This is a genomic window from Desertimonas flava, from assembly GCF_003426815.1.
GTDB lineage: Bacteria > Actinomycetota > Acidimicrobiia > Acidimicrobiales > Ilumatobacteraceae > Desertimonas > Desertimonas flava.
Genome location: NZ_QKYK01000009.1, coordinates 57,672 through 173,014, shown reverse-complemented (window position 1 = coordinate 173,014; position 115,343 = coordinate 57,672). Strand labels below are relative to the sequence as shown.

General features: G+C 70.0%; 102 protein-coding genes and 2 tRNA genes (2 of these 104 cut by a window edge). 62 read left to right on the top strand and 42 right to left on the bottom strand.

Going from position 1 to position 115,343, the window contains the following annotated elements:
- Positions 1-170: the 3' portion of a phosphoglycerate kinase gene (locus tag DN771_RS13210; protein ID WP_116998003.1), read on the top strand. Its footprint begins 964 nt before the window's first position; the window shows 170 of its 1,134 coding nt (coding positions 965-1,134); its start codon lies off the left edge, out of view; it ends in the stop codon at positions 168-170.
- 103 nt (positions 171-273) lie between these two features.
- Positions 274-1,044 (top strand): triose-phosphate isomerase, encoded by a 771-nt coding sequence (gene tpiA, locus DN771_RS13205; RefSeq protein ID WP_116998002.1) that lies wholly within the window; start codon positions 274-276, stop codon positions 1,042-1,044.
- Positions 1,045-1,248: 204 nt separating this feature from the next.
- Here tpiA and DN771_RS13200 read toward each other — a convergent pair whose 3' ends face one another.
- From DN771_RS13200 to DN771_RS13175, 6 genes are read right to left on the bottom strand one after another with little or no spacing between them, the layout of a single operon-like run.
- Positions 1,249-1,998 (bottom strand): tetratricopeptide repeat protein, encoded by a 750-nt coding sequence (locus DN771_RS13200; protein ID WP_162941897.1) that lies wholly within the window; start codon positions 1,996-1,998, stop codon positions 1,249-1,251.
- Entirely contained in the window at positions 1,995-3,104 is a 1,110-nt protein-coding gene (locus tag DN771_RS13195; protein ID WP_116998000.1) for a vWA domain-containing protein, read from the bottom strand. The genes DN771_RS13200 and DN771_RS13195 overlap by 4 nt, the downstream gene beginning before the upstream one ends.
- Positions 3,101-4,096: a VWA domain-containing protein gene (locus tag DN771_RS13190; RefSeq protein ID WP_116997999.1), complete on the bottom strand. Its 996-nt coding sequence runs from the start codon at positions 4,094-4,096 to the stop codon at positions 3,101-3,103. The genes DN771_RS13195 and DN771_RS13190 overlap by 4 nt, the downstream gene beginning before the upstream one ends.
- Positions 4,093-4,668: a hypothetical protein gene (locus DN771_RS13185; RefSeq protein WP_116997998.1), complete on the bottom strand. Its 576-nt coding sequence runs from the start codon at positions 4,666-4,668 to the stop codon at positions 4,093-4,095. Before DN771_RS13185 ends, DN771_RS13190 begins: the two co-directional genes overlap by 4 nt.
- The gene (locus DN771_RS13180) at positions 4,665-5,600 is read right to left on the bottom strand and encodes a DUF58 domain-containing protein (RefSeq protein ID WP_162941896.1); all 936 of its coding nucleotides are present in this window, start codon (positions 5,598-5,600) and stop codon (positions 4,665-4,667) included. The genes DN771_RS13185 and DN771_RS13180 overlap by 4 nt, the downstream gene beginning before the upstream one ends.
- Before the next feature lie 40 nt (positions 5,601-5,640).
- Complete coding sequence (locus tag DN771_RS13175; RefSeq protein WP_116997996.1) at positions 5,641-6,708, bottom strand: AAA family ATPase; 1,068 nt, start codon at positions 6,706-6,708, stop codon at positions 5,641-5,643.
- Positions 6,709-7,116: 408 nt separating this feature from the next.
- Here DN771_RS13175 and DN771_RS13170 point away from each other — a divergent pair, with 408 nt between their 5' ends.
- The 3 genes from DN771_RS13170 (at position 7,117) to DN771_RS13160 (ending at position 11,925) form a co-directional block, all read left to right on the top strand.
- Positions 7,117-9,153 carry an ABC transporter substrate-binding protein gene (locus DN771_RS13170; RefSeq protein ID WP_116997995.1) on the top strand — a complete coding sequence of 679 codons (2,037 nt, stop codon included), beginning with the start codon at positions 7,117-7,119 and terminating at the stop codon, positions 9,151-9,153.
- Positions 9,154-9,275: 122 nt separating this feature from the next.
- Positions 9,276-10,802 carry an ABC transporter permease gene (locus tag DN771_RS13165; protein ID WP_116997994.1) on the top strand — a complete coding sequence of 509 codons (1,527 nt, stop codon included), beginning with the start codon at positions 9,276-9,278 and terminating at the stop codon, positions 10,800-10,802.
- 34 nt (positions 10,803-10,836) lie between these two features.
- Positions 10,837-11,925 (top strand): ABC transporter permease, encoded by a 1,089-nt coding sequence (locus DN771_RS13160; RefSeq protein ID WP_162941895.1) that lies wholly within the window; start codon positions 10,837-10,839, stop codon positions 11,923-11,925.
- Here DN771_RS13160 and DN771_RS13155 read toward each other — a convergent pair.
- Positions 11,922-12,521 (bottom strand): PH domain-containing protein, encoded by a 600-nt coding sequence (locus DN771_RS13155; RefSeq protein ID WP_162941894.1) that lies wholly within the window; start codon positions 12,519-12,521, stop codon positions 11,922-11,924. The two genes, DN771_RS13160 and DN771_RS13155, sit on opposite strands and share 4 nt — an antisense overlap.
- A gap of 34 nt (positions 12,522-12,555) precedes the next feature.
- Here DN771_RS13155 and DN771_RS13150 point away from each other — a divergent pair, with 34 nt between their 5' ends.
- The 13 genes from DN771_RS13150 to DN771_RS13085 all read left to right on the top strand — a co-directional run bounded on the left by DN771_RS13150 (position 12,556) and on the right by DN771_RS13085 (position 26,618).
- Entirely contained in the window at positions 12,556-14,292 is a 1,737-nt protein-coding gene (locus DN771_RS13150; protein ID WP_116997991.1) for an ABC transporter ATP-binding protein, read from the top strand.
- 222 nt (positions 14,293-14,514) lie between these two features.
- Positions 14,515-16,218 (top strand): peptide ABC transporter substrate-binding protein, encoded by a 1,704-nt coding sequence (locus DN771_RS13145; protein WP_162941893.1) that lies wholly within the window; start codon positions 14,515-14,517, stop codon positions 16,216-16,218.
- Positions 16,219-16,300: 82 nt separating this feature from the next.
- The gene (locus DN771_RS13140) at positions 16,301-17,302 is read left to right on the top strand and encodes an ABC transporter permease (protein ID WP_116997989.1); all 1,002 of its coding nucleotides are present in this window, start codon (positions 16,301-16,303) and stop codon (positions 17,300-17,302) included.
- On the top strand, positions 17,299-18,201 hold the full coding sequence (locus DN771_RS13135; RefSeq protein WP_116997988.1) for an ABC transporter permease: 903 nt from the start codon (positions 17,299-17,301) through the stop codon (positions 18,199-18,201). Before DN771_RS13140 ends, DN771_RS13135 begins: the two co-directional genes overlap by 4 nt.
- Entirely contained in the window at positions 18,198-19,268 is a 1,071-nt protein-coding gene (locus tag DN771_RS13130; RefSeq protein ID WP_116997987.1) for an ABC transporter ATP-binding protein, read from the top strand. The genes DN771_RS13135 and DN771_RS13130 overlap by 4 nt, the downstream gene beginning before the upstream one ends.
- Entirely contained in the window at positions 19,262-20,296 is a 1,035-nt protein-coding gene (locus tag DN771_RS13125) for an ABC transporter ATP-binding protein (RefSeq protein WP_420810927.1), read from the top strand. Before DN771_RS13130 ends, DN771_RS13125 begins: the two co-directional genes overlap by 7 nt.
- Before the next feature lie 42 nt (positions 20,297-20,338).
- Positions 20,339-20,581 (top strand): preprotein translocase subunit SecG, encoded by a 243-nt coding sequence (gene secG, locus DN771_RS13120; protein WP_227462342.1) that lies wholly within the window; start codon positions 20,339-20,341, stop codon positions 20,579-20,581.
- A 25-nt stretch (positions 20,582-20,606) separates the two neighbouring features.
- Positions 20,607-20,693: transfer RNA gene (locus DN771_RS13115), tRNA-Leu, on the top strand.
- Positions 20,694-20,870: 177 nt separating this feature from the next.
- Entirely contained in the window at positions 20,871-21,473 is a 603-nt protein-coding gene (locus DN771_RS13110) for a type IV toxin-antitoxin system AbiEi family antitoxin domain-containing protein (RefSeq protein ID WP_116997985.1), read from the top strand.
- 101 nt (positions 21,474-21,574) lie between these two features.
- A complete protein-coding gene (locus DN771_RS30985; protein WP_162941892.1) occupies positions 21,575-22,543 on the top strand; it encodes a nucleotidyl transferase AbiEii/AbiGii toxin family protein in 969 nt (322 codons plus the stop codon).
- Between the two features lie 73 nt (positions 22,544-22,616).
- Positions 22,617-24,509: a hypothetical protein gene (locus DN771_RS13100; protein ID WP_162941891.1), complete on the top strand. Its 1,893-nt coding sequence runs from the start codon at positions 22,617-22,619 to the stop codon at positions 24,507-24,509.
- 88 nt (positions 24,510-24,597) lie between these two features.
- Positions 24,598-25,698: a LysM peptidoglycan-binding domain-containing protein gene (locus tag DN771_RS13095; protein WP_162941890.1), complete on the top strand. Its 1,101-nt coding sequence runs from the start codon at positions 24,598-24,600 to the stop codon at positions 25,696-25,698.
- Positions 25,699-25,796: 98 nt separating this feature from the next.
- Positions 25,797-26,618: a hypothetical protein gene (locus DN771_RS13085; RefSeq protein WP_162941889.1), complete on the top strand. Its 822-nt coding sequence runs from the start codon at positions 25,797-25,799 to the stop codon at positions 26,616-26,618.
- 25 nt (positions 26,619-26,643) lie between these two features.
- Here DN771_RS13085 and DN771_RS13080 read toward each other — a convergent pair whose 3' ends face one another.
- The 3 genes from DN771_RS13080 to DN771_RS13070 form a co-directional block, all read right to left on the bottom strand.
- Positions 26,644-27,501, bottom strand: a complete 858-nt coding sequence (locus DN771_RS13080) for a M15 family metallopeptidase (RefSeq protein ID WP_116997979.1) — start codon at positions 27,499-27,501, stop codon at positions 26,644-26,646.
- Positions 27,502-27,637: 136 nt separating this feature from the next.
- Entirely contained in the window at positions 27,638-28,009 is a 372-nt protein-coding gene (locus DN771_RS13075; RefSeq protein ID WP_162941888.1) for a hypothetical protein, read from the bottom strand.
- Positions 28,010-28,013: 4 nt separating this feature from the next.
- Positions 28,014-28,460: a ferritin-like domain-containing protein gene (locus tag DN771_RS13070; RefSeq protein ID WP_116997977.1), complete on the bottom strand. Its 447-nt coding sequence runs from the start codon at positions 28,458-28,460 to the stop codon at positions 28,014-28,016.
- 226 nt (positions 28,461-28,686) lie between these two features.
- Here DN771_RS13070 and DN771_RS13065 point away from each other — a divergent pair, with 226 nt between their 5' ends.
- The 4 genes from DN771_RS13065 to DN771_RS13050 all read left to right on the top strand — a co-directional run bounded on the left by DN771_RS13065 (position 28,687) and on the right by DN771_RS13050 (position 33,446).
- Positions 28,687-30,597: a DNA polymerase gene (locus DN771_RS13065; RefSeq protein ID WP_205528567.1), complete on the top strand. Its 1,911-nt coding sequence runs from the start codon at positions 28,687-28,689 to the stop codon at positions 30,595-30,597.
- Between the two features lie 30 nt (positions 30,598-30,627).
- Positions 30,628-32,475, top strand: coding sequence for a beta-ketoacyl-[acyl-carrier-protein] synthase family protein (locus DN771_RS13060; protein WP_116997976.1), 1,848 nt, complete (start codon positions 30,628-30,630; stop codon positions 32,473-32,475).
- A gap of 39 nt (positions 32,476-32,514) precedes the next feature.
- Positions 32,515-32,892, top strand: a complete 378-nt coding sequence (locus tag DN771_RS13055; RefSeq protein ID WP_116997975.1) for an FKBP-type peptidyl-prolyl cis-trans isomerase — start codon at positions 32,515-32,517, stop codon at positions 32,890-32,892.
- 80 nt (positions 32,893-32,972) lie between these two features.
- Positions 32,973-33,446, top strand: a complete 474-nt coding sequence (locus DN771_RS13050; protein WP_116997974.1) for an NUDIX domain-containing protein — start codon at positions 32,973-32,975, stop codon at positions 33,444-33,446.
- Between the two features lie 144 nt (positions 33,447-33,590).
- Here DN771_RS13050 and DN771_RS13045 read toward each other — a convergent pair whose 3' ends face one another.
- Positions 33,591-34,121 (bottom strand): HNH endonuclease, encoded by a 531-nt coding sequence (locus DN771_RS13045; protein ID WP_162941887.1) that lies wholly within the window; start codon positions 34,119-34,121, stop codon positions 33,591-33,593.
- Between the two features lie 264 nt (positions 34,122-34,385).
- Between DN771_RS13045 and DN771_RS13040 the strand changes: the two genes are divergently transcribed.
- Complete coding sequence (locus DN771_RS13040; protein WP_116997972.1) at positions 34,386-34,772, top strand: RidA family protein; 387 nt, start codon at positions 34,386-34,388, stop codon at positions 34,770-34,772.
- 15 nt (positions 34,773-34,787) lie between these two features.
- Here DN771_RS13040 and DN771_RS13035 read toward each other — a convergent pair whose 3' ends face one another.
- On the bottom strand, positions 34,788-35,513 hold the full coding sequence (locus DN771_RS13035) for a TetR/AcrR family transcriptional regulator (protein ID WP_116997971.1): 726 nt from the start codon (positions 35,511-35,513) through the stop codon (positions 34,788-34,790).
- A 134-nt stretch (positions 35,514-35,647) separates the two neighbouring features.
- Between DN771_RS13035 and DN771_RS13030 the strand changes: the two genes are divergently transcribed.
- Complete coding sequence (locus DN771_RS13030) at positions 35,648-36,118, top strand: nitroreductase family deazaflavin-dependent oxidoreductase (RefSeq protein ID WP_116997970.1); 471 nt, start codon at positions 35,648-35,650, stop codon at positions 36,116-36,118.
- A 58-nt stretch (positions 36,119-36,176) separates the two neighbouring features.
- Here the strand turns inward: DN771_RS13030 and DN771_RS13025 are convergent, their stop codons facing one another.
- The 7 genes from DN771_RS13025 to DN771_RS12995 all read right to left on the bottom strand — a co-directional run bounded on the left by DN771_RS13025 (position 36,177) and on the right by DN771_RS12995 (position 42,242).
- Entirely contained in the window at positions 36,177-37,061 is an 885-nt protein-coding gene (locus DN771_RS13025) for an isopenicillin N synthase family dioxygenase (protein ID WP_116997969.1), read from the bottom strand.
- Positions 37,061-37,456 (bottom strand): 6-pyruvoyl trahydropterin synthase family protein, encoded by a 396-nt coding sequence (locus tag DN771_RS13020; protein WP_116997968.1) that lies wholly within the window; start codon positions 37,454-37,456, stop codon positions 37,061-37,063. The genes DN771_RS13025 and DN771_RS13020 overlap by 1 nt, the downstream gene beginning before the upstream one ends.
- A 111-nt stretch (positions 37,457-37,567) precedes the next feature.
- Positions 37,568-38,749, bottom strand: coding sequence for an ABC transporter substrate-binding protein (locus DN771_RS13015; RefSeq protein ID WP_116997967.1), 1,182 nt, complete (start codon positions 38,747-38,749; stop codon positions 37,568-37,570).
- Between the two features lie 70 nt (positions 38,750-38,819).
- Complete coding sequence (locus DN771_RS13010; RefSeq protein ID WP_116997966.1) at positions 38,820-39,725, bottom strand: ABC transporter permease; 906 nt, start codon at positions 39,723-39,725, stop codon at positions 38,820-38,822.
- Positions 39,722-40,423, bottom strand: a complete 702-nt coding sequence (locus DN771_RS13005; RefSeq protein ID WP_116998022.1) for an ABC transporter ATP-binding protein — start codon at positions 40,421-40,423, stop codon at positions 39,722-39,724. Before DN771_RS13005 ends, DN771_RS13010 begins: the two co-directional genes overlap by 4 nt.
- A 188-nt stretch (positions 40,424-40,611) precedes the next feature.
- Positions 40,612-41,658: a hypothetical protein gene (locus DN771_RS13000; RefSeq protein WP_116997964.1), complete on the bottom strand. Its 1,047-nt coding sequence runs from the start codon at positions 41,656-41,658 to the stop codon at positions 40,612-40,614.
- Entirely contained in the window at positions 41,655-42,242 is a 588-nt protein-coding gene (locus DN771_RS12995) for an RNA polymerase sigma factor (protein ID WP_116997962.1), read from the bottom strand. The genes DN771_RS13000 and DN771_RS12995 overlap by 4 nt, the downstream gene beginning before the upstream one ends.
- A gap of 56 nt (positions 42,243-42,298) precedes the next feature.
- Here DN771_RS12995 and DN771_RS12990 point away from each other — a divergent pair, with 56 nt between their 5' ends.
- Positions 42,299-43,897, top strand: coding sequence for a serine/threonine-protein kinase (locus tag DN771_RS12990; RefSeq protein ID WP_162941886.1), 1,599 nt, complete (start codon positions 42,299-42,301; stop codon positions 43,895-43,897).
- A gap of 363 nt (positions 43,898-44,260) precedes the next feature.
- Positions 44,261-44,947 (top strand): lytic transglycosylase, encoded by a 687-nt coding sequence (locus DN771_RS12985; RefSeq protein WP_162941885.1) that lies wholly within the window; start codon positions 44,261-44,263, stop codon positions 44,945-44,947.
- A 427-nt stretch (positions 44,948-45,374) separates the two neighbouring features.
- Here DN771_RS12985 and DN771_RS12980 read toward each other — a convergent pair whose 3' ends face one another.
- Positions 45,375-47,651, bottom strand: coding sequence for an aconitate hydratase (locus DN771_RS12980; RefSeq protein ID WP_116997956.1), 2,277 nt, complete (start codon positions 47,649-47,651; stop codon positions 45,375-45,377).
- A gap of 89 nt (positions 47,652-47,740) precedes the next feature.
- Here DN771_RS12980 and DN771_RS12975 point away from each other — a divergent pair, with 89 nt between their 5' ends.
- Positions 47,741-48,121 (top strand): VOC family protein, encoded by a 381-nt coding sequence (locus tag DN771_RS12975; RefSeq protein WP_162941884.1) that lies wholly within the window; start codon positions 47,741-47,743, stop codon positions 48,119-48,121.
- A 3-nt stretch (positions 48,122-48,124) separates the two neighbouring features.
- On the opposite strand, the gene DN771_RS12970 is transcribed toward DN771_RS12975, so the two are convergent.
- A complete protein-coding gene (locus DN771_RS12970; RefSeq protein WP_205528566.1) occupies positions 48,125-49,735 on the bottom strand; it encodes an alkaline phosphatase D family protein in 1,611 nt (536 codons plus the stop codon).
- Positions 49,736-49,891: 156 nt separating this feature from the next.
- Between DN771_RS12970 and DN771_RS12965 the strand changes: the two genes are divergently transcribed.
- On the top strand, positions 49,892-50,620 hold the full coding sequence (locus tag DN771_RS12965) for a GntR family transcriptional regulator (protein ID WP_116997951.1): 729 nt from the start codon (positions 49,892-49,894) through the stop codon (positions 50,618-50,620).
- 22 nt (positions 50,621-50,642) lie between these two features.
- On the opposite strand, the gene DN771_RS12960 is transcribed toward DN771_RS12965, so the two are convergent.
- Positions 50,643-51,290 (bottom strand): nitroreductase family protein, encoded by a 648-nt coding sequence (locus DN771_RS12960; protein WP_116998020.1) that lies wholly within the window; start codon positions 51,288-51,290, stop codon positions 50,643-50,645.
- A 94-nt stretch (positions 51,291-51,384) separates the two neighbouring features.
- Between DN771_RS12960 and DN771_RS12955 the strand changes: the two genes are divergently transcribed.
- The 9 genes from DN771_RS12955 (at position 51,385) to DN771_RS12915 (ending at position 66,120) form a co-directional block, all read left to right on the top strand.
- A complete protein-coding gene (locus tag DN771_RS12955) occupies positions 51,385-52,254 on the top strand; it encodes a crotonase/enoyl-CoA hydratase family protein (RefSeq protein ID WP_116997948.1) in 870 nt (289 codons plus the stop codon).
- A 211-nt stretch (positions 52,255-52,465) separates the two neighbouring features.
- Positions 52,466-57,100 (top strand): glutamate synthase large subunit, encoded by a 4,635-nt coding sequence (gene gltB, locus DN771_RS12950; protein WP_116997946.1) that lies wholly within the window; start codon positions 52,466-52,468, stop codon positions 57,098-57,100.
- A 132-nt stretch (positions 57,101-57,232) separates the two neighbouring features.
- Positions 57,233-58,684: a glutamate synthase subunit beta gene (locus DN771_RS12945; protein ID WP_116997944.1), complete on the top strand. Its 1,452-nt coding sequence runs from the start codon at positions 57,233-57,235 to the stop codon at positions 58,682-58,684.
- A 90-nt stretch (positions 58,685-58,774) separates the two neighbouring features.
- Positions 58,775-60,637 carry a hypothetical protein gene (locus tag DN771_RS12940; RefSeq protein ID WP_116997941.1) on the top strand — a complete coding sequence of 621 codons (1,863 nt, stop codon included), beginning with the start codon at positions 58,775-58,777 and terminating at the stop codon, positions 60,635-60,637.
- Between the two features lie 79 nt (positions 60,638-60,716).
- Positions 60,717-61,433 (top strand): LysM peptidoglycan-binding domain-containing protein, encoded by a 717-nt coding sequence (locus tag DN771_RS12935; protein WP_116997940.1) that lies wholly within the window; start codon positions 60,717-60,719, stop codon positions 61,431-61,433.
- A 122-nt stretch (positions 61,434-61,555) separates the two neighbouring features.
- A complete protein-coding gene (locus tag DN771_RS12930; protein WP_205528565.1) occupies positions 61,556-62,800 on the top strand; it encodes an ABC transporter substrate-binding protein in 1,245 nt (414 codons plus the stop codon).
- 21 nt (positions 62,801-62,821) lie between these two features.
- Complete coding sequence (locus DN771_RS12925; RefSeq protein WP_116997937.1) at positions 62,822-63,697, top strand: branched-chain amino acid ABC transporter permease; 876 nt, start codon at positions 62,822-62,824, stop codon at positions 63,695-63,697.
- A 3-nt stretch (positions 63,698-63,700) separates the two neighbouring features.
- A complete protein-coding gene (locus DN771_RS12920; RefSeq protein ID WP_116997935.1) occupies positions 63,701-65,410 on the top strand; it encodes a branched-chain amino acid ABC transporter ATP-binding protein/permease in 1,710 nt (569 codons plus the stop codon).
- Positions 65,407-66,120 carry an ABC transporter ATP-binding protein gene (locus tag DN771_RS12915; protein WP_116997933.1) on the top strand — a complete coding sequence of 238 codons (714 nt, stop codon included), beginning with the start codon at positions 65,407-65,409 and terminating at the stop codon, positions 66,118-66,120. The genes DN771_RS12920 and DN771_RS12915 overlap by 4 nt, the downstream gene beginning before the upstream one ends.
- A 168-nt stretch (positions 66,121-66,288) precedes the next feature.
- Here DN771_RS12915 and DN771_RS12910 read toward each other — a convergent pair whose 3' ends face one another.
- The 4 genes from DN771_RS12910 to DN771_RS12895 form a co-directional block, all read right to left on the bottom strand.
- Entirely contained in the window at positions 66,289-67,299 is a 1,011-nt protein-coding gene (locus DN771_RS12910) for a lysophospholipid acyltransferase family protein (RefSeq protein ID WP_116997931.1), read from the bottom strand.
- 39 nt (positions 67,300-67,338) lie between these two features.
- On the bottom strand, positions 67,339-68,925 hold the full coding sequence (larAH, locus tag DN771_RS12905; RefSeq protein WP_193615367.1) for an NPN-dependent hydroxyacid isomerase, LarAH14/15/16 family: 1,587 nt from the start codon (positions 68,923-68,925) through the stop codon (positions 67,339-67,341).
- A 124-nt stretch (positions 68,926-69,049) separates the two neighbouring features.
- A complete protein-coding gene (locus DN771_RS12900; RefSeq protein WP_162941883.1) occupies positions 69,050-70,243 on the bottom strand; it encodes a zinc-dependent alcohol dehydrogenase in 1,194 nt (397 codons plus the stop codon).
- Positions 70,244-70,388: 145 nt separating this feature from the next.
- Complete coding sequence (locus DN771_RS12895; protein WP_116997926.1) at positions 70,389-72,791, bottom strand: HAD-IB family phosphatase; 2,403 nt, start codon at positions 72,789-72,791, stop codon at positions 70,389-70,391.
- A 227-nt stretch (positions 72,792-73,018) separates the two neighbouring features.
- Between DN771_RS12895 and DN771_RS12890 the strand changes: the two genes are divergently transcribed.
- Positions 73,019-73,624 carry a TetR/AcrR family transcriptional regulator gene (locus DN771_RS12890; protein WP_116997924.1) on the top strand — a complete coding sequence of 202 codons (606 nt, stop codon included), beginning with the start codon at positions 73,019-73,021 and terminating at the stop codon, positions 73,622-73,624.
- A 141-nt stretch (positions 73,625-73,765) separates the two neighbouring features.
- On the opposite strand, the gene DN771_RS12885 is transcribed toward DN771_RS12890, so the two are convergent.
- The gene (locus DN771_RS12885) at positions 73,766-74,890 is read right to left on the bottom strand and encodes a D-alanine--D-alanine ligase family protein (RefSeq protein WP_116997922.1); all 1,125 of its coding nucleotides are present in this window, start codon (positions 74,888-74,890) and stop codon (positions 73,766-73,768) included.
- 391 nt (positions 74,891-75,281) lie between these two features.
- On the opposite strand from DN771_RS12885, the gene DN771_RS12880 reads away from it, so the two are divergent.
- Together DN771_RS12880 and DN771_RS12875 are read left to right on the top strand one after the other, a co-directional pair.
- The gene (locus DN771_RS12880) at positions 75,282-76,604 is read left to right on the top strand and encodes a UDP-N-acetylmuramoyl-tripeptide--D-alanyl-D-alanine ligase (RefSeq protein ID WP_116997920.1); all 1,323 of its coding nucleotides are present in this window, start codon (positions 75,282-75,284) and stop codon (positions 76,602-76,604) included.
- A gap of 36 nt (positions 76,605-76,640) precedes the next feature.
- Entirely contained in the window at positions 76,641-78,425 is a 1,785-nt protein-coding gene (locus tag DN771_RS12875) for an AMP-dependent synthetase/ligase (protein ID WP_116997919.1), read from the top strand.
- Between the two features lie 48 nt (positions 78,426-78,473).
- Here DN771_RS12875 and ald read toward each other — a convergent pair whose 3' ends face one another.
- Positions 78,474-79,625, bottom strand: coding sequence for an alanine dehydrogenase (gene ald / locus DN771_RS12870; RefSeq protein WP_116997917.1), 1,152 nt, complete (start codon positions 79,623-79,625; stop codon positions 78,474-78,476).
- 191 nt (positions 79,626-79,816) lie between these two features.
- Here ald and DN771_RS12865 point away from each other — a divergent pair, with 191 nt between their 5' ends.
- The 9 genes from DN771_RS12865 (at position 79,817) to DN771_RS12820 (ending at position 90,360) form a co-directional block, all read left to right on the top strand.
- A complete protein-coding gene (locus DN771_RS12865) occupies positions 79,817-81,013 on the top strand; it encodes a peptidoglycan-binding domain-containing protein (RefSeq protein ID WP_116997916.1) in 1,197 nt (398 codons plus the stop codon).
- A gap of 3 nt (positions 81,014-81,016) precedes the next feature.
- Positions 81,017-82,732: a fasciclin domain-containing protein gene (locus DN771_RS30055; RefSeq protein ID WP_193615366.1), complete on the top strand. Its 1,716-nt coding sequence runs from the start codon at positions 81,017-81,019 to the stop codon at positions 82,730-82,732.
- Positions 82,733-82,786: 54 nt separating this feature from the next.
- Positions 82,787-84,214 carry a gamma-aminobutyraldehyde dehydrogenase gene (locus tag DN771_RS12850; protein ID WP_116997912.1) on the top strand — a complete coding sequence of 476 codons (1,428 nt, stop codon included), beginning with the start codon at positions 82,787-82,789 and terminating at the stop codon, positions 84,212-84,214.
- Positions 84,215-84,375: 161 nt separating this feature from the next.
- On the top strand, positions 84,376-85,569 hold the full coding sequence (locus DN771_RS12845) for an ABC transporter ATP-binding protein (RefSeq protein WP_116997910.1): 1,194 nt from the start codon (positions 84,376-84,378) through the stop codon (positions 85,567-85,569).
- A gap of 103 nt (positions 85,570-85,672) precedes the next feature.
- Positions 85,673-86,821 (top strand): ABC transporter substrate-binding protein, encoded by a 1,149-nt coding sequence (locus tag DN771_RS12840; protein ID WP_205528564.1) that lies wholly within the window; start codon positions 85,673-85,675, stop codon positions 86,819-86,821.
- A 34-nt stretch (positions 86,822-86,855) separates the two neighbouring features.
- On the top strand, positions 86,856-87,938 hold the full coding sequence (locus tag DN771_RS12835) for an ABC transporter permease (protein WP_227462340.1): 1,083 nt from the start codon (positions 86,856-86,858) through the stop codon (positions 87,936-87,938).
- A gap of 40 nt (positions 87,939-87,978) precedes the next feature.
- Positions 87,979-88,773 (top strand): ABC transporter permease, encoded by a 795-nt coding sequence (locus DN771_RS12830; protein ID WP_227462339.1) that lies wholly within the window; start codon positions 87,979-87,981, stop codon positions 88,771-88,773.
- Between the two features lie 14 nt (positions 88,774-88,787).
- Complete coding sequence (locus tag DN771_RS12825; protein WP_116997907.1) at positions 88,788-89,711, top strand: D-isomer specific 2-hydroxyacid dehydrogenase family protein; 924 nt, start codon at positions 88,788-88,790, stop codon at positions 89,709-89,711.
- Between the two features lie 40 nt (positions 89,712-89,751).
- The gene (locus DN771_RS12820; RefSeq protein WP_116997904.1) at positions 89,752-90,360 is read left to right on the top strand and encodes a J domain-containing protein; all 609 of its coding nucleotides are present in this window, start codon (positions 89,752-89,754) and stop codon (positions 90,358-90,360) included.
- A gap of 13 nt (positions 90,361-90,373) precedes the next feature.
- Here the strand turns inward: DN771_RS12820 and DN771_RS12815 are convergent, their stop codons facing one another.
- The 4 genes from DN771_RS12815 to thrH form a co-directional block, all read right to left on the bottom strand.
- Complete coding sequence (locus tag DN771_RS12815) at positions 90,374-91,255, bottom strand: aldo/keto reductase (protein ID WP_116997902.1); 882 nt, start codon at positions 91,253-91,255, stop codon at positions 90,374-90,376.
- Between the two features lie 272 nt (positions 91,256-91,527).
- Positions 91,528-91,601: transfer RNA gene (locus DN771_RS12810), tRNA-Val, on the bottom strand.
- Between the two features lie 57 nt (positions 91,602-91,658).
- Positions 91,659-92,789, bottom strand: a complete 1,131-nt coding sequence (locus DN771_RS12805; protein WP_227462338.1) for an MFS transporter — start codon at positions 92,787-92,789, stop codon at positions 91,659-91,661.
- 126 nt (positions 92,790-92,915) lie between these two features.
- Complete coding sequence (gene thrH / locus DN771_RS12800) at positions 92,916-93,542, bottom strand: bifunctional phosphoserine phosphatase/homoserine phosphotransferase ThrH (RefSeq protein ID WP_227462337.1); 627 nt, start codon at positions 93,540-93,542, stop codon at positions 92,916-92,918.
- Positions 93,543-93,638: 96 nt separating this feature from the next.
- On the opposite strand from thrH, the gene DN771_RS12795 reads away from it, so the two are divergent.
- A complete protein-coding gene (locus DN771_RS12795; protein WP_116997898.1) occupies positions 93,639-94,277 on the top strand; it encodes a hypothetical protein in 639 nt (212 codons plus the stop codon).
- A 10-nt stretch (positions 94,278-94,287) separates the two neighbouring features.
- Positions 94,288-94,809, top strand: a complete 522-nt coding sequence (locus DN771_RS12790; protein WP_116997895.1) for an SRPBCC family protein — start codon at positions 94,288-94,290, stop codon at positions 94,807-94,809.
- On the opposite strand, the gene DN771_RS12785 is transcribed toward DN771_RS12790, so the two are convergent.
- Positions 94,742-95,602, bottom strand: coding sequence for an ABC transporter ATP-binding protein (locus DN771_RS12785; protein ID WP_116997893.1), 861 nt, complete (start codon positions 95,600-95,602; stop codon positions 94,742-94,744). The genes DN771_RS12790 and DN771_RS12785 overlap by 68 nt on opposite strands.
- A gap of 152 nt (positions 95,603-95,754) precedes the next feature.
- Here DN771_RS12785 and DN771_RS12780 point away from each other — a divergent pair, with 152 nt between their 5' ends.
- The gene (locus DN771_RS12780; RefSeq protein ID WP_162941881.1) at positions 95,755-97,068 is read left to right on the top strand and encodes a M23 family metallopeptidase; all 1,314 of its coding nucleotides are present in this window, start codon (positions 95,755-95,757) and stop codon (positions 97,066-97,068) included.
- Here the strand turns inward: DN771_RS12780 and rlmN are convergent.
- From rlmN to DN771_RS12760, 4 genes are all read right to left on the bottom strand, one after another.
- Positions 97,044-98,228, bottom strand: a complete 1,185-nt coding sequence (gene rlmN / locus DN771_RS12775; protein WP_227462336.1) for a dual-specificity RNA methyltransferase RlmN — start codon at positions 98,226-98,228, stop codon at positions 97,044-97,046. The two genes, DN771_RS12780 and rlmN, sit on opposite strands and share 25 nt — an antisense overlap.
- Positions 98,225-100,084, bottom strand: coding sequence for a M3 family oligoendopeptidase (locus DN771_RS12770; protein ID WP_116997888.1), 1,860 nt, complete (start codon positions 100,082-100,084; stop codon positions 98,225-98,227). The genes rlmN and DN771_RS12770 overlap by 4 nt, the downstream gene beginning before the upstream one ends.
- The gene (gene mshD, locus DN771_RS12765) at positions 100,081-100,941 is read right to left on the bottom strand and encodes a mycothiol synthase (protein WP_162941880.1); all 861 of its coding nucleotides are present in this window, start codon (positions 100,939-100,941) and stop codon (positions 100,081-100,083) included. The genes DN771_RS12770 and mshD overlap by 4 nt, the downstream gene beginning before the upstream one ends.
- 316 nt (positions 100,942-101,257) lie before the next feature.
- The gene (locus DN771_RS12760) at positions 101,258-101,455 is read right to left on the bottom strand and encodes a hypothetical protein (protein ID WP_116997885.1); all 198 of its coding nucleotides are present in this window, start codon (positions 101,453-101,455) and stop codon (positions 101,258-101,260) included.
- A gap of 52 nt (positions 101,456-101,507) precedes the next feature.
- Here DN771_RS12760 and hisC point away from each other — a divergent pair, with 52 nt between their 5' ends.
- The 5 genes from hisC to hisF all read left to right on the top strand — a co-directional run bounded on the left by hisC (position 101,508) and on the right by hisF (position 105,415).
- Positions 101,508-102,623, top strand: a complete 1,116-nt coding sequence (gene hisC / locus DN771_RS12755) for a histidinol-phosphate transaminase (RefSeq protein ID WP_227462335.1) — start codon at positions 101,508-101,510, stop codon at positions 102,621-102,623.
- Entirely contained in the window at positions 102,620-103,213 is a 594-nt protein-coding gene (gene hisB, locus DN771_RS12750; RefSeq protein WP_116997884.1) for an imidazoleglycerol-phosphate dehydratase HisB, read from the top strand. The genes hisC and hisB overlap by 4 nt, the downstream gene beginning before the upstream one ends.
- Positions 103,214-103,290: 77 nt before the next feature.
- Positions 103,291-103,926 carry an imidazole glycerol phosphate synthase subunit HisH gene (gene hisH, locus DN771_RS12745; protein WP_116997882.1) on the top strand — a complete coding sequence of 212 codons (636 nt, stop codon included), beginning with the start codon at positions 103,291-103,293 and terminating at the stop codon, positions 103,924-103,926.
- Positions 103,923-104,654, top strand: a complete 732-nt coding sequence (locus DN771_RS12740) for a 1-(5-phosphoribosyl)-5-[(5-phosphoribosylamino)methylideneamino]imidazole-4-carboxamide isomerase (RefSeq protein ID WP_116997880.1) — start codon at positions 103,923-103,925, stop codon at positions 104,652-104,654. The genes hisH and DN771_RS12740 overlap by 4 nt, the downstream gene beginning before the upstream one ends.
- Positions 104,651-105,415, top strand: a complete 765-nt coding sequence (gene hisF / locus DN771_RS12735) for an imidazole glycerol phosphate synthase subunit HisF (protein WP_116997878.1) — start codon at positions 104,651-104,653, stop codon at positions 105,413-105,415. Before DN771_RS12740 ends, hisF begins: the two co-directional genes overlap by 4 nt.
- 715 nt (positions 105,416-106,130) lie before the next feature.
- Here the strand turns inward: hisF and DN771_RS12730 are convergent.
- Entirely contained in the window at positions 106,131-107,111 is a 981-nt protein-coding gene (locus DN771_RS12730; RefSeq protein WP_116997876.1) for a ribose-phosphate diphosphokinase, read from the bottom strand.
- Positions 107,112-107,195: 84 nt separating this feature from the next.
- Here DN771_RS12730 and DN771_RS12725 point away from each other — a divergent pair, with 84 nt between their 5' ends.
- The gene (locus DN771_RS12725) at positions 107,196-108,170 is read left to right on the top strand and encodes a potassium channel beta subunit family protein (protein ID WP_116998014.1); all 975 of its coding nucleotides are present in this window, start codon (positions 107,196-107,198) and stop codon (positions 108,168-108,170) included.
- A 49-nt stretch (positions 108,171-108,219) separates the two neighbouring features.
- Here the strand turns inward: DN771_RS12725 and DN771_RS12720 are convergent, their stop codons facing one another.
- Genes DN771_RS12720 through DN771_RS12710 form a run of 3 tightly spaced genes read right to left on the bottom strand, consistent with a single transcriptional unit; the run spans position 108,220 to position 112,187 of the window.
- On the bottom strand, positions 108,220-109,386 hold the full coding sequence (locus tag DN771_RS12720; RefSeq protein WP_162941879.1) for an aminotransferase class V-fold PLP-dependent enzyme: 1,167 nt from the start codon (positions 109,384-109,386) through the stop codon (positions 108,220-108,222).
- Between the two features lie 12 nt (positions 109,387-109,398).
- Entirely contained in the window at positions 109,399-110,754 is a 1,356-nt protein-coding gene (locus tag DN771_RS12715) for a metallopeptidase TldD-related protein (RefSeq protein ID WP_116997873.1), read from the bottom strand.
- Entirely contained in the window at positions 110,751-112,187 is a 1,437-nt protein-coding gene (locus tag DN771_RS12710; protein ID WP_116997872.1) for a TldD/PmbA family protein, read from the bottom strand. The genes DN771_RS12715 and DN771_RS12710 overlap by 4 nt, the downstream gene beginning before the upstream one ends.
- 188 nt (positions 112,188-112,375) lie before the next feature.
- Between DN771_RS12710 and DN771_RS12705 the strand changes: the two genes are divergently transcribed.
- The 4 genes from DN771_RS12705 (at position 112,376) to trpE (ending at position 115,243) form a co-directional block, all read left to right on the top strand.
- On the top strand, positions 112,376-112,978 hold the full coding sequence (locus DN771_RS12705) for an RNA polymerase sigma factor (protein ID WP_162941878.1): 603 nt from the start codon (positions 112,376-112,378) through the stop codon (positions 112,976-112,978).
- A gap of 86 nt (positions 112,979-113,064) precedes the next feature.
- Positions 113,065-113,358 carry a GroES family chaperonin gene (locus tag DN771_RS12700; protein ID WP_116998013.1) on the top strand — a complete coding sequence of 98 codons (294 nt, stop codon included), beginning with the start codon at positions 113,065-113,067 and terminating at the stop codon, positions 113,356-113,358.
- A gap of 8 nt (positions 113,359-113,366) precedes the next feature.
- Complete coding sequence (gene hisI, locus DN771_RS12695; RefSeq protein WP_205528563.1) at positions 113,367-113,735, top strand: phosphoribosyl-AMP cyclohydrolase; 369 nt, start codon at positions 113,367-113,369, stop codon at positions 113,733-113,735.
- A complete protein-coding gene (trpE, locus tag DN771_RS12690; protein ID WP_116997866.1) occupies positions 113,732-115,243 on the top strand; it encodes an anthranilate synthase component I in 1,512 nt (503 codons plus the stop codon). Before hisI ends, trpE begins: the two co-directional genes overlap by 4 nt.
- Before the next feature lie 49 nt (positions 115,244-115,292).
- Here trpE and leuS read toward each other — a convergent pair whose 3' ends face one another.
- Positions 115,293-115,343: the 3' end of a leucine--tRNA ligase gene (gene leuS, locus DN771_RS12685; protein ID WP_116997864.1), read on the bottom strand. It continues 2,856 nt past the right edge of the window; 51 of the gene's 2,907 nt are visible here — the last part of the coding sequence; its start codon lies beyond the right edge, outside the window; it ends in the stop codon at positions 115,293-115,295.

Sequence of the window (115,343 nt, the reverse complement as noted above, 5' to 3'; positions counted from 1 at the left end):
CCAAGGCCTTCACCGTCGTGGGGGGTGGCGACTCGGCCGCGGCGCTCGCCCAGTTCCGTCTCGACGACGACGTCGATCACGTGTCGACGGGCGGGGGTGCGTCACTCGAACTGCTCGAGCTCGGCGACCTTCCCGGCCTCGCCGCGCTGCGGGAAGGAAGCACAACGTGATGAGTTCAGCGAGCGCAGCAAGCGTCCCGAGGCTCGAGCGGGTAGGTCGGCGGAGCGCTAGCGGAGCCGGCCGGCGCGCCGGCCTGCGTGGCCGGGGAACGCAATGACGCGGACGCCGCTCATCTCGGGCAACTGGAAGATGCATCACAACCACTTCGAGGCGATCCAGACCGTGCAGAAGCTGCACTACCTCGTCGACAAGGAGACGACCGAGTCGGTCGACGTGAGCATCCACCCGCCGTTCACCGACCTGCGCAGCATCCAGACGCTCATCGATGCCGACGATCTGCCGTTCGCCCTCGGCGCCCAGCACTGTCACTGGGAGGACAAGGGGGCGTTCACCGGTGAGGTGTCGCCGGTGTTCCTCGCCAAGCTCGACGTGAAGTACGTCATCGTCGGCCACAGCGAGCGGCGCGAGCTGTTCGGCGAGACCGACGAGATGGTCGCCGCCAAGGTGTCGGCCATCCAGAAGCACGGCATGACACCGATCGTCTGTGTCGGTGAGACGCTCGACGAGCGCGAAGCGGGCGACACCGAGGACAAGGTGCTCGGCCAGATCGACACCGCAGTGGCCGGTCGGGCGAAGGCCCAGATCGCCTCGCTCGTGATCGCCTACGAGCCGATCTGGGCGATCGGCACGGGCAAGACGGCGACGTCGGATGACGCCCAGACGGTGTGCCATTCGATCCGCGAGCGGATCCGCCATCTCACGGACGCGGCAACGGCCGACGCCGTGCGGATCCAGTACGGCGGATCGGTGAAGGCGGCCAACATCGCCGAGTTGATGGCCCAGCCCGACATCGACGGCGCCCTCGTCGGCGGAGCCAGTCTCGACCCCGACGAGTTCGCCAAGATCATCGCCTACCAGGGCTGACGTTCGACCGCCGTTCGCCGTCCGGAGGGTATTTGCCCACCTCGCGGTGCGACCGGAGGGTAAATACCTGACGGTTCCGTGGGGTAAATACCCTCCGGTCGGTGACGGTGGGTAAATACCCTCCCGTCGTTCAGGCGCACTCCGCGCGGTGGGCGTTGCGTGGTGTACGGCGCGGCGTTCACTTGGCCGTTCATTGTCACGGGGCTACCAGTTGGGGTCTTGGCCGGGGGAGCGGCCGCTGGTGTCGAGGTCTCGGGTCGCCTCGCGTTGGGCGGCGCCGGCGCGGTTGCGCGCGTCCAGCTCGTTGACCTGTTCGGTGTCGACGCCCTCGTTGTCGATCGACTCGTTCTCCTCCTGGGCGAGCTCGGTGTCGCTCTGTGGATCCCGGTCGCGGCCGAGCTTCTTGGAGAGACGCTCCCGGGTTTCGGCGAGCCGCGCGCCGGCGTCGTCGGGAACGATCGAGCGGCAGGTGCGGCCGTCCACGATGTTCATCGCGTCCTGATATGCCGCCCGCGGATCGTCGGGGCCGGGACCGACGGCCGTACGTCGATCGAACGGATCGGCGTCGGTGTCGTCGGCGAGCGAGTCGCCCGCCGCCAGCAGGTCGCCCTGGGCCTCGAGGGTGACGGCGAGGTTGAAGCGGATCTCGCAGTCATCCGGTGCCGCGGCGAGGGCGCGGCGGAAGGCATCCTCGGCGCCGAGCAGGTCACCCTGGCGATACAGGGCGTCGCCGAGACCGAGGTCGTCGAGCGAGGGATCGACGATGTCGAGGACGCCGAGTCTGCGGAAGTTCGTCTCTGCCCGTTCCCAGTGGCCGTCGGCGTAGGCGGAGGTGCCGGCCGCGGCGAACCAGTACATCGTCAGGGACTTCAGCCCGACGGCGAGCAACGCCGCAACGAGCGGCAGGGCGAGCAGGCGCCGGCGCCGGCGGGTCGGGCGAAGCCGGCCGGTCATGCCGTCCTCCGGCGTGACGCCGGTCCGAACGCCCGGCGGGCCGCGGCCACTTCCTCGGCACTCGCCGCCGCCTGCCACAGCACCAGGGCGACGAGGGCCCCGGCCGGGATCCAGTAGAGGCGGTTGCGGGCCGGGCGATCACCGGCGCCGGCCGTCGCCGCGGCGTCGCGGATGTCGCTCGCCAGGTCGTCGAGACCGCCCGGCGACTGGCGATGGAGGTAGGGCACGCCGATGTCGGTCGCGATGCGACGCAACGCCCCCTCGTCAGCACGGGAGACCGCGTGCTCACCGGTGGCCGCGTCGATCAGGTACGGGTCCTCGCTGACGGTGGCGCGCCGCTCGCGGCCGACGAACTCCTGCATCCTCGCGCCCTCGGCGGTGCCGTAGCCGAACACGGCACCGGCGTCGACGAGGTCGGCGAGATCGGCGAACGACTCCAACCCGCTCGATCCTTCGTCGGCGTCGATCGTGTTCGGGCCGAGCAGCTGCCCGGCCTGTTGGCTCAGCGACGGGCCAGACGTCGTCGCCGCGGTGCGTTCGCCGTCGGAGAAGTAGAAGACGACGCTGAACCCTTCGTCGCCGGTGGCCGTCGGGCGGGGGAGCTGTTCACCGACGGCCGCCAGGGCGAGCTCGAGCTGACTGCCGCGGCTGTAGGCGGCGCGCTCCTGGCGCAGGACGGCGACGGCGGTCTCGAGCGCGGCGGCGTCGGTGGTCCACGGCAGGTCGATCCGCGCTTGGGTGTCGAAGCGGACGAGCGAGAAGTGGGCGCCCGGGAAGTAGCTCGCCAGCTCGGTGATGTCGGCGCGGACACCGTCGAGGCGGGGACGATCGGTCGCGCCCGTGGCCGTCGGGCCGTAGTCCTCGGCGGCCATGCTCGCCGTGGTGTCGACGACGAAGAGCACGTCGGCGGCGGTCTGGCGCGCTTCGCTCCGGCCGGCGGTGGTGGCGGGGTCGACGGCGATCGCCAGGGCCGCCGCGCAGATCCCGCCGGAGCGCAGCAGGGCCCCGACCCCGGGCCGGCGCCGGATCCGCACCACGAACACGACGACGACGAGCGCCGCCACACCGGCGATCACCGGCCACGGCAACAACGGGTCGAATCTCATCGCCGGAGGACGAGCGTGAGGAGGGACAGGAGGGCGGCGCCGGCGGTGACGCCGGCGGCCAGCGTGGTGGGGCGATCGTCGCGCACCAGCTCGGGTGGTTGCTCGAGCTTCGTCGCCTCCATCTCGATGATCTGGCTGACGACGGTGTCGACCACGTCGTCGTCCGCGGTCGTGAGGTACGCCCCGCCCGTCAGCGCCGTGGCGGCCGCCAGTTCCCTGGCGTCGTAGTCGGTGATGTGCCCGTCGACGGCGATGCCGTACACGCGGATGCCTCGTTGGGCGGCCAACGTCGCCGCCTCGTCGAGCGACACGATCGGGTCGCCGGCGAGCGCGTTGTCGGTGGCCAGCACGATCGAGCGGGCCCGCTCCTCGTCGGGACGGTCGAAGCGCATGATGCACGACGCCAGTCCGTCGCCGATCAGCGAGCTGCCGCCTTCCTCGGTCCCGAGCACGAACGACCGCGCCCCTCGGTTGAGCTGGTCGACTGCGTACTCGAGCATCGCCGTGACGTACTCGCCGTCATCCGTCAGCGGGAACACGGTGATGGCCGCCCCGTTCCAGATCGTCAGCCCGATCCGATCGCCGGGCAGTCCCGACGAGATGTCGACGAAGCGACGCAGCAGCGACTCGTCGAGCTCCTTCATCGAGCCCGACACGTCCAGGCAGAGCATGACGTCGCGGCTGAGACTCGTTCGTTCCCGCGACTGCTCGGTCAGCGGTCGCATCATCAGCACCACACCTGCGAGCCCGGTGATGGAGAGCATCGCCAGCTCGGCGCCGGCGAGCGACCGGTATCGGCGCAGCGCCTTGCGGAACGGTCCGGAGGCGAGGGCATGGTCGACGTTGGCGACGGCGAGCTCGTCGCCCCAGTCGCCGCGCCCGGAACGGCCGGCGCGGCGTGAGCGCCGGACGAGAACCACAGCGACGACGATGCCGACGGCGAGGGCCACCGCGCCCAGCCACGCGCTGCGGAAGACGAGGGCAGCGATCATGCCGACGGCTCCTCGCCGGTCGGCGGTACGCCGTCACGGTTGGTGCCTGGCACCATCCGTGACGCGTCGGCGTCGTCCTCGGTGATCACGTCGCGTGCGACGCGGAGCGACTGTGCGGTGTCCGCCGACGCCGACTCGGCGAACTGCGGCTGCTCGAACGACCGCACGGCGGCGGCGGCGCGGCGGCGCCCGGCCGAGTCGAGGGCACTCGCCGACATCGCGTCGGCGCCCGTCGTGCCGGTGTCGCCGGCGTACGAGCGAAGGGTGCGAGCCAGTTCGTGATGGAGGTGGCGCTCGTCGAGATCCCCGCCGGCCAGGCGGGCGCCGAGCTCGTCGATGCGATGGAGGTAGACGTCGTGGATCGTCGCCGGCGGGGCGATCTCGACGCTGCGGTGGCGTCTCGGCCTGATGATCCAGACGGCCAGGGCAGCGCCGGCGAGCAGCGCCCCGATGCCGATCGCCAGCCAGAGCCCGCTCAGCGGATGCGGGGCGTACAGCCGGTCGTCGGCGGGTGGCGCCGTGTCGGCGGACGCCGCCGCCAGGAGCGCCGACCACCCCGTCGCGAGGATCATCGTCGGGCCTCGGCGACGGCGAGCCGTTGGCGCTCCAAGAGCTCGAAGACCGACGAGACGGTGGTGTCGGCGCCGCTGAGCCCCGTCGATGCGGCGCCGCACTCGGTCAGCGCGGCCCGGAGACGGCGCCGTCGTTCGGCGGCCACCTGCTGGAGGTCGGCGTGGAGGCGGGGGCGGTCCCGGAAGAACGCCGGGATGCGATGTCCCTCGACATGTCGGAGCGGCTGCGACGCCAGCGCCGGTTCGGTGATCGCCATGTCGCCGACGGCGCAGTACAGCACCTCGTGCTGGGCGCATAGCCGGCGGATGCGGCGGAGATGCCCGCTGTCGAGGTCGATGTCGTCGGCGAGCACGACCACGATCAGGCGGCGCCGGAACTGGCGGGCCACGTGGTCCAGCAGGCCGTCGAGGTCGGACATCGACCCGTCGAGATCGATCGTCGAGTGGATGGTCCGCAGGATCTGCTCGAGGTGTGCCTCCCCGCGACCGAACGGTACGTGGGCGATTCCCGTCGACCCGCCCAGGGGGCCGCTCGTCGGACCGACGACCAGCCCGATCGAGTCCCCGTGGCGCATCGCCAGCTGGCCGATCAGCCCGGTGGCCAGCACGACGACATCCCGCTTGGAACATGTGGCGTCGGCCATGGCTGCCATCGACCGCCCGGAGTCGACGACGAAGAGGACCCCGTGGCGGCGCTCGGCGACGTTTCGCTTCACGAGCGGCCGGCCGCTGCGCGCCGTCGCCTTCCAGTCGATGTCCTTGACGTCGTCGCCGACGACGTAGTCACGCAGGTCCTCGAAGTCCATGCTCCGGCCGCGATGGATCGAGCCGTACTCGCCGTCGAGGAGGTGTTGCGTCCGCCGCCGCACGGCGATCGCCGTGCGCGAGCGAACCTTGACGAGCAGGGCCCGGTCCGCGCCGGGTGCCGTCACCGTCCGGTCGCCGGGCGGCTCGGCTCCGGCGGGCGAGCGGTCAGGGCGTCGGAACCGCGGCAACGACCGCATCGATGATCGCCTCCACCGGCACCTCGTCGGCGACCGCCTGGAAGCCGAGGCGCACCCGGTGCCGGAACACCACATGGCAGAGCGAGCGGACGTCATCGGGCGTGGCGTAGGAACGCCCGTGGAGCAAGGCCAATGCGCGCGACGCCTGTTGCAATGCGATCGAGCCCCGCGGGCTCGACCCGAGCTCGATGTACGAGGCCAGCGTCGGGTCGATGAGATCGGCGGCCGAGCGAGTCGCCTGAGCCAGGGCAACGGCGTAGCGCTTCACCTCGTCGTCGACGTAGACGCGTGTGGCCAGGTCGATCAGGAACTCCACATCGGCGAGCTCGACCACGTGCTGCACCGCCGGCGCCTTGGTACCGAGCACCCCCCGGTCGACCCGCTCGAGCACCTCCAACTCCTCGGCCGCGGTGGGATAGCCGATGACCTCCTTGAGCAGGAAGCGGTCCATCTGCGCCTGGGGGAGGGGATAGGTGCCTTCCTCCTCGATCGGGTTCTGCGTCGCCATCACCATGAACGGAGAGGGCAACGGATAGACCATGCCGCCGATGCTCGTCTGGCGCTCCTGCATGGCCTCGAGCGTGGCGCTCTGGGTCTTGGCGCTCGAACGGTTGACCTCGTCGAGCAGCACGAAGTTGGCGTGCACCGGCCCCAGGCGGGTGTCGAACTCGCCGTTCGAGGGGTCGTAGACCTGCGTGCCGACGATGTCGCTAGGCAGCAGGTCAGGCGTGCACTGGATGCGGGCGAACGAGGCGTTCACCACGCCGGCGAGGGTGGACACAGCGGTCGTCTTGGCCAGTCCGGGGACGCTCTCCACGAGGATGTGCCCTTCGGCGAGCATCGTGACGAGGAGGCTGGTGCGCAGATGGGCCTGGCCGACGAGGCGCTCGTCGTAGGCCCGCCGCAATCGCGACACGATGTCGTCCGCGCGCTCCAGGTCGGCCGGTGACAACGGCTTCCCGCGATCGTGAGCGGCCGGTTCGGCCGCTCCGCCGGCCACGGGTCCGGACGCGTGAGATCGTGTTCCGATACTCATGCAGGATGGCGCTTCACGTCGGTGATCGGCAAGGACGTAGCTTCGCGACGGCTCCGTGCCGGCGGCTTGAACGAAATTGCGCGTCCGTTCTGACCAGGGGAAACGCGGCCGATTTGCGCGATTTGTGTTGTCTCGTTGTTTCCGTTCCCGGAACATTCGCTCCGATCTCCATTTGCTCCGGTCAGAGGCTTTCCCACACCGTGGGACCCTGCTACGGTGTCGCCACCCAAGGTTTGGGGGACGGGCCTCGGGCCGGTCGACAGCGCCACCGACACGGCATCGTGAAGGGAGCAGCCGACCGACGAGCCGTCACGCTTCATAGTCACAACTCAGGAGGTCGATGACGTGACCAGTCGTCGAAGGAGCAAGACGCTCATTTCCCTATTCGCCTCTGCCTCGGTCGCGGCCATGGTGACCGCCGGCGCAGCCGGTGCCACCACAGCCCCACCTGGCACCGACGCCGCCGGCACCGAAGCCGCCGGGTCTGAAGCACCGGCCGGCAGCGATGCGGCAGCTGGCTCGGGCGGAGTGGGAGAAGTCGGCGGCAGTGCCTGCGGCATCCCCCACGGCCCCTGGGAGCCGGCTGCAGCCGCCCCGTCAGGCGAAGTCCGCGTCGCGTGGAACGACCCGTTGCTGTCGTTCAACTCGAACACCAACCGCGGCAACGCCACGGCCAACAACAACCCCCTGTACCTGATGAACGCCGGCGGCTTCTCGATGTACAACGCCGACCTGGAGCTCATCAACAACGATCAGTTCGGCACGTGCACCATCGAGTCGCTCGACCCGCTGACCATCACGTACCGCATCAACGAGGGCGTCACGTGGAGCGACGGCACGCAGGTCGACGCGGCCGACCTCATCCTCCAGTGGGGGGCCGGCAACGGCCAGTTCAACGACGCGAGCACCGTCGTCACGGGCGACACCGGTGAGACAGCCGAGGCCGACGAGAACGGCAACCCGATCATCGTCGGGCCCGACGGCGCCGACATCACGTCGGTCGACGAAGAGGCCTACAACGCCGCCTACGACCCCGACAGCGGCGCGCTCCTCGAGGGCTATGCCTACAAGATCAGCGCCGGCGTCGCGTTCGACACGTCGAGCCCGTCGCTGGCCCTCATCAGCGAGATGCCCACGATCTCGGAGGACGGCCTCGCCGTCACCACGGTGTGGGACAGCTTCTACGTCGACTACCAGATCGCCGGTCTGTCCACGCTCGGCGTTCCGGCGCACGTCGTCGCACAGCGGGCCCTCGGCATCGAGGATCCGGCCGAGGCCAAGCAGGCGCTCATCGACGCCTTCGCCAACGACGACCCGGCTGCTCTGAAGCCGATCGCCGACTTCTGGAACACCGGCTTCGACGCCAACAGCCTCCCGGACGACCCGGGCCTGTACCTCGGCGTCGGCCCCTACAACCTCACCGCCTACGACGAGGTCACGCAGATGACGTTCGAGGCACGCGAGGGCTACACGTGGGGTCCCCAGCCGAACGTCCAGACGATCGTCTACCGCATCATCGGTGACCCGACTGCCGCCGTCCAGGCGCTGCAGAACGAGGAGATCGACATCATCCAGCCGCAGGCGACCGCGGACATCCTCGACCAGCTGGCCGGCCTCGCCGACCGCGGCGTCGAGGTGATCTCCGACAACGGCGCCACGTTCGAGCACGTCGACCTGGCCATGAACAACGGTGGACCGTTCGACCCGGCAGCGTACGGCGGCGATGAGGCCACGGCGCTCGCCGTCCGTCAGGCGTTCCTCAAGACGATCCCGCGGCAGGAGATCCTCGACCGCCTGATCGTCCCGCTGGTTCCCGACGCCGTACTGCGCGACTCGTTCACGCAGGTGCCCGGCTCGCCGATGTACGAAGGCATCGCCTCCACCAACGGTGTCCGTGACTTCGCCGAAGTCGACATCGAGGGTGCCACGGCGCTGCTCGAGGAGGCCGGTGTCACCACGCCGCTCGACGTGCGGTTCCTGTATGCCGCCAACAACCCGCGGCGTGCCGCCGAGTACGAACTGATCCGTGACTCGGCTGCCCAGGCCGGCTTCAACGTCATCGACGGCAACAGCCCGACGTGGGGTGTCGACCTCAACAACACCGACTTGTACGACGCCGCCCTCTTCGGTTGGCAGTCGACGTCCATCAACGTGAGCGACAGTGAGTCGAACTACGCGACGGACACGATCAACAACCACTACGGGTTCTCGAACGCCGAGGTCGACGAGCTGTACGCCCAGCTGCAGGTCACGACCGACGCCGCCGAGCAGGAGGCGATCCTCGGCCGGGTCGAAGCGATCCTCGTCGAGGAAGCCTTCGGCATCCCGATCTTCCAGCACCCGTCGATCACCGGGTACAACTCCACCTATGTCAGCGGTGTCAGCAACATCGCCATCGCCCCGACGGTGTTCTTCAACGTCTGGGAGTGGCAGGCCGTCGGCTGACCACTTGAATCGGGAGTGCTCGAAGCTCCCGTTGCCCGTTACCAGCGGGGCCGGTCGCCATGGTGCGGCCGGCCCCGCCCGGCGGGTACACCTGATCAACGTCTCGTGGAGTACTGCGCCTGATGCTCGTGTTCATCTCCCGGCGGCTCATCGCCGGGCTTCTCGTCCTCTTCGTCGCCTCGTTCATCGTCTACATCCTGATGTCGAAGGCGGGCGACCCGCTCGCCTTCATCGCCGAGATCCAGAACGAGGAGCAGCGGATCGCCATCGAAAAAGCGGTGCGCGACGGCCTCAACCTCGACACGCCCGTCATCGGGCGCTTCTTCCTCTGGCTCCGTGACCTGTTCACAGGGGAGTGGTTCGGCATCTCCGCCCGAACCCAGCTGCCGATCGGCGATGACCTGCGCTCTCGCATCCCGGTCACGCTCAAGCTGGTGGGCGCGGCGACGATCCTGTCGATGGTGGTCGGAACGACCGTCGGTGTCGTCACGGCGATCCGCCAGTACTCCGGCTTCGACTACCTCGTCACCTTCTTCACGTTCGTCTTCTTCTCGCTCCCCAGCTTCTGGGTGGGCGTGATCCTCAAGGACATCGGCGGCATCCAGTTCAACGACTGGTTGCGCGACAGCGCCCGCTTCTCGCCGGCCGTGCTGGTCGGCATCGGCGTCGTGGCCTTCATCCTCATCTACACCTCCGCCGGCGGTGAGCCGCGCCGGAAGCTCGCCGTCGCGGCGATCGGCACCGGCGTCATCGAGGCGGTCCTGATCTACGTGTCGGCCACGGAGTGGCTGCGGAACCCCGGTCTCGGCCCCGTGGTCACCGCCCTGTTCGCGGTGTTGATCGCCCTCGGCCTCACCGCCGTGATGGCGGGGCTCCGCAACGTCAAGGCCCGCAACACGGCACTGACGACCGCGGCGATCGGTGCCGTGCTGTGGTTCCCCCTGCAGATCTGGCTCGACGACATGAGCTTTTGGAAGCTCCTGCTGTTTGCCGTGGTCTCGATCGGCGTCGGCGTCGGTGTCGGATACGCCTGGGGTGGTTTCGACAAGGGCCTGTCCGGACGGATCGGCGGGCTCACCGCGTTCTTGATCTCGATCGTCATCTTCGTCGACCGGGCGATGCAGTCGTGGGACGACTACGCGTCCAACAGCGTGATCCGCAACCGGCCGATCAAGACGATCGGCGACCGTGAGACCCGGCTGGAAGGCGATTTCTGGCAGCACGTCAACGACACCTTCGGCCACATCATCTTGCCGACCATGGTGCTGATGCTCATCTCGGTCGCCACCTACACCCGGTACTCGCGCTCGAGCATGCTGGAGGTGTTCAACCAGGACTACATGCGCACGGCACGCTCGAAGGGCCTCACCGAACGCACCATCATCGTGCGCCACGGTTTGCGCAACGCCCTGATCCCCCTGGCGACCGTCATGACCCTCGACATCAGCGGCGTGCTCGGCGGAGCGGTCATCACCGAGACCGTCTTCGAGTGGAACGGGATGGGCAGGATGTTCATCGATGCCCTCCGAGCACTCGACCCCAACCCGGTGATGGCGTTCCTCGTCATCACCGCCGGCTGCGCCATCGTCTTCAACATCATCGCCGACCTGCTGTATGCCGTTCTCGACCCGCGAATCCGGATCACATGAGCAGCGCGTCAACCCCCCGCACGGAGGTCCCGGTATGACCGCACCCGTCGATCTCGATCCCGGCCACCAGGCCGGAGACGCACCCATCGCCGACGAGCAGCTGTTCGAGCAGAAGGAGGTCGCCGGCCTCAGCCAGATGCAGATCGTCCGGCGCCGGTTCCTTCGGCACCGAGGGGCGATGTCGTCGATGCTGCTCCTCGCCACCATCGTCATCGTCTCGATCTCGTCGGTCGGTGTCGGCCCGATCCCCGGATGGTGGAAGTGGGAGCCCAACCAGGGCGTGCCGCCGGTGGCCGACGATGGGCCGACCCTGTCGCTTCGTCCGGGCTGGCTCGGCGGCAGCGGCATCGGGCTCGGCACGCACCCTTTCGGCGTCGACAACGAGCTCGGCCGCGACATGTTCGCCATGACGATGAAGGGTGTGCAGACGTCGCTGACGATCATCCTCGTCTACGGAGCGCTGGCCCTGATCATCGGCGTCACCGTCGGGGCGGTCGCCGGCTACTTCGGTGGATGGCTCGACATCGTGCTGATGCGCATCACCGAGGTGTTCATGGTGATCCCATTGCTCGTCGTGGCCGCCGTAGCCGGGTACGCCTTCAACGCGACCGGCGTCTGGTCACTCGCCATCCTGCTCGGCATCGTCGGCTGGACGGGATTGTCGAGGCTCGTGAGAGCCGAGTTCCTGGCGCTCCGCGAGCGCGAGTTCGTCGACGCCGCGCGCGTGGCCGGGGCCTCGTCGCGCCGGATCATCTTCAAGCACATCCTGCCCAACAGCGTCGGTGTGATCGTCGTCAGCATGACGCTGCTCATGGGTGCCGGCATCCTCGCCGAGGCCGCGCTCGGCTTCCTCGGATTCGGCGTGCAGCGGCCCAACATCTCGCTCGGCAACCTCGTGGAGGACTACAAGACGGCGTTCTCCGTCCGGCCGTGGCTGTTCCTCTGGCCCGGCGTGTTCATCGTGGCGATCGTGCTCAGCCTGCAGTTCATCGGTGACGGTCTGCGCGACGCCTTCGACCCCCGCCAGAAGCGCATCCCCAAGCGCAAGGACCTGAGCGTGAGCGACGACCAGATCCGCCTCGAGGTCGGTGCGGCGAACATGCAACGGCACGCCGGCAACTAGACGATGGCGGCAACGATGCCGATCGCCACCAGGCCGGCCGCGGCGGCCAGCGTGCCGACATGCCACCGGACGGGTGGACGGTCGTGTTCGAGTCGCGGGTCGTCGAGATGACCGGCGCGTCGGAGTTCCTCCCAGCGGGCCTCCACCATGTCGGCGGCCGCACTCGCCGGGTTGGACGTGCGCTCGACGGCGGTGACCGCGGCGATCGCCGCCTCGGTCCGCAGCGAGCCGCGGTGCACGAGGGCGGCCCGACGACCGGCGCCGCGGCTGCGGGCGGGCGCCGCCCACGCCGTGAAGCGGCCATACGCGGTCTCGATCTCGAGCGCGAAGCGCATCTCGATCGCCGTGATCGCCGGCCACGGCACGTCGATCGTCCTCGTGACATTGACGAGCCGGACACCGCCGTCGGAGACGACCACCTCGGGACGCCAGAACGCTGCCCACGCCCCACCGGCGATCAGGGCCAACCACGGCCCGAACGCGACCACGGCACCCGGACCGCCCTGGATCGCCAACGACACCACGCCGGCGGCGCACAGCGCCGCCGTCACGACCGCGAGCACCCGGCCGAAAAGGGGTCGGAAGACGTGCTCCACTGCTACATCGTGCCATCGAAACGAATGTGACCCAATGACTGACACAACCCTGAACGACATCGACCCGAAGGAACCGGTCCTCTCCGTCCGCAATCTCGACATCGATTTCTGGGTCGACGGCACCTGGTACCCGGCGGTCGTCGGCAGCAACTTCGACCTGTTCCCGGGCGAGGTGCTGGCGATCGTCGGTGAGTCGGGTTCGGGCAAGTCCACCACGGCGATGGCGCTGCTCGGCCTGCTGCCCAAGAACTCGTCGGTCCGCGGCTCGATCAAGATGCGCGGCAAGGAGATCGTCGGCATCGACAACTACTCGCTCCGCCAGATCCGCGGCGCCGAGGCGGCGATGATCTTCCAGGAGCCGATGACGGCGCTGAACCCGGTGTACACGGTCGGGTTCCAGATCGCCGAGATGCTGCGCAGCCACCAGGCGATGTCGCCGAAGCTGGCCCGGCAGCGGGCGATCGAGCTGTTGACGCTCGTCGAGATCCCCGATCCCGAGCGTCGCGTCGACTCGTACCCGCACCAGCTCTCGGGCGGCCAGCGCCAGCGGGCGATGATCGCCCAGGCGCTGGCGATGGACCCGGCGTTGCTCATCGCCGACGAACCGACCACGGCCCTCGACGTCACCGTGCAGGCCGAGATCCTCAAGTTGATCCGCGACCTGCGCGACCGCATCGACGCCGGCATCGTGCTGATCACCCACGACATGGGCGTGGTCGCCGACCTCTCCGACCGCGTGATCGTGATGGAGAAGGGCATCATCGTCGAGTCGGGCACGGCCCACCAGGTGTTCAAGGAGCCGCAGCACGCCTACACCCAGCAGCTGCTGGCAGCCGTGCCGCACCTCGGCTCGGTCATCGCCGGCACCGAGTCCACGGCGCCGAACGTGGCGGTGCGGGACACGAGTGCGCCGTCAGCCGTTGCGGGTGAGTTGGTCGTCGACCTGCGAGACGTCGCCATCGAGTACCCCAAGCGTGGCCGGGTCCCGGCGTTCCGTGCGGTGGACGGCGTCACGCTCACCGTCGAGCCGGGCGAGGTCGTCGGGCTGGTGGGGGAATCCGGCTCCGGCAAGACCACCATCGGGCGGGCGATCGTCGGTCTGCTCCCGTTCGTGTCCGGCGAGGCGCACATCCTCGGCACCAACATGGTGGGCATCGACAAGGAACAGCTCCGGCAGGTGCGACGAGACGTGAGCTTCGTGTTCCAGGACCCGGGATCCTCGCTCAACCCGCGATTGCCGGTCGGCGAATCGATCGGCGAGCCGCTGCTGCTCCAGGGCATCGCCAAGGGTGACGCCCTGGCCAAGCGGGTCGAGAACCTGCTCGATCGCGTGCACCTCTCCCGCGACCTTCGCAACCGCTACCCGCACGAGCTGTCCGGCGGGCAGCGTCAGCGCGTCGGCATCGCCAGAGCTCTGGCGCTCGGGCCCAAGCTGCTCATCGCCGACGAGCCGACCTCGGCGCTCGACGTGTCGGTGCAGGCCAAGGTGCTCGAGCTGTTCCAGGAGCTGCAGGCCGAGATCGGCTTCGCCTGCCTGTTCATCTCCCACGATCTCGCCGTCGTCGAGATCCTGGCGCGGCGCATCGCCGTGATGCAGCTCGGGCAGCTGGTCGAGTTCGGACCTCGGGAGCAGATCCTCAACAACCCGCAGGACCTGTACACCAAGCGCCTGCTCGCGGCGGTGCCGGTGCCCGACCCCGACGAGCAGCGGATCCGCCGAACCGAACGCGACCGCCTGCTCGCCGCGGCCGCGGCGGAAGCCTCGGAATAGCGCGTACGCAGGCGTGATCGGCCGCTGGAACAAATTTGCCAGGATGGTCACACGGCGGTCGTTCGCTTTCCCGAAGTTTGAGATGCTGGTAACTTTGCGTCGCCTCGGGTTCTGGGGAGGGCCTTTGGCCGGCGATCGTGTCGAGATCGACACGCTGGCCGAATCACTTCTCCGCACTTGATCATCGAGTGGGTCCACAACGACATTCAGGAGGTCGATGACGTGACCAGTCGTCGAACGAGCAAGACGCTCGCCACCGTTCTCGGTGTGTCTGCTGCGGCAATCGCCATCAGCAGCGTCGCCGCCGCAACCACCGCACCCCCCGGTTCCGAAGGCGGTGCCGCCGCCGGTGGCGGCGGGGAGCTCATCGATCTGGGCACATTCGCCCTCGACCCGCCCGAGCACATCGACCCGGCGCTGAACACGACGCTCGACGCCTACCAGGTGATCAACGCGCTCTACGACGGTCTGACCGACATCGATTCCACCGATCCGTCGAGCCCCGTCGTCGTCCCCGATCTCGCCACGTCGTACGAGTCCAACGAGGACGCCTCGGTCTGGACGTTCCAGATCGCCGAGGGCCTCGCGTTCTCCAACGGCGAGCCGATCCTGCCCAGCACGTTCAAGCGCTCCTGGGAGCGCGCCGCCATGCTGGCCGGCGACTACTCGTACCTGATGAACTTCATCGAGGGGGGCGCCGAGATGTTCTCGGCCGACCCCGACGGCACAGGACCTGAAGAGGCTCCGCCTGCGGCCACCGAACTGTCGGGCGTCGTCGCCGACGACGAGGCGATGACCCTCACGGTCACGCTCTCGGCTCCGTACGCCAACTTCCCCGCGGTTGCCGGCTTCCAGCTGTTCTTCCCGATGCCCGAGGAGGCTGACGCCGCCGGCGCCGACTACGAGAACCAGCTGATGATCGGCAACGGGCCGTACGCCATGGAGTCGGCCCGCAGCGACGAGGTGATCGTCCTCGTCAAGAACGAAAGCTGGGACGGCGACTTCAACGGCGACACGTGGGACCAGCGCCCCGATCGCATCGAGTTCCGGGTCTCGGCCGACGCCGACACCTCGTACAACGCGCTCGAGGCCGGCGAGGGCGACACCGCCCGCATCCCGTCGGGTCGCACGGCCGAGGCTCAGGAGAACTGGGGCACCACGACCGATGTGCCGATCATGGGCTCGTACTACTTCCAGATCAATGACCGCGACCCGCGGATCGGCGGACCGGACAATCTCCTGCTGCGGCAGGCGATCTCCCAGGCCATCGACCGCGAGGCGATCAACGACGCGGTGTTCGACGGTGCCCGCTCGGTTGCCACCGGCATCGTCCCCGAGGGCATTCCCGGCTTCATGGCCGACCTCTGCAGCTACTGCGGCTACGACCCCGAGGCCGCCCAGGCGGCGTTCGACGAATGGGTAGCGGCCGGCAACGAGCTCACCGAGCCGCTTCCGATCCAGTACGGCGCCGGTGGTGTCCACGGCGACGTCGTCGCGATCATCGTCGACAACCTGTCGCAGATCGGCATCGACGCCCAAGGTGAGGAGCTGACGACCGAGACGTACTTCTCGTCGATGGCGGATGGCTCCTGCGTGATCTGCCGCTCGGGCTGGATCGCCGACTACCCGACGTACGACAACTTCATGTACGACCTGTTCCACAGCGACGCCCTGAACGGCAACAACTACGGCTTCATCAACGACGAATTCGACGCCCTCGTCGACGAGGCCAAGGCCACGACCGACGAGGAGACTCGCGACTCGCTGTTCAACCAGGCTGAAGAGCTGCTCCTCAACACCCAGATCGGCGCCATCCCGCTGCTGTTCTACCGTGGCGACTACGCCTTCAACGCCGAGCGCCTGCAGGGCTTCACGCAGTCACCGCTCATGCTCATCCCGTGGGAACGGATCACCATCGTCGAGTGACGAGAACGACCGTCTGACAACTCATGACTGATGGCTCGGGGCGGGGCGCCAGCCCCGCCCCGAGCACGAACCGGCCTCTCCCGTGATCAGCTACATCATCCGGCGCCTGCTGCTCCTCATCCCAACGGTCTTCTTCGCGCTCTCGTTCCTGTTCCTGCTGTACTTCGTGCTACCCGGCGATCCGGCGACGTTGCTGGCCGGCGGCGCCAATCGCAACGTCAACCCCCAGACCTTGGCGGATGCGAGACATCGCTACGGCCTCGATCAGCCCCTGTGGGAGCAGTTCTGGAACTTCTGGCGGCGCACGATCCGCTGGGATCTCGGCACCTCGTTCGTCAACAATCGCAGCGTCAACGACATGCTCGGCGAGAAGGCTCCGCGCAGCATTCGCCTGGCGATCTGGGCCACGCTGATCGACATCGTCGTCGGTATCAGCGTCGGCTTGATCTCCGCCGTCAAGCGATATTCCGTCCTCGATCGGATCACGACGTTCCTCACCGCGCTGGCCTCGGCGATCCCCGTCTTCGTGCTCGGGTTCGTTCTCCAGTACTTCTTCGCGGTCTATCCCGAGAAGCACGACTGGCCGCAGTGGGCTCGGTTGCGGACGTCGCGCCTCGGGCCCGACTCGTGGTTCGCCTTCATCATCCCGACGGGGGACCAGTGGCGATACCTGATCCTCCCCGCGATCGTGCTCGCCGCGGTCACGGCGGCGACGACAGCCCGGATGACTCGTGGTTCGATGCTCGAGGTGCTCAACATGGACTTCATGCGCACCGCTCGTTCCAAGGGCCTCGCCGAGCGCACGATCATCCGCCGTCACGGACTGCGCAATGCGTTGATTCCGGTGGTGACCTTGATCGGCATCAACTTCGGCACCGCCATCGGCGCGGCGATCCTCACCGAGACGGTGTTCTCGTGGCCGGGCCTCGGCTCCCAGATCGCCGATTCCGTCGGGCGACGCGACCTGCCGGTCATCCTCGGGTTCACGCTCGTCGTCGTGATCGTGTTCGGTCTGATCAACCTGCTCGTCGACTTGTCGTACGCCTGGATCGACCCTCGAATCCGGCTGGGGGAGAGCGCATGACGGACCTGATCAGTCTCCCCACCGTGCAGCCCGACGAGGCCCCGCTCGGTGATGTCGCGCCCACTCCCGCGAGAGGCGCGACGTGGCGGCGATTCGCCCGCAACCGGTTGGCGGTCGTCGGGCTGGTGATCATCGCCATCCTGGTGTTGGCGGCGATCTTCGCACCGCTGATCACCTCGTACAGCTACTCGGCGACGGGACCCGACCGACGATTCGGCCCGTCGCGCGATCACTGGTTCGGCACCGATCGCCTGGGTCGGGACATGTTCACCCGCGTCGTGTACGGGGCTCGCGTCTCCTTGAAGATCGGTTTCCTCGCCACGCTGATGTCGATGGTGATCGGCGTGCTTCTCGGCTCTACCGCCGGCTACTTCGGCGGGGTGATCGACAACCTGCTGATGCGGCTCACCGACGTGTTCCTCGCCATTCCCTACATCGTGCTCGCCATCTCCGTCGCGGTCGTGTTCGGACGGAGCGAGAACTCGCTCATCCTGGTGATCGGGCTCACCGGCTGGCTGGCCGTGGCGCGTGTCGTGCGCTCGTCGTACATCTCCCTCAAGAACCAGGAGTTCGTCGAAGCGGCCCGGGCCCTCGGACTCGGCCGGACGCGCATCATGTACCGCCACATCCTTCCCAACGCCATCCAACCGATCATCGTCTACGGCACGTTGGCGATCGGCGGGGCCATCCTCACCGAGGCGGCGCTGTCGTTCCTCGGTGCGGGTGTCCAGTCTCCCACGCCGGCCTGGGGCTTGATGGTGGCGGAGGGCAAGGGCAACCTGGCCAACGAACCGCACCTGCTGTTCTTCCCGGGAGGCGCCATCGCCCTCACCGTCTTGGCGTTCCTGTTCGTCGGTGACGGGCTGCGCGACGCCCTCGACCCGAGGTTGAAGCAATGAGCGTGGACACCGTGCCCGTGCCCGAGTCGACGACGCCCGCCGGCTCCGACGTCCTGCTGTCGGTGCGCAATCTGCGGACGACGTTCGACACCGACGCCGGACTGGTCCGCGCCGTGGACGGCGTGTCGTTCGACGTGCGACGCGGCGAGGTGCTGGCCATCGTGGGGGAGTCGGGCTCAGGCAAGTCCGTCACCGCGATGAGCATTCTCGGTCTGCTGCCCTCGCCGCCGGCCATCATCGAGGGCGACGGCATCTTCTGGAAGGGCGAGAACCTCCTGACCGCTGGTCCCCAACGCATGCGGCAGGTGCGTGGCGGGGAGATCGCGATGATCTTCCAGGATCCGCTGTCGGCGCTGAATCCCGTCCATCGGGTCGGCAAGCAGATCGCCGAGATGGTCCGCCAGCATCGGGGCCTCAATCGCTCCGACGCATGGGCCAAGGCCGTCGAGGTGCTCGGCCTGGTCGGCATCCCGCAGCCCGAGCGCCGGGCCAACATGCACCCGCACGAGTTCTCGGGCGGTATGCGCCAGCGGGCGATGATCGCCATGGCGATCTCGTGCAACCCCGACCTCCTCATCGCCGACGAGCCGACGACGGCCCTCGACGTCACCGTGCAGGCCCAGGTGCTCGACGTGCTGATGGAGATCAAGGACGAGGTCGACTCGGCGATCATGCTGATCACGCACGACCTCGGCGTGGTCGCTGGGCTGGCCGACCGCGTGATGGTGATGTACGGCGGCAAGCAGGTGGAGACCGGCGACGCCCACGAGCTCTTCTACGAGACGCGGCACCCCTACACGCTGGGCCTTCTGGCGTCGTTGCCCCGGCTCGACGACGTCGGCGACGAGGAGCTGCTGCCCATCCGTGGAGCTCCGCCGTCGTTGCTGAAGCTCCCGCCCGGCTGTGCGTTCCACCCGCGCTGTGATCACTCGAACGGCCGCGAGGTGTGCCGCACCGACGTCCCTGAGCTGCGCGTGATCGGCTCCGGCGACCACCGCTCGGCGTGCCACTTCGCCGAGGAGCTGGTCGGCGGCGTCTCCCGCTCCGACGCCGAGGTGGGATCGTGACGGCGCTCGACGTCGTGCCGTCGCCCGCCGCGGTGCCGTCGGCCCGACCGCTGCTGAGCGTCCGGGACCTCGTGAAGGAGTTCCCGGTCCGTGGCGGTGTGTTCGGCCGCACGATGGCCCTCGTCCATGCCGTGTCCGGTGTGTCGTTCGAGGTCGGGTTCGGCGAGACGCTCGGGTTGGTGGGGGAGTCGGGCTGCGGGAAGTCCACCACCGGCCGGCTCGTCCTGCGCCTCATCGAGGCGACGTCGGGATCCGTCGAGTTCGACGGACGCGACGTCCGCTCCCTGAAGGGTGATCAGCTCATCGAGTTCCGGCAGCGCTGCCAGATCGTCTTCCAGGACCCGTACGCGTCGCTCAACCCGCGCAAGACGGTGGAAGTGGCGATCGGCGAGGCATTGCGCGTGCACCGGGGCATGTCCAAGGAGGTCGCCGCCAAGCGCGTGGCGGAGCTGCTCACTCTGGTCGGTCTGTCGCCCGAGCACGCCACGCGCTATCCGCATCAGTTCTCCGGCGGCCAGCGGCAGCGGGTCGGCATCGCCAGGGCCCTCGCCGTCGAGCCCCGCCTGATCGTGCTCGACGAGCCGGTGTCGGCGCTCGACGTGAGCATCCAGGCCGGCGTCGTCAACCTGCTCCAACGTCTCCAGGACGAGCTCGGCCTCACGTACCTCTTCATCGCCCACGACCTCTCGGTGGTGCGCCACATCTCCGACCGTGTCGCCGTGATGTATCTGGGCAAGATCGTCGAGACCGGCACGCGTGACCAGATCTTCGGTGCCCCCGCCCACCCGTACACGCAGGCCCTGCTGTCGGCGATCCCGATCCCCGATCCGGATCGGGAGCGTTCGCGTCAGCGCATCAAACTCGAGGGCGACGTTCCGAGCCCGATCGCCCCGCCGTCGGGTTGCCGCTTCCGGACCCGCTGCCCGATCGCCCAGGACGTTTGCGCCCTCGAGGAGCCGGCGCTCGTCGATCGCGGCAACGGGCACCCCGTCGCCTGCCACTTCGCCAAGGTCGTCGATGTCGTCTGATCTCCGCCTGGTCGCCGGGTCCCGCCGATAGAGTTTCCGGCCGTGCGTGACGTCATGCTCTACCTCGTGCTGGTCATCAACGTGGTGTCCATGGTTGCCATGATCGCCGGCATCCTCATGCACAGCGGTCGGGGCGGCGGTCTGTCGGACATGTTCGGCGGCGGCGGCGGCGCGGCGCTCGGTTCCTCGGCAGCCGAACGCAACCTCAATCGCATCACGTTCGTGTTCGCCCTGGTGTGGATCATCACGGTGATCGCTCTCGGTTTCCTGTTGGTGCGCGAGTAGCTCGCAGGTAACGTTGCACAGCCACGTCGGAGTGGCGGAATGGCAGACGCGCTAGCTTGAGGTGCTAGTGGGATATTTTCCCGTGGGGGTTCAAGTCCCCCCTCCGACACCAGACTGACCAGGGCTTCTGCCCTGGTCATTGTGCTTTCTACGAGCGCACGAAGTCGCCGGAAGACCCGTTTGTCTGCGGTTTGTCAGCAGTCGCGCCAAACACCTAGACGCGGATCGCCCTCCGATCGCGTGTATGAAACCACACATGTGATGTGGCTATGTGTGTACAGTTTCATACATGCGAAGAGAGGAGCGCATCGAGCGCTTGCGAAGCATCCGGCCGGTGTTTCGTGCCGCCGAGGCCCGTGAAGCTGGGCTCTCCTGGCGTGACCTCTACGAGCTGCGGGACGCAGGCGACCTGATCGCGCTCTCGCGCGGCATCTACCAGCTGTCCGAACGTGCTGGTGGCGAAGCGATCGACTTCGTCACCGTCTCCTATCGTGCCCCGAGTGGGATGATCTGCCTCGACTCGGCGCTGGCGTACTGGGATCTGACCGACCACGTCCCGGCGCACGTCCATTTGGCTGTCCGCAAGGGGACGACTCGCCCGATGATCGACCACCCGCCCACGGCGGTCCACGTGTTCAACGACAGGACGTTCGACGTCGGCCGCGTTCGCGTCGACGTCGACGACGACGAGGGATTCTGGATCACCGACCGGGAGCGAACGATCGTCGATGCGCACCGGTTGCGGCACCAGGTCGGCGCCGACGCGGCCGCCCACGCGTTGCGTCGCTACCTCCGTCGACGCGACGCGCAGTTGCCGCTGCTGCTCGAGTACGCCCGCGCGCTCGGAACCGATCGCAGTCTCGTCGCCGACCTGCAGCTGTTGATGGCATGAACCGACCCACGCACGCGACGCCTGGCGGACACGCGTACCTCGAGCTGCAGCGTCGTGCCCGCGTCGAGCGGGTGGGAACACAAGAGCTGCTCGTCTGGTACGTGCACGAACGCTTCCGCTACCGGCTGTCGCGCTCGAGCTTTCGGGATCACCTGATTCTGAAGGGCGGGATGTTGCTCGTCGCGTACGAGGCACGTCGAGCCACGCAGGACATCGATCTCCTCGGTCGCCGAATCTCGAACGACGAGGCCTCGGTCTCAGGCATGGTCGCCGAGATCGCGCGGATCGAAGTGCCGGACGGCGTCGAGTTCGCCGTCGACCAGATCGCCACCACGACGATTCGTGACGACGCCACATACGGCGGTGTCCGCGTCACCATGCCGGCGGCGGTTGATCGAGCCAAGATCCTGCTGCGCGTCGATCTCAGCGTCGGTGACCCGGTGACACCCGCGCCGATCGAGGTCGACTGCCCCAGCCTGTTGGACAGCTCGTTCACGCTGCGCGGCTACCCGATTCCCACCGTGCTCGCCGAGAAGATCGGACCCTCATCGAGCGCGGGGACACGAACACGCGCGAACGCGATGTCGCTGACATCGTCGTGCTCGCTCGTCGACACCGTCCCAGCGACGAAGAGCTCATCGCGGCGATCACCGCAACGGCGGCTCACCGGCAGGCCGAACTACGCCCGGTCGCTAATGCAGTCAGGGCGCTCGGTGAGCTGCGCCAGCGATCGTGGGAAGTGCTCGTCGAGCGAGCCGGCCTCGTCGGCCGCGTGCCCGAGCAGTACCAGGCAGCGCTGGAGGAGGTGGCCACTCTCGTGGACCCGTTACTCGCAACGTGAGCGCCCGCCGGCCGGTCGGCCACGCGTCTCGCATCGGTGCCGCTTGTCCGCGATTTGTCCGACGCTTGTCCGCAAACTGGACGGAACCAGCGGGTATCAGACATCACCAGACGACACGAGCCAGACTCAGAAACTGAAGCTGAGCAGGACGAGCAGGCGTGAGTCGGCAGCAGTCGACAAAGCCGAGATTCGCCGTTCCAGTTTCAAGTCCCCTCCGACACCAGACTGACCAGGGCTTCTGCCCTGGTCATCGTGCTTTCGGCCTGGTTCGACCAGGGTGCTCGCTCGGCTAGGTTGCGTCGGTGGGTACGAGTGACGAGCGGCTCCACGTCCGAGCGACGGGATCGACGGCCCTCGCAATGTTGGAGGCGTTGCGCGAGACGGTGCCAACGAAACGCTGGGCGATCGCCGAGCCCGACGCCAGCGGGGCCGATGTCTTCGACGTGTACCGATCGCCAGGGTGGTTCCACGTCCTCCCTCGGGAGCTCTCGATGTCGGGCTTCCTCCAGGACGCGACTGTTCTCAAGCGGCTCGCCCGGAAGGTCGACGCGCACGTGCTCTCGACAATGGTGCTCGACAGCGATCTCGCGACCATCACCCTGGTGACCCGCGACGGCACCCGCGAGATCCTGGCCAGCAGCCAACCGGACGGCTATCCCCGGATCGGTCGAGCTCGCCCGAAGACCCCGGCGTGGGGGGAGCTTCTGGTCGACGGTGTCGCCGCCGCCCAGCTCGGCAAGGCGCTGCGCCGGGGGAGTGGGATCGTCGATGACGACCTGACGGCCGCCCTCGGCTTGCTGGGCCTGCCGGAATCCGTCGCTCTCGGCGATCGCACCGAGCTCGGCCGCCTGGAAGGCTCGATACGCGTGGTCGAGCTCGGCGGAGGCGCTGGATCGTCATCGGGTCCGAGCTTCGTGACGTTCAACCCGCTGCTCACCGGAGTCGCGGGCGGCCAGGTCACCGGCGAGCTGGTCGTGCGCCAATGGAACCGACCCGACGACGAACTAGCGCTCGGTGTGAGTGGAGGCGCGATCGACTCCGGGCTGTTGGAGGACGTCGTGGTGGACGTCGACCGCAGAGTCAGCGTGTACGACGAGGGCACGAACGTCGACTACGTCGCGACGGTCACGGCGTCGGCCAAGGTGGCGGGATGCGGCACGGTGGAGTTTCATGCCACGGATCCACGCGGAGTCACGTACGGCGCGCTGGTGCCCGTTTCCGTGAAGCGAATGCGGGCTGACGGGTGGCCCTGGAGCGTGAGGAACGCCTGGGTCACCGTTCGTTTCGCCCCGCTCACCTCCGCTGAGGAAGCCTTCCGGCTCGTGTCGGCGTGGTTCGGGACGCCGGGAATCGTCGATGCAACCGAGTCGGGGCCGAAACCGCCGGAGGCTCGGCTGAAGGTCAGCATGCTGTTCGGGGAGGACATCCGATTCGCCTCGCGCACCTATCGGCTGGCCGGGCTCGTCGACGACCGACGCTGGCGGCGGTTTGCCGGGGAGTTCGCCGACGCGAACTCGGTCGGTGGCGTCGCGGAGCCGCGGCCGGGTCGCAACCAGGGCGGGACGACGTTCGACTATCTGGCGGCGCCGGGGTACGGCGTGCGCGACGTGGTCGCGCGCGAGGAGTTCACGCCGCGCCTTCGACTGACACTGGACCGCGCCTACGCGAGGCCCGACGCCGAGCGGACCGCCATGATCGCCGTGTCCGGTCTCCTCGACGACTGCGTGGCGGCGGGCCTGGCGGTTCAGGCGGTCGCCGGGCTCAGCGCGACCGACGACACCGACCACTACCGCGCCGGCGACATGTGGCGCGAGCGGATGCAAGACCCGTCGGCGCCACAATCAACGGCGGACATGTGGGCGCAGTACGGCCTCTGCCTCAGCCACGAGCTGTTAGACGTTGCTGGCGCTCGCCGCGCACTGTGGTCCGCTGGCCACACCGCCTGGTTCGGACAGGAGTTGTGGGCACGCGTCGACCAGGTTCGCCTCGCTGAGATTGCCGACATCGAAGTGCTCGGTCGAGGAGCACGCGCCACTCTGCACCCGGGTGTCGAGCCCGAGTCGCTGGGCGTTGCCGTCCCCATGGTCCCGATCGTGGACATGTTGTTCGACGAGCACCAGCAGCGCAGTTTTCGCGGTGACGAGAACCTCCCGCCCGAACTCGACCGCTGGCTCCGTCAGTACCAGAGTCGGTGACGCCACATCCTGAGTGACGGATGTCACTCAGGATGCTCGGGTGATCGCCCTACTGCCGGGTCCGGGGTCTGCCGATATCGACAGGGTGGTGAGCAGACTTCCTCGACTCGTTCTGACCGTGTCCGTCGCCGTTGCCGGGATGGCCGGCGTGGGTATCGTCCAGGCCGGCACGGACAGAGGAGTGGGGGTCGTCGAGGCCGCGGCCTCGCCCGATGTCGTCCGGGCGACCGGCACGACCTACGTCGTTCGCGCCGGTGACTCGCTGTGGGGGATCTCCCGCCGGTTCGGCGTGTCGCTGGCCTCGCTGCTGACGGCGAACGGCTTGACCATCTCGAGCGTGATCCATCCGCGACAGACGCTGATCATCCCGTCGGGCGGGGGAGCGCCGGCACCGACGGCGCCTCCGGCCACGACGCGACCGGCGACGACGCCGACCACCCGGCTCCCGAGCGCCGGGGGCTACACGGTGCGGGCAGGCGACTCGCTGTACGGCATCTCGCGACGGCTGGGCGTCTCACTCGCCTCCCTGCTGTCGGCGAACGGCCTGACGATCTCGAGCGTGATCCATCCCGGCCAACGGCTCAACATCCCCGGGGCGAGTGCTCCGGTGACGACGGCTCCGGCGACGACTCGCCCGCCGGCAACGACGCGACCGCCGGCGGCGACGGCTCCGGCCACGACGCGACCGCCGGCGACCACGTCCCCTTCCGTCCCCGGGACGTACACGATCCGGGCGGGCGACACGCTCTACGGGATCTCGCGCCTCCTCGGCGTGCCGTTCTCGGCCCTGCTCACCGCCAACAACCTCAGAGCCAACAGTCTGATCCTTCCCGGTCAGCGCCTCGTCGTCCCCACGGGCGGGTCGCCGGCGACCGTCCCGGCGACGACCGTCCCCAACAACGTCGGGATCGTCGAGGCCGAGCGGATCATCCGCGAGGTGTGGCCCGACGACATCGAGCAGATGGCCGTCGACATCGCCCGGCGAGAGAGCGGCCTGCGTCCCTCGGCCCAGAACGGCTGCTGCGTCGGCCTGTTCCAGATGTACTACGACCTCCACTCGTGGTGGCTCGACGACATCGGCATCACGAGCCGCAGCGCCCTGTTCGACGCCCGGACCAACGCCCGCGCGGCCCTGGCGCTGTACCAGCGGGCCGGCTGGACGCCCTGGGTGGTCACGCCGCGCCCTTGACACGACCGGCGCAGGCGTCGCCTCGCCGGACGGCGAAATGGCTGTCGACGACGCCGCCCTCCTGGTAGACATCCGCCCGGACCGGGAGGCCAGTCATCATGCGGAGCATCGTCGTTCGTCTCGTCGGCCTTGGCGCCGTTCCGGCGTTCGTGGCGCTGCCCTTTGCGGCCGTTGCGCAGGATGGGGCGCCCGACGCACCGGTGGCGCCGGCCGCCCCCACGACCGCGGCTCCCACGTCCACGACCAGCGTCGTCGTCACCGCGCCGCCACCGTCGCCCGGCAGTTCCAGCACGGCGCCGGAGACGACCGGCGTCACCGTGCCCGGAAGCACCGTGGACGTCGTTCCCGGCCCGCTGTCGGATGGTGGTGACGCTCACGTCGTCGCCCAGGGGATCGTCGACTTCGCCGACGGATCGTTCGGGTGGACCGTCGAGCCCCTCAACGTCACCGCCGCGCCCTTCGAGTTCGACGAGGCGACGGGCGCGTTCCTCGTGAACTCCGGCGACTCACCACTGATCGCCGGCATCGCCGACGAGGCGGCCGCCCTGCTCGACGCCGGCGAAGCGGCGTTCGTCGCCGCCGGCCAGAGCGGCCAACTCACGGGGAGCGCGGAGGGCGCGTTCGCGGCGGCGCAGCGTGTCTCGCTCGCCCCGAGCACCGAGGCGTTCTCGTTCGCTCCCGGGCCCGGCCGGCGCGATGTGAACCTCGTGGGCGCCGTGCTCCGGCCCGGCGACACGCTGCACGTGGTCTCGCCGTTCCCGGTCCTCGTCGTGGTGACGAGCGGCGCTGTCCTCGATGCCCCCGAGGGCACCGAGGTCGTCGCGGGCACGGCGCAGCGGTTCAACGACGCCGACCTGTCGAACGCCGGCGCAGTCGATGCTCGCGTCTTCGTCGCCGCGGTCGGCTCGCCCGTGCCCTGACCTCCGCGAACGGGCCGCTGACGGGTCAGCTCGACGCCGTCGTTTCCGGCGGCACGAGTCCGAAGTGCTCCTCCATCGTCAGACCGCTGTCGTGAAGCTGGGTGGCGAGTTCCACCCCGACGTAGCGCAGGTGCCACGGTTCGTTCGTGTAGCCGGTGATGTGGGCCTTGTCGGGCGGGTAGCGCAGGATGAATCCGAACCGGTGAGCGTTGTCGGCGACCCAGACGCTCGCCTGGGTGTCCCCGAACACCTGGTCGTCGGGCAACCCGACCTGGCCGACGTCCAACGACAGCCCGGTCTGATGCTCGCTGGTGCCGGGCAGGGCGACGCGCTGGGCAGCGACCTCGGCGCCGTAGTCCGCGACGAAGCGGTCGTAGAGCACCTGCTGCTCCTCGTAGGACCGGTAGCCGCTGTTGAGCTGCAACTGGAGCCCGGCGGTCGCCGCGTCAGCGACCATCGCTTCGAACGCCGCGGCCGTCTCGGCGCGGACCTGCGGGTTCGTGACGTCGGGGTCCATCGGAGTGTTCGGAGTCACGAGGTCCGGCGGGATGTAGTCCGCCGGCATCGGGCGCTGCGGGTTGACCAGCCACCAGCTGCTGCCGACGAGATCGATCGAGGGCAGGGTGGTGGTCGGCGCCGGCGGTGTCGTCACCGCGGCGACGGTCGTCGGAGGAGTTGCGTCGTCGCCCCCGGTGGCCACCACGACCCCGACACCGACGGCCGCTGCAGCCACCACGACGCCGAGGGCGATGCCGAGTCGGCCGGACCCTCGGCGACCTCCCGCCGGCCGGATCACCGGAGGCGGCGGCGTGGCCCGCCGGGCCGAGCCTCGGCCCTGCGGGGTCTGGCGGTCGGAGCCGCCGAGGAGTGGATCGATGCTCACGAGCGGTCGCCTCGGTACGTTCGGTGGGGAGTCACGCCGCACCGACGCTACTGAGCGGACCAGGGGCCGCAGCGGCACCCAGCTCTCGGTCATCGACCCCTGCCATCGCCTGACGTTCCCGAGATAGTGCCTGGCACTATCTCGGGACGCTGACGGGATGTGCCAAGCGTCTCCCGTCAGAACGGTCAGGGGGGAGGCGTTTGGCGAGGCGAACGAGCGCCTTGCGGCGCCTGCTGCCGGTGACCAGGCGCTTGGCGAGGCGCTTCGACGGGGCGTCGCCCCGGACGAACGCGACGAGATCGCGTCGTTGCTTGGGTGTGCGGATCCGCTCGACGACGGCGTGATCGCCACGACGGTCGAGCACGACGGCCACAGGGCTGTGGCAGACGCCGAGACACCGCACGGGCGTGACGTCGGCGACGCATCGCAGCGAGGGTTCGAGGTCGGCGTGCTCGGAACGCTTCCGGCAGTCCCCGCCGATGCACACGGCCACGTTCGCGCGAGACACCGACTCAGCCGATCGTGTAGTCGCGCAGCAGCTTGTTCATCTCGATGACGTGCATCTCCTCGGCGCCGATCTGGCCCCGGGCGTACTCCTCGATGTAGATCGAACGGTCGGCCACCACGGAGAGCAGCTCGCGATACAGGCCCAACGCCCTGCGCTCATGGGCGATCGCCTCGCGCATGATCGTCTCGATCGAGTGGTCGTGGGACTCCTCGATCGCGTCGATGCCCTGGTCCGGATGGCCTCCGATGCCGGTGAGCAACTCGCCGGCCTGCTGGGCGTGCAGCAGCGACTCGGTCGCCTGCTGCTTCATGAAGTCGACGAGCGGCAGGCGATTGGGCCCGGTGATCACGAACGAGTAGTGCGTGTACCGGACCACCCCGGACAGCTCGGCACGGAGGATCCGGTTGAGCACCGGAATCACCTGGCTGGCGTCGATCAGGTCGTCGATCATTAGGTGAGCCTAATGGCCGCTCGGCGGTGTCACGGATTCGGTCCGCCTGGTTCACGCATGCTCCGGTTTTGGGCGAACATGCATCCAGCGCTATATGTTCTCAGGGCTATTGAGATGTGTGCACCCGACGTGGCAGGCAGCCGCGCCGAGTGTTCGCATGTGGTGTGGCCGCCGCCACTGCCGTCGCCGAGTCTCTGGCCTGTCGGACGACAGGGATCGAACTTCGGTGCCGAGCTCCACCTGGGAACTGTGGAGCTGCGAGTACGGCATGGTGGCGGCCATCACCGTCGATCCCCGGTGCTTCCGTGGCCCGCCGCTTGGCGCGGCGCTGGGAGGACCTCCGCAGTCTCCGTGTGGCATCGTGCTCGTCGTGACCAGCGGCGATGACGACCTGCGTCCGGGGGCGTCGTCGATCACCGGTGGGCTGGACGCCCTGGGTGCGGCTCGGGGGCAGCTCGTCGGTCTCGCACTCGCCCCTGATGGAACGGCCGCCGGGATCGCCGTCGCCGGGCGTCCGCCGGTCAGTGTGATAGGTCCCGCTGCCACGCTCGTGGCCGAGGCCGACGAGGCGGTCCGACCCCGGTGGGTCATGTGGTCGCAAGCGACCGCCGCCCAGCTCGTCGCCTCAGGCACGCGGGTCGCTGTCGGTTGGGACAACGCGGCGGTCCATCGACTGCTGTTCGGTGAGTGGCGCGCCGACCTCGCCCGGACCTGGGCGCGGGCCCACGGGCTCGAGCCGGTGGCCACGCCCGAGATGGGCCGGCTCGACCTCTTCGGCTCGGCTCGGCCCGACGTTCCGGCACACGTCGCCGTGGGCGACGACGGTCACATCAACCCCGAGTGGCTGGCCGGTGCCTGGTCCGGGAGCCCGCAACACCTCGCCCGGTGGGCGGAGCTCGCCCTCGAGGTGGCGATCAGGCAGATCGCGCTGCTGGAGGCGATCGAGGACCGCCCGGCGGCACCGGCGACCGCGCGCTCGGAATCGACCGCCGAGTTGCTCTGCGCCGAGCTCGCCGCCGACGGCCTCCCGATGGACCGAACCGTGGCGGAGCAGATCGTGGGTGACGCAGTGGGTCCCCGGCCGCGTGACGAGGCCGACGCCGAGCGGCAACGAGGCGAACGGGACGGGGCGGTGCTCCGTCATGCGCCGCCGGGCACCAACTACCTGTTGCGCAACCCGGGCCATGTCAAGGCGCTGCTGTTGGCCTGCGGGGTCGACGTCGCCGACACCCGGGCGTGGCGCCTCGAGGCGTTGCGCGAGCGGCATCCCGTCGTCGACGACCTCCTCGCCTGGCGCAAGGCCGAGCGCATCGCCACGACGTTCGGGTACGGGTGGCTCGACGCGCACCTCGGCCCCGACGGGCGGCTCCGGGGCGAGTGGACGGCCTCGGACGGCGCAGCGGGACGGATGACCGCGTCGGCCGGGCTGCACAACATGCCGGTCGAGATGCGGCCGGCCGTCGTGGCCGAGGCCGGCCACGTGTTGGTGCGGGCCGATCTCGGCCAGATCGAGCCGCGCGTGCTCGCCGCGGTGTCGGGCGACGCTGCCCTGGCCCGCGCGGCGAGGACCGACGACATGTACCAGCCCGTCGCCGTCGATCTGGGCGTCGATCGGGCGACCGCCAAGGTGGCCGTCCTCGGCGCGATGTATGGGCAGACCACCGGTCATGGCGCGGCCGCACTGCGGCGGCTGGACTCGGCGTACCCGGTCGCCATGGAGTTCCTGCGCGAAGCGGCGGCCGCAGGTCAGGTCGGTCGGGACATCCGCACGCGTGGCGGCCGCCTGGTTCGTCTCGGGCCCGGCGACGAGTCGGCGCTCGGCGAACGGGAGGCGCGCTCGCGGGCCGCGGCCCGTGGTCGCTACGCGCGCAACGCGGCGATCCAGGGCGCGGCCGCCGAGCTCTTCAAGATGTGGGCGGTCACCGTCAGGGCTCGTGCCGCGACGTTCGCTGCCCGCGTCGTGCTGTGCCTTCACGACGAGTTGCTGGTGCACGCGCCGGCCGAGCACGGCGACGAGGTCGCCGTCCTGCTGCGGGACGCGCTCGAGGAGGCTGCGCACTGGTGGCAGCCCGACGGGTCCGTGCGGTTCGTCGCCGACATCGCCGTCGTCCGTCGCTGGTCGAACGCCAAAGGCTGAAGCGCGGCGCCCGCGTTCTATGTTGAGGGGGTGCTCAACGCCGATCGGGTCCTCGTCACGATCGGCACACCCTGCACGATGTCAGCGGTGGGCTCCACCCTGGCATATCGAGCGAGGGTGCGAGGCGACGCCGACGCCGTGCTCTACGCGGCCTTCGATGCCGGGCTGGTCGATCTGGCGGCGGGCGACGACGGCACGGTCACCGCGACCTGGGCGGACGGCGCACCGGCGACCGTCGCCGACATCGACGAGCGCTGTGGATCGGAGTTGCGGGCCCGCTCAGGCATACGCGTCGACGAGCGATTCGGGATACCAGACGGTCCCGCCGGCGACGTGTCGGCGAGCCTCCCGTACGACCTGGCCGAGGGTGGGCTGCGCCGTCAGCTCGGCATCACGTTCGGCGACATCCGATCGTCCGGACTCCGCGACATGCACACGCTCTTCGATGACGACCCCCGCCTCGGTCCCTCGTTGCAGGCCCAGCTGTTCCTCCACGGCGGCCTCGGCGCCCTCGCCGCACTTCCCGTCCCGCTCGCCGAGCTGCTGCCGGACCCGTTCGGCTTCCGTGTGGCGGCGGCCTCGGCCTTCGGCGGGCTCGACGCCCTGGCTCGGCTCCATTCGCCGACCGACGCGGAAGCGATCGGGGCCGGTCCTCGCGACAAGTTCGCCGCCCGGCTGGCGAACGCGCTGGGGTCGCACGGACCGGCGCTGATCTCGGCGATGCTCGCTCCGTCGTATCCACTGAGCCGATCGATGAAGCGGCCCGAGCTGCTGCAGACGCTCGAGGGGGCAGAGCACTTCATGCGCGTCCCGCAGGCGCCGGTCAACGCCGTCGGGGCGTGCGCGGCATCGCTGATCGCCCTCGCCGAGGTGGCTCCGCAGCTCGTCCTCGACTATCCGGGCTTCCGTCGCCCCCAGCTCGCGCTCTGGACCGCCGCCGATGCGGCGACTCGACCGGGCGGCGAGATCATCGAAGCGTTCGGTACCGGCGCCCTGTTGACGACGGCCAAGCTCGCCGAGGTGAACACCGGGCGGGTCCCGAGTGATCGGCGATCGTTGAGCGACGCCCTCGCGCCGTTCGATGTCGACGCGTGCGGCACCGTCGTCGGCGACGGCGGGTCGGGGGTGATCGTCACGACGCTCGACTTCGCCGTGCGCAACTTCCTCGACGTCACGTCGATCATCGCCGGGTGGGGCCAGAGTGGGGAGGCCGGCGGGAAGGCGCACTTCGCCGGCGTCGGCTTCGGGGGCGAGAACGCCCTCGTCCACGCCTTCGAGCTCGCCGCCGCCGGCCACGGATACGGCGTCGCCGACTTCGGCTATCTCGTCGCCCACGCCACGGGAACTCGCACCAACTCGAAGACCGATCTCGCCACTGCCGCGTCCGGCCGACGGCTGGCGGCAGCTCGCGCCGGCCGGGACGCGCCCTTGCCGCCGATGGCCGTCGGCACGCCGAAGGCGCTCGGCGATGGGCACACGATGGGGGAGACGGGGCTCAAAGCCGTCGCCCAGGCGATCGACCACCTGCTCGGTCAGCCGTCGGTCGGTGTGCCGACACTCCGCACGCTCGATCCCGAGCTCGGCTCCGCCGTCGAGCAATTCGAGCTGTCGCGCCGTCCCGTCGACGGCAACGCCGACGGTGGCGCCGTGTGCGCCACGCAGGGGTTCGGCGGATACAACGGGGCGGTTGCGCTGAAGGCCGCCAATGCCGACAGCATCGGCCGATACGGCATCGAGTCGTCGGTGCTCGGCGCCTACCTCGAACGCTGGCCGGAGCTGCGCCGCGAACGCGAGCGACGCGAGCTCGCGGCGCGCACCACCCGCGGGAGTGCCCGTCAGTTGGCGGAGCTGCACCGTTGGCCCGGTTCGCCGTCCTGACCGCCTGAGAGCCCGGGGCCACTACTAGGGTCGGTCGGGATGAGTGAACCCACCAAACCCGAGGTTGCCGCGCCCCACGGCGAGCCGCCCGCCGCCCTCGTCATCGACGATCTCGAGACGGGGACCGGCGACGAGGCGGTCGCCGGCCGCAACGTCTCGGTCCACTACGTGGGCGTCGCCTGGTCGAACGGCAAGCAGTTCGACGCGTCCTGGGATCGGTCCGAGCCGTTCGAGTTCCGGCTCGGCGCCGGCCAGGTGATCTCCGGATGGGACCAGGGCGTCGTCGGCATGCGCGTCGGTGGCCGCCGGCAACTGACCATCCCGCCCGATCTCGGGTACGGCAAGCACGGCGCCGGTGGCGTGATCAAGGGCGGCGAGACGCTGGTCTTCGTCGTCGATCTGCTCGGCGTGCACTGACCTCCGGGGCCGGTCCTTCGTGGGCCGCCACGCGTTCTTCCAGCGGTCCGAAACGGGCCCAGTCGTGGCACGATGAAGCCATGGCTGCGCGTGATGGCGACGGGTTCGTGATGTGCGGCTGCGGGCGTCCCCATTGGGGGCTCTACGGAGCGGCCGGGCTGTTGCTCGTTCGCCCGATCGCCGCGGCTCCCGAGGTGCTCCTGCAGCTGCGGGCGGCGTGGACCCATGATGGCGGCACGTGGGCGCTGCCCGGCGGCGCCATCGACTCCCACGAGGATCACGAGTCCGCGGCGCTCCGCGAGGCCTGGGAGGAAGCCGGGATCGCCGCCGAACACATCGTCGTCAAGGACGTGTTCGTCGACGATCACGGCATCTGGAGCTACTCGACCGTCATCGCCCACGCCGCCGTCGAGGTGGCCGCGACGGCGGCCAACGCCGAGTCCGATGCGATGCGCTGGGTGCCGCTCGACACCGTGGCGTCGTTCCCGCTCCACCCGGGGCTGGCCGCATCATGGCCCGAGCTGGTGGCCAAGACGCTGGCCACGCTGTCCTAGCCCGTCAGGCGGCGCCGTGCTGCTGCGCGCCGTCAGGCGGCGCCGTGCTGCTGCGCGCCGTCAGGCGGCGCCGTGCTACTGCGCGCCGTCAGGCGGCGCCGTGCTACTGCGCGCCGTCAGGCGGCGCCGTGCTGCTGCGCGCCGTCAGGCGGCGCCGAGGAACGGCTCCCATGCCGGGTGCCGATCACGCAGGCCGGCGGCGACGAGGGCCGTGCGGGACGGGACGAACGGGTCGCGCTTCAGCGTCCATCCGTAGATGCGATGCATCTGCTCGAGCGTGCGGTTGGACTTGGCGCCGTTGTGCGCCCGGCACGCAGCCACCACGTTGAGCCAGCTGTCGCCGCCGCCGAGCGAGCGGGGCATCAGGTGGTCGACGGAGTCGCCCCGCCGGCTGCACGGGTTGCCGCCGATGACGAACTGGCACTGGTGGCTGTCGCGCAACCGGACTCGGCGCGGCGAGTAGGCGGGGGGACGCAGCTCGCACGGGTGCAGGAGACCGATGCGCGCCACCACCGACGGGATCTCGACGGTGAGCGACGGCGAGTGCATCACGGTGGCGATCTCGGCTGACGCCGCGACGACGCGGTTCATCACCAGGAGTTCGCACGCGTGCTCGGCGTCGATCACCCGATCGATCCGCCACGCGGCATCGAGGAGTAGGACCGGTGCAGACACCACGACCTCCTTTCGTCGACTCGTACGGCCCGTCCAGTATGTCCAGTGCGTGGGCTCGGCGCACTTCATCATCGCGGGCCGACGTGGTCCGGTCGGCGATGCTCGGCCGCCCGACCGACATCTTGGCCGCCCCGTTGCCGCTGCGTGGCGCAGGTTTCACCGGCCCGTCACCTCATCCGCAGCCGGTCCGTCTGTCGTCACCGACGTCACGCGGCGGAGAAAAGTCTCGCTCGCCGGCCGGCGCCCGGTGCTACGCCTTGGCCGATGGAGACGACCACCCACAACCCGACCGACGGCATCTACGCGACAGGCGGCTCCTGGGCCCACGCCATCGAGGTCCGCAATCCCGACCGCATCGTCTACGTGGCGGGCACGATGGGCCTCGACGCCGACAGCGTGGCCGGCGCGTCGCTGGAGGATCAGCTCGACCTGGTGTGGAACAACATCCGGCGCATCCTCGCGGAGGCTGACATGACCGTCGACAACATCGTGCGTGTCACGAGCTACCTGCGCGATGTCGCCTTCGCCGGGCCCAACGGCGAGGCAAGGGTTGCCGCGCTCGGCGGCCGTCCGGTGCCGACCACGGCCATCGTGGTCCAGACGCTCGAACCCGACTGGCTCGTCGAACTCGAGGTGATCGCCGCGGCGTAGCGCAGCGGGCCGGCGTCAGTCGTCGAGGCCGATGAGCTCGGCCATCACCGTCGATGTGGCCTCGAACAGGTCGGCGTGGGCCTCGATCACGTTGCGGGTCTGGCCGAACAGCTCGAAGCTGATCAACCCGAACAGCTGGGTCCACGCGGCGAGCACTCGCACGACGAGGCCATCGGGCACGTCGGTGCCGATGAAGTCGCGCACGCGGACGAGATCGTCAGCGAGCTTCCGCGGGATGGCGGGAGCGAGGTCATGACCGATGCGGAGCTTTCCATCCCGATGAGCGTCGGCGACGACGCCGACGAGGGCGGCGGTGACCCGGGAGGCCGACGCGATCGTGTCCAGCGGGGCGGCGTAGCCGGGAACCGGCGAGCCGTAGATCAGGGCGAACTCGTGCGGGTGGTCGACCGCCCAGCGGCGGATCGCCGTCGCCACGGTGACGAACCGGCGGGCGGGGGCGGCGCGGCGGCTGTGCGACGCGGCGGTCTCGGCCGCCAGTCCGACCGCGTCGTAGGCGTCGATGATGAGCAGGGTGAGGAGCTCGTCGCGGCTGGCGACGTAGCGGTAGACCGCCGACGACACCATGCCGAGCTCGCGGGCGACGGCACGAAGCGACAGCGCCGCGGCGCCATCGGTGGCGAGGTGGCGCCGGGCGGTCTGCTTGATCGCGTCGGTGACTTCGGCGCGAGCGCGGGCTCGAGCGCCGCGGAGGACCGGTTCGGCGGTCGGTTCGGTCGGCATGGACTCCAGTATGTCAGATCACTGCGCCGAAATGTGAGCACTGCTCTTGCAAACAGTCGGCAGATCTGATTCACTGATCTGTAACGAGAGCAGTGCTCACACCGCGTCACTGCCCGATGTCGAAAGGACGCAAGATGTCTCCCTCCCCGAGCAACACCGCCCGGTACCTCGAGCCCAGCACGATGACGAAACGGGTGTTCAACCCCCTCATCGCCCTCCTCACCCGCCTCGGCTTGAGCCTGCGCGGATCGCGCGAACTCGAGGTCCGCGGTCGCAAGAGCGGCGAGGTCCGCCGGACCGTCGTCAACCCGCTCAGCCTCGACGGCGAGCGCTTCCTCGTCGCCCCTCGGGGGACGACACAGTGGGTGCGCAACCTGCGTGCCGCGCAGCTGGGCACGCTGCGCGTCGGGCGGCGGCGTGAGGAGTTCACGGCCACCGAGGTGGCCGACGCCGACAAGACGCCGATCATCCGCGCCTACCTCGCCAAGTGGGCGTGGGAGGTCGGAGCGTTCTTCGAAGGGTTGTCGGCCACGTCGTCCGACGACGAGATCGCCGCCGTGGCGGCGGGCTTCCCAGTGTTCCGTCTGCAGTCCGTGGCCCGCTGATCCGAGAGGTGTGAGCAGAGAGTGCGGAAACCTGCTGCCAGGGATCACACTTCGTGGGTCAGTCGGGCGGGAGCGGCACGGCGATCGTGCCGTCGATCCGGCCCTGGAGGAACTCCGTCGCGGTGACGGGGAGATAGGCGCACGGGTGCCCGGCGTCGACGCAGCTGTCGATGCACTCGACGACCGTGTCGGCGTCGGGGTTGACGAAGAACGGGACCGAGTAGCGGTCCTCGGCGGCCGACGTGGTCACCCGATGCGGCGTGGAGCGATAGCGATCGTTGGTCCATCGGGCGAGCATGTCGCCGAGGTTCACGACGAGACTGCCGGGCGGCGCGACCACGTCCACCCAGCCGCCATCCACCGGGTGCACCTGCAACCCGCTGACCCCGTCGGTGGCCAGCAGCGTGATGGCGCCGTAGTCGGTGTGGGTGCGGGTGGGCGTCGGGGCGGCGCTCTCCGATCGAGCCGGATAGCGGAGCATGCGCAGGTAGCACTCCGGCGCACCCATGCGGTCGGCGAAGAACGTCGGGCCGATGTCGAGCGCAACGGCGAGCGCGCGGAGGACGGCCGCCGCGACATCCAGCGCCTCGCGCTCGTAGCGCTCGACCGCCTCCCGGAACCCGGTGAGGGACGGCCACCGGTTGCGATCGACACCACGGGGCGTGACGAGTTCGACGTCGTAGAGCTCCTTGGCGCCGTCGTGGACGTAGCCGCAGCGCTGCCACATGGCGAGCGCGTCTTTGTCGTGCTGGGCGAGGGCGAACAGTTGGTGGGCCGCACCGAAGACGTCGGTCATCGGACCGTCGAGCCCGTGCCCGACGCCCACGAAGAACCCCGTCGCCCGGCACGCTTCGTCGATTGCCGCGACGACGGCATCGACGCCGGCCGGGTCGTCGGGAACGAGGAGCGGCCGGATGTCGACGACCGGCGCCGCGGCCGTCATCAGGACGGGATGAGCGACACTTCGCGGCGAAGGCGAACCGTGCGCGAGCGGTCGAACTCCGACGATTCGGTGAGGGCGACCTCGACGAGGCCGTGGACCTTGGGCTCGATCGAGTTCCAGAGGCGTCGCACGATCTCCTCGACCGTCGGCTCACGGTCCCACACGAGCGGGAGGAAGCTCTTCCACGGACCGATGTCGGTGTCGGTGAGGTAGTGGCCGGCCCACGGCTCGACTTCGGCGCGCAGGAGCGCCTCGAGGTCGTCGGCCGGCATCACGATGTCGGCATCGGCCGGCCCTTCCACGGTGGCTTCGACCGTCCACGCGTGCGAGTGGATGAGCCCGTCGACCCGGTGACCCCACCGTGCCTGGATCCGAGCTGTGATGGTCAGTTGCACCGTCGCCGTCCTTTCTGTCCGTCGCCGGCCCTCGGACCGGTCAGGAGATGGTTCTTGTACTGATTCTTGCCCGCATCCGGGCCAAAATCAGTACAAGAACGCGGGATGAGGTCAGGCGCCGATGCTCTCGTCGATGAACTCGTTGGTGAAGAGCTGGTCAGCGGTCAGGTCCTCGGGGACCTCCAGGCCGGCGTCACGCATCTGCGTCAGCACCCCCTCGATCCGCTCGCCGTCGAGGTTGCCGAGCGTGTCGTCGTCGCCATTGCCAGTGAGACCCAGCTCGGCCTGCGTCTGGGCCGAGTACTCGGCCAGCTCGGCCGGGTACTCCCAGAAGTTGTCGTACTGCTCGACGATGTCGACGATCGCCGCGTTGGTGGCGCTCGGGTCGGCGATGTAGTCCACCGCCGACTGTTGCACGACGGGCACGAACAGCTCGAGGCAGGGACGCAGTGTCTCGAGGTCGTCCGGGCGGATCGCCAGCGTCGACTGGTACACCTGGAAGCCGGCGTCGTGGATGAGCTGGTAGGCGACCGGCTTGCCCCAATCGGTGAAGATGTGCTCGTAGGCGAACGGCTCGGACGAGGCGTAGCCCTGCTGGGCGATGGCGCCGTCCTCGGCGATGAACCGGGTGGGGCCGCCGTCGTAGCTCGGGTCGACCTGGTCCTCGGACCAGGTGCCGTCGGCCACGAAGATCTGGCCGAACGTCACGCCGCCGAAGAGGTTGATCACCACGTCCTGCTCGCCGAGGTCGGCCAGCGTCTCGACGTCCGGGTAGGTCTCGGGGTCCCACATGATGATCTGCGGGTTGATCTCGAGCGGGGCGACCACCGACAGCAGCGGCGTGTTGTTCCACGAGAGGATCTGGCCGTCGGTGGTGCCGTAGGCGAACGTGATCGAATCGTCGGAGTAGAACTCCGTCTCGAGGTCGACGCCGATCGCCGGGCCGCCGGAACGGACCTCGACGTTCACGCCCGTGGGTTCGCCGTGCGAGTACAGCGGACCCGAGACGATCTTGTCGTCGGCGTTCACCTCGTAGTCCGGCCCGAGCAGGCCGTAGGTGGCTCCGTACTCACCCTCGGGGAACCAGTCGGTCTGGATGACGATCGTCTCGGGGCACACCTCCGACAGATCGGGCGGCGTGAACTCGCCCCCCGCGGCCGCGGGGGCCGAACCCTCGCTCGCCGCTTCGGTGGAAGCCGGCTCGGTGTCCGGGGGCGTCGACGCGGCGCCGATCGCCGGGGCGAGGGCGCCGGCGCCGGCGAGCAGCGCCGCCATGGTGGCCTTCTTCTTCATCGGGTGCTCCTGTTGGTGTTGGGGTGGTGGAGTGCTGATCGGACGGACGCGGTGGGACTCGGGGACATCGTCAGCGACCGCCGCCGGACTTCGAGTCGTGCCACTTGCCGATCACGGCGCTCTGGAGCGCACCGAAGAGCAGGAACACGATGATGCCCATCATCGAGGCGATGATCACGGCGGCGAAGAGCTGGTGGTTGTAGTTGGAGTTGAGCGAGTACTGCTTGATGCGCTGGCCGATGCCGACGTCACCGCGGCCGAAGAAGAAGTCGCCGACGATCGCGCCCACCACCGACAGGCCGGCCGAGATGCGCAGGCCGGCGAACATCGCCGGCAGCGCCGACGGGAACATCACCTTGCGCAGCCGCGTCCAGCGGTCACCTCGATGGAGCGTGACGAGGTCGTGGAGGCCGCCGTCGGCGCCGAGCAGGCCGAAGAGCGTGTTGAGCACGATCGGGAAGAAGGAGATGATCACGCACACCAGCACCCGGGCGTTCTGGCCCGTGCCCAACCAGAACGTGATCAGCGGCACGATGGCGAGGATCGGGATCGCCTGCAGGGCGACCAGCATCGGGAACATCGCCCGCTCGATGATCTTCGCCTGGCTCATCAAGGTGGCCACGGCGACGCCGAGGAGGATGGCGAGGAAGAGCCCGATCGCGGCGACTCTGGTGCTCGACCAGGTGGCCTCGAGCAACTCACTCAGGTTGTCCCATTCGAGGAAACCGACCCGCACGACGTCGTGGGGATAGGGGAGCACGAACTTGCGCCGCTGCGACAGAACGAAGCGGTGGACGTAGTACCAGACCCCGATGACGGCCGCGAGCAGCACCAACGGCGGGATGACCGCCCGGGCGACCCGCCGACTCCGGGACACGGTCGGCGCGGCCCGGACGGTGGGCGCCTCGACGATCGCCGACGTCACGATGGGGTCGGTGACCGACGGGACCAGGTCGGTGCCAGGCCGGTCGGTCATACGTGGGCCGCCCGGAGGGAGGTGGAGATCTCGCCGCTCAGCCGGGCGAACTCGGGATCGAAGCGCAGGTCGGGTGAGCGCGGGTACGAGAACGGCACGTCGTACTCGGCCACGATGCGCCCGGGACGGGCCGACATGACGAGGACCCTGGTGCTCATGAAGACCGCCTCGGAGATCGAGTGGGTGATGAACAGCCCGGCGAAGCCTTCCTGCTGGAACAGCCGCAGGGTCTCCTCGTTGAGATGCTCGCGGGTGATCTCGTCGACCGCCCCGAAGGGCTCGTCGAACATCAGGATCGGCGGGCTCAGGGTGAGTGTGCGGGCGAGCGAGCACCGCATGCGCATCCCGCCCGAGAGCGACTTCGGGTAGTGGTTCTCGAACCCGGACAGGCCGACGAGGTCGATGGCCCTGGCGGCCAGCTCACGGCGCTGCTGCCGGCCGATGCCGTGCAGCTCGGCGAGCAGTTCGACGTTGGCGCGCACCGTCCGCCAGGGCATCAGCGTCGGATCCTGGAAGACGTACCCGATGCGTTCCCGATCGATGTCCACGGAGCCCTGCGTGGCGTCGAGCAGTCCCGATGCGATCTTCAGGAGCGTCGACTTACCGCACCCCGACGGCCCGACGACGGTGATGAACTCGCCCCGAGTGACACTGAACGACACCCGGTCGATGGCGACGGTCCCATCGGGAAAGGTCATCCCGATGTCGTTGAACGCCAATGCCGCGCCGCCTCCGCTGTCCTGCACGCTCCGGGTCTCCTCCTTGGGTTCGGTCCGCGACCGGGGCGACTCGCACCCGGCAGCTGGCGCCAGGCGGCCGTCTCATCGGCGACCCATGCTGGCACAGTCGGCCCGGCGACGCCCGCTTCGGTTGCCGGGCCGGCCGGTCAGAGGACGACGCGACCGCGGACCGTCGCCCGCGTGCCGGTCGGATATCCCTCGTTCCAGTAGATGGAGATCTGCGGGATCCCGGGGCCGGTCATCGTGGTCGAACCGTCGATGTCCTCGTCGGCGTCGATGGCGTAGCCGCCGCGTGGCAGCTGGCCCTCGAACGTCGAGTGCATGGTGACCGGATCGACGCCGGGAATGTCGTAGGCGACCTCGACGCTCACCGAGTCGACGTCGAGGAACGCCGAGGTGGAGAACAGCACGGACGCCGGAATGGCATCGGCGGGCAGCGGCAGCCCGGGCGCCCAGCCGAGGAACGGCTCGAGTTTCGACTCGTCTGCGTCCGCATACCAGCGCAGTTCGTGCGTCGGCGTGACCTCGTCGTCGGTGACACTCTCGGTCAGCGTGACGGTGATGTCGGCGAGCCAGTACTCGGCCGCGGGGATGTCGAACTCGAGCGTGCGTCGCCGGCCGCCCTCGTCGCTGCTCGTGCTGTCGCCGCTCTGCGGATAGCCGGCAGCGGGCAGGAGCGTCTCGTAGAACTCGGCGATGTCGGAGGCGGTGGCGGTGGACTCGAACGTGACGGTGCCGTAGTAGTAGCTGTCGTCGGCCTCGTCGGACGGCTCGAGGCTGAGCATCATCTCGAGCACGGTCGAGCCGGCAGGCGTGGGGATGCCGGGCGGGACGTCGACGAGCCCTGCGAACGCGGCCGTCATGTCGGTCGAGGGTCCGAGGAACCGCTGCGAGGCCGCCACGAGTTGGTCGATCGAGGCGTGGGGCGGCGCCTCGCCGGGAACGGTGACCGGGGCCCCCGGGATGGTCTTGATCGTCACGTCGGCAGGCGAACCGGGACCGCTGCCGGCCGACCCGCCCACCGTCACCGGCTCCGAAGGACTGCTGGATGACTCGCCGGCCGGCGGCGGTGGGCTGGCGGACGCGCTGGTGGCCGCCGCATCGTCGTCCCCGCCAGGCTGCGACGGGGGCGACGCAGCCACGCCGACGGCGAGCGCGGCGAGGGCTGCGGCTGCGACCAGCGGATGGGTCATTCGGTCGGTTCGCTCCGGCGGTGCGACGTCGACGTGACGCCCTCGCCGTCGGGGCCGCGGCCGTAGAGCACCTTGCGCATCTGCTCCCGCCCGTCGTGGATCCGGGACTTGACGGTGCCCAGCGGGATGCCGAGGAGATCGGCGATGTCGGAGTACTCGAGCTCGCAGAGGTCTCGCATGAGCACCGGCTCGACGAGGCGTCGCTCCAGCTGCTCGGCCGCTTCGAGGACGTCGATCCGGGCACCGGCGATGACGCTGGGCGACGAACCCCGCGCCGCCAGGTCGGGCGGAGCCTCGAGGACGCTGCGCCGCCGCTTCAACTTGCGATAGCAGTCGATCGCCGCGTTCGTCGTGAGCTGGTACATCCACGTGGTGAACTTGGCCCGGCCCTCGAAGCTCTCGATGCGCCGGGCGATGGAGAAGAGGGCATCCTGGGCGGCTTCCTCGGCGTCGAGATTGTTGGGCAGGAAGCGCCGGCAACGGCTGAGGATCAACGGCTGGATGCCGACGAGGAGCTGGTCGAGCGCCGCCTTGTCCCCACGTGCCGCGCGCTGCCCGACCGCCTCGATCTCGTCGAACTCCATCAGTGCGTCTCCCTTGGTCGCGGACTCCGCGCGGGCCGATCTCCTAGATTCGTCCGGTGGCTGACGCGCAGATCCTTGGACCTTACCGACTCGAGCGGGTCCTGGGGACGGGTTCATTCGCAACCGTGTGGTTGGCCCATGACCAGGTGCTCGACCGCCGGGTGGCGGTCAAGATCCTCGCCGACAACTGGAGCCGGGACCACGAGGTGCGCCGCCGGTTCCTGTCGGAGGCCCGGGTTCTGCTGACCGCCGAGAGCCCGCGGATCGTGCGCGGCTTCCACCTCGGTGAGACCGCCACCGGCCAGCCGTATCTCGTCATGGCCTGGGCCGATCGCGGGACGCTCGGCGACCGTCTCGATCAGCGTCACCGTGAGGGCCGCAACTTCGACGTGACGGAAGTGGTGTCGATCGCCACCGAGATCGCCTACGCCCTGGTCGACGTCCACGCCGCCGGTCACCTGCACCGAGACGTCAAGCCCACCAACGTGCTGGTCCGGTCCTCGTCCACGCGGCGCGGCATCCCCGGTCTCGCCGCCGACGAGACGGTGGTGCTCGCCGACTTCGGTCTCGCCCGGGGCCTCGACATGACGTCGCTGACGCTGGTCGCCGGCTCACCGGGGTATGTGTCGCCGGAACAGGCTGCCGGGCTCACCCAACTGGATCGGCGCAGCGACCTCTACTCGCTCGGGCGGATCATGCTCGAGCTGCTCACCGGGGACCCGGGGGGCAAGGCGTCGACGATGGCGGCGGCCGCCAACGAGCGCATCGACGTTCCGGCCGTCGTCGCCGAAGCGGTCGAGCGCGGCGCCCCGCAGCCACCCGCCCAACTCGTCGACCTGATCACCCGCCTCGTCGCCGAGCAACCCGACGACCGTCCGAGCACGGCCGACGACGTCGTCGCCGAGCTCGTCGCCCTCAAGGCGTCGATGTCGGTGCCCGGCGGCGGCGCGCCGGGGCGCCCGCTGGCGCCCCCGTCCGCGCCGCCTCCGGCCGAGCTCGGTCCCGACGGCCAGCCGTTGCCGACCGGAACGCAACTCGGTGCCGCCGTGCCGCGCGGCGGCTGGCTGACGCAGCAGAAGAAGCTGGCCATCGGCCTCGGCGCGCTGGTCGTCGCGGCGATCGTGGCCCTCGTGATCGCCCTGTCGGGCGGGGGCGGCGACGACGACCCGCCGCCCACCGACCCCATCGAGACCGAGCCCGTGCTGCCGATCGTGTCGACCGACGACAGCACGGAACCATCGGCGTCGACCGTGCCGGGTCCGCTACCGCCCACCACCGCGGGCGACACGGTCGTCCCGACGGATCCGCCCGTGAGCGATCCGGCGGACACGGGCACGGGAACCGGCACCGACGTGCCGGCTGAGGGAGCCCGGCTCGACCTGTCGGGATTCGTCGCCGACTTCACCCCCAACGCCGACGAGAACCGCGAATCGGCCTCGTTCGCCGGCTCGGTGCCGGAGGCGCTCGAGGCGCTGCTCGCCGCCAATCCCGACTGGGAGATCGTCGGAGACCCGCCTGGCGACGGAGCCCATGAGCGCACCGCCGTGACCCTCGCCGGACCTGACGGAGAGGTCACCGTGACGCTGTCCCCGAAGGGCGAAACAGCCGTGCAACCAGGGCAGGAACTGACCCGGATCGTGGTCTCGTACGACTAGCGCGCGAGGCCTCGCGATGCTAGTGTTTGAGCTGCTACGGCGGTAGTGAAGAGCACGTCTCGCCTCGACCCGTCACCCCGATCCGGGGCCCGGGTTTCCGGCATGATGAGACCCGCCATCCGAAACGATAATTCACGAGACACAAGTCGGCCGAGCGGTACACTTGTGGCAATCCAAAGGTCGCCATGGCTGGTGGGCGCAATTCCACCCACCGGCGCTCACCAGCCATGACGTTGGACCTTGGATTCCTGAGTCGGGTAGTGGGTTTGGATCCCGCCCCCATCCGGATGCTGACGCACGTCGCAGCAGGTGTCACGGCGACGGTGCCGCCGGCGAGAAGGGCCCCGTCACTACGCTGACCCCGTGATCAACCGCGGGTGGCTCCGACGCCTTTCGGCGCGCAAGGTGGCCGGGTTGTCCGGAGCGGTCGCAGCCGGCCTGGTCGCCGGCGTCGTCGGCCTGTCGAGCTGCTCCAGCGGCAGCGCCTCGCCCGGTGTCACCATCGTCGCCTCCGGCACCTCGACGACGTTCCGCACCGAGCCGGTCCGCACCACGACCACCACCCTGCCGGCCCCACCCGATCTGGGTGGCGGCGACGACGATGGCTCCAGTGGGGGCACCGCGGGTGACCCCGCCGACGCCGACCCCAACGCCGAGCAGGCCTACGAGGTGCGGCGCGGCGACTACCTCGTCGGCATCGCCCAACGCTTCGACGTCACAGCCGAAGCCATCGCCGCCTACAACGGGTGGGAGAGCCTGCAACACTCGCTCCAGCCGGGCGACTCGATCCGCATCCCTCCGCAGGACTGGGATCCCGACGAGGCGCCTCCCGGGAGCGGCTCGGGCGCCGCGTCGCCGGACGGAGACGCCGCCGAGGGAGCGTGCCCCGACGGCTCGACGCAGCAGACCTACACGATCCGCGCCGGCGACGTGAAGGGGACGGTCGCCCGCCGCTTCGACGTCACCGTCGCCGAACTCGACGCCGCCAACGCGGCGACGCCGTTCTACGCCGGCTTCGTGATCGGCATCGAGATCCTGATCCCCTGCTGAGGGGTCGTCCTCGGCTCGCTTCGGTCGCTGCGCTCCCTCGCTCGCCTGCGGCGAGTTAGGTCGAGCTCGCTTCGCTCGCACGGAAGAATTGAAAGAGGCGGCGGCGCAGCAAGCTGCGCTGGTCGCCGCATCGAAGGGGGAATCCCCCTTCGAGCATCCCCCTTCGGCGCCGGCTCGTTGACCTCTCGCGACCGGTCTCCATCCGCGCGTTGATCCCTTCGGCGCCGGCTCGTTGACCTCTCGCGACCGGTCTCCATCCGCGGGTTGATCCCTCCGGCGCCGGCTCGTTGACGTCTCGCGACCGGTCTCCATCCGCGCGTTGATCGATTGACCCGTCCGAGTGTTGAACTGCTCCGGAGTGTTGAACGCCCTACTGGGGGGCGCCCGACACTCGGATGGGTCAGCTGCCTGTGGCCTCTGCGGCCACTCAGCTGCCTGTGGCCTCTGCGGCCACTTTGGCCTTGACGATGTTGAGGGCCGAGCCGGCCTTGAACCACTCCACCTGCTCGTCGCTGAAGGTGTGCGTGGCCTCGAAGTCGACCGTCGAGCCATCGGGCTTGACGATCTGGCAGTGCACCGGCTTGCCGGGCACCGGCGGCAGGCCGAGCACGTTGATCCGGTCGTCCTCCTCGATCAGGTCGTAGGTGGCCGGATCGACGAAGGTCAGCGGCACCATGCCCTGCTTCTTCAGGTTGGTCTCGTGGATGCGGGCGAAGCTGCGGGCGATCGCCACGAGGCCGCCACGGAAGCGGGGCTCCATCGCCGCGTGCTCGCGGCTCGAACCCTCACCCATGTTCTGGTCGCCGATCACCACCCACGGCTGGCCCGCCTCGTGGTACTGCTTGGCGAGGTCGGGGAAGCTCATCATCTCGCCGGTGAGGGCCGACTTGCCCTGACCGACGACGTTGTCGTGGTAGGCCGAGACGGCGCCGAGGTAGAGGTTGCCCGAGATGTTCTCGAGGTGACCGCGATACTTCAGCCACGGCCCGGCCATCGAAATGTGGTCGGTGGTGAACTTGCCGTGGGCCTTCACCAGCACCGGCAGGTTGAAGTAGTCGTTGCCGTCCCAGGCCGCGAACGGCTCGAGCAGCTGCAGACGATCGCTCGTCGGGCTGACGGCCACCTCCACGCCCGAGCCGTCGGCAGGCGGGGCCGTGAACGTGTCGACGCCCGGGTCGTAGCCGTCGGCCGGGAGGATCTCGCCCACCGGCGGATCGAGCAGCACCTCGGTGCCGTCCTCGGTGGTGAGGGTGTCGGTGGTGGGATCGAAGTCGAGCCGACCGGCGAGCGCCAGCGCCATCACCGTGTCCGGCGACGTGACGAAGCTCAACGTGTTGGCCGAGCCGTCGTTGCGCTTCGGGAAGTTGCGGTTGTACGAGTTGACGATCGTGTTCGGCCGGCCAGTGATGCTCTCGGGCCGCGCCCACTGACCGATGCACGGACCGCAGGCGTTGGCGAGCACGGTCGCCCCGATCGCCTCCAGGTCGGCGAGCAGGCCATCGCGCTCGATGGTGGCGCGGATCTGCTCGGAGCCCGGGGTGACGAGGAGGTCGGTCTTCGCCTTGAGTCCCTTGGCGGACGCCTGCCGGGCGATCGACGCGGCGCGGGTGATGTCTTCGTACGACGAGTTGGTGCACGAGCCGATCAGCGTGGCCGAGATCTCGAGCGGCCAGCCGTTCTCGCGGGCAGCGTCGCCGACGGCGGTGCCCACGCGGTGGGCCCGGTCGGGGGAGTGGGGCCCGTTGATGAGCGGCTTGAGCTCGTCGAGGTCGATCTCGATCAGCTCGTCGTAGACGGCGCCGTCGTCGGGGCGGAGATCCGCAGCCACCTGGTCGGCGGCGTCGGCGATCGCCTCGCGGCCCGTCGCCTTGAGGTAGGCCGCCATGTTGGCGTCGTAGGGGAACAGCGACGTCGTGGCGCCGATCTCGGCGCCCATGTTGCAGATCGTGCCCTTGCCGGTGGCCGAGATCGAGTCGGCACCGGGGCCGTGGTACTCGATGATGGCGCCGGTGCCGCCTTCGACGGTGAGGATGCGAGCGACCTCCAAGATGACGTCCTTGGGGCTCGACCAGCCCGACAGGGTGCCGGTGAGGCGCACGCCGATGACCTTCGGGAAGCGCACGTTGAACGGGAAGCCGGTCATCACGTCGACGGCATCGGCACCACCGACGCCGATGGCGACCATGCCGAGGCCGCCGGCGTTGGGCGTGTGGGAGTCGGTGCCGATCATCATGCCCCCGGGGAAGGCGTAGTTCTCGAGCACGACCTGGTGGATGATGCCGCTGCCCGGACCCCAGAAGCCGATGCCGTACTTCGCCGACACCGAGCGGAGGAAGTCGTACACCTCCTTGTTGGTGTCGACGGCGACACCGAGGTCGATCGTCGCGCCGACCTTCGCCTGGATGAGATGGTCGCAGTGCACCGTCGACGGTGCGGCGACCTCCGGCAGCCCGGCCGTCATGAACTGCAGCAGCGCCATCTGGGCGGTGGCGTCCTGCATGGCGACGCGGTCGGGACGGAAGTCGTTGTACGTCGTGGCCCGTTCGATGTCCTGATTGTCGCTCGACAGGTGGTTGAGGAGGATCTTCTCGGTGAGGGTGAGCGGGCGGCCGAACCGCTCGCGTCCTTGAGCGACCCGGTCGGGAAGCGAGGCGTACACGCCCTCGACGAGTTCGATGGGGGTGGAGGCGCTGACGGTGCTCATGGAATGGGCGCTCCTTCTGGGAGAGGCGGCTGGGCTGGGAGAGGCCGGGGGACTTGACGTCTCCGCTGACGTATACAACTCTAATACAAGTGAGCGACGTCCCCCAACATTCCGGCTCGTCGAGATGGCGGGCGATCGACCACGTCCAGCTTGCCATCCCCGCCGGGGGAGAAGCGGAGGCGCGCCGGTTCTACGTCGGAGCGCTCGGGTTCGCGGAGCTGCCCAAGCCGGCGGCGATGGCTGCCCGGGGTGGCTGCTGGTTCGTCGCCGGCGACGTGCAGCTCCACGTCGGCGTCGATGCCGACTTCCGGCCGGCTCGTAAGGCGCACCCCGCGCTGGTAGTGGAAGGGCTCCGTCGACTCGTCGCCGACGCCGGCCTCGACATCACCTGGTCGGACGAGACCCCCGGGACCGAGCGCGGGTTCGTGCACGACCCGTTCGGGAATCGCATTGAGCTCATCGGCGTCTGACCGCTACGCGGTGTGAATTCCCCGGCGGCCGGCCTCGACGACGAACGAACGGTCTGTCGACACCGGCGAGTGAGCATCGCGCTCGACGCGGAGAACGGTGCGGAAGTCGACCGTCATCTCGCGCGGCGACACTCGGCAGCGCAGATAGCCGCGGCGCGGTTTGGCGTAGTGCAGGTGGGGGTTGCTGCGCAGCAGACGGCGATGGGTCGCTGACTCGTCACTCCCGTCACCGCCGCTGCTGATCGACGTGGCGGCGAACTCGGCGGCGATCGGCGTCACGTCGCGGTCGGAGTCGTGGCGGATTGCGGCCGTCACATCGAGGGCGTAGCCGGCGTGCAGGTCGCCGGTGAGCACCACCGGGTTGGCAGTCGCCGCAAGGGCGTCGTGCATGCGGCGCTGCGCGACGGGATAGCCGTCCCAGGTGTCGACGTTGTGGAGTGGGCCGTCGGTCGACTCGATGGCGATGCGGCCGAGCATGACCTGCTGGGCGATCACGTTCCACGTCGCCGGTGAGGTTCGTAGGCCAGCCTCGAGCCAGCGCTGCTGGGAGTCGCCGAGCATGGTCCGCCCGGGGTCGCGCCGGCCCGGGGCGTCGGCCGTCCATCCGGCTCCCGACATCTGACGTGAGCGGAACTGGCGGGTGTCGAGCACCTCGAGCAGCAGCAACGTGCCGAAGTCGAGACGCCGGTGCATCGTCATCGACGGCCCGATCGGTGGACGGCTGCGCAGCGGCAGGTGCTCCCAGTACGCCTGGTAGGCCGCGGCCCGGCGAGCGGCGAAGCGATCATCGGCGAGGCCGCTCACGTTGTCAAAGCCTGCGTAGTTGTCCTGCACCTCGTGGTCGTCCCACGTGACGACCCATGGCGCCGCGCGGTGGCTCGCCTGCAGGTCGGGATCCTGCCGGTACCACGCGTACTGGGCGCGGTAGCGCTCGAGGGTGTCGGTCTCCGTCGCGAGGTGCGGGGGCAGGTCGGTCGGCAGGAGCCGGGCGCAGTCGGTGGCCGTGATCGGGCGCTCGTAGATGTAATCGCCGAGGAACACCACCACGTCGGGATGCTCCGCGGCGATGTGACGATGCGCGGTGTAGTAGCCGGCCGCCCACGACTGGCATGACGCAGCGATCAGGTCGAGCCGAGCGGGCGTGGCGTCGGTCGCCGGTGCGGTCTTCGTCCGCCCGATCGGACTGAGCCAGGATCCGGTCCGGAAGCGGTACCAGTACTCGCGGCCCGGCCGCAGGCCGTCGGCCGTGACATGCACCGAGTGGCCGTGCGCCGGCTCGGCTCGTGCGACGCCGTGGCGCTCGATGACTCGCATCGAGGGGTCGGTGGCGATCTGCCAGGCGACGTCCACGGATCGCTGTCCCAGTCCCGGATCGTCGATCCGGTCGGGGCGGGGGAGGAGCCTGGTCCACAACACCACGCTGCCGGGCCACGGGTCGCCGGACGCGACGCCGAGGGTGAAGGGATCCCGGGTGATCGGCGGTTCGGCCGACGTGCCGAAGAAGCGCACGCCGCCTGCGGCTCCGCGGGCGATGCCACTCCCTGTGAGCCCGGCGGCGACGGCGCCGCCGAGCGAGATGAACCGCCGACGCGACACTCGGGTGGGGGCAGCCACGAGTGCCAATGGCAACAGGTCGATCTGTCGTCACAGCGGCCGCGATCTGGCGTCGATGTGATCTTCGGGTGAACCCGCGCGCCGCAGTCCCTTGACGAGGCTCCCGAGGTAGACAACTCTGATACAAGTGACCTGCGAACCCCGAGACGACGCACCGTGACCCGTCAGATCCGCTATCAGGAGATCGCCGACGCCATCCGGCAGCTCGCTCGGTCCCGCCCGGCCGGATCGCTCCTGCCGAGCGAGTCCGATCTGTCGGCGCAGTTCGGCGCCAGCAGGGTGACGATCCGCAAGGCCCTCGACCTCGTGCGCGAAGACGGCCTCATCGCCGCCCGGCAGGGATTCGGATGGTTCGTCGCCACCGAGCCGGTGCGCCAGAGCCTCGAGCAGCTGGGCACGATCGAGGCCCAGCTCGCCTCGGACGGGCGCAGCAACGAGCGGCGGGTCCTCGAGTTCGCCTTCGTCGAGCCACCGGCGCGGGTCGCCGCCCTCCTCGGCCCCGACACGGTGTTGCGGGTGAAGCGCGTGAACCTCGCCGACGGCGAGCCGTTCGCCGTCGTCACCGTGTGGTGCCCGGCCGACCTGGGCCGCAAGCTGTCGCGGGACGACGTCGAGCAGCGGTCGTTCCACGAGCTGCTCGGCGTTCAGCTGCGCGGCGCCACGCAGACGATCGGGGCCGACGCCGCATCGGGGGCCGACGCTCAGTTGCTCCGGGTGCCGGCCGGGGCACCACTGCTCACCTGCCAGCGGGTCACCACCGACATCGATGGCCGTCCGGTCCTCGTGAGCGAGCACCTCTTCCCGGCGCACCGCACGGAGTTCGTGGTCGAGCTGCCGTCGGCCGAACCGTCGATCAACCCGACGGGTCTGCGTCTCGTGGAGTAGCGCCCGCTCCCGCTCGCGTGGCCTACCAGGTGTCCCAGTGCAGGACGTCGGCGAGCGGCTGACGCTTGGCCGGCTTGAAATCAGTGCCCAGCGTGTAGGCGATGGGGAACAGGCCCGCCTGGCTCACCTTGTCGTGGGGGATGCCGAGCAGCTCGGCGACCTTGGCGTCGCCGCCGTTGGGCATGTGGAGCGTCGTCCACGCCGAGCCGAGGCCACGCTCGCGCAGCGCCAGCATGAAGCTCCACACGGCCGGGAGCAGCGAGCCCCAGAACCCGGCGCTGGTGGCCGAATCGGCTCCGTCGACGCGGCCCCAGATGCACGGGATCAGGAGCAGCGGGGCCCGCTCGAAGTTCTGCGCCAGGTAGTCGGCCGACTCCGACACGAAGGCTGCCCGTTCCCCGCGCGTGTCGCCCTCGGCGTACTCCGGCCGGGCCATGTTGCGGTAGGCCGCGAAGTTCTCCCGGTAGATCTCGGCGATGGCGGTCTTCTTCGCCTGGTCTTCGATGATGACCCAGTGCCAGCCCTGGCGGTTCGATCCCGTCGGTGCCTGGAGGGCGATCTCGAGGCACTCCTCGACGATGGACCGATCCACGGGGCGGTCGAAGTCGAGGCGCTTGCGGACCGAGCGCGTGGTGGTGAGAACTTGGTCGGCCGACAGGTTGAGGCTCATGCCGGCAGTCTTCCATCGCCGCCCGCCGCGGCTCGGACCGGAGGTCACGGCGACCGGCTCGTCAACCGGCGGGCCGAGCAATGATGATGGGCCGATGACGACCGCATCGTTCCAGGACCGGGTCACCATCTCTGTCACCAACGGGATCGCCGACGTTCGGCTCAACCGGCCCGACAAGCGCAATGCCCTCGACAACGCCATGTTCAAGGGCATCGTCGAGGCCGGCGAGTGGGTCAAGTCGGCGTCCGGGGTTCGCGTCGTCGTGCTCAGCGGCGAAGGTGCGTCGTTCTGCGCCGGCCTCGACTTCTCGTCGCTGTCGGCGTTGGCCGGGCGTGACAGCGACAGCGACACCGGCGACAGCAACGTCACGTCGACAGGCGCTGGCGCCGAGGCATCGACAGCTATCGGGTCGCTCGGCGACGGGCAGATCGCCCACCTCGGCCAGCGCACGGCGTGGGTCTGGCAGGAGGTCGCCGTGCCCGTCATCGCCGCCGTCCACGGCCATGCGCTCGGTGGCGGGTTCCAGGTCGCCCTCGGGGCCGACATCCGCTTCGCCCACCCCGACACCAAGATGTCGGTGCGGGAATCGTTCTGGGGGTTGTCGCCGGACATGACGGCGTCGCTGTTCCTGTCGCGGCTCACCCGACCCGACGTGGCCAAGGAGCTGGCGATGACCGCCCGCATCATCAGCGGCGCCGAGGCCCACGCGCTCGGCATCGTCACGCACTTGAGCGACGATCCCCGCGCCGCTGCGTTCGATCTCGCCCACGAGCTCCTCGGCCGCAGCCCCGATGCCGTGCGCGGCGTGAAGGCGCTGTTCAACCGCCTCGCCAACGCCGACGCCGCCGAGATGTTCGCCCTCGAACGCGAGACGATCAGCAGTCTGATCGGCACCCCGAACCAGGCCGAGGCGGTCGCCGCCGGCATGGAGAATCGCCCGCCCGTCTTCACCGATCCCGCCTGACCTCGCGGTCCCGAGATAGTGCCTGGCACTATCTCGGGACCGGCGGGTGTCCAGGTACTGGTTGTGACATGCGTGTGAAAACGGTGTTTCCCCACCAGGCAGGTCGCCCTCTACACTGACATCTCGCTGGGCCAATGTCGTCCCTGCTCCACCATCGATCCCGACACCCGCCGACTCCGATCCGGCGGGGCCGAGACCAAGGACGACGTCCATGTCAGATCTTCCCGGCCGCATCGGCCTGTACGACCCGCGATTCGAACACGATGCCTGTGGCGTCTCGTTCGTCGCCCACATCAAAGGGATCGCCAGCCACGAGCTGGTGCGAACGGGCCTCGACGCACTCACCAACCTCGAGCATCGTGGCGCCACGGGCGCCGAGGCCGACACGGGCGACGGTGCCGGCATCCTCGTCCAGATCCCCGATCGCTTCTTCCGGTCCGTCCTCGCCGACGACGGAGTCACCCTGCCGCCGCCCGGTCAGTACGCCGTCGGCATCGGCTTCCTGCCCGCCGATCCGGTGGCCTCCGAGAAGGCCCAGGCGGCGATCGAGGCGATCGTCGCCGACGAGGGTCTGACGGTCGTCGCCTGGCGAGACGTCCCGATCGAGCCGTCCTGCCTCGGACAATCGGCTCGTGCCGTCATGCCGTCGTTCCGGCAGCTGTTCGTCGCCGATCCCGGTGATGCTTCGGCGGGAGCCACCTGTAGCCGCAGCAGCGGCATCGACCTCGACCGCAAGGTCTACGTGGCCCGCAAGCGAATCGAGCACGAGCTCGACGGCGAGCTCACCACCTACTTCTCCTCACTGTCGGCGCGCACGATCGTCTACAAGGGGATGTTCACAACACCGCAGTTGCAGGCGTTCTACCCCGACCTGCTCGACGAGCGGTTCGAGTCGGCGTTGCTGCTGATCCACAGCCGCTTCTCCACCAACACGTTCCCGTCGTGGCCACTGGCCCACCCGTACCGCTTCATCGCCCACAACGGCGAGATCAACACGGTGCAGGGCAACGAGAACTGGATGCGTGCACGCGAGGCGATGGCCGCCAGTCCGCTCCTGCCGACGCTCGAGAAGGCGTTCCCGATCTGCACCCCGGGCGCGTCGGACACGGCGCGTTTCGACGAGGTGCTCGAGCTGCTCCACCTTGCTGGACGACCACTTCACCATGCCGTGATGATGATGATCCCGCCGGCGTGGGAGAACAACAAGACGCTCAGCTCGGCCGAGCGCGCCTTCTACAGGTTCCACGCCTCACTGATGGAGCCGTGGGACGGCCCGGCGAGCGTGACGTTCACCGACGGCACGGTCATCGGTGCGGTCCTCGACCGCAACGGCCTGCGCCCGAGCCGCTACTGGGTGACCGACGACGACATCGTCGTGATGGCGTCCGAGGTCGGCGTGATCGACATCGACCCGGCCAAGGTGGTGCTGAAGGGCCGGCTCCAGCCCGGCCGCATGTTCCTGATCGACACCGCGGCGGGCCGCATCGTCGACGACGCCGAGATCAAAGCGACGCTCGCCGCCGAGCACCCGTACGAGCAGTGGCTCGAGGACGGGCTCGTCGAGTTCGAGGACCTGCCCGAGCGCGACCACGTGGTGTTCAGCCACGACAGCGTGCTGCGCCGCCAGCAACTCTTCGGCTACACGCACGAAGAGCTCAAGATCATCCTCGCGCCGATGGCTGCGACCGGCGGCGAGCCGCTCGGCTCGATGGGCACCGACACGCCGCTCGCCGTGCTGTCCGAGCGGCCGCGCCTGTTGTTCGACTACTTCAGTCAGCTCTTCGCCCAGGTCACCAACCCGCCGCTCGACGCCATCCGCGAGGAGGTCGTCACGTCGGTGGCCTCCACCGTCGGGCCCGAGGCCAACCTGCTCGAGCCGGGTCCCGAGAGCTGCCGGCAACTCACCGTGCCGTTCCCGATCATCGACAACGACGAGCTCGCCCGCATCCTCCATGCCGCCACCGACTCCACACCGGAACGACGCACGGACGACGCATCTCACGAGGCTGGCCGCTTCGCTCACTTGAAGGCCGTCGAGGTGAAGGGGCTCTATCGCGTCGCCGGTGGCGGCCTGGCGCTGGAGCGGGCGCTGAGCGCCATCTGCTCGGAGGTGTCGACGGCGATCGACAACGGCGCCCGGATCGTGGTGCTGTCGGACCGCAACTCCGACGCTGTCGAGGCGCCGATCCCGTCGCTGCTGCTGACCGCGGCGGTGCATCACCACCTCGTGCGCACCAAGCAGCGCACCAAGGTGGGCCTCATCGTCGAGTGTGGGGACGCTCGCGAGGTGCACCACATGGCCCTCCTCATCGGATACGGCGCCGGTGCCATCAACCCGTACCTCGCGTTCGAGTCGATCGAGGACCTCATCGCCGCCAACGACGGGCAGGGCATGCACAACCTCGGCGGCCTCGACGCCCACAAGGCGGTGCGCAACTACATCAAGGCGTGCGGCAAAGGCGTGCTCAAGGTCATGTCCAAGATGGGCGTGTCCACCGTGGCCAGCTACACCGGCGCGCAGATCTTCGAAGCCGTCGGGCTCGGCGAGGAGCTCGTCGAGCGCTACTTCACCGGCACGGTCAGCCGCCTCGGCGGCATCGGGCTCGCCGAGATCGCCGCCGAAGTGGCCGCCCGCCACGCCGCGGCCCACCCGACCCGTCCCGAGGAGCGGGCGCACCGCAAGCTCGAGCTCGGCGGCGAGTACCAGTGGCGGCGCGAAGGCGAGCACCACCTCTTCAACCCGACGACGGTGTTCAAGCTCCAGCACGCCACGCGGGCGAAGCGCTTCGACATCTTCAAGGAGTACACGCGGGCGGTCGACGACCAGTCGCGCACGCTGGCCACGCTGCGGGGCCTCTTCCAGCTTCGCGAAGGCGTCCGCGAGCCGGTGCCGATCGACGAGGTCGAGTCGGTGGCGGCGATCATGCGGCGCTTCTCCACGGGGGCGATGAGCTACGGCTCGATCTCAGCCGAGGCCCACGAGACGCTGGCCATCGCCATGAACCGCATCGGCGCCAAGTCGAACACCGGCGAGGGCGGCGAGGACCCCGAGCGCCTCTACGACCCCGAGCGCCGCTCGTCGATCAAGCAGGTGGCCTCGGGCCGATTCGGTGTCACCGCCGAGTACCTCACCAACGCCGACGACCTGCAGATCAAGATGGCCCAGGGCGCCAAGCCGGGCGAGGGCGGTCAGCTGCCCGGCCACAAGGTGTATCCGTGGATCGCCAAGACCCGGCACTCCACCCCGGGCGTCGGGCTGATCAGCCCGCCGCCGCACCACGACATCTACTCCATCGAGGATCTCAAGCAGCTGATCCACGACCTGAAGAACGCCAACCCGGCGGCGCGCGTGCACGTCAAGCTCGTCGCCGAGATGGGCGTCGGCACCGTCGCCGCCGGCGTGTCCAAGGCCAAGGCCGACGTCGTGCTCATCTCGGGTCACGACGGCGGAACGGGCGCCAGCCCGCTGACGTCGCTCAAGCACGCCGGCGGCCCGTGGGAGCTCGGCCTCGCCGAGACCCAGCAGACGCTGCTTCTCAACGGGCTGCGCGACCGCATCGTCGTTCAGGCCGACGGTCAGATGAAGACCGGGCGCGACGTCGTCGTCGCCGCCCTGCTCGGTGCCGAGGAGTTCGGTTTCGCCACCGCCCCGCTCGTCGTCTCGGGCTGCGTGATGATGCGGGTCTGCCACCTCGACACCTGCCCCGTCGGCGTGGCCACGCAGAACCCCGAGCTGCGCGCCCGCTTCAGTGGCAAGCCGGAGTTCGTCGAGAACTTCTTCGAGTTCATCGCCACGGAGGTGCGGGAACTGATGGCCAAGCTCGGGTTCCGCTCGATGGCCGAGATGATCGGCCACGTCGAGATGCTCGACACCCGCGCCGCGGTCGACCACTGGAAGGCGTCGGGTCTCGATCTGTCGCCGATCCTCGCCACGCCGCGCAACCCCTACGGCCAGTCGCTGTTGCAGTCGGTACCCCAGGACCATGGCCTGACCGAGGCCCTCGACGTCGAGCTGATCCGCCAGGCTCGGCCCGCCATCGACGACGCCACGCCCGTGGCGATCGATCTTCCGGTGCGCAACGTCAACCGTACGGTCGGCACGATGCTCGGCCACGAGATCACCAAGAAGTGGCGAGGCGGGGGCCTGCCCGACGGCACGATCGACATCCGCCTCACCGGGTCGGCCGGCCAGAGCTTCGGGGCGTTCGTCCCGGCCGGCGTGACGCTGCGCCTCATCGGCGACAGCAATGACTACCTCGGCAAGGGACTGTCGGGAGGGCGCATCATCGTCCGCCCGCATCCCACGGCGCCGTTCGTCGCCGAAGAGCAGGTCATCGCCGGCAACGTCATCGCCTACGGCGCGACGGGCGGGGAGATCTTCCTGCGCGGCAAGGTGGGGGAGCGGTTCTGCGTGCGCAACTCCGGGGCGCTCGCCGTTGCCGAGGGCGTGGGCGACCACGGTTGTGAGTACATGACCGGCGGCCGCGTCGTCGTTCTCGGCCCGACCGGGCTCAACTTCGGCGCCGGCATGTCCGGCGGCATCGCCTACGTCTACGACCCCGACGGCACGTTCGCCGACAAGGTCAACCTCGAGATGGTCGTCATCGAAGAGGTCACCGGTGGCGACGCCGAGGAGCTGCGCGACATCGTCAGCCGCCATCACGCGTTCACCGAGTCAGCCGTCGCGGCCCGGCTCCTCGAGGATTGGGAGACGTCGCTGACTGTGTTCCGGAAGGTGATGCCCTTGGACTACAAGCGGGTGCTCGACGTGCTCGCCGCCGCCGAGGCCGAAGGTCTCGACGAGGCCGCAGCCGTCGATCGAGTGATGGAGGCGAGTCGCGGATGAGGAGTTCAGCGAGCGAAGCGAGCGTCGTGAAGTTCGACCGGATAGGTCGGCGGAGCGCTAGCGGAGCCGGCCGGCGCGCCGGCCTGCGTGGCCCAGTGAGCTTCAGCGAATCACTTGTAGGAACGCAGCAAAATGGGTGAGGCGACTGGATTCCTCAAATGGGCGCGGGAGACGCCGACGCGGCGGCCGGTGCCGGTGCGATTGCGCGACTGGAAGGAGGTCTACGAGGACTTCCCGGTCGAAGCGATCACCACGCAGGCCGGGCGCTGCATGGACTGCGGCATTCCCTTCTGCAACAACGGCTGCCCGCTCGGCAACCTCATTCCCGACTGGAACGACCTCGTCTACCGCAACCAGTGGCGGGAGGCGATCGACCGGCTCCACGCCACCAACAACTTCCCCGAGTTCACGGGGCGCCTCTGCCCGGCGCCGTGCGAGGCGGCGTGCGTCCTCGGCATCAACGCCGACCCGGTGACCATCAAGCAGGTCGAGGTCGAGATCATCGACCGGGCCTGGGACGAGGGTTGGGTCGAGCCGCAGATCCCCAGCGTGCGCACCGGCAAGCGCGTCGTCGTCATCGGCTCCGGCCCCGCCGGCCTGGCGACGGCCCAGCAGCTCACCCGCGCCGGCCACGACGTCGTCGTGCTCGAGCGGGCCGATCGCATCGGCGGTCTGCTGCGCTACGGCATCCCCGAGTTCAAGATGGAGAAGCGTCACCTCGATCGGCGCCTGGCGCAGATGGAGGCCGAAGGCACCGAGTTCCGCACCAACGCGGCGGTCGGTGACGGCATCGACATCGACGTCCTGCTGGCGTCGAACGACGCGATCGTCCTCGCCTGCGGCGCCACCGCCTGGCGTGATCTTCCCGTTCCCGGCCGCGAGCTCAACGGCATCCACCAGGCGATGGAGTTCCTGCCGTGGGCGAACCGGGTGCAGGAGGGCGACCTCGACGAGCCGCCGATCAGCGCGGCCGGCAAGCACGTGGTCATCATCGGCGGCGGTGACACCGGTGCCGACTGCCTGGGCACGTCCCACCGCCATGGCGCCAAGTCGGTCACCCAGCTCGAGATCATGCCGTGCCCGCCGGAACAGCGGGCGCCCAACAATCCGTGGCCGCAGTGGAGCCTCATCTATCGCGTGTCGTCGGCTCACGAAGAGGGCGGTGAGCGCGTCTACAGCGTCAACACCGAGCGCTTCGTCGACGACGGCAACGGCAACGTCAAGGCCCTGTTGATCCACGAGGTCGAGATGGTCGACGGCCGCTTCACCAAGGTGGAGGGCACCGACCGCGAGCTGCCCGCCGACCTCGTGCTGCTGGCGATGGGCTTCGTCGGTCCCGAGCACGGGTCGTGGCTCGATCAACTCGGCGTCGACTTCGACGAGCGCGGCAACGTCGCCCGCGACGACTCCTACATGTCGTCGGTGCCGGGCGTGTTCGTCGCCGGCGACGTCGGTCGCGGCCAGAGCCTCATCGTCTGGGCGATCGCCGAGGGGCGGTCGTGCGCAGCGTCGGTCGACCGCTACCTCGTCGGCGAGACGACCCTGCCGGCGCCGATCCCTCCGACCGCCCGCCCCCTCGTCTGAGGGCCGGCGGTAACAGATGGTGCCAGGCACCATCTGTTACCGCCGGCGGGGCCGCGGCTCGCCCGGCTCGGCGGCTGCTTTACTGGAGTGATGCCGTCGTCGCGCCCGCGTACGGCACGGTGGAAGCTTGCGCTCAGCGCGATCGGAGCCGTCGTCGCCGCAACCGTCGTCCTGCCCACCGCGCCCGCCCGGGCGGCGGCCGCGCCGCCGGCCGTCGACGACGCGACGATCCAGCTGGCCATCGACGGCTTCTACTCGTACCTGTTCCGCAACGCCGAGGTCGATCCCATCGTCGAGCCCTGCCCGATCCTCACGCCCGAGCAGCTGGGCTGGTACACGCAGCAGTGGGGCGTGACCCCGAGCACACAGGGCTACGTGATCGACGCCGGCCTGAACGCCGACCTCGGCGACAACGTCTCGCTGTACTGCGGTGTCGATCTCGACCTGGTCGCCGCGTCACCCGACCCCGCCGCGCCGTTCGGCATCGGCCTCGAGGTGAGCTACCTCCTCGGCGCCACCAGCCTCGAGTCGGTCCTGGCCGCCGACGAGGGCACCGTGCTCGTGCCGGCCGTCGCCACGGTGGGGGGACAGCTCGGAGGGTGGTGCGGCTCCGGTGCCAACGCCGTGTGCCTGCTCCGGTGGTCACGCAACGAGCTGCTCATCTCGTTCGCCGTGGTCGGACCGCCGAGTGGCGTGCAGCAGCAGGCGATGGTCGACATGTTCGCGGCGATGCTGCCCGAGATGGTCGCCAACCTCGGCGCCTCCTACCGCGAGACGTCAGGGCCCACCACGCTGCCGTCGCTGCCGCCCCTTCCCGACAACCAGCCGACCGGCCCGACCACGACCGCGGCCGCAGCCACGACCGTGCCGCCCGCCACGACGATGGCTCCGGCGCCCGCCACGACCGTGCCGCCCGCCACGACGATGGCTCCGGCGCCCGCCACGACCGTAGCCCCGCCCGCACCGACCGTGGCCCCGGCCCCGACGACCGCCCTCGCGGCGAGCACGACCGTCGCCGCGCCGACGATCCCTGCAACGAGCACGACCGTCGCCGTGCCGACCGTCCCGCCCGTGCCGGTGACGACCGCGGGCCAACCGACGGTGCCGCCCCTGGTTCCCGCGCCCACCGTCGCCGTCCCGACGGCGCCGCCGCCCGGTCCGCCGCCGTCGACGTCGACCACGGAGCCCGCAGACGTCAACGGGTCGACCGGGGACACCGTGTCGACCGACACCCCGGTCGACACGGCGTCGACCGACGACGAGCCCTCGTCCACCGCGCCCGGCGACGGCGACGTCACGGCGTCGACGACCGACGAGATCGCCTCCACCGAGCCCGATTCGTCGCTTACAAGCGTCCCGGCCGGGGCGTGGGCAGAGGGGGAAGTGGCGATTCCGGCCGGCGTTCCGGGAGAGGTGTCCATCGTCATGCAGTCCGCGCCCGACAGCAGTGGCGTGTCGTTCATCCTGCGCAACGACACCGGCACCACCGTGTACGGCGTCGAGATCAGCGGGGTCGCGCGGGACGCCGACGGCAGGTTGGTGGCCACCGGCAACGGCTCGGTCGCCCCCGACGAGATCCCCGCCGGCGGCTGGGCGATGGGCCGCCTCAGCTTCGGCTACGACTCGCTGGTCGGTGACGAGGAGCTCGAACTGGCGGTGACGGGAGTCGAGTCGGGCACCTTCCGCGACCCGATGCTGCTCACCGTGACGGAAGCCACGCTCAATCCCGGCGCCTACACCGACGAGCTGGTCGGCATCGCCCGGAACGACGAGTCGGTCGCGGCGAGCTTCCCGAGCGCGTCGGTGGCCTGCTTCGACGGCGACGAGCTGACGGGCGTGTTCCACGGCTACGGCGACACCGACGACGTCGCCCCCGGCGCCACCACACCGTTCTCCGTCAGCATTCCGTCGGACGTCCTCTGCGCCACGTGGGTGGTCCTCGCCGAGGCCTGACGCGAACCCGGCGACAGGCCCTGGTCCAGGTGTCGCGCTGACCGTTGTCGGCGCCTCGGCCTCGTTACGCTGAGGGCTCATGACGGCGACGACCGCAACGGGCCAGGGCGAACGACGAGGCTGGCATCGCCGCGCCGGCCTCGCCGGCCTCGGCGCGCCGCTGATGCTGGTGGTCGCGCTGGCGGCGTGCGGTGGCGACGACGGCGACGTCACCGGACCCACCACGGTGACGATCAAGCCCAACAGCTACGCCACCGTTCCGGCCGTTGGCGCGTCGACCACGCTGGCGGCAGGGGAGACGCCCGGCACGGCCGGTGAAGACGGCCGCGTGCCGGGAACCCAGCAGTACACGGTCCGCAGCGGCGACTTCCTGTCGTCGTTGGCGAACAAGCTGGGTATCGACGACTACAACGAGATCTGCGAGATCAACCGGTGGGACGCCTGCCCGCCGAACGACTTCTATCCGGGGACGGTCATCACCATCCCGCCCAACGCGTTCGACGTGGCGACCATCGACGAGGAGGAACCCGAGGACGAGGAGGACACCTCGTCCGACGGCGACGCCACCGAGACCACCGAGGAGGAGTCGTCGAGCCTCGTCGACGACGGCGGCGAGAAGTGCCCCGACGGATCCGATCGGAGCACCTACGACATCGTCGCCGGCGACTACCCGGCACGCGTCGCCACGAAGCTCGACCTGACGGTCGACCAGCTCCAGATCGCCAACGCCAACAACCCGGCGTGGAACACGTTCATCGTGGGCCAGGAGCTCTGGCTGCCCTGCGACGTCGACTGACCGCAACGCCGGCGCGTCGGCTCACCGCCCTCGCTCGGCGGGCGTCGGCGGGTCCGTCGAGCGCTGAGAAACGCTGCACTATGGTGCACGACGTCCGTCCGAAGACCCCGAGGGAGGTTGACGTGCACGTCAAGCGACCAACTCTTGCCATCGCCGCGATCGCGGCCGTTGCTGCCGGCCTGGTGGCATCCACATCCGTCGGCGCCACCACCGCACCGCCCAGCGAGGGAAGCGGAGCGGAAGGCGGCGACTGCGAGATCGCGGACGTCCCGATCGGCGCGGCCCTGAGCCTCACCGGCGCCGCCGCGGCGTACGGAGAGAGCCAGCAGCGCGGCCTCGAGCTCGCCCGCGACGAGCTCAACGAACGCGGCGGGGTCACCTACGACCTGCGCATCGAGGACGACGCCACCGAGCCGACGCAGGGCATCACCGTGTTCGAGGGCTTCGTCAGCGACGGTGTGGCGGCAATCATCGGCCCGACGCTCTCGAACGGCGCGATGCAGGCTGATCCCGTCGCCCAGGACGCCGGTGTGCCCGTGCTCGGCATCTCCAACACGGCAGCCGGTGTGACCGACATCGGCGACTTCGTCTTCCGCGACTCGCTCACCGAGGGTGCGGTCATCCCCCAGACGATCGAGGCGGCGGCGTCCACGCTCGGCATCGAGAGCGTCGTCGTGATGTACGCCAACGACGACGCCTTCACCCAGTCGGGCTACGACGCCTTCGCCGCGGCGCTCGAGGAGCAGGGCATCGAGGTCCTCGACACCCTCACGTTCTCGAAGGGCGACTCCGACTTCCGGACCCTGCTCACCGAAGCCCAAGACGCCGAGCCCGACGCCCTCGTGGTGTCGGCGCTCATCGAGGCGGCGATCCCGCTGGTGTCCCAGGCACGGGAGATCGGGCTCGAGGTGCCGATCATCGGCGGCAACGGCTTCAACTCGCCGCAGCTGATGGCCGACGCGGGCGAGGCAGCCGAGGGCGTGGTGGTCGGCGCGGCGTGGAACTCCACCTCCGACAATCCGGAGAACCAGGCGTTCCTCGAGGCATATCGCGCGGCGTACGACGCCGAGCCCGACCAGTTCGCCGCCCAGGCGTACACGGGGCTCTACCTCATCGATGCGGCCATCCAGAGCACCTGCTCGATCGACCCCGTGGAATTGCGCGACAGCCTGGCCGGACTGGCCGACGTGCCGACGCCGCTCGGCAGCTTCAGCTTCGACGAGAACCGCGACGCGGTCCACCCGGCCGTGGTGCAGATCGTCGAGGACGGCGCCTTCGCCGTGCTCGCGAGCGGGAGCGACGGTGCCGACGGGAGCGAGACCGCAGCCAGCGCCCCGGCGGGCACCGAACCGTCCACCACGAGCTGACCATCCTGCTGCCGCTCCGGCATGCAACAACTCGTCAACGGCATCTCGAACGGGGCGATCTACGCCCTGTTCGCACTCGGCTTCACGCTGGTCTTCGGTGTGCTCGACCGCCTCAACCTGGCCCATGCCGGCGTCTACGCGGCCGGTGCCTACATCGGCATCGAGCTCGTGGCCGACGCCGGCTGGTACATATGGCTGGCGATCCCCGGCGTGTTCGTTGCCGGCGCGGTGCTGGGCATCGTCATCGACCGCCTGGCGTTCGCCCCGTTGGCGCGCCGGCCCGACGCCCACTTCGGCGGGATGATCTCGTCGATCGCGCTCGGCACGATGTTCGTCGCCCTGCTCCAGCAGCGCTACGGGCCGGCGACCCGCCGCTTCCCGCCCGACACGTTCCCGCACCACCGCTACGAGGTCGGCGACGTTCGCATCACGCTGCTCCAGATCGTGATCGTGGCCGTCAGCCTCGGATTGACGCTGCTGCTGTGGCTGCTGGTCACCAAGACCGGCATCGGCCGTGCAATGCGCGCGGTCGCCGAGAACCCGCACGCGGCTCGCATCGTGGGGGTGAACGTCAACCGGATCACGGCGTCGACGTTCGCCCTCTCGAGCGGCCTCGGCGCAGTCGCCGGCGTGCTGTTCGCCCTCAACGTGAGCAGCGCCGAGCTCGACATGGGCTACAACATCGAGCTCAAGGGACTGGCGGTGATCATCGTCGGCGGGATGGGTTCGATCCCCGGCGCGCTCGTCGGCGGCATGGTCGTCGGACTCGCCGAGGTGCTGACGATCCAGTACGTCGGCTCCACGTGGCGGGATGTCGTCACGTTCGGGCTGCTCGTCCTCATCCTCCTGTTGCGGCCGCAAGGGCTGTTCGGTAGTCGCCAGGTGCGCGAGGTCTGAACGGTGATCGAGGAGTCCACCCTCATCCTCATCGCGATCAACGGCGTGCTGGCGTACTCGTTCTACGCGGTACTGATCGCCGGCCAGCTGAGCCTGGCCCAGATCGGGTGCGCCGGCGTCGCCGCCTTCACGGCGGCCAAGGCCGTGCCCGACGACACGGTGGCGGGCTTCATCCCCCCGCTCGCCGTGAGCGTGGCCATCGGGATGTGTGTGGGGGCGGCCGCGGCGTTCCTGATCGGCATCCCGGTGATGCGGCTGCGCGGTGTCTTCCTCGCCATCGCCACGCTCGGCTTCGCCGAGATGGCCCGCATCACGCTCAACAACATGTCGTGGACCGGCGGTGCGCTGGGAATGCGGGTCGACAAGCTCATCACCTTGCCCATCGCCATCGGGTTGCTGGCCGCCGTCGCCTATTGGTTCGCCCGGCAACGCCGGTCCCGGCTCGGACGGGCGCTCGCCGCGGTGCGCGAGGACGAGCTCGCCGCCCTGGCGATGGGCATCGACGTCGTCCGCTACCGCCTGATCAGCTACGTGACGGCGGGGGCGATCGCCGGGCTCTACGGCGTCATGTACGCCCACTTCACGCGGTTCATCGAGCCCAACAACTTCAACTTCCCGGCAGCCGTCGATGGTCTGGTCAAGGCGGTTGTCGGCGGCACCGCCGTGTTCGTCGGCCCCGTGCTCGGTTCGGCGTTCTTCGAGTTCATCCCCGACATCCAGCGGGCGCTCAACATCGAGGCCGGCTGGATCCGGCCGTTCATCGCCGGGGCGCTCCTGCTGGCGGTGATCCTCTTCCTGCCCGGAGGGTTCGCCAGCCTGGTTCCGGTGACACGGCGGGGGCGGCATCGACCCCAACGCGCGGAGGCCATCGGCGCCGGGGACGCCGCGGTCGCCGTCGGCCGCCAGGACCCGGGGTCGCTGGGCGACGCGGCGCCGCTGGTGCGGGTGCGGGGCATGGGCAAGAGCTACGGCGGCGTGCACGCCGTTCGCCACGTCGATCTCGACGTCCTGCCCGGCGAGATCGTCGGGCTGATCGGCCCGAACGGGGCGGGCAAGACGACGCTCGTCAACATGCTGAGCGGTCTGGTCGCTCCGACCGTGGGCGACGGCGACGTGCTCGGCGTCCGGCTCGATCAATCGACCCGGGCCGACCGGGTGTCCCGGGCTGGTATGAGCCGGACGTTCCAGCACGCCAAGTTGTTCACCCGGCTCACCGCCCTCGAGAACGTGCTCGTCGGTGCGCATCACGTGACCCGGCCGACGTTCCTCCGCCGGCTCGTGTGGATGCCTTCGGCGGCGCGTGACGAGGAGGATGCCCTGGCCCACGCGTGGGTCCAGCTGGAGCGCGTCGGGTTGGGTGAGCGGGCCACGTCGCTGGCCGGCGAGCTCGCCTACGGGGACCAGCGACGCCTCGAGATCGCTCGGGCCCTCGCATCCAATCCGTCGTTGTTGATCCTCGACGAGCCGGCGGCGGGGATGAACCACGTCGAGGCGTCGGCGCTCGGCCGGTTGATCGCAGGGCTCCCGGACCAGGGCGTCTCGGTGCTGCTGATCGAGCACAACGTCCGCATGGTGCTGGCCACCTGCACGCGTGTCGTGGTGCTCAACTTCGGCGAGGTGATCGCCTCGGGCACGCCCGACGAGATCGCCGCCGACGAGACGGTGATCGAGGCCTATCTCGGGTCCGACGCACCGGTCGGGGACGACCGATGACCGGCGCGGCGTTGGTGGTGGAGGGCCTGTCGGTGTCCTACGGCCGGGTCCAGGCGGCCCGCGGCGTGTCGTTCGAGGCGCCGGCCGGGTCGCTGATCACGCTCGTCGGAGCCAACGGCGCCGGCAAGACGTCGGTGCTGTCGGCGGTCGCCGGGCTGCTCAAGCCGAAGGGCGGCCGCGTGGTGTTCGATGGACGCGACGTGACCCGGCAGCCGGCCCATCGCCTCGTCGGCGCCGGTCTGGTCCTCGTGCCCGAAGGACGCGAGATCCTCGGCGGGCTGACGGTGCACGAGAACCTCCAGCTCGGCGGCTGGCAGCGATCGGGGAGCAGCGGCGGACGGATCGCCGAGATGTACGAGCTGTTTCCGGTGCTTGCCGAACGCCGGGGCGCGCCGGCGAGCTCGCTCTCCGGTGGCGAGCAGCAGATGCTGGCGATCGCTCGCGCCCTCGTCGCCGACCCGTCGGTGCTGATGATGGACGAGCCGTCGATGGGCCTGGCGCCGCGCATCGTCGACGAGGTATTCAACGTCATCGCTGCCATCCGCGACACCGGCACGACGGTCGTGCTCGTCGAGCAGAACGCCCGTCGTGCGCTGCGCGTCGCCGACCACGGCTACGTGATGGAGACCGGTGAGATCGTGCACGACGGCCCCGGCCTCGAGCTGCTCGCCGACGAGCGGGTCGTCCAGGCCTATCTCGGCATCGATTGACCCATCCGAGTGTTGAACCGCTCCCGAGGGTCGGACGCGCTGTGGGCGGTAACAGATGGTGCCTGGCACCAGCTGTTACCCGGACCCCATCGCCGCCGGGCTCGCTGGCGCTCGCGCCGTCGGCCGGCTTCGCTTCGCTCAGCGCGCCGTCGGCCGGCTTCGCTTCGCTCAGCCGAGGTCGGGCCAGCGGCGCTGGGGCGGCTTGCGCCAGGCGGCGACGCCGCGCTTGCGGCGATCGGCGAGGGCCCACTGGCGCCGCCAACCGGTGTAGGCGGGGCCGGTGAGCGACGGGGTCGTCCCGGCAGCCGCCCTGCGGCGTGCCGACCAGTAGTCGGTGGACGCCTCGTCGGCGAGCTCGGCGACGGCCCGCTCGATGCGCTCGTTGAGGCGCCGCGTCGACTCACCCTCGTGGGGGCGGATCGGGCGACCGAACGTCACCCGAGTGCGCCCCGGCTTGAGACGCTTGGCGCCCTTCGGGAACACGGTGTCGGTGCCATCGATGTGGACGGGCACCACGGGGACGCCCACCCGGTTGGCGAGGTAGGCGGCGCCGCCCTTGAACGAGTGACCCCAGCCGTCGGGTGAGCGGCCGCCCTCTGGATAGATCACGAGGCTCCAGCCACGCTGCAGCAGCGTGGCCATCTGATCGGCCGACTTGCGGCCGGTGGCCTCGCGGTCGATCGGCACGGCGTTCAGCGACAGCGCCGACAGACGCGCCTTCCAGCGCTTGTCGAAGAAGTAGTCGGCGGCGGCTGCGGTGAAGAGCTTGGGCCGCCACACGTCGGGAACGGCCCGCACCATCAGCGCCGTGTCGAGGTGGCTGTGGTGGTTGGGCGTGAAGATCACCGGCGCGGGACCGTCGTCGCCGGCGGTGCGCACGAGATCGTCGAGGCGGTCGTGCCCGAAGATGTCGGGCGCGGCCAGACCGTCGACGAGCGCCTTCATCGGCCCGGCGACGATGACGGCCCTGGCCACCTTGGCGACGGGCGAACGCGCCCAGCGAGTGTCGTAGTCGGCCCCGAGCTCGGACGGCTCCTCGGGCACCTCCACGCCGCCCGGCACGGTCGGCGCCCGATAGGGGAAGCCGACGTTGCGCGCCGGCCGCGTCGCCTTGGCGACGGCGTCCTCGACGCGCCCCGCGGCCCGAGCCGCGACCTTGAGATATCGCGCCGAGCTCACGTCACCCGCCGGGCACCGAACTCGGATGGGACCACGCGCTCAGTGCACATCGGCGATCATGAGCGGCGGGGCCTTGATGTGCGTGATGGTGGGGGAGCGGCCGACCACGTCCGAGGCCATCTCCAGTGCATCGTTCAACGTCGACGCGGCGGTGAAGCCGAGCCGCCGTACGGCCTTGGGGTTGCCGCCGACGATGATCACCTTGCCGCAGTGACGCAACCCGTGGGCACCCCAATACCACATGTAGAACGGGTGCACGCCGTGGTAGGCGTTGCCGGTGCGGTAGAGGTGCCGGTACCAGTCGTCGTAGGCGTAGCGCTCCTCCCACTTCTTCGACATCTCGTGCGGGTCGGTCGTGTCGGTGAGCACCTGCTCGTAGAAGTCGATGTAGCTCGGGTGGTGCACCGGGTTGAAGTCGGGCTCGGTGGGGTGCGTCATGATCACCACGCCCCCCTCCCGCACCAGCGGCTTGCCCCGGTACATGTTGAACAGGTACCCGAGACCCATGCACATGACCAGGATCGGGTTCATGATCGAGTGAACGTTGTACGGGCAGATGTAGGGGATGCCCATCGTCAAGATGTCGGTCTGCCCGTGCACCTCGACGAGCTGTTGACTGTGCACGTTGGCCACCGTGATCTTGTGCACCGCCTCGACGTCGCCGCACTGGATGCTCGTCACCTGGTGCGGGGACTCGATCGAGTGGAGGATCTTGCGGGCCGCCGGGGTGGGCATGGCGCCGAGTCCCTTGGCGGTGCCGAGGTAGAGCGCCCGGTCCTTGGCGTTCCATTCCCACTCGCGCTTGGACAGGAACGAGAACGGCTTGGGGAACGTGTCGGTGTTGAGCGTGGTCTCGATCTGGAAGACCTTCACGCCGCCGTCGGTGAGCACCTTGCCCATGCGCCACGTGGCGTGGTGCATCTCGCTCTTGTGGTGGTCCATGAAGCTCTTGCTGTTCTCCATGGTCACCGGGTTGTGGTGGTGACGCAGCGACTTGTACGACGCCAGACCGATCGCCGTCGACTTCCACCCGCCGTCCATGGCGACGAGGTTGATGTTGACGTAGACGAGCAGATCCGACGTCGCCGCCCGCTTGTTGATCTCGACCTCTTCGCCGTGCGGCGTCTCGCCGAACGACAGCAGGTTGTCGGCGTCCTCGGCGTCGTGCTGGTACAGCGCGCCGGACGGGGCGAAGGCGTCGTAGACGCGGTCGCCGACGGCGTGGCGCAACTCGGCCTCGGTCATCCGCCGGTGCAGGGCGAGGGCGGCGATGATGTGCACGTCGTCGACGCCGGCCTCGGCGGCGAGGTCGAGCACGGCCTCGATGACGCGCTGGCGGATGTCGGGACGCTGCATCTTCGGCAGCGGCAGGCTGACGTCGTCGAAGGCGATCGTCAGCTTCATGCCCGGGAACAGCAAGGCCCGCAACGGTTCCTTGTCGATCGGGTGCTCAAGGGCGTGGCGGATGGCGCCGTCGATGTCGTCGATCGAGTCCAGGGGCTCGGGCGCGTACACGACGCGGCTGCGGTCGGCCGGCAGCTTCTCGAGGCGCAGACCGTCGCCGTGCCAGAACAGGATCGGCGGCGTCGAGCGATCGACATCGAGCACGAATCCGGGGCGCGGCATCAGCCCCGCCCTCCGTCCGCCCGGTCCGACCCGTCCGAGTGTTGAACCGCGCCGGAGTGTCGAGCGCCCACCTGGAGGGCAGTCGGCACTCGGATGAGGTCGGGCGATGTCGTCGGCGGAGGCGTCATGCCGGCTCCCTGAGGTCGAAGGCGATCTTGATGGCGCCCCGTCGGCCGGCGGCCCCGGCGTGGGCGATGGCGTCGACGTGGTCGGCGAGGCGGTAGGTGGCCGACAGCCACCGCTCGGCCTCGATCGCCGTGGCGGTTTCGATGGCGAGATCGAACGTTCGGCGGCGGCTGCCGTCGACGAGCGTCTCGGTGCCGTAGGTGTAGGCGCCGACGAGTTCTGTCTCGCGGTGCCACAGGCCGGTGAGGTCGAGCGTGACCTCCGCCGGCATGCCCATCAGCGTGACGCGGCCCCGCGGACGGGTGAGCCGCAGGCACTCGGCGATCGACGCCGCCGTGCCGACGGCGTCGATGGTGGCATGGGCGCCGCGTGAGAGGTGGTCACCGACGATCCGGCACCCGTCGAGGCGGCGCACGGCGCGGGCGAGCTCGGCGGCCGGCACCACGTGATGGGCGCCGAGCAGCCTCGCCGCCGCTTGTTGGTGGGGATAGCGGGCGCCGACCACGACGACGGCGTCGGGCACGTACCGCACGAGCCCGGCGACCGCGGCGAGCCCCATCGTGCCGGCGCCGAGCACGGCGATGATCGGCTCGGCCGTCGCGGCGGCGGACGCCCCGGCGGCGGCGAGGAGGGCGGCGTGGATGCCGCCGGCCAACGGCTCGACGAGGACGGCCCGTTCGTCGGGGACGTCGTCGCCGATGCGGTGCAGTTGGCTCTCGTGGGCGACGAACTCCGGCGCCCAGCCCCCGCCGGTGGAACAGCAGAAGCCCGTCTGGATGCCGGCGTCGATCACCGTCTCGTCGGCGAGGTGGCCGTAGTCGTCGCCGTCGCCGGGTGCGGCGCCGTCGAAGGGCGGCGGGAAGCCGCGGGCGGCGTGGCCCAGCACCGGCTCGAGGATCACCCGGGTTCCGTCGTCGAGCTGGCCGACCACCTCGTGGCCGGGGACGAACGGGAACGAGACGAGGTCGTCGAAGTACGTCGACGCGTGGCCTTCGATCATCGACAGGTCCGATCCGCAGATGCCCGACAGCCGCGTGCGCACGCGGTGCCAGCCGTCGCCCGGGAGCTCCGGCTCGTCGACGCTCGTGTAGTCGAGCGGGCCGACCCGCGCCGCCGCCGCTGATCCGAGAGCCGACGCCACGCGAGCAAGGCCGAGACGCGGCACCGACCGCTTGATCTGCAGCGCCTTCACCGCCGCCTCCCGCGATCTGTGAGCCCACAGCGCGCATACCCGCGCCGAGCGCTCACAGTTCGCCGCGCCGGCGGTCGCTCGAGGATTCGTGTGACGCGCGTGTCGCGATTTCGCGACCGTTGACGCCTGAGAATGCTGTCGCGGGTCATGCGAACCTCTCGCGGCGGTCGCGTTCGGACATCACGGGGGCGAAGGGGAACGGGCGGGTGGCGTTGCCGCCCGCCTTGGCCCAGTGCTCCACGAGCCAGCCCCGCTTGCGGGCGATGGCGGCGAGCCGGGTCTCGGGGTTGACGGCCACCGGGAAGCCGACCGCCTCGAGCATCGGCAGGTCACTCGAGGAATCGGCGTAGGCCACCGACTCGGCGAGCGACAGGCCCTCGGCCTCGGCGTAGTCGGCGAGGATCTGCGAGCGGGCCTCTCCGGTCGGCGGCACGGTGGTCATCTCACCCGAGTACGTGCCGTCGGGCCGGACCGACATCTCGGCCGAGATGACCTCGTCGAACAGCGGCCGCAGCCCGGCGACGGCGAAGTCGAGCGCCCCGGTGATCAGCACCGTGCGGTGCCCGAGCGCCTTGTGCTCACGCACGCGGCGCAGGCCGGCCGGGAAGCTCTTGGTGAGGATCACCTGCGTGAGCAGTTCGCGTGTGTCCTGCTCGATCTGCTCCACCGGCGCGTGCTCGTAGCGGCGGTAGAAGTGCCGCAGGAAGTCGGTGCGGTCGGCCCGATCGAGCTTGAGCATCCGCGGTGCCTCGGCCAGGGTGCGCAGCACGTACCGAACCCGCTCAGCCGGATCGAGCCGGCGGGTGGCGATCCACGAGTAGCTCTCGACGACGTTGGAGGCGATCAGCGTGTTCTCGAGGTCGAACGCGGCGATGTGGCGGTCGGGGGACAGCACCTGCTTGCGCAGCCGTTTGTTGCGATCGGTGGTCGTCTTGCCCGGTGCCGTCTTGACACGGCTGTGGCGCACGATCGACGGCAGGTGGATCTCGGTGACGTAGTGGTGCCAGTCGACGCTGCGCGGGTCGAAGTTGAACGCCTCCTGGTCGGCGGCGTCGAGGCGGTCCCACACCGACAGCAATTGGTCGACCTCGTAGATCGCCTCGCATTCCGTGTAGAGGCCGTACAGCTCGACGTACTCGAGCGCCCGCTCGACTTCTTGACGCTTCGTCTCCAGCTTGGCCGACAGCTCGGCCTGCTTGCCCCGCAAGGGCAGGGCGTGCAGCATCTTCTCGCCGCGGTCCAGCACCGCCTTGGCCTTGGTGAGCTGGCCCTGCACGCGTCCGCGGCCGGGGAAGCGGAACTCGGGGACGACGATCGGCTGGCCCTCGCTGTCGTACACGGGGTGCTCGGTGAACCAGTCGCGGATGTCGTCGACGAGCGCCTTGTACTTGAGCGGGTTGATGCCTCCGGAGGCGACCTGCACGATCGGTGGCGAGTCCGCCGCGCCGACGCCGGCGACGGTGATGATGGCGGCCACGACGAGGTCGACCGGGATGACGTCGACGGTGCCCTCGGGAACGCCCGGGAACTCGCTGAGCAGACCACGGGCGTAGGAGAGGATGACCGGCTCGGCCATGCGGAAGCCGCGGATCCACCCCGGGCGCGGCTCGGCCCACGCCGACTCGATGATCGACGGCCGCACGATCGTGAACGGCACCCGGAGGCCGGTGTCGGTCGTCGCCGCGTTCGCCGCGACGGTGTCGGTGAGGGCCTGCTCGCCGAGCGCCTTGGTGAACGCGTAGGCGTCGGGCCAGCCGACGCTCGCCGCGCGCGCGCGCCCGGCGGTGACGAGCTGGTCCTTCACCCATCGCTCGCGGAGTTGCTCGGTCTTGGCGGCGAGCGCAGGCGCGCCGGCGGCTCCGAGCTCGCTGCGCGCCGCCGCCCGGAATTCGGCGAGCTGATCGGGGAGCCGGCTGGCCGCCTCGCTGTCGCTGCGCAGGCGACGGGCGGCGGTGACCTCGTTCTGCCACGACAGGCCGAGGTCGAACGGTCCTTGGCTGACCAGCTCCTCGGGCGCCCGTCCGCGGCGGTTGCCGGCCACGTAGCACGTGGACACGGCGACGAGGTGGGGGAGGACGCCATTCGGGTTGGGGCCCAGTTCGTGGAGCAGGTTGGCGATGCGGGTGGGCCCGAGCAGGTTGATCTCGATCGCCGAGTCGAGCGGGGAGTCGAACGACACGGTGGCGGCGGAGTGGATGACGACGTCGCAGCTGGCGAGCGTGCGCCGGTCGTCGGCGTCGAGTCCGAGGCCGTCTCGCCCGACGTCGCCGCGGATGGTCGTGATGCGCCGCGCCGTCATCTCGTCGAACGATTCGCCGCCGCGACCCCGGCCGTCTCTGTGGCTGGCGCGAAGCCGGTCGAAGGCGTCGTTCTTCAACAGTTCCTTGCGCACCCGCTCGGGCGCCGGGGTGCGCTTGCCGTCGCGCACGAGGAGGACCAGCGAGCAGTCGGGCACGGAGCGAAGCAGGCGCTCCACCAGCGCCGTGCCCACGAACCCGGTGGATCCGGTGATGGCGATGCGCTTGCCGGCCAGGCTCTCGGCGATCACGCGCTGCTGCGTTCCATACGAGCGATTCGCTGAAGCTCAGTGGCCACGCCGTGATCTGCCTGCGCAGCGTGAACGGCTCGGTCGGAGCAAGCTCCTCCGTCCCCTTGGCCGATCGGACTTCGGGACGCTCGCTGCGCTCGCTGAACGGGAGGCATCACGGACCTTGTTCTATCACGCCCGGCGACGTCTCTCTACCAGTTGGTAGAGAGACGTGCTAGACCGATGGCGTGGCGGTGGTCGCGACATCGACCCGGGGCCGGATCCTGGCCGCGGCGACCGAGCTCTTCGGCACGCGCGGCGTCGACGCCGTCTCGCTCGACGAGATCGCCGCTGCCGTCGGGGTGCGCAAGCAGACCGTGTTGTACTGGTTCGCCACCAAGGACGAGCTGGTCGACGCCGTGTTCGCCGACGCCGTGGCCCAGATGGGCGCCGTCATCGAGGCTGCCGTGCGCGCCGCGCCCGACGAGCCGCTGGCCCGCGTGGACTCGGTGGTGCGCGCCGTCTTCCGTGCGGCCGTGCGCACGCCGCCCCTGCTCGGGCTGATGCGTGAGCTGAGCAGGCTCCCCGAGGCCCGGGCAGCCCGCCTGCGGGAGCGGTTGGTCCCGCTGGTCGACCGCGCCGTGGCGTATCTCGGCGCGGAGATGGACGCCGGCCGGGTGCGTCGCAGCGATCCGCGCCTGCTCGCATCCCTCGCCGCGGCAACCGTCACCGGCATCGCCACCGACCCCGAAGCGCTGCGGGCCGTCGGCTGGCACGCCAACCTGGTCGAGCTCCGTCACCTCCGCACCGAGTTGCGCGCCTTCCTCCGCGCCGCCCTGTCACCCCACGCCTGAGCCTCGCGTTCTGCTGGAGCCAGAACACCGTGTCACGGCGTTTTCGCGCCACCAGAACAGCGACCGAGTTTCTGGTGGAGCCAGAACGTCGGGGCACGGCCTCTTCGCGCCAGCAGAACGATCAGCGAACGTCGGGCGGGCTCAGTGTTTCGTGTTGCGGCGGCGGCGTTGCGAGCGGGCGACGGCGAGATCGACGAGGCGGTCGATCAGCTCCGGGTACGACACGCCGGCGGCCTGCCACAGCTTCGGGTACATCGAGATCGGCGTGAAGCCGGGCATGGTGTTGGCCTCGTTGCAGAGGAACCCGCGGCCGGGCCGCCCCTCGGCGCCCTCCTCGAGGAAGAAGTCGATGCGGGCGAGGCCGTCGCAGCGCAGCGTCTTGAAGACGCGCACGGCCAGGTCGCGGACCTCGGTCGTCTGCTCGGGGGTGAGCGGCGCCGGAATCAGCAGCTGCGCGCCGTCGGTGACGTACTTGTCCTCGTACGTGTAGAACTCCTCGCCGGGCACGATCTCGCCGGCCCCGGAGGCCTCGGGGCTGGTGCCGCCGAGGACGGCGACCTCGATCTCGCGACCCGTGATCGCCTCCTCCACGACCACCCACTCGTCGTAGCCGAGGGCGTAGTCGATGGCGTCGCGCAGCTCCTCGACGTCGTGGGCCTTGGTCACACCGACCGACGACCCCATGTTCGACGGCTTCACGAAGCACGGCAGGCCGAGGTCGGCGGCGATCTCGGCCGGCAGGCCGGGCGTGAGCTCGTGCTCGCCGAACGCCCGGAAACGGGCCTGGGGGATGCCGTTGACGGCGAGGACCTGCTTGGCCATCGCCTTGTCCATCGACAGGGCCGAGCCGAGCACCCCGGATCCGACATACACGGCGTTGGCGAGCTCGAGGAGTCCCTGCACGGTGCCGTCCTCGCCGAGCGGGCCGTGGAGCAGGGGCAGCACGACGGTCAGTTCATGGTCGATGTCACGGTCGGCGTCATGCTCGGCGGTGACGGCGCCGGCGCCGCCCGCGGCGACGATATCGCCGACCGACACGGCCGGACCGGCCACCTCGAGGCGGCTCGGCAGGGCTCCGGGCCCGGCGTCGAGGGCGGCCTGGGCGCCCTCGCTGAGCATCCACTCGCCCGAGGTGGAGATCCCGATCGGGGTGACGCGGTACTTGGCCGGATCGACCGCGGCGAGCACGTGGGCGGCCGTGACGCAGCTCACGTCGTGCTCGGCCGACTGGCCCCCGTACAGGACCACGAGATGGATGCGGCTCATGGGTGCCAACGGTACTTGCCGGCCTGCTCTCCGACCGCGGCACCAGCGTCTGACGGGATGTGCCTGGGCGGTGAGCGGAAAGGCCGTGCCAGGCGGAGGGCCACCCGGCTCGCCCGACCCAACCGGAGGGTACATACCGGACGCTTCGGTGGGGTACTTGCCCTCCCGTTCGTACCTGGCGGTGACCGGCCACTCGGCTCGCCCGACCGGAGGGCAAATACCGGACGCTTCGGTGGGGTATGTACCGTCCCGTCCGTGCCTGAGGTGTCCCCGAGGCGACCCACCGTCTCACCGACAACTACATGCCCTCTCCGCTCACCCTCCTGGCACATCCCGTCAGGCGCGAGCGGGGGACTCCCGACGCGGAGGACGGGGCGGTACCGTCTCGGGAATGCGGTTCCGTAGCTCCGAGGTCGCCTCGGCCACCGGCGGGCGCCTCGTCGGCGACGACGTCGAGCTGACCGGAGCATCGTTCGATTCCCGGTCGATCGGGGCCGGGCAGCTGTTCGTCCCCATCGTCGCCGAGCGCGACGGCCACGACTTCGCCGGGGCTGCCGTGAGCGCCGGCGCTGCGGCGTACCTCACCTCGAGGGGCATCGTCGCCGAGGGCCCGGCCATCGAGGTGGCCGACACCGCGGCCGCGCTGATGGATCTCGCCGCGTGGGGGGCCCGGCGCCTCGGCGACCCGTCGGGTGCCGGGACGATGATCGTCGGTGTCACCGGCAGCGTCGGCAAGACGAGCACCAAGGACCTCGCCGCGTCGGCCATCGGCGCCGGTCGGAGGACGACGGCCAACGAGCGCAGCTTCAACAACGAGCAGGGCTTGCCCGTCACCGTGCTCAACGCACCCGACGACACCGAGGTGCTGATCGTCGAGATGGGGATGCGCGGCTTCGGCGAGATCGCTCGCCTGTGTGCGATCGCCCCGCCGACGATCGGGATCGTCACCGCCGTCGCCGCGGCACACACCGCGATGGTCGGTGGCCTCGACGGCGTCGCCCGTGCCAAGGGCGAGCTCGTGGAAGCCCTGCCGGCGACCGGGACGGCGGTGCTCAACGCCGACGACGCCCACGTGCTGGCGATGGCGGGCCGTACCGACGCCCGCGTCGTCACGTTCGGCGAGTCACCGGCGAGCGACGTGCGCGTCGTTGCCGTCGAACTGGACGAGCTGGCCCGGCCGACGATCAGGGTGGTCACACCGTGGGGAGACGGCACCGCCCGCCTCGCCGTGTCCGGTCGTCACATGGCCGGGAACGCCGCCGCGGCCCTGGCCGCCGCGGGGAGCGTGGGCGTCGACCTGGCCACGGCGATCTCCGGGTTGGAACGGGCCACGTTGTCGCCCGGCCGCATGACCGTGCACCGCTTGAACTCGGGCGGCGTGCTGGTGAACGACGCCTACAACGCCAATCCCACGTCGATGCGCGCGTCGTTGCAGTCGCTGGTGGCGATCCCCGCCGAGCGCCGCATCGCCGTGCTCGGTGTGATGGCGGAGCTCGACGATCCGGCGTCCGGTCATGCCGAGATCGCCGGACTCGCCACCGCCCTCGGCATCGAGCTCGTCCCTGTCGGCACCGACCTCTACGGCCGCCCACCGGTCGATGATCCCATCGAGGCGGTCGGTCCGATCGGCCGCGGCACCGCCGTGGTCGTGAAGGCCAGTCTCGTCGGTGGTCTGCAGGCCGTGGCCGCCGAGCTGCTGGCCCGCAATCGCTGAATCGAGTCCCGTTCGTACAGCGCTACCGTCACCGTCATGACGGGTGACGTGGCAGCTGACCGCAACGACACGATGGCGGCCCTCGCCGCCGTCTCGGCGGTTCGATACGGGTCGCGGACCGCCGCCTCGTACCAGCGTGAGGGCGAGTGGCAGACCGTGTCGTACGACGAGCTCTGGCGACGGGTGGGTGACGTGGCGCTCGGTCTCGTCGATCTCGGGATCGGTGTCGGCGACCGCGTGGCCATCCTCGCCGAGACCCGCTTCGAGTTCATGCTCGCCGACCTCGCCATCAGCGCGGCCGGAGCCATCGTGGTGCCGGTCTATTCGTCGAACTCGGCCGACGAGTGCGAATGGGTCCTCTCCGACTCCGGCGCCGTGGCGATCGTGTGCGAGACCCCGGCGCAGCTCACCAAGATCGAGTCGGTGCGTGGGGCGCTGCCCGACCTCCGCACGGTCGTGCTCATCGACGGCTCGGCGCCGGGGGCGATCACCCTCGACGAGCTGGCGTCAGTGGGGCGTGGCGTCGCAGATCGGAGCGAGCTCGACCGGCGCGCCGCGGCAGTCGGGCCCGACGACGTCTGCCTGATCGTCTACACGTCGGGCACCACCGGCCGGCCCAAGGGCGTCGCCCTCGCCAACGCCGGCTTCGCCGCCGGTCGCCACGCCGCCGTGGAGATGCAGCTGTTCGAGCCCGGTGACTCCGTGTACCTCTACCTCCCGCTCGCCCACGTCTTCGCTCAGCTCGTCATGGCCGTGGCCCTCGAGATCGGTGGCACGCTCTCGTTCTGGGGCGGCGACCCGGCACAGATCGTCACCGAGCTGAGCCAGGTGAAGCCGACCGTCCTGCCCTCGGTGCCGCGGATCTTCGAGAAGGTGTACGCCGCAGCGATGGGCATGATCCCGCCCGAGCGGGCCGACGAGGTGGCGACGGCGATCGAGGTCGGCGTTCGCGTCCGGGAGGCCCGCATCACCGGCGAGCCGGTCTCGCCCGAGGACGAGGCGATCTTCGAAAGATCCGACACCGAACTGTTCCCGCTGGTGCGCGGGATCTTCGGCGGCAACGTCAAGCTGGCGATCTCCGGTGCCGCGCCGATCGCCCCCGAGATCCTGCGCTTCTTCTACGCCACCGGTGTCCCGGTGATGGAGGGATGGGGGATGTCGGAGACCACCGGGATCGGCACGGTCAACCTGCCGGCGGCCCATCGCTTCGGCTCGATCGGCCGCCCGGTCGCCGGCAGCGACATCCGCATCGCCATCGACGGCGAGATCGAGATGGCCGGCCCGATGCTGCTCAAGGAGTACTGGCGCAACCCCGAGGCCACCGACGAGGCGCTCACGCCCGACGGCTACCTGCGGACCGGCGACCTCGGCTCGATCGACGAGGACGGCTACGTGTTCATCACCGGCCGCAAGAAGGACATCATCATCACCGCGGGCGGCAAGAACCTCACGCCGGCCAACCTCGAAGGCGACCTGCGGCGTTCGCGGTGGATCTCGCAGGCCGTGATGTTCGCCGACCGCAAGCCCTACCCCGTGGCCCTGATCACGCTCGACGCCGAGGTCGTGATCCCGTGGGCCACCGCCCAGGGCCTCGATCCCGATCTCGCCTCGCTCGCCACCAACCCTGAGCTGATCGCGCTCATCCAGGCCGACCTCGACGCGGCGAACGCCAACTACGCCCGGGTCGAGCAGATCAAGAAGTTCACCATCCTCGGCCACGACTTCAGCGTCGAGTCCGGTGAGCTCACGCCGTCGTTGAAGCTCAAGCGCAACGTGGTGTACGCCAACCACACCGACCACTTCGAGTCGATGTACGACTGACCGGCCGGGCGGTCCCAGGTGTTGTGGGCTCGCCGGAGCCCACTGCGGTCACGACAGGGCGTCGAGCGGATCGACGGAGTCGCAGCCGAGGAACTCGGCCACCGGCTCGTTGGTCACGGCCCCGCCCACGGTGTTGACGCCGAAGGCGATCGCCGGATCCTTCCGCGCCGCGGCGGCCGGGCCGTGGACGGCGACGTCCTGCAGGTAGGGGAGCGTCGCGTTGGTGAGCGCGTAGGTGCTCGTGTGCGGGACGGCGCCGGGCATGTTGCCGACGGCGTAGTGGACGACGCCGTGCAGCTCGTAGACCGGCTCGTCGTGCGTGGTCTCCCGGATCGTCTCGATGCATCCGCCCTGGTCGACGGCAACGTCGACGATGACGGCGCGCTGCTTCATCGACCTGACCATGTCCTCGCTGACGACGACCGGAGCGCGTCCCCCGGCGACCAGGACGGCCCCGATCACCAGGTCGGCATCGGCCACGCTGCGCTCGATGGCACCCCGGTTCGAGGCCAGCGTCATGATGCGACCGCGGTGGATCTGGTCGACCCACCGCAAGCGATCGAGGTTCTTGTCGATCAGCACCACCTCGGCCTCCATGCCGGCGGCGATCCACGCCGCGTTCCAGCCGACGTTGCCGGCGCCGAGCACCACGACCTTGGCCGGACGGACGCCCGGTGCTCCGCCCATCAGCATCCCGCGGCCGCCGTTGTGGCGCTCGAGGAAGTGGGCGCCCATCTGGGGGGCGAGGCGGCCGGCGACCTCGCTCATCGGCGCGAGCAGCGGCAGCGCGCCGTTGGCGAGCTGCACCGTCTCGTAGGCCAGCGACGTCGTCTTGGCATCGATGAGGGCCTGGGCGACGGCGGGGTAGGCGGCGAGGTGCAGGTAGGTGAAGAGCACGAGGTCGTCGCGGAGGAACTGGAACTCTTCCGGTTTGGGCTCTTTGACCTTCACCACCATCTGTTGTGACCACGCGTCGGCTGCGGTGGGGACGATGTCCGCACCCGCCGCGACGTAGTCGGCATCGCTGATCGAGGCGCCCTCGCCGGCGCCGGCCTCGACGTAGACGTTGATGCCGTTGCGTTCGAGCTCGCGGACGCCGTCGGGGGTCATCGCCACGCGGTGCTCGGCCGTCTTGACCTCCTTCGGAACGCCGACGGTCGTGATGGCGGCTGTTCGGATCGGGCGTTCCGCGGACGTCATGGGCCGTACTGTAGAGGGCGGCCCGGACCGGGGCGTGCGACAGCTCTCTTACAGTTCGGCGACATTCGTCGTCGCCGCGATCCGCGGGGCAAGATGGCGATCTAGCGTGCCTGTCCGGGGCCGAGGCGGCGCCCGACGGGCAGGGCGTGCGGGTGGCCGCCGACGGGTCGGATCGAATCCAGGAGGCACACATGGGCAGGTCGAGAGGCCGGCTGGTTTCGGGCATCGCGGCGGTGGTGGTCGCCGCCGTCCTCGGTTTGCTGCCGGCGGTGAGCACGCACGCCGCCGTGCCCCCCGATGGCGGACCGAGCACGTTCGAGTTCTCGCGTCAGCTGGCCATCGACGCGGCGAAGATCCGGCTCGCTCGGTACGTCGGCGCCAACCCGCCCGACACCGCGGCGCCCACCGCGCCCGCCTGTCCGGTGGCCAGCACCGACGTGATGAATGCCGCGGCGTCGGCCGGCGGGCTGCAGGCGCAGCTCGATCCGTGGTCCGCCGTCACCACCTCCGAGCCCGAACTCCGGCCGGCATCCACGCCGGTGGGTCAGGTCGGTGGCCTCCCGGTGATCACGTGCTCGACGAGCCGGCCCGGTGACGGCTCGGTCACCCGGCCGACACTGTTCGCCGTGACCCTGCGGGACGGCGTGTCGTTCTCCGACGTCGCCCGGCGGTACGGCGTGGAGCCGGTCCTGCCCGTGCAGCCGGCCGGCCTCGGCGGCCAGATGGCCGGGAGTTGTCTCACTGCGGCGAGCACGGGCTCGTGCGTGGTGATCTGGCAGTCGAACCGGCTCGTCATCGGGATGACACTGGAAGGCCCGGCGGCGGGGGTCGGGCCCTCGTCGGCGTCGACGGTGATGACCGCGGCCGTGCCGCAGCTCCTCGACGAGCTCGCCGTCATCCGCGGCGCGCCCGCCGAGTGCACCGCGGCGGCGATCGCTGCCGACACCGGGATCACCCTGCTCGCCGAGCCTGTGTGCAACGACGGGTGGGCGGTCGGCAACAGCACGCCGTGCCCCACCGACACCGGGTGCCTCACGTCCGATGTGTTCCACATCGACAACGACGGTTGGAAGCACAACGGCCTCGTCGATCACGCCTGCGCCGAGAACTTCGCCGTGCTCGGCATGACGGGCGTGACGGCCCAGGAGTTGGTACAGCCTTGCGATTCGGACGCCCGCACGCTGCGCGGCGGGTCGATGGCCCCCGGCAGCACCGGCCAGCGGGTGACGGGCCTCCAGGTCGCACTCGTCGCCCTCGGCTACGAGTTGCCGATCGACGGGACGTACGGGCCGCTGACGACCGCGGCGGTCGTCGACTTCCAGACCGGCGCCGGGATCATCGTGGACGGAAGGGCCGGCCGCCAGACCCAGGCGGCGCTCGGGATCTGACCGATGCGTACTTCCTCGTTCCAGCGGCCGTTCCGGACGGTCGCCGCGCTCGCCGCTGCGGCGGTGGGGATCGGCCTCGTCGGCGTCGCCGCGCTCACGCCGTCCACGGCGTCGGCGGTCTTCGACATCGGCCGAGCGAAGGCCGAGCTGGCTGACTTCGTGTCCGCCAACCCGCCACTGCCCGCCGGGTCCGACGCGCCGGCGACCGGCCCGCGTTGCCCGCTGGTCACACCCGAGGAGCTGGTCGCCGTGGCCGCCGCCGTCGGGACGGACCTTCGCACCGACTTCACCGCCTGGTACGGGTTCGCCCGGGTCGACGCCGAGCTCCACTCCGACACCGGCGACAGGGTGACCGTGGTCAACTGCATGGCGACGCCCGCTGCGGACGGGCTGTCACTGTTCGCCCTCGACATCTCCCGGTTCGACGCCGCGTCGGGACTGGACTTCGACCGCGTCGCCCGGCGCTTCGGCGTCGGCAACGTCGTGCGCGTCGAGCCGCCGACCATCGGTGGCGAGATCGCCGGACGCTGCGAAGGTGGGCGGTGCCTGGCCCTCTGGCACCGGGAAGGGTTCGTGCTCGGCTTGGTGCTCACGGGTGGCGCGCAGCGCTCGGTCGCCGAACTGCTCGTCGACCTCGTCCCGGAGTTCGTCGACACGCTGATCACCGGCCTGCCCCCGACCACCACCACCACCACGACGACCACCACCACGACGACCACGACGACGACGCCCACCGGTTCGACCACGTCGACGACCACGACGACGACGACATCGACGACCACGACGTCCACGACGACCACGTCCACGTCCACGACGTCCACGTCCACGACGTTGGCGCCGACGACGTCGACCACCACGACCACCACGTTGCCGCCGACCACGACCACGTCGACGACCACATCGACGACGCTGCCGCCGACGACGACCACGTCGACGACCACGACAACCACGTCCACGACGACCACGTCGACGACGCTGCCGCCGACGACCACCACGTCGACGACCACGTCGACGACGCTGCCGCCGACGACGACCACGTCGACGACCACGTCGACGACGCTGCCGCCAACCACGACGACGGAGCCGCCGACGACCACCACGTCGACCAGCACGACGACGCTGCCGCCGACCACGACGACGGAGCCGCCGACGACCACCACATCGACCAGCACGACGACGCTGCCGCCGACCACCACGACGACGACGATCGTCGCCGCCGAGTCCCTGTGGGAGATCGTCAGCACCGACCCGCTGCTGACGCAGTTCGCCGGTGCCGTGCAGTCGGCCGGTCTCGTGGACCTGCTGACCGGTCTCGACCCGGAGCACCCGCAGCTGACGGCCCTGGTCCCGACGAACGACGCGCTCACGGCCCTCGCCGAGTGGCCGGCGATCCAAGCCGATCCCGATCGGCTCGAACGGTTCGTGCTCGCCCACCTCCTGCCCGGAGCGGTACCCGCGATCACGCTGTTCACGCCGACCGATCCGCCCACCGAGTTCCGCACGCTCAACGACGACCTGCTCGTCATCGACCCCGTGGCGCTGACGATCAACGGAGCGCTGATCGAGACGCCCGACCTCCCCGCGCCCAACGGCCTCCTCGACATCGTCGACAGCCCGATCGTGGTGCCACCACCGGCACCGCCCGAAACGGTGCCGGCCACCGAACCGCCGCCCGCTCCGGCGACCGAGCCGGTGGGCACCGCGCCACCCGGCCCCTGACGAGTCGCGGAGGGCCCAGCAGCCGGACGGTCGACGACGTGCTACAACTCGTCCATGAAGGCCTTTCAGAACTTCGTCAACGGGTCCCACGTCGACGCCGCGGACGGTCGCACGACGCCCGTGATCGATCCGACCACGGGCGAGCAGTACGCCACCGCCCCGTTGTCGTCGGGCGCCGACATCGACGCGGCGATGGCGGCGGCGGCCGCCGCCTTCCCGGCGTGGCGTGACGCCACGCCGTCGCAGCGGTCCCTGGCCCTCCTGCGCATCGCCGACGCGATGGAAGCCCGCGCCGACGAGCTGATCGCCACCGAGGTCGCCAACACGGGCAAGCCGATTGCCCTCACCCGGTCGGAGGAGATCCCGCCGATGGTCGACCAGGTCCGCTTCTTCGCCGGCGCCGCCCGGCATCTCGAGGGCAAGAGCGCCGGCGAGTACATGGAGAACATGACGTCGATCATCCGCCGCGAGCCCGTGGGGGTGTGCGCCCAGGTCGCTCCGTGGAACTACCCGATGATGATGGCGGTGTGGAAGTTCGCCCCGGCGATCGCCGCCGGCAACACCGTGGTGCTCAAGCCCAGTGACACCACCCCGGCCAGCACCACGCTGCTCGCCGAGATCGCCGCCGAGTTCCTGCCGCCGGGCGTGTTCAACGTCATCTGCGGCGACCGCGACACCGGCCGCGGAATGATCGAGCACCCGACGCCGGCGATGGCGTCGATCACGGGCTCCGTCCGCGCGGGTGTCGAGGTGGCCGGCAGTGCGGCGGCCGGGCTCAAGCGGGTCCACCTCGAGCTGGGCGGGAAGGCCCCGGTCGTCGTGTTCGACGACGCCGACCTCGCCGCCGCCGCCGAGGCGATCGCCGTCGCCGGCTACTTCAACGCCGGTCAGGACTGCACCGCCGCCACACGCGTGCTCGCCGGCCCCCGCATCTACGCCGACTTCGTCGACGCGCTCGGCGAGCAGGCGTCGGGGACCAAGACGGGGCTCCCCGACGACGAGGACGTGCTGTTCGGCCCGCTCAACAACGCCAATCAGCTCGACCGGGTCAGCGGGTTCCTCGACCGCACGCCCGACCATGCCCGTGTCGTCGCCGGCGGAAGCCGCGCACGCGACGCCGGCTACTTCTACTCACCGACCGTCGTGGCCGACCTGCGTCAGGACGACGAGATGATCCAGAACGAGATCTTCGGCCCGGTCATCACCGTGCAGCCGTTCACCGACGAGGACGAGGCCGTGGCGTGGGCCAACGGTGTGGAGTACGGCCTGGCGTCGAGCGTGTGGACCAAGGATTTCGGCCGGGCGATGCGGATGTCCAAGCGACTCGACTTCGGCTGCGTCTGGATCAACACGCACATCCCGCTCGTCGCCGAGATGCCCCACGGCGGTTTCAAGCGCTCGGGGTACGGCAAGGACCTGTCGTCCTACGGCTTCGAGGACTACACGCGCATCAAGCACGTGATGGCCAACCTCGACAGCTGATGCTCGGCGGCCACCTCCATCGGCGGCGCGGGGTCGCGCGGAGGGTTTACGATGCTGCGCGCGGCCGAGGAACCCGGCCGTCCGACCTGTGGCGGCCCTGCCGGTCGGACCTGCTGCGGCGGCGCCGGCGTTCGCGGCCCGAACTCACGAGGGAGCACTGAATGGACGACGGGGTCCTGGCGACAGCCGAGGCGGGCGCCAGCGCGCCGGCCCACGAGCCCGGCGACACCGTCATTCAACTCCAGGGAGTCCGCAAGGAGTTCGGGTCGTTCGTGGCCGTCAAGTCCGCCGACTTCGGGATCCGGCGCGGGGAGTTCTTCGCCATGCTCGGTCCGTCGGGCTGCGGCAAGACGACGACGCTGAAGATGATCGCCGGGTTCGAGCAGCCGACACACGGTCGGGTCTTGCTCGAAGGGGTCGACGTGAGTCGCACGCCACCTCACAAGCGCAACGTCAACACGGTGTTCCAGCAGTACGCCCTTTTTCCGCACATGACCATCGCCGACAACGTGGCGTTCGGGCCGAGATCCAAACGAATGGCCAAGCGTGACTACCTCCCGCGGGTCGCCGAGATGCTCGAGATCGTCAGGCTCAGCGACTTCTCCGACCGCAAGCCGTCGCAATTGTCCGGCGGTCAACAGCAGCGGGTCGCCCTCGCCCGGGCCCTCGTGAACTATCCGAGTGCGCTCCTGCTCGACGAGCCGCTCGCCGCGCTCGACCTGAAACTGCGCGAAGCGATGCAGATCGAGCTCAAACGGATCCAGCGAGAGGTGGGAATCACGTTCGTCTTCGTGACCCACGATCAGGGCGAGGCGCTCACGATGAGTGATCGCATCGCCGTCATGTCCGAGGGGGTCGTGGAGCAGATCGGCACGCCGGAGGAGATCTACCACCGGCCGGCCTCCATGTTCGTGGCCGGGTTCATCGGGAGCGCCAACCTGCTCCCCGGGACGGTCGAAGCGAGCGACGGTGGCGCGGCCGTGGTCCGCCTGAACTGCGGGCCGGTCGTCAGGGCCGCCGGGCCGCGCCTTCCGGCGACGGGCGATCCGGTCTCGGTGATGCTGCGCCCGGAACGGTTGACGATCGCCATGGCGCCCGCCGGTGAGGGGACGAGCCTGCGCGGCACGGTACGCGACGTGATCTTCCAGGGATCCTCGGCCCGGGTCGAGCTCGTGCTGGCCGACGGCACGTCGATCGTCACGTATGTCGATCCTGACGACGATCTTCCCTTCTTGATGCCCGGCGCCGAAGTGCACGCCACGTGGCGACCTGACGCCGCCTACCTCCTCGCCGGGTGGCCGGGCCAGGCCGGCTCGAACGTCACCGACGTCGACCAGATCGAGGCCGCGCTGTGATGATCACCGTCTCCACCTTCCGACTCGTGACCCATGAGAAAGGCAAGCGCCCATGACCCGTTCCGACCGATCCGCCAACGTCCCCGCTCGCACCCGTGGCGGCATGTCGCGACGCCGATTCCTCGGTGCCGCCGGTGCCCTCGGTGCCAGTGGGGTCACCCTGCCGTCCATCCTCGGCTCGGCGCGCGTCGGCGCCGCCCCCCGTCCGGCGCGGCGTCCGGCCTCGGGCGACGCCGGTTCGCTGTTCTTCGAGAACTGGCCCGAGTACATCGACCTCACCGAGGACGGGCATGTCGGCACCGTCGACCGCTTCATCGAGGCGACCGGCATCGACATGACCTATTCGGAGGCTTTCAACGACAACAACGAGTACTTCGCTCGCATCCAGCCGGTCCTCGGTCGCGGCGAGACCATCGAGCCCGACATCATCGCCCCGACGTCGTGGCTCGCCGGTCGGCTGGTGATGCTCGAGTGGGTCGACAAGCTTCCGCTCGATCAGATTCCCAACGCCGCCAACCTCCGCGACGACCTGGTGAAGCCGGCCTGGGATCCATCGGGTGAGTACACACTGCCGTGGCAGACGGGCTTCGCCGGGATCGCCTACAACCTCGAGGTGACCGGGCGCGAGCTGACGAGCACCGAGGATCTCTTCGATCCGGAGTTCAAGGGCAAGATCGGCATGCTCACCGAGATGCGCGACACCATCGGGCTCATCCTGTTGTCGCTCGGCGTCGACATCTCGACGATCGAATCGTTCGACGAGGCCGCCGAGGCGTTCGAGAAGCTCGAGCAGGCGAAGAGCGACGGTCAGATCAGGTCGTTCACCGGCAACGACTACATCTCCGACCTGGAGACGGGAAACTTCGCCGCGTGCATCGGGTGGTCCGGCGACGTCGCATCGTTGTCGGTCGACAACCCGAACATCCGCTTCGTCATCCCCGAGGAGGGCGGCACCAGCTGGGCCGACGCCATGGTCTTGCCCAAGGGGGCTGCCAACGTCGAGCAGGCGGCCAAGTGGATGGACTTCGTCTACGACCCGGAGCAGGCCGCCCAGATCACCGCCTACGTGCAGTATGTGTCGCCGGTGAAGGGCGTCCAGGAGGAGGTCGCCAAGATCGACCCCGAGCTGGCCGAGAACCCGCTGGTCTTCCCCGACGAGGAGACGATCTCGCGGGTGCACACCTTCGCCAACTTGAGCGAGGACGTCGAGGCCGAGTTCGACGAAGCGTTCTCGTCGATCGTCGGCGCCTGAGCGGACCGTCGGCGGAAGGAACGACGGGGCGGCGATGACAGCAGCCACGGGGACGGAAGCGGCCGGCGCGCCTCGACGCACCGCTCGCCCCGACCTCGTCGGTCTCGGCGCGCTCGTGCTGGCGACGCTGATCCTGATGCTCATCGGGGTCCGTGCCGTCACGGGGACCGCCGCTGTGGTCGCCCTGCTCGTGCTGCTCGGCTCGATCGTCGGGCTGGTCGTCGTGGCCGTAGCCGGTGCGCCCGACACTCGCCGGCAGCTCGCGCCCTATGGTCTGCTCAAGCCGGGCGTGCTGTGGCTGGCCCTGTTCTTCGTGGCGCCGCTGCTGACGCTCCTCAAGACGTCACTGTCGACTCTGCCCAGCCGGTTCGCCGTCGAGGCCGAGTTCGACTGGAACTTCGGCAACTACAGCGATGCCTTCTCGGAGTTCGGCGACCAGTTCCGCCGTGGCTTCGGCTACGCCGCGCTCGCCACGGTGTTCTGCATCCTGATCGGCTATCCCCTCGCCTACGTCATCGCGTTCCGTGGCGGGCGGTGGCGCAACCTCCTGCTCGGACTCGTCGTCATCCCGTTCTTCACGTCGTTCCTCATCCGCACGATCGCGTGGCGCAGCATCCTCGCCGACAACGGGCCGATCATGGGGGTGCTCGAGGGCTTGCGGCTCGACGGCGTGTTCGAGGCGGTGGGCTTGATCGACAACGGGCGCATCCTCAACACGATGTGGTCGGTCGTCGGCGGTCTCACCTACAACTTCGTCCCGTTCATGGTGCTGCCGATCTACGTCAGCCTCGAGAAGATCAACGTCAATCTCGTCGACGCCGCCAAGGACCTCTACTCCAACTCCGTGTGGGCGTTTGTGAAGGTGGTCCTTCCGCTCTCGCTTCCCGGTGTGTTCGCCGGGACGTTGCTCACGTTCATCCCGGCGGCCGGCGACTTCATCAATGCCGAGTACCTCGGCGGCCCGAACACCACGATGATCGGCAACTCGATCCAGGATCAGTTCCTGGTCCAGAGCAACCTGCCCGTCGCCGCGGCGATGTCGTTCGTGCTCATGCTCATCATCACGATCGGCGTCCTCGTCTACACGAAGTTCCTCGGGACGGAGGACCTCACTTGAGCGGCACCGAGAGGCCGGCCAGCCGTATGGAGGGCCGATCGTGAGGCGCTGGTGGGGGAGATGGCCGCTCAACATCTTCGCCGGCGTCGTGCTCGTCTATCTCTTCATGCCGATCGCTTGGATCGTCATCTATTCGTTCAACAAGCCGAAGGGCGACTTCAACCTGTCGTGGCAGGAGTTCACGCTCGACAACTGGCTCAACGCCTTCGAGGGCTCGAGCTATCGCGATGCCTTTGTCGAGAGCCTCAAGGTGGCCGCCATCTCCACGTCGATCGCCACGGTGCTCGGCTCGATGATCGCCATCGCCTTGTCGCGGTACCGCTTCCGCGGCGCCGGGACACTCAACGTGCTGCTCGTCCTGCCGCTCACCACGCCCGAGATCGTGATGGGTTCGTCGCTCGCCGCGCTGTTCCTCGACGCCGACGTGACGCGTGGGTTCACGACCGTGGTCATCGCCCACGTGATGTTCCAGGTCAGCTTCGTCGCCCTCACGGTGCGAGCCCGGGTCCGCGGGTTCGACTGGACGCTCGAGCAGGCTGCGCAGGACTTGGGCGCGTCGCCGCTCCGCACGTTCTGGCGCGTCACGTTCCCGCTCATCCTGCCGGGCATCGCGGCAGCCGCCCTCTTGTCGTTCGCCCTCTCCATCGACGACTACATCATCACGGTCTTCAACTCCGGTTCGCTGCAGACCTTCCCGGTGTACATCAACGGTGCGTTCCAGCGCGAGTTCCCAGCACAGGTGAACGTGCTCGCCACGCTCATCCTCGTCGTCAGCGTCGGGCTGATGCTCATCGGGGTGCTGCGATCGACCCGTCGGGCAGCCCGCGGGCACTAACCTCGCACCTCGACATGCCGAGACCTGAGCCTCCCCGAATAGCGATCGCCCCCGAGCGGGCCCCGGAGTGGATGACCGAGGCCGTGCATGAAGGGGGCGGCCACGTCGTCCCTCTCGCCGACGCCGAAGGCATCGTGTGGGGCGATCCTCGCGATCCCGATGCGCTCGCCGCAGCCATCGAAGAGGCGCCGGGTGCCCGTTGGATCCAATTGCCGTTCGCCGGCATCGAGCGGTTCGCCCACCTGCTCGACACCGACCACACGTGGGTGTGCGGCAAGGGGGTGTACGCCGAGCCGGTCGCCGAGATGGCGCTCACGCTCGCTCTCGCCGGCATGCGCGGCCTGGGCACGTACTCCCGGGCGACCACCTGGTCGGCGCCGCAGGGCCGCAACCTCCTCGGCGCTCGCGTCACGATCCTGGGTGGCGGCGGGATCACCGAGTCCCTCGTCCGCCTCCTCGGCCCGTTTGGCTGTCACATCACGGTGGTACGGCGCACGGCGAACGACATGGAAGGTGTCGACGACGTCCTCGAGGCCGATCGCTACGCCGATGCCCTCCCCGGAGCCGACCTCGTGGTGCTGGCCCTGGCGCTCACCCCCGAGACCGAAGGCATCATCGCGGCGGGGGAACTGGCGTTGATGGAGCCGCACACCTGGCTCGTCAACGTCGCCCGGGGCGGCCACGTCGTCACCGACGATCTCGTCGACGCGCTCCGCGAGGGGGTCATCGGCGGGGCCGGGCTCGACGTCACCGATCCCGAGCCGCTCCCGGAGGGGCACCCACTGTGGTCGCTCCCGAACTGCATCATCACCCCCCACGTGGGGAACACGCCGGAGATGGCCGTTCCTCTGCTGTCGGAGCGCATCGCCACCAACGTGCGACGCTTCGCCGACGACGAGGAGCTGATCGGGCTGGTCGACGTCGAGGCCGGCTACTGACGACGTGCGCCACGGCCCGCCTTCCCAATAGCGTCGACTCATCAGCGCGGACCGCGATCACTACCAGACCCTGGGGCTGACCGGGGCGGCCGACGAGGACGCCATCCGTGACGCCTACCGGCGGCTCGCGCGACGGCATCACCCCGATGTGCCCGGGGGCAGTCCCGCGGCGATGGCCCGCTTGAACGAGGCCTACCAGGTGCTGAGCGACCCAGCTCGCCGCGCCGTCTACGACGCGTCGGTCCGCGACGCAACGACCCGCCCGACCGCCCCCCGAGTCGACACAGCGCCGGCGCGGTCAACGACGACGTTCACACGCCAGCCGCCGCTCCCGGCGCAGGCGGCGACGTTCCCGTGGCGCCTCTGCCTCGTGATGGCCGGTATCGGAGCGGGCATCGTGCTCCTGATCGCCACGCTGGCCAGCCAGTCCCCAGCGAGGCCGATCGACGGCGTGCTCGAGCCGGGGGCGTGCGTCGTCCTGATCGAGACGGACCGATCGGCCGGGGAGGTGCCGTGTGACGACTCTGCCGCGTTCCGTGTGAGCAGCCTGGTGTCGTTCGGGAGCGCCTGTCCCTCCGGGACCATCGGTTACCGCGACCGCAACGGCGTGGGTACGGCGTGCGTGGAACGCATCCCCGCCGACGAGTGAACCTGGGCGGAGCTCAGATCGTCTCGAGTTCGTGCCCGTCGAACAGGGGCGCCATGTGGTGCGTGCGCGCGTCGGCATCGAGGTCCTCGTCGCTCGGCGCCTCGCACGGACCCGTCGCGGCCGCGACGATGGCGTCCAGGAGACGGGTGTCGCTCGAGGTGTTGAGGAACAGGCCGGGTCGAGCGAGTACGAAGGCGACCGCCCGGGCAAGCGCCGGGCCCGGCGGCAGCGGCTCGTACCACGAACGGTGGGGCTCGTCGCCGTCGGTCGTCCAGCGCCGACGGGCGACCGCCTTGATCGTCTGCACTGCGACCTGGCGCGCCTGGCACTCGTCGACGAGCGCCTCGAAGTGACGCCGGTAATCGGCGTTGCGCATCATCAGGTGGTTGTAGGGCAACAGCACCGAGTCGAAGTCGTGGCGCTCCAGGCTGCGACGGTGCATCTCGGCGATGCGCACGCCGTGACCGGTGACGCCGATGAAGCGGACGAGGCCTTCGTCCCGCGCTCGCACGAGCGCCTCGACGGCGCCGCCGGGACCGTGGGCGACGTCGAACTCGTCGGCCTCGACGAGATTGTGGAGCTGGATCAGGTCGACCTGGTCGACCTCCAGCCGCTCGAGCGACCGCTCGAGCTCGGCCCGAGCCGCGTCGCCGGTCCGCTCGCCCGTCTTGGTGGCGAGGAAGTAGTCGGCGCGGTGCCGCCGGAGGAACGGCGCCATTCGTACTTCGGCATCGCCGTAGGACGCGGCCGTGTCGAGGTGGTTGATCCCCGCCGCACGGACCTGTTCGAGGACCGCGTCAGCGTGCTCCTGGCTCGTCCATCCGATACCCGCAGCGCCGAAGATGAGCCTCGTGCTCTCGTGACCCGTGCGCCCGAACATCAGTCGTTCCAACATGAACTCCGACCCTACGCCTGGCGGGGGTCCGGGTCACGCGGACGACATGCTCCATCGGATGCTTCCAGCCAGCGATCCGGTGGGGCCGGCGTGTTCCAGGTGGACCGACCGGACAGCTCTCAAACCCTGCCGTCGATGTGACGCAAGCGAATCGAGGCAAGCCTGCGTGGCGCTTGAACGCCCGCCGGAGGCAGCAAGGACGGCGCACGACGTGCCCACGAGGTACACGCTCGTCGCGGGAGCGGAACGCGTCGCCGCCCGGCGTGTTCCAGTGGGCACTGCGGGACTCGAACCCACGACCTCTACGGTGTGAACGTAGCGCTCTAACCAACTGAGCTAAGCGCCCCTGTCGCCAAAGGGCACCGGCAGGATATCAGCGCGCTCGACGAATCACGGTGCCCGATCACGGCTCGACGATCTGCGGAGCGCGGCGGCGGAGCCACGCGGTCGCCGCGACGGCGAACACGCTCATCGTCGACAGCACGACGATGTAGCCGGTGCGCGTGCGGGCGATCGACGTGACCAGCGCCGGGGCGGTCATCGCCGCGTAGGCGACTGCGTAGAACGCGCCCGTCATCGCTCCGCGGGTCTGCGGGGCGGTGAGGATGTCGACGAACCGCAGGCCGGTCGTCACGGCCAGCCCCGACGAGGCGCCGAGGGCGATCGCCGCGGGGAACACGATGGGCCACCAGTCGGTGGCGAAGGCGAGGACCCCGAGGGCGCAGCCGGCGGCACCGAACGACAGGGCGACGGGCGCGGCCCTGACCACGCCGATGCGCACCACGACGCGCTGGGCGCCGAAGATGGCGCCGGCCGTGAGCAGTGCGTTGGCACCGGTGACGAACAGGGCGATGCCATGCATCGCCGGGCGCAGGAGGACCGGGAACAGGGCGAGCGACAGCGACGCGAACCCGAACACGGCCAGCGCGGTGGGGGCGACGACCTCGAAGAACGGACGTCGCGTACCGGGCGGCAGGCCGAGATCGGGGCGGATGCGGCCGGTCCGCCGGACGATGCCGGCCTCGGGCACCCTCGTCATCGCCGACAGTCCGACGCCGACCAGGGCGATGTGGACGAGGTAGGGGAGGGTCAGTGGCCACGGCGCCCACTGGGCGAGCACGCCCGTCACGAACGGGCCCCCGCCGAACCCCCCGTACAGCACCATGCTCGTCAGCCGTGACGGCCACAGCGGGTCCCTGCTGGGCTCGATCTCCTGCATCCAAGCGCTCGCCGCCACGAACACGACGCCCGAGATCGCACCGAGCAGGAATCGTCCGGCGAACAGCGCGGCGACCGAGTCGCGGCCGAGGATCATGACCACCGACGCCAGCGCCGAGGCGACGATGCCGGGCACGATGAGACGCCGGCGCCCGAGCACGTCCGACGCCGGTCCCGACCACAGCAGGGCAGGAAGCAGGCCGACGGGATAGACGGCGAACAGCGCGGTCGTCGTGAACGTGCTGAGATCGAGGCGATCCTGATAGAGCAGGAGCAGGGGCGTCGACACGTTCGTACCGAAGGCGACGGAGAACAACGCCAGCGCCAGATGTCTCCGCGGCCGGCGGCCGATCGGGGGCGTCGTGACGTCGTCCAGGCCAGCGACTGTACGAGGTGGCGCCGGGACGACCGTCCGGGTTCGGCTCCCTGGCGATCGGGAGGATCAGTCGGCGGTGAGCAGGTCGATCAGCTCGCCGTAGTCGTCGGTGGCCCCGAACTGCGGGAACTCGGCGCGGATCGATTCGGGGGCGTGGAACCACACACCCCGGTCGGCAGCGCGCAGCATCGACGAGTCGTTGTACGAATCGCCGGCCGCAGCCACGTGGTAGTTCAGAGCGCGGAACGCCTCCACGGCCCGGCGCTTCTGGTCCGGGAGGCGGAGGCGATAGTCGACGATCCGGTCGTCCTGCACCACCAGGGAGTGGCAGAGGATCGTCGGCATCCCGAGCTGGCGCATGAACGGCGCGGCGAACTGCTCGAACGTGTCCGACAGGATCACCACCTGCGTCCGGCGGCGCAGCTCGTCGAGGAACTCCCGGGCCCCGTCGAGCACGTTCAGTGACGCGATCACGTCGGTGACCATCGACATCGTCAGCCCGTGCTCGGCCATCAGGGCCAGCCGGCCGCGCATCAGCGCGTCGTAGTCCGGCTCGTCCCTGGTGGTCCGGCGCAGTCCGTCGACGCCGCTCTCCTCGGCCACGGCGATCCAGATCTCGGGTGTCATCACTCCCTCGAGGTCGAGGGTGACGAGACGTTGGCGGGGCTCGGCGGGCGCGGTGGACGAGGTCACAGGGGTGCCATTCTCGTCGCCGGGCACCGCCCGGCGCCAACGCACACCAGCCGATGTACCAGGGACGACCTGAGCCGCGGTCTAGATTGAGCAGCAATGACGAGGTTGTGCGAACGCCCGGCGTGCTCCGAGCCCGGCGCCATCGCGTACGGGTTCGACGCCGACCGCCTCCTCGTCTGGCTCATCCCGATCGACCCGTCGGCAGACCGGAACCGCGCCGGTGTCCTCTGCCTGCGCCACGCCGACGCCATGGTCGTGCCGATCGGCTGGTCGCTCGACGATGCACGCGACCCCACCCCGCGCCTGTTCCGCTCGCCACGCCCGGCCCGCCGGGTGCCGGCACGCAAGGGGTCACCGCGCAAGCCACGGTCGGCTCGAACGCCCGACGGGGTGCCCGCCACCGCGGCCGAGCCCGAGGTGCAGCTGTCGCTCGAGGAGGCGGAGCCACCGTCGGCAGCTTCGCGAGCGACCGCTCCCGCCGCGGCGGGCCGCCCGCCGACCTCGGACGACGAGCAGCCGGTGCCCGACCCGGAGCGCACCGTGGCCGAGGTCACGGGACTGGCGGCGGCGTCCGTCGACGACCCCGACGCCACCGTGGCGATCCCGTGGAAACCCGACTTCGACGAGACCGATGACCTCGGCGGGGTGCTCGACGCCACCTCGCCGCTGCTGTCGCGCGCCTTCACCGGCCAGCGAACGGGCCGCCGCTCGACCGGCCGCGGCCGTCCCCGCTGAGTATCCACCGATGAGAACCGTCGTCACCGAAGTGATCCACGGCGCGGAGCCGGCGTGGCTGTTCGCCCAGGTCGAGTCGCTCGACCGGTATCCGCCCTGGATGAGGCTGGTGCACCGCGCCACCGAGCTCGAGCCCGACGAGGGCCGAGCCGCGTGGTGGGTCGAGTTGCGGGCCCGGGTCGGGCCCTTCACCCGGTCGAAGCAGCTGCGCATGGTGCGGACGCAGTTCGAGCCGGGGCGTCGGGCGCGGTTCGAGCGCATCCAGCCCGACGAGCGCGACCATGCGGCGTGGATCCTCGACGCCACCATCGAGGGGGCCGACAGCGGGGCGTCGATGACGATGGCCCTCGAGTACTCCGGTCAGCTGTGGAGCCGGACCGTGCTCGGCCGCATTCTCGACGACGAGATCCGCCGGGCCACGAGGGCGCTCAACGAGCTCCTGGCCGGCGACAGCGGGCTCGGCGTCAGTCCGCCGCCGCCGGAATCGGATCCGGCACCACCGCCCGTGTCGGGCGAGGCGACCACGCACTGAATCGGCCGTTGGCCCGGCGCTCGATGCAGATCTCCAGCCCGAAGCACGCGGTCAGGCGCTCGGCGGTCACCACCTCGGCGACATCACCGGCGGCCAGCACGCGTCCCTCACGCAGGAGCATCGCATGCGTCAGGTTCGTCGGGACGTCCTCGACGTGGTGGCTCACCATCACGAACGGCGGTGCCGAGGGATCGGCGGCGAGGTCGTCGAGGGCGTCGACCAGTTGCTCGCGCCCGGCGAGGTCGAGCCCCGACGCCGGTTCGTCGAGCAGCACGATCGCCGGGTCGTTCATGAGGCTGCGGGCCAGGAGGACCCGGGTGCGCTCGCCGGAGGACATCGTGGCGAGGGGGCGATCGGCCAGGCGCGCCACGCCCATCCGATCGAGGCAGTCGAGGGCCCGGCGATCGTCGGCCACGGTGTAGGTGTGCCACCACGGCTCGAGCGCCGCGTACCGGGCTGTGCGGACGATGTCGAGGCCCGACAGCCCGAGGCGCAGCTGATCGGCGAGGGCGGCCGACACGAACCCGATGCGGCGGCGCAAGACCCGCACGTCGGTCCGGCCCAGCCGCTCACCGAGGACGTCGACCGTCCCCGAGGTGGGGTGGTCGTAGAGGCCGGCGATCCGCAGCAGGGACGTCTTCCCGCAGCCGTTGGCGCCCAGCACCAGCCAGCGCTGCCCGGGGTACACGGCGAGGGAGACGTCGTCGAGGATCGTCGTGGCGTCGCGGACGAGCCGGACGTGTTCGAGGAGGAGCGCCGGGTGGGGCTGGTCGTCGGCGGGGCGGTCGGTCATCGGCGACCAGTCTGCTGGCTGACCACAGCGGTTCCCCAAGCCGGCTCGCCGCCGTCTCCGCGTTCGGAGACCGCAGCATGATCGTCACCGAACTGCAACATCCGCTAGAGTCGGGTCCCGTGCGCAGGAGCAGGGCCGGTCGGACTCGCCTCATGTCGGTCACCGCCCTTTTGGTGGTGTCGGCCTCGACGGCCTCATTCGCCGCGTCGGCTCGGGCCAGCGGCCCGGACGAGGAGGCCGCCGCCAGGGCGGCGGCCGAGATCGAAGCCGCCCGGGGACGGGCCAATGCGGCCGCGGCAGCGGTCGTCGATGCCGAGGTCGAGCTGGAGAACCTCGAGGAGGACGCCACCGAGCTCACCAGCCGACGCGACGAGCTCCTGGCCGAGGTCGAGGCGCTGCGCAGCCAGGTGGAGGACATCGCCGTGTCGCAGTTCATGTCCGCCGGTTCCGGTGGGGGGCTCGACCTGCTCACCGGTCCGGGCCAATCCACCGATCGGCTCGTCGCCGCCGAGTTCGTCGCCGCGGCTACGAGCAGCTCGACCACCGCCCTCGACGACTTCGCCGACACCCAGCAGGAACTGGAGGAGGCGCAAGAGGCGCTCGACGCCAAGCAGGCCGAGGTCGAGCGCCAACGCGAAGCGTTCGATCAGGCGCAGGAGGACGCCGAGGCCGAGGTCGTGCGGTTGCAGGAGATCGAGCAGCAGCGGCTGGAGGACGAGCGGGTGCGGCTCATCCTCGAGGCCCGCCGCGCCGAAGAGCTTCGCCAGCAACAGGCTGCGGCCGAAGCGGCGGCCGCCCAGCAGGCGCGCGAGGCCGAGCAGCGGGCGCAACAGCAGCAGCAAGAACAGCAGCAGCCGCAGCAACAGCAACAACAGCAGCAGACGCCACAGGCGGGGACCACGGCACCGCCCGACGACGGAGCCGATCGGCCGGCCGCACCGACGCCCGGCACGACGCCTCGCCCGAACCCGCCCTCCCCCGGCAACAACGGCGGCGGATCCGGTGGTGGTGGTGGTGGATCGGGCGGCGGGGGCACCACGACGCCCCCGCCGGCGACGTCGCCGCCGCCGGCCACCGGCGGAATGGTGTGCCCGGTCAACGGGCCTCGGGCGTACAGCGACACCTGGGGCGCCTCGCGGTCGGGCGGTCGTAGCCACCAGGGCGTCGACCTCATCTCGCCGTCGGGCACGCCGCTCGTGGCGGTGGTCAGCGGCAGCGTGCAGTTCAAGCAGACCAATCTCGGTGGCAATTCCGTGTGGCTGTCGGGCAACAACGGCACCCGCTACTTCTACGCCCACCTGAGCAGCTTCGCCGGCTCGAGCCGCAGCGTCTCACAGGGCGAGGTGATCGGCTACGTGGGCGCCACCGGGAACGCCAACGGCACCAACCACCTGCACTTCGAGGTGCACCCCGGTGGCGGCGCCGCCGTCAACCCCTATCCCTACGTTCGCGCCGCCGGCTGCTGATCCCGGCTCCCGTCCTCCCGATGGCGGGCAGCAAGCTGCCCCTCCCGATGGCGGGCAGCAAGCTGCCCCTCCCGATGGCGGGCAGCAAGCTGCCCCTCCCGATGGCGGGCAGCAAGCTGCCCGCACGCCGCATCGATGTCGGTGCCGCGATTGCGCCGCACCGTGGCCTGCACCCCGAGCGACTCGAGATGATCGCGGAAGTCACGAACGCGGGCGAGCGGCGACCCCGTCGTCGGCCAGCCTGGTGTCGGATTGAGGGGGATCAGGTTGACATGGGCCGCAGGGCGTAGCCGCCGGCACAACGACGCCAGCTCCACCGCATCGGACGGGCGGTCGTTGACGCCGTCGATCATCGCCCACTCGAAGCTCATCCGGCGCCCGTGGGCGGCCAGGTAGCCCTGGCAGGCGTCGAGCAAGGCGTCGATCGGGTAACGCCGGTTGATGGGCACCAGTTCGTCGCGCAGGCCGTCGTTGGCCGCATGGAGGCTCACGGCCAGCGTCACCGGCAGGGGGCGTTCGGTGAGCCGGCGGATGCCGGGCACGATGCCGACCGTCGAGACGGTGAGGTGCCGCGCCGACAGGCCGAGATCCCCGTGGAGCCGCTCGACGGCCGGCCACATCGCCGTTTCGTTGGCCAGCGGTTCTCCCATGCCCATGAACACCACGTTGCTGAGCCGGCGGCCGGCCGCTTTGGCCCGGGCCGCCGCGGTGACCGCCTGCTCGACGATCTCGCCCGTGGTCAGGTGCCGATCGAAGCCCGCCTGCCCGGTGGCGCAGAACCCGCACCCCATGGCACAGCCGGCCTGGCTCGACACACACACCGTGGCCCGATCGGGGTAGAGCATCAAGACGGTCTCCACCTCGTACCCGCCGGCCACCCGCGACAGGAACTTCACCGTCTCGCCGTCGTCGGCGACCGACTCGGTGACCGGCTCCAGGGCGAGGGGGAGGAGCGCCTCGAGGCGGGTCCGCAAGGCCGCCGGCAGGTTGGTTATCGCCGCCGGCCCCACCAGCTGCTCGTACAGGCCGCGCCAGACCTGATCGGCGCGATAGCGCGGCTGACCCTCGGATGCCAGCAGTTCGCCGAGGTCGTCGCGGGTGACGCCGTAGCGCGTCGGCGCGCCAGGACGCCGACCGATCGCCACGGACGTCTCGCTCACGGCCGCTCGGACTCCGCGGCGATGAACTCGCCGGCGAGGTGCTCGTAGTCGGCGATGCGACCGCGGAGGACGTCGATGCTCGCTTCCCAGAATCCCTCGCTGGTCACGTCGAGCTCGAACGCCGCGCCGAGCTCCTCGGCCGTGTCCATGCCAGCCCGCGACAGCAGCGTCTCGTAGCCCGAACGGAAGCGCTCGGGGTCTTCCCGGTACCGAGCGAACAGGCCGAGACCGAACAGGAGGCCGTACGTGTACGGCCAGTTGTAGTAGTGGCTCCCGTAGTAGTGGCTCTTGACGAGCCACATGTGGGGGTGCGCCGTGTCCTGGTCGAGGCCGTCGCCGTAGGCCTCGGCCTGGGCGGCGAGCATCAGCTCGTCGAACTCGCGGACCCCGAGCGTGCGCTTGGCGCGCCGCTCGAACACGGCCGTCTCGAACAGGAAGCGGCTGTGGATGTCGACGACCACCTGATTGGCGCCGACGAGGTCGACGTCGAGCAGGGCGAGCCGTTCGGCGCCTTCCAGCCGGGAGAGGCCCTCCTCCACCACCAGGGTCTCGCAGAAGATCGAGGCCGTCTCCGCCAGGGCCATCGGCAGCCGCCGCTGCAACGCCGTGCGCTCCGAGAGCGTCGTGTTGTGGTAGGCGTGGCCGAGCTCGTGGGCGGTCGTCTGCGCCGACTCCGCGCTGCCCGACCAGTTGAGCAGGACGAGCGAGCGGCCACCGACGAACGGCATGCAGAACGCTCCTCCCTGCTTTCCGTCGCGCGGTTCGGCGTCGATCCACCGCTCGTCGAGTGCTCGGTCGACGATGGCCCCGAGCTGTGGACCGTAGGACGAGAACGCGCCGCGGACGATGTCGATGCCCTCGTCCCACGTGATCTCACCGGAGGCGACCGGGGCCGGCGCCATCAGGTCGGCCCAATGCAGGCCGTTCCCGGTGGGGGTGCTGTGGAGGCGGGCCTTGGTCCGCATCCAGCGGCGGAAGTCGGGCAGCGAGCCGACGACCGCGGACTGCATCGCGTCGAACGTCGACCGGCTCACGGCGTTGGCGAACAGCGACGCGTCGAGCGGTGAGGCCCACCCGCGGCGGCGATTCACCGCGTTGGCGTCGCCCTTGATCGCGTTGAGGGCGGCCGCGCAGGGCAGGGCCACCGTGGGGCAGGCCTCCAGTTCGGCGGACAGGGCGGCGCGCCGGATCGCCGGGTCGCTGTGGCTGGCCAGGCCGCGCACGGCCGGGAAGGGCAGGCGCTCGTTGGTGCCGTCCGGGAACCGCACGTCGGCGGCCAGCTGCGAGGTGATGTCGCGCTGCAGCCGCGACCACGCACTCGGTCCCGTCTGGGCCAGCTCGGCGTAGAGGTTCTCCTCGCGCTCCGACATCTGGTGGGTCGAGCGCTCGGCGAGGCGGAGCAGCGGGCCGGCGTGATCGGCCGCCAGCTCACTCACGGCCTCGAGGGCGGCCGGTCCGCCGTCACCGCCGTGGATCGCTCGAACCCAATCGGCCAGGCGGGCCAGCAACGGCGTCACGTCGGCGTCGATCGACTCCAGCTCGCTCAGCGCCGCCTGCGCTCGCTCGTCGCGGCTGTCCGTGCTGACCGTGGCGTAGATGTACGACCACAGCACACGGGCCTGCGCAGCAACGTCGTTGTAGGCGGCGATCGCCGCGTCGGCCGCGGCGCCGTCGTCGGCCGTCGCCGTGCGCGGAGCCGTGGCCCGGATGTCGTGCTCGTCGAACGCGGCCACGGCCCGGTCGGCCCCCGCCCGCAACTGCTCCATGGCGTCGACGAACGTTCGGGCGTCGAGCGAGTCGTGGACGTCGCTGACGCTCCAACGTGGGAGGGTGGTGGCGTCGATCGTGTCGGTCACGACGGTGTCCTTTCGGCGTCGGGGGCGGGCACGTCGACGACGTAGGCCCGGTCGGTGCGGCTGATGGTGAAGCCGAGCGCGTGGTAGAGGCCCAGCGCCGCGGCGTTGTCGCCGTCGACGTAGAGCAGGCCGCTCACGATGCCGTGGTCGGACAGCCAGTCGAGGCCGGCGAGGGTGAGCTGGCGCCCGAGGCCACGGCCCTGGAAGTCCGGGTCGACCCCGATCACGTAGATCTCCCCGTCGCGCTCGCCCGCAGCGGGCGGGTGGACCTTGGTCCAGCAGAACGCGGCGATGCGACCGTCGACCTCGTGGATGCGGAAGCCGTCGGGGTCGAACCAGTCGACGTCACGGCGCTGCCGGAGCGTCTCGACCGTCCAGTTGCCCTGCTCCGGGTGCCCGTCGAACGCCCGGTTGTTCACGGTCACCCACGCGGCATCGTCGACGCCGACGCGGAACGGCCTCGTCACGACCGACGCTCGCTCGTCGGCGGGCAGGGGGCGACGCATCTGGTGCAGTGTTCGTCCGACGGTGAATCCCGCCGACGCGGCGACGTCGTCGTCGGCATCCGCCGGCTGGGCGACCCACCAGTCGAGGCGCCCCCCACCGGCCGCGGCGACGTGCTCGAGGGCTTGGGCGACGAGCCGTCGGTCGACGACACGGTCGGGCGTGCGCGCCGGTGGATCGACGACCACCTGCATCGTCCAGGCGTCTGCACGCGGCGACACGTGCACGAAGCCGCCCTCGTCGGCGATGGTGGTGCCGACACCGTCGCGGATGTCGGCGGCGAGCTGATCGGAGAGCGGCTCGAACCCATCGGCGAGGGCGGCGCGGGCGATGACCGACGGCACCGAGTTCATGGCCACGACAGTACCGATCGGGTGTCGCTGCAGCACCCGCGTCGGCGCCTGGTGATCGCTGCAAAACGCAGAACGACGGCCTCACGAAGAGGCCGTCGTTCCGTGCTCTGTCGGGCGGCGGATCCCGACTACGCAGCAATCCAGGTGGCGGAAACCTGGTTGGTCGAACCAAGGATAACACGGAAGCGCCTGTATGTGAAGCTTCCACCTGTCCACGCCTCCGCTCCCATTCACTCCAATACGGACCGATACTTGTGGTGTCAAGCTTCGCTGGTCAAGGGCGTCATTTTCGGGATCGTGGCGACCAGTAGTCGCTTCAACGCTTGCTCGCCAGACGAACCGCACGACGGATCGACTTCTCGGCGACGCCGAGCGCCCGCTCGGCCTCGTAGATCGCCGTCAGCAGGTCGGCCTCGTCCCCGGGTGTCGTCGCCGCCAGCCGCCCGATCCGGCGCTGGTAGCCGTTGATCGCCTCGGCTGCCGCGGCCAGTTCGGCCGCCGTGGTGCTGTTCATGTGGCGTTACTCATACGGGTGGCGATCCTACGCGGCCGTTATCGTCGCCCCCGTGAACCGCGAGCCCGCGACCCCTGACCTGGTTGCCGTCCGAGACGATTTCCGAGCGCTCGAGGGGTATCACTCGGCCCAGGTCGACGTGGATGTGCGGCTCAACACCAACGAGTCGCCGTTCGCCCCACCGCCCGCATGGCTCGACGACTATCGGGCGCAGCTGGCCGACCTGGCGTGGAACCGCTATCCCGACCGTGCGGCCACCGAGCTCCGGGCGGCGATCGCCGGCTGGCACGGCGTCGACGTGGGGCAGGTGTTCGCCGCCAACGGGTCGAACGAGGTGTTGCAGACCCTCCTGCTCGCGTACGCCGGTCCGGGGCGCACCGTCGTCGTGTTCGAGCCGACGTACCAGATGCACGCCCAGATCGCCCGGATCACCGGAGCGACCGTCGTCGCCGGGCAGCGCAACGAGGACTTCACGCTCGATATCGACGAGGTCCGCCAGGTCGTCACCGAGGCCCAGCCGGCGGTGACGTTCGTCTGCTCGCCGAACAACCCGACGGGCATGGTCGAATCCCCGGAGGTGCTCGACGCCGTCGTCGAGACGGCCCCGGGCCTGGTGGTGGTCGACGAGGCGTACGCGCAGTTCTCCAGCTGGTCGGCGCTCGAGCGCGTCGCCGAGGACCGCCCGCTGGTGGTCACCCGCACGTTCTCCAAGACGTGGAGCATGGCGGCCGCTCGCCTCGGCTATCTCGTCGGGCCGTCGTGGGTGGTCGCCCAACTCGAGAAGGTGGTGCTGCCGTACCATCTCGACGCGGCCAAGCAGCTCGCCGGCCGGCTGGCGCTCCGGTACGTCGATGACATGGAACGCCGGGTGAGCCAGCTGGTCGAGGAGCGGGGCCGGGTCACGGTCGGCCTGTCGGACCTCGGCGTCGAGGTGTTCCCTTCGGGAGCGAACTTCGTGTTGTTCCGCCTGGCCGACCACGATGCCGTCGCCGTCTGGAAGTCGCTGGTCGACCAGGGCGTGCTCGTCCGGGACTGCAGTGGCTGGGGGCGGCTCGATGGATGCCTACGGGTCACCATCGGCCTGCCCGCCGAGAACGACCGGTTCCTCGCCGCCTTGGCCATCGCCCTCGACGTGGCCCCCGCCCGATCGACGGGAGCGACACGATGACCTCACGGACCGCTTCCCGGCAGCGGGCGACCAAGGAGACGTCGATCGACCTGTCGATCGACCTCGACGGGACGGGGGTCGTCGACGTGTCGACGGGCATCCCGTTCTACGACCACATGCTCGATCAGCTCGGCCGCCATGGCGGGTTCGACCTCACCGTGAAGGCCGAGGGCGACCTGCACATCGACACGCATCACACGGTCGAGGACGTGGCGATCACGCTCGGGGAGGCCTTCGCCGAGGCGCTCGGCGACAAGGCCGGTGTGCGCCGGTTCGCCAGCGGGCTCTACCCGCTCGACGAGGCGCTCGTCGAGGTGGCCCTCGACCTGTCGGGCCGGCCGTTCGTGGCATGGGACGTGGAGATGCCCGAGAGCCTGCCGCTCGGTTCGCCGGCGTTCGATCCGCAGCTCGCCGAGCACGCCGTGTCGTCGTTCGCCATGAACGCCGGCATCACCCTCCACGTGAACCTGCGCGCCGGCCGCAACGTGCACCACATCATCGAAGCGACGTTCAAGGGTCTCGCCCGCTCCCTCCGTGACGCCGTCCGCATCGAGTCCTCGGGCGTCCCGTCCACGAAGGGCACCCTGTGAACACCCCCCCAACCGATTCTCAGCCCTCTCTGGTCGCGAAAACCCGACCAGGGCAGCACAGGAATCGGCGAGCGCCGGTGATCGCCGTCGTCGACTACGGGATCGGCAACCTCCACTCGGCGCACAAGGCGTTCGACCGGCTCGGCGCCGACGCCCGCCTCACCGCCGACGCCGCCGAGATCGCCGCCGCCGATGCGGTGGTGCTGCCGGGAGTGGGGGCATTCGGCGCGTGCATGCGCGAGTTGCGCGCGGCGAACCTCGAGGGCCCCGTCCTCGACGCCGTGGCGTCGGGCCGGCCGTTCCTCGGCATCTGCATCGGCATGCAGATGCTCTTCTCGTCGAGCGAGGAGAACCCCGATGTCGCCGGCCTGGGTGTCATCCCCGGCGTCATCCGCTGGATCCCGCCCGGCGTGAAGCGGCCGCAGATGCAGTGGAATCAGGTGCACCTCGGCGACGCCCCCGACCCGCTGTTCGCCGACCTCGGAACGGCGCCGTGGTTCTACTTCGTCCACTCACTGCACGGGGTTCCCGACGATCCGTCCGTCGTGGTCGGCACGTGCGACTACGGCGGCCCCGTCAACGTGGCGTTCCGCTCACAGAACGTCGTGGCCGTGCAGTTCCACCCCGAGAAGTCGGCACGTGCCGGGCTTCGGCTGCTCGGCAACTTCGTCCAGTCGGCGTCGATCCCGACCGCCACGGCGGGCACCCGATGACGGCGAAGCTGTATCCGTCGATCGACCTGCGCAACGGCAAGGTCGTGCGGCTCATCCAGGGCGACTACGCCGACCAGATCACGTACGACGTCGACCCGGTGTCGGTCGCCCGATCGTTCTGCGATGGCGGAACCTCGTGGATCCACATCGTCGATCTCGACGCCGCCCGTTCTGGCGAGCGTCTCAACACCCTGGTGATCGCGGAGGTGGTCGAGGCCGTCGCCGGACGGGCGTCCGTCCAGGTGGGCGGCGGCGTCCGGTCGCTGGACGATGCGGCCGCTCTGGCCGACGCCGGCGTGACGAGGGTCGTGATGGGCTCGGCCGCCGTCGCCGATCCGTCGCTCGTCGATGTGGTCGCCGACCGGGTCCCCGTGGCCGTGGGGCTCGACCATCGGGCCGGGGTGGTTGCCGTGCACGGCTGGACAGAGGCGTCCGAGCTGACCGTCGACGCCGCGCTCTCGCGCTTCCCCGCGGCGTCGGCGTTCGTCATCACCGACATCAGCCGCGACGGGATGCTCGCCGGGCCCGATATCGAGGGTCTGGCTGCGGCGGTGGCGGCCACGCCCACCCCCGTGGTCGCCAGTGGCGGCGTCGGCTCGCTGGACGACATCGCCGCCTTGAGCGCCATCGAGGGCCTCGGCGGCATCATCACCGGCCGTGCCCTCTACGAAGGACGGTTCACGGTTGCCGAGGCGATCGCCCGGATCGGCGAGAGGACGACGGCATGAACGTCGCCCGGGTGATCCCGTGCCTGGATGTGACGGCGGGCCGCGTGGTGAAAGGGACCCGGTTCCTCGATCTGCGCGACGCTGGCGATGCCGTCGAACTGGCTGAGCTCTACGACCGCCAGGGCGCCGACGAGCTCGTCTTCCTCGACATCACGGCGTCGAGCGACGGTCGTGATACCACGATCGCCATGGTCGAGCGGGTGGCCGAGGAGGTGTTCATCCCGTTCACGGTCGGCGGCGGTGTGCGCACACTCGAGGACGCCCGGCGCCTCCTGCGCGCCGGCGCCGACAAGGTGAGCGTGAACACCGCGGCCGTCGAGCGCCCCGAGCTCATCGGCGAGATCGCCTCGGACTTCGGCGCGCAGTGCGTCGTGTGTGCGATCGACGCCAAGGCCCGCGACGGCGGGTCGTGGGAGGTGTACCTCCACGGTGGCCGCACACCCACCGGTGTCGACGTCGAGGAGTGGGCGGCGCGTGCGGCATCGCTCGGCGCCGGAGAGATCCTGCTCACGTCGATGGATCGTGACGGCACCCGCGAGGGGTTCGACCTCGATCTGACGCAGGCCGTGGTCGACGCCGTCAACGTCCCGGTGATCGCCAGCGGGGGAGTGGGGACGCTCCAGCACCTCGTCGACGGCGTGACCATCGGCCGCGCCGACGCCGTGCTCGCCGCGTCGATCTTCCACTTCGGCGAGCACACAGTCGCCGACGCCAAGGCACTCATGGCCGACGCCGGCATCACCGTGCGTCCGACCGACTGACGGCCCACACGGCGGTTCTTGTACTGCCCTGCTCGCGTTTTCGGGCGCTCCTGTCGCTTTCGTGGGTTCTGAACGGTGGAAGTGCGTACGGGGTGGGCCTGCTGTGAACGCGCTGAGTCGGCACTTTCGGCGGGGCCGTCGCGCCTCTCTCGTCTTCTGCTGGCCGCTGGTCGGTCCGCTTCGCCGGTGACGGCTGCTGCTCCGAAGGTGAGGTGATTGACGTCGGTGGCCGGGTGGAAGCTGGACAACGTCGAGAATCTGGGGCTCGATCGTGCCATTCGGTGACCTGGGGCTGGATCGTGACGAAAACCGTCACGAACCAGCCCCCGAAACATCCCCACGAGCCGCGCCGGCGTCGAGACCCCGAGGTCGGTGACGGAGAGTGCGGCAACCGCAACCGGCGACCCAAACCGCCCCGTCACACCGACAAGCTGCCGGCGTCCGACGACCGACGTCGGCACTCCAGCCTCAGGAGCAGACAATCGTGCCGCAGGACAGCGAACCCACCTGTACCTGACCCACAGGTCCGACAGGAACGCCCGAAACGCGACGAATGACGGCTGAGAATCGGTCCTACGAAACCGCTGGCGGAGTTGAGCGAGCGAAGCGAGCGTCCCGGAGTCCGCGCGCGAAGGGCGGCGGAGCGCTAGCGGAGCCGTCCGGCGCGCGCGGCCTGCGTGGCCAATGAGCTTCAGCGAATCGCTTGTAGGGAACGCTATATGAACGGCAGGCGGAGCTGGGGTGGGGCGTAGGACGGGTCGACGCCGTCGAACAGGCTGCTCACCGACTCGCCCACGTGACTGCGCCGGATCGCCTCGGCGAACAGGTTGGACACCGAGCGCACGCGCAGTTCGGGCCACCCGGCCGGGGCCGGCACGGTGTCGGTGGTGACCCACTCGCGCACCGCTGGGTGGTTACGTAGACGCTCGACGGCGCGCCCGCTGAACAGCCCGTGCGTACACGCCACCGACACTTCGGGACTGCCGGCCTCGGCGAGGCGGTCCAGCAGTTCGAGGATCGAGCCGCCGGTGGCGATCTCGTCGTCGAGCACGATCGCCCGCTTGCCGGCGACGTCGCCGACGATCGCCTCGATCACCACCTTGTCGTCGGCCTGCCGTTGCTTGCTGCCGGCGGCCACCGGCACGCCGAGCAGCCGGGCGAACTGGTTGGCGGTCTTGGCGTTGCCGAGATCCGGCGAGACGACGACCGTGTTGGTGAGATCGGTGCCACGGAAGTGGTCGGCCAGCTCGCCGATCGCCGTCAGGTGGTCGACCGGCACGCTGAAGAAGCCGTGCACCTGGGGCGCGTGGAGCGCCATCGTGATGACGCGACGAGCGCCGGCCGTGGTGAGCAGGTCGGCGACGAGCCGCCCGCCGAACGAGATCCGCGAGGCGTCCTTCTTGTCCGAGCGGGCGTAGGCGTAGTGGGGGATCACCGCGGTGATCTGCGCCGCCGACGCCCCGCGAGCGGCGTCGAGCATCAAGAGCAACTCCATCAGGTGGTCCTGCGTCGGCGGCACCAACGGCTGGACGATGTACACGTCGCGCTGACGGCAGTTCGCCTGGAGCTGCACCTGGAGGCAGTCGTTGCTGAACCGAACCATCGACGTCGGTGAGAGCTCGACGCCGAGTTGCTCGCAGATCCGCCGGGCGAGCTGGGGATGGGCGTTGCCGGAGAAGACGACGATGTCTCGCACGCCACGTCACCGTACTGGGGTTCCTGCTGTGCCAGCGGAAGGGCAGTCGGCCAAGTGTGGGTAGCGTCGCCCGGTATGAGCGAGATGAAGTACCGCAGGTTGGGACGGACAGGCGTCAAGGTGTCGGTGTTGTCGTTCGGGTCGTGGGTCACGTTCGACACACAGCTGCAGACCGATCTCGCGCTCGAGTGCATGCAGGCAGCCCACGACGCCGGCTGCAACTTCTTCGACAACGCCGAGTCGTACGCCGGCGGCAAGAGCGAGACGATCATGGGCGAGGCCCTCCGCCAGCTCGGCTGGCCGCGCTGGTCGTACGTGCTCACCACGAAGCTCTACTGGGGCATCCACGACAAGCGCCAGGGCAACACGGTCAACATGCGTAACACGCTCAACCGCAAGTACCTCCTGCAGGCGATCGACGGCTCACTCGAGCGCTTCGGGCACGACTTCGTCGACGTCGTCTACTGCCACCGTGCCGACCCCGACACGCCGATCGAGGAGACCGTGTGGGCGATGAGCGACATCGTGTCGTCGGGCAAGGCGCTGTACTGGGGCACGAGCGAGTGGTCGGCCGACGAGATCCGCAGTGCGATCGACATCGCCGAGCGTCACCACCTCCACAAGCCCGTCACCGAGCAGCCGCAGTACAACCTCGTCGCTCGCCGGCGCGTCGAGCAGGAGTACGCCCGGTTGTTCGAGGAGACCGGGTACGGCGCGACGATCTGGAGCCCACTGGCGTCGGGCTTGCTCACCGGCAAGTACCGCGACGGCGTCCCTGCCGACTCGCGTGGCGCCCTCGCCGGCTACGAGTGGCTGCAGAGCCGGTTGACGAACTCCGACGAGATCGCCAAGGTCGAGCGGCTACGGCCGATCGCCGACGAGCTCGGCTGCTCGCTCGCCCAGCTGGCCATCGCGTGGTGCGCCGCCAACCCCAACGTCTCGACCGTGATCACCGGGGCGAGCCGGCCGCAGCAGGTCGTCGACAACTTCGGTGCCATCGACGTCCTCGACGCCCTGACGCCCGACGTCCTCGACCGCGTCGACGCCGCCCTGGAGTAGCCCGGTCTCCGAGATAGTGCCAGGCACTATCTCGGAGACCTCTCACCGCTCAGCGGGCGGCGATGCGCTCGACCGACGCGAGCAGCCGGGCCACGTCGTCGTCGGTGATGTAGGCCACGACGCCGGCGCGCACGATCCCGCCGGACTCCGCCAAGCCGAGCTGAGCCACGGCCTCGACGGCGTAGGAGTGGCCCGCCCACGTGGCGATGCGGTCGGCGGCGAGCGCGGCCGCGACGTCGTCGGGATGCACACCGTCGACCGTGAACGCCACGGTGGGAGCCCGGCCGGACATCGTCGGCGGTCCCCAGACGCGGACGCCGTCGATCGCTGCGAGTCCGTCGAGCAGCGTCGTGCACCGAACGGCCTCGTCGGCCGCGATGGTGGCGATGCCCTCGTCGAGCAGGAACCGGGCGGCGGCATCGACGGCCGCGATGCCCTCGAGGTTCGGGGTGCCCGACTCCCAGCGTCGCGGGCCCGAGTCCGGCGCCGGGCGGACCTTGGCGACGGGGAGCTCGTCGAGCAACGCCGGGTCGGCGCACAGCACGCCCGCGTGCGGGCCATACCACTTGTAGGGCGACGTCACGAGCACGTCGCAGCCCAGCGCGGCGATGTCCAGGGGACGATGGGGTGCGGCGTGCACGGCGTCGACGTACACCCTGGCGCCGACGGCGTGGGCGGCCGCCGCGATCGGCGCCGGGTCCACCGTGGTGCCGAGGAGGTTGGATGCCGCGGTGACCGCGACCCAGCGGGTCCGCTCGTCGATGAGGTCGATCACCGCCTGCGGGTCGAGCACGCCGGTCGCCGGATCGAACGGGGCCAGCACGTGGTCGGCCCCGGAACGCTCGCAGGCGATGCGCCAGGGCGAGACGTTGGCGTCGTGATCGAGCCGTGTCCCGACGACGCGATCGCCGGGCCCGAGCATCTCGGTGACGGCACGCGTGAACGCCAGCGTCATCGTGGTCATGTTGGCGCCGAACGTCACGCCGGCCGGATCGGCACCGAACAGCCGAGCGACCGTGAGGCGCGTGTTGTCGAGCAGGGCATCGGTCGCGTCGGCGGCGTCGAACCCGCCGCCACAGTTGGCGTTGTCGCCGCCGGCGGCCCAGTCGGCCATGGCGGCGATGGCCGTGTCGACCATCTGCGTGCCGGCGGGGCCGTCGAACCGGGCCCAGCCGTCTCGGACACCGGGGAAGCGCAGCACGCGATCGTTCGTCACGTCCGCATTGTCCTATCCCGCTGCCCCGCCCGTGAAGTTCCACGACGCCAACCGCAGCGCCGGGGCCGACCAGTGCGAGGCACTCCAGCGCTCGGGCTCACCGACGGCGATCGGCCCGACGGCGGTGACGTTGCCGGGCGCCAGCGCGGCGGCGTACGCCTGCGTGAAGCGGAGGTTCGACAGAGCCTGGGTCACCTCGCCGTCCTCGATGAGCCAGAGCCCGTTGCGGGTGAGCCCAGTGACGGCGAGCGGCTTGGGGTCGAGCACCCGGGTGTACCAGAAGTCCGACACGAGGATTCCTCGCTCGATCCCCGCCACGAGCGCGGCTGCCGCCGGGTGCACGTGAGCCGCGGCATCGGTGACGTCGGCCGCTGGGCCGGGGGCGATGCCCGCGTTGAACGCCACCGGCTCGGTGGCGCCGGGAGCTCCCGAGTGGCCCGTCGAAGCCGCGCCCACGGCGGCGGCCGTGTGGCGGTCGTACGTGAGCGCGGCCGTCGTTCCGCCGTCGACGAGCAGGAGCCGGGACGTCGGAGTCCCCTCGGCGTCGAACGTCAGCCCGCTCTCCACCGGGTCGTCGACGATCGTGATCGACGGGTCGAACTGGGTGCCGCCGATCTCGGCGAACGACTGGCGTTGCTGCACCGACCGCCCGTTGAAGGCGAGGCCGGCCAACATCATGATGATGTCGGCCGTCGCCGACGGTTCCAGCACCACCTCGTAGCGCCCCGGTTCGAGGTCGACCTTGGTCGCCGCCGCGGCGCGGGCCTTGGCGGCAGCGCGGGCGCCGAGCTCGGCGCCGTCGATGTCGCCGAGGGCGAAGGTGGCGAGCCGGGCCACGCCGTCATTGCCGCCGTCACGGGCGATGCCGTCGCACGCCGCGCCGGCCACGGTGTTCACGCCGTGATGCCCCGCTGAGTTGGCGAACGTGGTGGTGACGCGGCGGTCGCGGCAATAGCCGGCGGCCTCGAGCCCTCCGGCGCCGTCGACGAAAGCCCGCACCAGGGCGGCCCGGTCGGCCGGACTGGACAGCGGCGCGAGCGTTCGTGCGTCCGGGAGGGTGACCGCCGGGGCGACACCGGGCCAGCCCGGGTCGCGCGGTCCGGTTCGCGCCGCCTCCAGCGTCGAGGCGACGAAGCCGTCGAGATCCTCAGGGGTCGCGCTCGACGTCGACGTGGTCACCGTGCGGCCGTCGACGTGCACACGCAGCACGGTGGTGGTCGACTCGTCGGCGACGTTCTGGTGGATGAACGAGTTGGCGAACCTCGTCAGTGCCAGCTCGTCGCGGACGACCGTCGCCTCCACCTCGGCACCGGGGGCCGCGGCGAGCACGGTCTCGACGATGCGTTCCGGCGCCACCTGCCTTCTCACGCCCGCACCCCCACCCGGACGTTGCGGAACCGGGCGGGCGCGGCCGGGTGGCCGGTGTGGCCGACCTGTCCCGGCTGCCCCTTGCCGCAGTTCGGCGTCCCCCACGGCCTGATCTCCGACGACAGCATGTCCATCGATTGCCAGAACTGCGGGCCGATACCGGTGTACGTCGGGTTCTTGAGCATCCTCCCGAGCACGCCGTCCTTCACCTCGTAGGCGATCTCGCAGCCGAACTGGAAGTTCAGCCGCCTGTCGTCGATGGACCACGAACGATTGGTCTCCATGAAGATGCCGTCACTCGTCGAGGCGATGATCTCGTCGAGGGTGTGGGGCCCCGGCTCGAGCCCGACGTTCGTCATCCTCACCATCGGCAGTCGGGCCCATCCGTCCGATCGGACACTGCCGCCGTAGTCCAACCCGGCGACCGCTGCGGAGTCACGGCCGGCGAGCACACCGACCCACGTCCCGTTCCGGACGGCGTCACGCGGCGCGGCGGGGGTTCCTTCGTCGTCGTAGCCGAACGAGCCGAGGGCGCCGGGGATCGTCGGGTCGATCGTGATGTTCATCAGCTCGGAGCCGTAGCGGAGGGATCCGAGCTGCGACAGGTCGAGCCACGACGTCCCGGCGAACGCCGCCTCCCAGCCGAGGATGCGGTCGAGCTCGATGGCGTGACCCACCGACTCGTGGATCTGCAGGGCGAGCTGCTCACCGCCGAGGATGAGGTCGGTCTCGCCCGCCGGGCAGGCCGGCGCGGCGAGCAGCTGGCGGGCCTCGGTCGCGATGCGGGCGGCGTTGCCGACGAGGTCGAGATCGACGATGCGCTCCCAGCCCCACGTCCCGAAGTCGCCGCGGCGCGACGGATAGGACCGGATCTGGGTCTCACCGTCGCCGATCACGGTCGCCGACATCCCGGCGCCGCACTCGCGGATGTGCTGGTCGACGCGGTGGCCTTGGCTCGACACGAACCACTTCCTGGTGTCCCACCCCTGGTAGTTGGCCTCGGCGATGTCGGCGCCGTGCTCGCGCAGGGCGTCGGTGGCGGCCACGAGGAGATCGGCCTTGGTGCTCAGCGAGACGCTGAACGGGTCGATCTCCGCCGCGCTCGACCAGCTGCCGGTGACGACCTCGAGCTCGAGCAGATCGACGGCGGGACCGGGCACCGCGGCGCTGGCTGCGGCGATCTCCGCGGCGCGTCGCCCGGCCGACTCGGTGGCGCCCTCGTCGAGGTCGGGCGCGGCGAAGAACCCCCAGCTCGATCCGACGAGGGCCCGCACGCCCACGCCGTGGTCCTCGTGCTGGGCGGCCTGCTCGACGTCGCCGTCGCGGGCGTCGAGCGCCTCGTACCGGCGGAACATCACCCGGGCGTCGGCATACCGCGCCCCGGCGGCGATCGCCGCGTCCACGGCGCGCGCCGCGGCATCGAAGTTGGTCATGGCGAGACCGTACCGTGACGGGTCGGGCCGGTTCCGCCAGTCAGGGAACCGCGCGTCCGGCCTCGATCGTTCAAGTGACGATGACCGACGACGACGCTCCGCCCAAGCCGGTGCGGCCCGCGCCCGCCGGTGGCGAGGAGCGGTCGTGGTCGACGGGCCCGTCGTCCCGGTGCGACAGACTCCGACGTGTGCGGAGGTCCGAAGCGACACGCGCCGGTGGTGAGGGCGACCGGGCCGACCAGGTCGACCGGTCGGACATCGCGGCGATCGCGGGCGGCGATCAGCAGGCGCTCGAGCGCCTCTACGAACGCCACCGCGGCCCCCTGGTCGCGTTCGTCGGGCACATCACGGGTGACCGTGGACTCGCCGAGGAGGTGCTGCAGGACACGCTGCTCGCCATCTGGCATCACGCCGGACGCTTCGAGCCCCGCGCCAGGGTGCGGACGTGGATGTACACGATCGCCCGGCGCAACGCGCTGAGCCGCCTCCGCCGCCGGCGCCCCGCCGTGACCGACGTCGGCGACCTCGACCCCGACGACGCCGTGTTCGCCTTCGAGTCCGGGGCCAACGGCCCGGGTCGCCGGTACACGTTCACCGCCGTGCTGGCCATCGGCGACGCCGAGCCGACGGAGATCACCTTCGACGTCGATGTTCTCGACGACGGCAACGTGATCGAGAGGGTCCAGGCCCGCACCCAGTACCGAGCCACGCCCGACACGGCACGGCTCGATCTCTGGCTCACCTGGAGATTCGACCAGTACGGCGTTCCGGTGACCATTCCGGCCGGCTGACCGGTTGGAGTAAGGATCGGGCCCGAGACACAGGCCCCCGATACCCTGAGCATGTGCGCGCGACGGACGACAAGTTGCCCATCAAGATGCTCGCCGACCGGCTGCTCGTGAAGATCCCCGAGGGCGACGCCGAACGGCGCAGCCAGGGCGGCATCCTCATCCCGGCGACCGCCCAGATGGCGAAGCGGCTGGTGTGGGCCGAGGTGGTGGCCAAGGGACAGAACGTCCGGGCCGCCGAGGTCGGCGACCTCGTGCTCTTCGGCCCGGAGGACCGCTACGAGGTCGAGGTCCAGGGCTGCGACTACATCATGCTGCGAGAGCGCGACCTGCACGCCGTCGCCGCCGAACGCATCGAAGCGTCGACCGGGCTCTACCTGTGATGCCGGCCATGACGCTCGACGAGATGCTCGCCGTCGTGACGTTCAACGACGACGGCCTGGTGCCGGCGATCGCCCAGGACGTCGACAACGGCGACGTGCTGATGATGGCGTGGATGAACGCCGAGAGCCTGCGTCGCACCCTGACCGAGGGGCGCATGGTCTACTGGAGCCGCAGCCGTCAGGAGCTGTGGCGCAAGGGCGACACGAGCGGCGACCACCAGACCGTCCGCGAGGCGTACTACGACTGCGACGGCGACACGCTGCTGTTCAAGGTCACCCAGCACGGCGGTGGTGCCTGCCACACCGGCAACCGCACGTGCTTCTTCCGCGCCTTCGACGTGTCCGTCGCCGACGCCGGAGCTCCCTCCGCCGGATGAACATCCACCCGACGCGGGACGAGTTCCACGCCCTCGCCGCCGAGTTCACCGTCGTCCCCGTCTACGCCGAGCTGCTCGCCGACCTCGAGACGCCGGTCGCCGCGTTCGCGAAGCTCGTCGGCGACGGTCAGGGCTTCCTCCTCGAGTCTGTGGAGCACGGGGAACGGTGGAGCCGCTTCTCGTTCGTCGGCCGCAACCCCGTGGCCACGCTCACGCTTCGCAACGGCGTGATCGACGTCGACGGCTCACCGGACGTGGAGGTGCCACGCGACCGGGGGATGCTCGCCGCCCTCGAGACCCTGCTCGCCACGTACCGGGCTCCCGACCTGCCCGATCTGCCGCCGCTGTCGGGCGGCTTGATGGGCTACCTCGGTTACGACGTGATCCGCGAGGTGGAGCGGCTGCCCAACGTCCCGACCGACGACCGTGGTCTCCCCGACGCGGTGATGAGCATGATCGGCTCGCTGGCGGCGTTCGACCACTGGCGCCAGCGGGTGACGCTCATCGAGAGCGTGCCCGTCCACGGCGCCGACCGGGAGCGGCTCGACGCCCTGTACGACGCAGCGATCTCGCGTGTGGAGGCGGCGGTCGCCGACCTCGGCCGGCCGCTGCCGTACGTCCCGGTGGCGCCTCCCGATCCCAGCGAGGAACGGCCGGTGGTCACCAGCTCGATGTCCGGTGGTGCGTACCAGACCGCCGTGAAGGTGGCCAAGGAGCACATCGTGGCCGGCGACATCTTCCAGGTCGTCCTGTCGCAGCGCTTCGACCTCGAGCTCGGGGCCGAGCCGTTCGACGTCTACCGGGTGCTGCGCCAGGTCAATCCGAGCCCGTACATGTACTTCCTGCGCGGCCCCGAGGTGACGATCGTCGGGTCGTCGCCCGAGCCGATGGTGCAGTTGCTCGACGGCACGGTGATCTCACGCCCGATCGCCGGGACCCGCAAACGGGGCACCAACGACGAGCACGACCGCCGCCTGGCTGCCGAGCTCACCGAGCACCCGAAGGAGCGGGCCGAGCACGTGATGCTCGTCGACCTCGCCCGCAACGACGTCGGCCGTGTGGCGAGGTTCGGCACCGTGCACGTCGACGAGTTGATGACCCTCGAGCGCTACAGCCACGTGATGCACCTCACGTCGCAGGTGTCGGGGGCGCTGAACGATGGTCTGGGACCGATCGACGTGCTGCGCGCCACGCTGCCCGCCGGCACGGTGAGCGGTGCGCCGAAGGTCCGGGCGATGGAGATCATCGACGACCTCGAGCCCGTCAAGCGGGGCCCGTACGCCGGTGTCGTCGGCTACGTCGACTGGAGCGGCAATCTCGACACGGCGATCGCCATCCGCACGATGTTCGTCGCCGCCAACGGCACAGCCAGCGTGCAGGCCGGTGCCGGCATCGTGGCCGACTCCGACCCCGACGACGAGGACCTCGAGTGCCACAACAAGGCGGCCGCCCTGCTGGCCGCCGTGCCGGCGGCGCGGCGTATGTCCGCCGTCCGCCGCAGCAGCTGAGCGTTACGGTTGGTGCCAGGCACCATCCGTAACGCCCGACCGGCGCGGATCAGACCACGACGTTGATCATCTTGCCGGGGACGACGATGACCTTCGTGGG

Excerpts from the sequence above, each read along its gene's own strand:
- tpiA (WP_116998002.1), top strand. The coding sequence starts at position 274 with ATGACGCGGACGCCGCTCATCTCGGGCAACTGGAAGATGCATCACAAC.
- DN771_RS13200 (WP_162941897.1), bottom strand. The coding sequence starts at position 1,998 with ATGACCGGCCGGCTTCGCCCGACCCGCCGGCGCCGGCGCCTGCTCGCC.
- DN771_RS13195 (WP_116998000.1), bottom strand. The coding sequence starts at position 3,104 with ATGAGATTCGACCCGTTGTTGCCGTGGCCGGTGATCGCCGGTGTGGCG.
- DN771_RS13190 (WP_116997999.1), bottom strand. The coding sequence starts at position 4,096 with ATGATCGCTGCCCTCGTCTTCCGCAGCGCGTGGCTGGGCGCGGTGGCC.
- DN771_RS13185 (WP_116997998.1), bottom strand. The coding sequence starts at position 4,668 with ATGATCCTCGCGACGGGGTGGTCGGCGCTCCTGGCGGCGGCGTCCGCC.
- DN771_RS13175 (WP_116997996.1), bottom strand. The coding sequence starts at position 6,708 with ATGAGTATCGGAACACGATCTCACGCGTCCGGACCCGTGGCCGGCGGA.
- DN771_RS13170 (WP_116997995.1), top strand. The coding sequence starts at position 7,117 with ATGGTGACCGCCGGCGCAGCCGGTGCCACCACAGCCCCACCTGGCACC.
- DN771_RS13165 (WP_116997994.1), top strand. The coding sequence starts at position 9,276 with ATGCTCGTGTTCATCTCCCGGCGGCTCATCGCCGGGCTTCTCGTCCTC.
- DN771_RS13160 (WP_162941895.1), top strand. The coding sequence starts at position 10,837 with ATGACCGCACCCGTCGATCTCGATCCCGGCCACCAGGCCGGAGACGCA.
- DN771_RS13150 (WP_116997991.1), top strand. The coding sequence starts at position 12,556 with ATGACTGACACAACCCTGAACGACATCGACCCGAAGGAACCGGTCCTC.
- DN771_RS13135 (WP_116997988.1), top strand. The coding sequence starts at position 17,299 with ATGACGGACCTGATCAGTCTCCCCACCGTGCAGCCCGACGAGGCCCCG.
- DN771_RS13130 (WP_116997987.1), top strand. The coding sequence starts at position 18,198 with ATGAGCGTGGACACCGTGCCCGTGCCCGAGTCGACGACGCCCGCCGGC.
- DN771_RS13110 (WP_116997985.1), top strand. The coding sequence starts at position 20,871 with ATGCGAAGAGAGGAGCGCATCGAGCGCTTGCGAAGCATCCGGCCGGTG.
- DN771_RS13085 (WP_162941889.1), top strand. The coding sequence starts at position 25,797 with ATGCGGAGCATCGTCGTTCGTCTCGTCGGCCTTGGCGCCGTTCCGGCG.
- DN771_RS13070 (WP_116997977.1), bottom strand. The coding sequence starts at position 28,460 with ATGATCGACGACCTGATCGACGCCAGCCAGGTGATTCCGGTGCTCAAC.
- DN771_RS13055 (WP_116997975.1), top strand. The coding sequence starts at position 32,515 with ATGAGTGAACCCACCAAACCCGAGGTTGCCGCGCCCCACGGCGAGCCG.
- DN771_RS13050 (WP_116997974.1), top strand. The coding sequence starts at position 32,973 with ATGGCTGCGCGTGATGGCGACGGGTTCGTGATGTGCGGCTGCGGGCGT.
- DN771_RS13040 (WP_116997972.1), top strand. The coding sequence starts at position 34,386 with ATGGAGACGACCACCCACAACCCGACCGACGGCATCTACGCGACAGGC.
- DN771_RS13035 (WP_116997971.1), bottom strand. The coding sequence starts at position 35,513 with ATGCCGACCGAACCGACCGCCGAACCGGTCCTCCGCGGCGCTCGAGCC.
- DN771_RS13030 (WP_116997970.1), top strand. The coding sequence starts at position 35,648 with ATGTCTCCCTCCCCGAGCAACACCGCCCGGTACCTCGAGCCCAGCACG.
- DN771_RS13025 (WP_116997969.1), bottom strand. The coding sequence starts at position 37,061 with ATGACGGCCGCGGCGCCGGTCGTCGACATCCGGCCGCTCCTCGTTCCC.
- DN771_RS13015 (WP_116997967.1), bottom strand. The coding sequence starts at position 38,749 with ATGAAGAAGAAGGCCACCATGGCGGCGCTGCTCGCCGGCGCCGGCGCC.
- DN771_RS13010 (WP_116997966.1), bottom strand. The coding sequence starts at position 39,725 with ATGACCGACCGGCCTGGCACCGACCTGGTCCCGTCGGTCACCGACCCC.
- DN771_RS13005 (WP_116998022.1), bottom strand. The coding sequence starts at position 40,423 with ATGACCTTTCCCGATGGGACCGTCGCCATCGACCGGGTGTCGTTCAGT.
- DN771_RS13000 (WP_116997964.1), bottom strand. The coding sequence starts at position 41,658 with ATGACCCATCCGCTGGTCGCAGCCGCAGCCCTCGCCGCGCTCGCCGTC.
- DN771_RS12995 (WP_116997962.1), bottom strand. The coding sequence starts at position 42,242 with ATGGAGTTCGACGAGATCGAGGCGGTCGGGCAGCGCGCGGCACGTGGG.
- DN771_RS12980 (WP_116997956.1), bottom strand. The coding sequence starts at position 47,651 with ATGAGCACCGTCAGCGCCTCCACCCCCATCGAACTCGTCGAGGGCGTG.
- DN771_RS12960 (WP_116998020.1), bottom strand. The coding sequence starts at position 51,290 with ATGAGCCTCAACCTGTCGGCCGACCAAGTTCTCACCACCACGCGCTCG.
- DN771_RS12955 (WP_116997948.1), top strand. The coding sequence starts at position 51,385 with ATGACGACCGCATCGTTCCAGGACCGGGTCACCATCTCTGTCACCAAC.
- gltB (WP_116997946.1), top strand. The coding sequence starts at position 52,466 with ATGTCAGATCTTCCCGGCCGCATCGGCCTGTACGACCCGCGATTCGAA.
- DN771_RS12945 (WP_116997944.1), top strand. The coding sequence starts at position 57,233 with ATGGGTGAGGCGACTGGATTCCTCAAATGGGCGCGGGAGACGCCGACG.
- DN771_RS12940 (WP_116997941.1), top strand. The coding sequence starts at position 58,775 with ATGCCGTCGTCGCGCCCGCGTACGGCACGGTGGAAGCTTGCGCTCAGC.
- DN771_RS12935 (WP_116997940.1), top strand. The coding sequence starts at position 60,717 with ATGACGGCGACGACCGCAACGGGCCAGGGCGAACGACGAGGCTGGCAT.
- DN771_RS12925 (WP_116997937.1), top strand. The coding sequence starts at position 62,822 with ATGCAACAACTCGTCAACGGCATCTCGAACGGGGCGATCTACGCCCTG.
- DN771_RS12915 (WP_116997933.1), top strand. The coding sequence starts at position 65,407 with ATGACCGGCGCGGCGTTGGTGGTGGAGGGCCTGTCGGTGTCCTACGGC.
- larAH (WP_193615367.1), bottom strand. The coding sequence starts at position 68,925 with ATGCCGCGCCCCGGATTCGTGCTCGATGTCGATCGCTCGACGCCGCCG.
- DN771_RS12885 (WP_116997922.1), bottom strand. The coding sequence starts at position 74,890 with ATGAGCCGCATCCATCTCGTGGTCCTGTACGGGGGCCAGTCGGCCGAG.
- DN771_RS12880 (WP_116997920.1), top strand. The coding sequence starts at position 75,282 with ATGCGGTTCCGTAGCTCCGAGGTCGCCTCGGCCACCGGCGGGCGCCTC.
- DN771_RS12875 (WP_116997919.1), top strand. The coding sequence starts at position 76,641 with ATGACGGGTGACGTGGCAGCTGACCGCAACGACACGATGGCGGCCCTC.
- ald (WP_116997917.1), bottom strand. The coding sequence starts at position 79,625 with ATGACGTCCGCGGAACGCCCGATCCGAACAGCCGCCATCACGACCGTC.
- DN771_RS12865 (WP_116997916.1), top strand. The coding sequence starts at position 79,817 with ATGGGCAGGTCGAGAGGCCGGCTGGTTTCGGGCATCGCGGCGGTGGTG.
- DN771_RS30055 (WP_193615366.1), top strand. The coding sequence starts at position 81,017 with ATGCGTACTTCCTCGTTCCAGCGGCCGTTCCGGACGGTCGCCGCGCTC.
- DN771_RS12850 (WP_116997912.1), top strand. The coding sequence starts at position 82,787 with ATGAAGGCCTTTCAGAACTTCGTCAACGGGTCCCACGTCGACGCCGCG.
- DN771_RS12845 (WP_116997910.1), top strand. The coding sequence starts at position 84,376 with ATGGACGACGGGGTCCTGGCGACAGCCGAGGCGGGCGCCAGCGCGCCG.
- DN771_RS12840 (WP_205528564.1), top strand. The coding sequence starts at position 85,673 with ATGTCGCGACGCCGATTCCTCGGTGCCGCCGGTGCCCTCGGTGCCAGT.
- DN771_RS12835 (WP_227462340.1), top strand. The coding sequence starts at position 86,856 with ATGACAGCAGCCACGGGGACGGAAGCGGCCGGCGCGCCTCGACGCACC.
- DN771_RS12825 (WP_116997907.1), top strand. The coding sequence starts at position 88,788 with ATGCCGAGACCTGAGCCTCCCCGAATAGCGATCGCCCCCGAGCGGGCC.
- DN771_RS12815 (WP_116997902.1), bottom strand. The coding sequence starts at position 91,255 with ATGTTGGAACGACTGATGTTCGGGCGCACGGGTCACGAGAGCACGAGG.
- DN771_RS12795 (WP_116997898.1), top strand. The coding sequence starts at position 93,639 with ATGACGAGGTTGTGCGAACGCCCGGCGTGCTCCGAGCCCGGCGCCATC.
- DN771_RS12790 (WP_116997895.1), top strand. The coding sequence starts at position 94,288 with ATGAGAACCGTCGTCACCGAAGTGATCCACGGCGCGGAGCCGGCGTGG.
- DN771_RS12785 (WP_116997893.1), bottom strand. The coding sequence starts at position 95,602 with ATGACCGACCGCCCCGCCGACGACCAGCCCCACCCGGCGCTCCTCCTC.
- DN771_RS12780 (WP_162941881.1), top strand. The coding sequence starts at position 95,755 with ATGTCGGTCACCGCCCTTTTGGTGGTGTCGGCCTCGACGGCCTCATTC.
- mshD (WP_162941880.1), bottom strand. The coding sequence starts at position 100,941 with ATGAACTCGGTGCCGTCGGTCATCGCCCGCGCCGCCCTCGCCGATGGG.
- DN771_RS12760 (WP_116997885.1), bottom strand. The coding sequence starts at position 101,455 with ATGAACAGCACCACGGCGGCCGAACTGGCCGCGGCAGCCGAGGCGATC.
- hisB (WP_116997884.1), top strand. The coding sequence starts at position 102,620 with ATGACCTCACGGACCGCTTCCCGGCAGCGGGCGACCAAGGAGACGTCG.
- DN771_RS12740 (WP_116997880.1), top strand. The coding sequence starts at position 103,923 with ATGACGGCGAAGCTGTATCCGTCGATCGACCTGCGCAACGGCAAGGTC.
- hisF (WP_116997878.1), top strand. The coding sequence starts at position 104,651 with ATGAACGTCGCCCGGGTGATCCCGTGCCTGGATGTGACGGCGGGCCGC.
- DN771_RS12725 (WP_116998014.1), top strand. The coding sequence starts at position 107,196 with ATGAAGTACCGCAGGTTGGGACGGACAGGCGTCAAGGTGTCGGTGTTG.
- DN771_RS12710 (WP_116997872.1), bottom strand. The coding sequence starts at position 112,187 with ATGACCAACTTCGATGCCGCGGCGCGCGCCGTGGACGCGGCGATCGCC.
- DN771_RS12700 (WP_116998013.1), top strand. The coding sequence starts at position 113,065 with ATGCTCGCCGACCGGCTGCTCGTGAAGATCCCCGAGGGCGACGCCGAA.
- hisI (WP_205528563.1), top strand. The coding sequence starts at position 113,367 with ATGACGCTCGACGAGATGCTCGCCGTCGTGACGTTCAACGACGACGGC.
- trpE (WP_116997866.1), top strand. The coding sequence starts at position 113,732 with ATGAACATCCACCCGACGCGGGACGAGTTCCACGCCCTCGCCGCCGAG.